Annotated in this window: 110 protein-coding genes (2 of these 110 only partly in view); 60 read left to right on the top strand and 50 right to left on the bottom strand. The window is 67.3% G+C overall.

Going from position 1 to position 114,297, the window contains the following annotated elements; genetic code table 11:
* The 3 genes in view from MOM01_RS09070 to MOM01_RS09060 are tightly spaced (at most 4 nt apart) and all read right to left on the bottom strand, a layout consistent with a single transcriptional unit that may run on beyond the window.
* Positions 1-120, bottom strand: partial view of a hypothetical protein gene (locus MOM01_RS09070; protein ID WP_241385065.1) — the 5' end (the start) only. Its footprint begins 207 nt before the window's first position; 120 of the gene's 327 nt are visible here — the first part of the coding sequence; it begins with the start codon at positions 118-120; the stop codon falls past the left edge of the window.
* On the bottom strand, positions 117-1,385 hold the full coding sequence (locus MOM01_RS09065; RefSeq protein WP_241385064.1) for an aromatic ring-hydroxylating oxygenase subunit alpha: 1,269 nt from the start codon (positions 1,383-1,385) through the stop codon (positions 117-119). The genes MOM01_RS09070 and MOM01_RS09065 overlap by 4 nt, the downstream gene beginning before the upstream one ends.
* A gap of 4 nt (positions 1,386-1,389) precedes the next feature.
* Positions 1,390-1,926 (bottom strand): carboxymuconolactone decarboxylase family protein, encoded by a 537-nt coding sequence (locus tag MOM01_RS09060; protein WP_241385063.1) that lies wholly within the window; start codon positions 1,924-1,926, stop codon positions 1,390-1,392.
* Positions 1,927-2,221: 295 nt separating this feature from the next.
* Between MOM01_RS09060 and MOM01_RS09055 the strand changes: the two genes are divergently transcribed.
* From MOM01_RS09055 to MOM01_RS09020, 8 genes are all read left to right on the top strand, one after another.
* Positions 2,222-2,533, top strand: a complete 312-nt coding sequence (locus MOM01_RS09055) for a hypothetical protein (protein WP_241385062.1) — start codon at positions 2,222-2,224, stop codon at positions 2,531-2,533.
* A gap of 79 nt (positions 2,534-2,612) precedes the next feature.
* Positions 2,613-3,779 carry an acyl-CoA dehydrogenase family protein gene (locus tag MOM01_RS09050; RefSeq protein ID WP_241385061.1) on the top strand — a complete coding sequence of 389 codons (1,167 nt, stop codon included), beginning with the start codon at positions 2,613-2,615 and terminating at the stop codon, positions 3,777-3,779.
* Complete coding sequence (locus tag MOM01_RS09045; RefSeq protein ID WP_241385060.1) at positions 3,779-4,546, top strand: SDR family NAD(P)-dependent oxidoreductase; 768 nt, start codon at positions 3,779-3,781, stop codon at positions 4,544-4,546. The genes MOM01_RS09050 and MOM01_RS09045 overlap by 1 nt, the downstream gene beginning before the upstream one ends.
* The gene (locus MOM01_RS09040) at positions 4,546-5,814 is read left to right on the top strand and encodes a CaiB/BaiF CoA transferase family protein (RefSeq protein ID WP_241385059.1); all 1,269 of its coding nucleotides are present in this window, start codon (positions 4,546-4,548) and stop codon (positions 5,812-5,814) included. Before MOM01_RS09045 ends, MOM01_RS09040 begins: the two co-directional genes overlap by 1 nt.
* Positions 5,811-6,632: an enoyl-CoA hydratase/isomerase family protein gene (locus tag MOM01_RS09035; protein WP_241385058.1), complete on the top strand. Its 822-nt coding sequence runs from the start codon at positions 5,811-5,813 to the stop codon at positions 6,630-6,632. Before MOM01_RS09040 ends, MOM01_RS09035 begins: the two co-directional genes overlap by 4 nt.
* Complete coding sequence (locus tag MOM01_RS09030) at positions 6,625-7,773, top strand: thiolase family protein (RefSeq protein ID WP_241385057.1); 1,149 nt, start codon at positions 6,625-6,627, stop codon at positions 7,771-7,773. Before MOM01_RS09035 ends, MOM01_RS09030 begins: the two co-directional genes overlap by 8 nt.
* A 127-nt stretch (positions 7,774-7,900) precedes the next feature.
* Positions 7,901-8,503 (top strand): TetR/AcrR family transcriptional regulator, encoded by a 603-nt coding sequence (locus MOM01_RS09025; RefSeq protein WP_241385056.1) that lies wholly within the window; start codon positions 7,901-7,903, stop codon positions 8,501-8,503.
* Between the two features lie 41 nt (positions 8,504-8,544).
* A complete protein-coding gene (locus MOM01_RS09020) occupies positions 8,545-9,009 on the top strand; it encodes a hypothetical protein (RefSeq protein WP_241385055.1) in 465 nt (154 codons plus the stop codon).
* An 89-nt stretch (positions 9,010-9,098) separates the two neighbouring features.
* Here MOM01_RS09020 and MOM01_RS09015 read toward each other — a convergent pair whose 3' ends face one another.
* Genes MOM01_RS09015 through MOM01_RS09000 form a run of 4 tightly spaced genes read right to left on the bottom strand, consistent with a single transcriptional unit; the run spans position 9,099 to position 13,184 of the window.
* Positions 9,099-10,076, bottom strand: a complete 978-nt coding sequence (locus MOM01_RS09015) for an NADPH:quinone oxidoreductase family protein (protein WP_241385054.1) — start codon at positions 10,074-10,076, stop codon at positions 9,099-9,101.
* Positions 10,073-10,852 carry an enoyl-CoA hydratase-related protein gene (locus tag MOM01_RS09010; protein ID WP_241385053.1) on the bottom strand — a complete coding sequence of 260 codons (780 nt, stop codon included), beginning with the start codon at positions 10,850-10,852 and terminating at the stop codon, positions 10,073-10,075. Before MOM01_RS09010 ends, MOM01_RS09015 begins: the two co-directional genes overlap by 4 nt.
* Positions 10,853-10,863: 11 nt before the next feature.
* Positions 10,864-11,856 (bottom strand): phosphotransferase family protein, encoded by a 993-nt coding sequence (locus tag MOM01_RS09005; RefSeq protein ID WP_241385136.1) that lies wholly within the window; start codon positions 11,854-11,856, stop codon positions 10,864-10,866.
* A gap of 26 nt (positions 11,857-11,882) precedes the next feature.
* The gene (locus tag MOM01_RS09000; RefSeq protein WP_241385052.1) at positions 11,883-13,184 is read right to left on the bottom strand and encodes an acyl-CoA dehydrogenase family protein; all 1,302 of its coding nucleotides are present in this window, start codon (positions 13,182-13,184) and stop codon (positions 11,883-11,885) included.
* A 104-nt stretch (positions 13,185-13,288) separates the two neighbouring features.
* On the opposite strand from MOM01_RS09000, the gene MOM01_RS08995 reads away from it, so the two are divergent.
* Together MOM01_RS08995 and MOM01_RS08990 are read left to right on the top strand one after the other, a co-directional pair.
* Complete coding sequence (locus MOM01_RS08995; RefSeq protein WP_241385051.1) at positions 13,289-13,732, top strand: VOC family protein; 444 nt, start codon at positions 13,289-13,291, stop codon at positions 13,730-13,732.
* A gap of 22 nt (positions 13,733-13,754) precedes the next feature.
* Positions 13,755-14,597, top strand: a complete 843-nt coding sequence (locus MOM01_RS08990; RefSeq protein WP_241385050.1) for an SDR family oxidoreductase — start codon at positions 13,755-13,757, stop codon at positions 14,595-14,597.
* Between the two features lie 28 nt (positions 14,598-14,625).
* On the opposite strand, the gene MOM01_RS08985 is transcribed toward MOM01_RS08990, so the two are convergent.
* Positions 14,626-15,288 carry a TetR/AcrR family transcriptional regulator gene (locus MOM01_RS08985; RefSeq protein ID WP_241385049.1) on the bottom strand — a complete coding sequence of 221 codons (663 nt, stop codon included), beginning with the start codon at positions 15,286-15,288 and terminating at the stop codon, positions 14,626-14,628.
* A gap of 131 nt (positions 15,289-15,419) precedes the next feature.
* Here MOM01_RS08985 and MOM01_RS08980 point away from each other — a divergent pair, with 131 nt between their 5' ends.
* Genes MOM01_RS08980 through MOM01_RS08955 form a run of 6 tightly spaced genes read left to right on the top strand, consistent with a single transcriptional unit; the run spans position 15,420 to position 21,977 of the window.
* Positions 15,420-16,718 (top strand): hypothetical protein, encoded by a 1,299-nt coding sequence (locus MOM01_RS08980; RefSeq protein ID WP_241385048.1) that lies wholly within the window; start codon positions 15,420-15,422, stop codon positions 16,716-16,718.
* A gap of 4 nt (positions 16,719-16,722) precedes the next feature.
* Complete coding sequence (locus MOM01_RS08975) at positions 16,723-18,126, top strand: acyl-CoA reductase (RefSeq protein WP_241385047.1); 1,404 nt, start codon at positions 16,723-16,725, stop codon at positions 18,124-18,126.
* Positions 18,119-19,147: an aldo/keto reductase gene (locus tag MOM01_RS08970; RefSeq protein WP_241385046.1), complete on the top strand. Its 1,029-nt coding sequence runs from the start codon at positions 18,119-18,121 to the stop codon at positions 19,145-19,147. Before MOM01_RS08975 ends, MOM01_RS08970 begins: the two co-directional genes overlap by 8 nt.
* A 4-nt stretch (positions 19,148-19,151) precedes the next feature.
* Positions 19,152-20,585, top strand: coding sequence for an aldehyde dehydrogenase family protein (locus MOM01_RS08965; protein ID WP_241385045.1), 1,434 nt, complete (start codon positions 19,152-19,154; stop codon positions 20,583-20,585).
* 19 nt (positions 20,586-20,604) lie between these two features.
* Positions 20,605-21,057 (top strand): carboxymuconolactone decarboxylase family protein, encoded by a 453-nt coding sequence (locus MOM01_RS08960; protein ID WP_241385044.1) that lies wholly within the window; start codon positions 20,605-20,607, stop codon positions 21,055-21,057.
* The gene (locus MOM01_RS08955) at positions 21,054-21,977 is read left to right on the top strand and encodes an NAD(P)-dependent oxidoreductase (RefSeq protein WP_241385043.1); all 924 of its coding nucleotides are present in this window, start codon (positions 21,054-21,056) and stop codon (positions 21,975-21,977) included. The genes MOM01_RS08960 and MOM01_RS08955 overlap by 4 nt, the downstream gene beginning before the upstream one ends.
* A gap of 52 nt (positions 21,978-22,029) precedes the next feature.
* Here the strand turns inward: MOM01_RS08955 and MOM01_RS08950 are convergent, their stop codons facing one another.
* From MOM01_RS08950 to MOM01_RS08900, 11 genes are all read right to left on the bottom strand, one after another.
* Positions 22,030-22,470, bottom strand: coding sequence for a helix-turn-helix domain-containing protein (locus MOM01_RS08950; RefSeq protein WP_241385042.1), 441 nt, complete (start codon positions 22,468-22,470; stop codon positions 22,030-22,032).
* A gap of 437 nt (positions 22,471-22,907) precedes the next feature.
* Positions 22,908-23,711, bottom strand: coding sequence for an SDR family NAD(P)-dependent oxidoreductase (locus MOM01_RS08945; RefSeq protein ID WP_241385041.1), 804 nt, complete (start codon positions 23,709-23,711; stop codon positions 22,908-22,910).
* Between the two features lie 140 nt (positions 23,712-23,851).
* Positions 23,852-24,649: an NAD(P)-dependent oxidoreductase gene (locus tag MOM01_RS08940; RefSeq protein ID WP_241385040.1), complete on the bottom strand. Its 798-nt coding sequence runs from the start codon at positions 24,647-24,649 to the stop codon at positions 23,852-23,854.
* Positions 24,646-25,464 carry an NAD(P)-dependent oxidoreductase gene (locus MOM01_RS08935; protein WP_241385039.1) on the bottom strand — a complete coding sequence of 273 codons (819 nt, stop codon included), beginning with the start codon at positions 25,462-25,464 and terminating at the stop codon, positions 24,646-24,648. The genes MOM01_RS08940 and MOM01_RS08935 overlap by 4 nt, the downstream gene beginning before the upstream one ends.
* Positions 25,465-25,492: 28 nt before the next feature.
* Positions 25,493-26,422, bottom strand: coding sequence for an alpha/beta hydrolase (locus MOM01_RS08930; RefSeq protein ID WP_241385038.1), 930 nt, complete (start codon positions 26,420-26,422; stop codon positions 25,493-25,495).
* On the bottom strand, positions 26,419-28,119 hold the full coding sequence (locus tag MOM01_RS08925; protein ID WP_241385037.1) for a thiolase C-terminal domain-containing protein: 1,701 nt from the start codon (positions 28,117-28,119) through the stop codon (positions 26,419-26,421). The genes MOM01_RS08930 and MOM01_RS08925 overlap by 4 nt, the downstream gene beginning before the upstream one ends.
* A gap of 15 nt (positions 28,120-28,134) precedes the next feature.
* Positions 28,135-29,481: a cytochrome P450 gene (locus MOM01_RS08920; protein WP_241385036.1), complete on the bottom strand. Its 1,347-nt coding sequence runs from the start codon at positions 29,479-29,481 to the stop codon at positions 28,135-28,137.
* A gap of 50 nt (positions 29,482-29,531) precedes the next feature.
* A complete protein-coding gene (locus MOM01_RS08915; RefSeq protein ID WP_241385035.1) occupies positions 29,532-29,723 on the bottom strand; it encodes a ferredoxin in 192 nt (63 codons plus the stop codon).
* A gap of 85 nt (positions 29,724-29,808) precedes the next feature.
* Positions 29,809-30,669 (bottom strand): mycofactocin-coupled SDR family oxidoreductase, encoded by an 861-nt coding sequence (locus tag MOM01_RS08910; RefSeq protein ID WP_241385034.1) that lies wholly within the window; start codon positions 30,667-30,669, stop codon positions 29,809-29,811.
* A 38-nt stretch (positions 30,670-30,707) separates the two neighbouring features.
* A complete protein-coding gene (locus tag MOM01_RS08905) occupies positions 30,708-31,412 on the bottom strand; it encodes an SDR family NAD(P)-dependent oxidoreductase (protein ID WP_241385135.1) in 705 nt (234 codons plus the stop codon).
* Complete coding sequence (locus MOM01_RS08900; RefSeq protein WP_241385033.1) at positions 31,409-32,218, bottom strand: TauD/TfdA dioxygenase family protein; 810 nt, start codon at positions 32,216-32,218, stop codon at positions 31,409-31,411. The genes MOM01_RS08905 and MOM01_RS08900 overlap by 4 nt, the downstream gene beginning before the upstream one ends.
* Before the next feature lie 209 nt (positions 32,219-32,427).
* On the opposite strand from MOM01_RS08900, the gene MOM01_RS08895 reads away from it, so the two are divergent.
* From MOM01_RS08895 to MOM01_RS08850, 10 genes are all read left to right on the top strand, one after another.
* Complete coding sequence (locus MOM01_RS08895) at positions 32,428-33,924, top strand: aldehyde dehydrogenase family protein (RefSeq protein WP_241385032.1); 1,497 nt, start codon at positions 32,428-32,430, stop codon at positions 33,922-33,924.
* Complete coding sequence (locus tag MOM01_RS08890) at positions 33,921-35,126, top strand: CaiB/BaiF CoA transferase family protein (RefSeq protein ID WP_241385031.1); 1,206 nt, start codon at positions 33,921-33,923, stop codon at positions 35,124-35,126. The genes MOM01_RS08895 and MOM01_RS08890 overlap by 4 nt, the downstream gene beginning before the upstream one ends.
* Positions 35,127-35,155: 29 nt before the next feature.
* Positions 35,156-36,349 carry an OB-fold domain-containing protein gene (locus MOM01_RS08885; RefSeq protein WP_241385030.1) on the top strand — a complete coding sequence of 398 codons (1,194 nt, stop codon included), beginning with the start codon at positions 35,156-35,158 and terminating at the stop codon, positions 36,347-36,349.
* Positions 36,346-37,503, top strand: a complete 1,158-nt coding sequence (locus tag MOM01_RS08880) for a thiolase family protein (RefSeq protein WP_241385029.1) — start codon at positions 36,346-36,348, stop codon at positions 37,501-37,503. The genes MOM01_RS08885 and MOM01_RS08880 overlap by 4 nt, the downstream gene beginning before the upstream one ends.
* 286 nt (positions 37,504-37,789) lie before the next feature.
* Positions 37,790-38,743, top strand: coding sequence for an ABC transporter permease (locus MOM01_RS08875; RefSeq protein WP_241385028.1), 954 nt, complete (start codon positions 37,790-37,792; stop codon positions 38,741-38,743).
* The gene (locus MOM01_RS08870; protein ID WP_241385027.1) at positions 38,740-39,642 is read left to right on the top strand and encodes an ABC transporter permease; all 903 of its coding nucleotides are present in this window, start codon (positions 38,740-38,742) and stop codon (positions 39,640-39,642) included. The genes MOM01_RS08875 and MOM01_RS08870 overlap by 4 nt, the downstream gene beginning before the upstream one ends.
* A gap of 57 nt (positions 39,643-39,699) precedes the next feature.
* Positions 39,700-41,277 carry an ABC transporter substrate-binding protein gene (locus tag MOM01_RS08865; RefSeq protein WP_241385026.1) on the top strand — a complete coding sequence of 526 codons (1,578 nt, stop codon included), beginning with the start codon at positions 39,700-39,702 and terminating at the stop codon, positions 41,275-41,277.
* A gap of 28 nt (positions 41,278-41,305) precedes the next feature.
* A complete protein-coding gene (locus tag MOM01_RS23315; protein WP_241385025.1) occupies positions 41,306-42,319 on the top strand; it encodes an ABC transporter ATP-binding protein in 1,014 nt (337 codons plus the stop codon).
* On the top strand, positions 42,309-43,370 hold the full coding sequence (locus MOM01_RS08855) for an ABC transporter ATP-binding protein (protein WP_241385024.1): 1,062 nt from the start codon (positions 42,309-42,311) through the stop codon (positions 43,368-43,370). The genes MOM01_RS23315 and MOM01_RS08855 overlap by 11 nt, the downstream gene beginning before the upstream one ends.
* 294 nt (positions 43,371-43,664) lie before the next feature.
* Positions 43,665-45,104 (top strand): MFS transporter, encoded by a 1,440-nt coding sequence (locus MOM01_RS08850; RefSeq protein WP_308196972.1) that lies wholly within the window; start codon positions 43,665-43,667, stop codon positions 45,102-45,104.
* 14 nt (positions 45,105-45,118) lie between these two features.
* Here MOM01_RS08850 and MOM01_RS08845 read toward each other — a convergent pair whose 3' ends face one another.
* From MOM01_RS08845 to MOM01_RS08825, 5 genes are all read right to left on the bottom strand, one after another.
* On the bottom strand, positions 45,119-46,405 hold the full coding sequence (locus MOM01_RS08845; protein ID WP_241385023.1) for an MFS transporter: 1,287 nt from the start codon (positions 46,403-46,405) through the stop codon (positions 45,119-45,121).
* A 176-nt stretch (positions 46,406-46,581) separates the two neighbouring features.
* Entirely contained in the window at positions 46,582-46,872 is a 291-nt protein-coding gene (locus tag MOM01_RS08840; protein ID WP_241385022.1) for a DUF3263 domain-containing protein, read from the bottom strand.
* 29 nt (positions 46,873-46,901) lie between these two features.
* A complete protein-coding gene (locus MOM01_RS08835) occupies positions 46,902-48,335 on the bottom strand; it encodes a FadD3 family acyl-CoA ligase (protein WP_241385021.1) in 1,434 nt (477 codons plus the stop codon).
* On the bottom strand, positions 48,332-49,513 hold the full coding sequence (locus MOM01_RS08830) for an amidohydrolase family protein (RefSeq protein WP_120280467.1): 1,182 nt from the start codon (positions 49,511-49,513) through the stop codon (positions 48,332-48,334). The genes MOM01_RS08835 and MOM01_RS08830 overlap by 4 nt, the downstream gene beginning before the upstream one ends.
* 35 nt (positions 49,514-49,548) lie before the next feature.
* Positions 49,549-51,090: an AMP-binding protein gene (locus MOM01_RS08825; protein WP_241385020.1), complete on the bottom strand. Its 1,542-nt coding sequence runs from the start codon at positions 51,088-51,090 to the stop codon at positions 49,549-49,551.
* A 138-nt stretch (positions 51,091-51,228) separates the two neighbouring features.
* On the opposite strand from MOM01_RS08825, the gene MOM01_RS08820 reads away from it, so the two are divergent.
* The 3 genes from MOM01_RS08820 (at position 51,229) to MOM01_RS08810 (ending at position 54,448) form a co-directional block, all read left to right on the top strand.
* The gene (locus MOM01_RS08820; protein WP_241385019.1) at positions 51,229-51,951 is read left to right on the top strand and encodes an enoyl-CoA hydratase/isomerase family protein; all 723 of its coding nucleotides are present in this window, start codon (positions 51,229-51,231) and stop codon (positions 51,949-51,951) included.
* Between the two features lie 106 nt (positions 51,952-52,057).
* A complete protein-coding gene (locus tag MOM01_RS08815) occupies positions 52,058-53,392 on the top strand; it encodes a cytochrome P450 (protein WP_241385018.1) in 1,335 nt (444 codons plus the stop codon).
* A 333-nt stretch (positions 53,393-53,725) separates the two neighbouring features.
* Positions 53,726-54,448: a M23 family metallopeptidase gene (locus MOM01_RS08810; protein WP_241385133.1), complete on the top strand. Its 723-nt coding sequence runs from the start codon at positions 53,726-53,728 to the stop codon at positions 54,446-54,448.
* 58 nt (positions 54,449-54,506) lie between these two features.
* On the opposite strand, the gene MOM01_RS08805 is transcribed toward MOM01_RS08810, so the two are convergent.
* Positions 54,507-56,477: a M13 family metallopeptidase gene (locus MOM01_RS08805; protein WP_241385017.1), complete on the bottom strand. Its 1,971-nt coding sequence runs from the start codon at positions 56,475-56,477 to the stop codon at positions 54,507-54,509.
* 131 nt (positions 56,478-56,608) lie between these two features.
* Here MOM01_RS08805 and MOM01_RS08800 point away from each other — a divergent pair, with 131 nt between their 5' ends.
* Positions 56,609-57,814: a serine hydrolase domain-containing protein gene (locus tag MOM01_RS08800; RefSeq protein WP_241385016.1), complete on the top strand. Its 1,206-nt coding sequence runs from the start codon at positions 56,609-56,611 to the stop codon at positions 57,812-57,814.
* A gap of 163 nt (positions 57,815-57,977) precedes the next feature.
* Here MOM01_RS08800 and MOM01_RS08795 read toward each other — a convergent pair whose 3' ends face one another.
* Positions 57,978-58,904, bottom strand: a complete 927-nt coding sequence (locus tag MOM01_RS08795) for a PaaI family thioesterase (RefSeq protein WP_241385015.1) — start codon at positions 58,902-58,904, stop codon at positions 57,978-57,980.
* Positions 58,905-58,967: 63 nt separating this feature from the next.
* Complete coding sequence (locus MOM01_RS08790; RefSeq protein ID WP_241385014.1) at positions 58,968-59,600, bottom strand: DUF1707 SHOCT-like domain-containing protein; 633 nt, start codon at positions 59,598-59,600, stop codon at positions 58,968-58,970.
* A 187-nt stretch (positions 59,601-59,787) separates the two neighbouring features.
* Between MOM01_RS08790 and MOM01_RS08785 the strand changes: the two genes are divergently transcribed.
* Complete coding sequence (locus tag MOM01_RS08785; protein WP_241385013.1) at positions 59,788-60,258, top strand: VOC family protein; 471 nt, start codon at positions 59,788-59,790, stop codon at positions 60,256-60,258.
* 27 nt (positions 60,259-60,285) lie between these two features.
* Here the strand turns inward: MOM01_RS08785 and MOM01_RS08780 are convergent, their stop codons facing one another.
* Positions 60,286-61,305, bottom strand: coding sequence for a sigma-70 family RNA polymerase sigma factor (locus tag MOM01_RS08780; protein ID WP_277609383.1), 1,020 nt, complete (start codon positions 61,303-61,305; stop codon positions 60,286-60,288).
* A 187-nt stretch (positions 61,306-61,492) separates the two neighbouring features.
* Here MOM01_RS08780 and MOM01_RS08775 point away from each other — a divergent pair, with 187 nt between their 5' ends.
* From MOM01_RS08775 to MOM01_RS08740, 8 genes are all read left to right on the top strand, one after another.
* Entirely contained in the window at positions 61,493-62,914 is a 1,422-nt protein-coding gene (locus MOM01_RS08775) for an ABC1 kinase family protein (RefSeq protein ID WP_241385131.1), read from the top strand.
* A 111-nt stretch (positions 62,915-63,025) separates the two neighbouring features.
* A complete protein-coding gene (locus tag MOM01_RS08770; protein WP_241385012.1) occupies positions 63,026-63,835 on the top strand; it encodes a crotonase/enoyl-CoA hydratase family protein in 810 nt (269 codons plus the stop codon).
* A 31-nt stretch (positions 63,836-63,866) separates the two neighbouring features.
* Positions 63,867-65,024, top strand: coding sequence for an acyl-CoA dehydrogenase family protein (locus MOM01_RS08765; RefSeq protein ID WP_241385011.1), 1,158 nt, complete (start codon positions 63,867-63,869; stop codon positions 65,022-65,024).
* A 2-nt stretch (positions 65,025-65,026) separates the two neighbouring features.
* The gene (locus tag MOM01_RS08760) at positions 65,027-66,595 is read left to right on the top strand and encodes an acyl-CoA synthetase (RefSeq protein WP_241385010.1); all 1,569 of its coding nucleotides are present in this window, start codon (positions 65,027-65,029) and stop codon (positions 66,593-66,595) included.
* Positions 66,592-67,200 (top strand): TetR/AcrR family transcriptional regulator, encoded by a 609-nt coding sequence (locus MOM01_RS08755; protein ID WP_241385009.1) that lies wholly within the window; start codon positions 66,592-66,594, stop codon positions 67,198-67,200. The genes MOM01_RS08760 and MOM01_RS08755 overlap by 4 nt, the downstream gene beginning before the upstream one ends.
* On the top strand, positions 67,197-68,342 hold the full coding sequence (locus MOM01_RS08750) for an acyl-CoA dehydrogenase family protein (protein ID WP_241385008.1): 1,146 nt from the start codon (positions 67,197-67,199) through the stop codon (positions 68,340-68,342). The genes MOM01_RS08755 and MOM01_RS08750 overlap by 4 nt, the downstream gene beginning before the upstream one ends.
* On the top strand, positions 68,339-69,406 hold the full coding sequence (locus tag MOM01_RS08745) for an acyl-CoA dehydrogenase family protein (protein WP_241385007.1): 1,068 nt from the start codon (positions 68,339-68,341) through the stop codon (positions 69,404-69,406). The genes MOM01_RS08750 and MOM01_RS08745 overlap by 4 nt, the downstream gene beginning before the upstream one ends.
* 97 nt (positions 69,407-69,503) lie before the next feature.
* Positions 69,504-70,748, top strand: a complete 1,245-nt coding sequence (locus tag MOM01_RS08740) for a CaiB/BaiF CoA transferase family protein (protein WP_241385006.1) — start codon at positions 69,504-69,506, stop codon at positions 70,746-70,748.
* A gap of 23 nt (positions 70,749-70,771) precedes the next feature.
* Here MOM01_RS08740 and MOM01_RS08735 read toward each other — a convergent pair whose 3' ends face one another.
* Entirely contained in the window at positions 70,772-71,464 is a 693-nt protein-coding gene (locus tag MOM01_RS08735) for an SDR family NAD(P)-dependent oxidoreductase (protein ID WP_241385005.1), read from the bottom strand.
* 213 nt (positions 71,465-71,677) lie between these two features.
* Here MOM01_RS08735 and MOM01_RS08730 point away from each other — a divergent pair, with 213 nt between their 5' ends.
* The 3 genes from MOM01_RS08730 to MOM01_RS08720 all read left to right on the top strand — a co-directional run bounded on the left by MOM01_RS08730 (position 71,678) and on the right by MOM01_RS08720 (position 75,464).
* Complete coding sequence (locus MOM01_RS08730) at positions 71,678-72,391, top strand: dienelactone hydrolase family protein (protein ID WP_241385004.1); 714 nt, start codon at positions 71,678-71,680, stop codon at positions 72,389-72,391.
* Between the two features lie 71 nt (positions 72,392-72,462).
* Positions 72,463-74,397, top strand: a complete 1,935-nt coding sequence (locus MOM01_RS08725) for a 2-oxoacid:acceptor oxidoreductase subunit alpha (protein ID WP_241385003.1) — start codon at positions 72,463-72,465, stop codon at positions 74,395-74,397.
* Positions 74,394-75,464, top strand: a complete 1,071-nt coding sequence (locus MOM01_RS08720; protein WP_241385002.1) for a 2-oxoacid:ferredoxin oxidoreductase subunit beta — start codon at positions 74,394-74,396, stop codon at positions 75,462-75,464. The genes MOM01_RS08725 and MOM01_RS08720 overlap by 4 nt, the downstream gene beginning before the upstream one ends.
* Before the next feature lie 6 nt (positions 75,465-75,470).
* Here MOM01_RS08720 and MOM01_RS08715 read toward each other — a convergent pair whose 3' ends face one another.
* The gene (locus MOM01_RS08715; RefSeq protein ID WP_241385001.1) at positions 75,471-76,868 is read right to left on the bottom strand and encodes an amidohydrolase family protein; all 1,398 of its coding nucleotides are present in this window, start codon (positions 76,866-76,868) and stop codon (positions 75,471-75,473) included.
* Complete coding sequence (locus tag MOM01_RS08710) at positions 76,865-78,088, bottom strand: CoA transferase (RefSeq protein WP_241385000.1); 1,224 nt, start codon at positions 78,086-78,088, stop codon at positions 76,865-76,867. Before MOM01_RS08710 ends, MOM01_RS08715 begins: the two co-directional genes overlap by 4 nt.
* A 58-nt stretch (positions 78,089-78,146) precedes the next feature.
* On the opposite strand from MOM01_RS08710, the gene MOM01_RS08705 reads away from it, so the two are divergent.
* Positions 78,147-79,196 carry an enoyl-CoA hydratase/isomerase family protein gene (locus MOM01_RS08705; protein WP_241384999.1) on the top strand — a complete coding sequence of 350 codons (1,050 nt, stop codon included), beginning with the start codon at positions 78,147-78,149 and terminating at the stop codon, positions 79,194-79,196.
* A gap of 57 nt (positions 79,197-79,253) precedes the next feature.
* Positions 79,254-79,667, top strand: coding sequence for a DNA-binding protein (locus MOM01_RS08700; RefSeq protein WP_241384998.1), 414 nt, complete (start codon positions 79,254-79,256; stop codon positions 79,665-79,667).
* A gap of 25 nt (positions 79,668-79,692) precedes the next feature.
* Here MOM01_RS08700 and MOM01_RS08695 read toward each other — a convergent pair whose 3' ends face one another.
* Together MOM01_RS08695 and MOM01_RS08690 are read right to left on the bottom strand one after the other, a co-directional pair.
* Positions 79,693-80,688, bottom strand: a complete 996-nt coding sequence (locus tag MOM01_RS08695) for a MaoC family dehydratase (protein WP_241384997.1) — start codon at positions 80,686-80,688, stop codon at positions 79,693-79,695.
* Positions 80,689-80,693: 5 nt separating this feature from the next.
* Complete coding sequence (locus MOM01_RS08690; RefSeq protein ID WP_241384996.1) at positions 80,694-81,545, bottom strand: HpcH/HpaI aldolase/citrate lyase family protein; 852 nt, start codon at positions 81,543-81,545, stop codon at positions 80,694-80,696.
* Positions 81,546-81,768: 223 nt separating this feature from the next.
* On the opposite strand from MOM01_RS08690, the gene MOM01_RS08685 reads away from it, so the two are divergent.
* The 3 genes from MOM01_RS08685 to MOM01_RS08675 are packed head-to-tail and all read left to right on the top strand — an operon-like array spanning position 81,769 to position 84,187.
* Complete coding sequence (locus MOM01_RS08685; RefSeq protein ID WP_241384995.1) at positions 81,769-82,920, top strand: acyl-CoA dehydrogenase family protein; 1,152 nt, start codon at positions 81,769-81,771, stop codon at positions 82,918-82,920.
* Positions 82,921-82,946: 26 nt separating this feature from the next.
* On the top strand, positions 82,947-83,693 hold the full coding sequence (locus MOM01_RS08680) for a GntR family transcriptional regulator (RefSeq protein WP_241384994.1): 747 nt from the start codon (positions 82,947-82,949) through the stop codon (positions 83,691-83,693).
* Between the two features lie 41 nt (positions 83,694-83,734).
* Positions 83,735-84,187 (top strand): MaoC family dehydratase, encoded by a 453-nt coding sequence (locus MOM01_RS08675; RefSeq protein WP_241384993.1) that lies wholly within the window; start codon positions 83,735-83,737, stop codon positions 84,185-84,187.
* 4 nt (positions 84,188-84,191) lie between these two features.
* Here MOM01_RS08675 and MOM01_RS08670 read toward each other — a convergent pair whose 3' ends face one another.
* Both MOM01_RS08670 and MOM01_RS08665 read right to left on the bottom strand, forming a co-directional pair.
* A complete protein-coding gene (locus MOM01_RS08670; RefSeq protein WP_241385130.1) occupies positions 84,192-85,304 on the bottom strand; it encodes a PQQ-dependent sugar dehydrogenase in 1,113 nt (370 codons plus the stop codon).
* Entirely contained in the window at positions 85,304-86,365 is a 1,062-nt protein-coding gene (locus tag MOM01_RS08665) for an alanine racemase (RefSeq protein WP_241384992.1), read from the bottom strand. Before MOM01_RS08665 ends, MOM01_RS08670 begins: the two co-directional genes overlap by 1 nt.
* Positions 86,366-86,437: 72 nt before the next feature.
* Here MOM01_RS08665 and MOM01_RS08660 point away from each other — a divergent pair, with 72 nt between their 5' ends.
* Genes MOM01_RS08660 through MOM01_RS08645 form a run of 4 tightly spaced genes read left to right on the top strand, consistent with a single transcriptional unit; the run spans position 86,438 to position 90,240 of the window.
* A complete protein-coding gene (locus tag MOM01_RS08660) occupies positions 86,438-88,258 on the top strand; it encodes an N-acyl-D-amino-acid deacylase family protein (RefSeq protein WP_241384991.1) in 1,821 nt (606 codons plus the stop codon).
* Positions 88,255-88,896, top strand: coding sequence for a TetR/AcrR family transcriptional regulator (locus MOM01_RS08655; RefSeq protein ID WP_241384990.1), 642 nt, complete (start codon positions 88,255-88,257; stop codon positions 88,894-88,896). The genes MOM01_RS08660 and MOM01_RS08655 overlap by 4 nt, the downstream gene beginning before the upstream one ends.
* Complete coding sequence (locus tag MOM01_RS08650) at positions 88,886-89,758, top strand: alpha/beta fold hydrolase (protein WP_241384989.1); 873 nt, start codon at positions 88,886-88,888, stop codon at positions 89,756-89,758. Before MOM01_RS08655 ends, MOM01_RS08650 begins: the two co-directional genes overlap by 11 nt.
* Positions 89,759-89,760: 2 nt before the next feature.
* Complete coding sequence (locus MOM01_RS08645) at positions 89,761-90,240, top strand: nitroreductase family deazaflavin-dependent oxidoreductase (protein WP_241384988.1); 480 nt, start codon at positions 89,761-89,763, stop codon at positions 90,238-90,240.
* On the opposite strand, the gene MOM01_RS08640 is transcribed toward MOM01_RS08645, so the two are convergent.
* The 6 genes from MOM01_RS08640 to MOM01_RS23420 all read right to left on the bottom strand — a co-directional run bounded on the left by MOM01_RS08640 (position 90,241) and on the right by MOM01_RS23420 (position 94,671).
* Complete coding sequence (locus MOM01_RS08640) at positions 90,241-91,062, bottom strand: ABC transporter permease (RefSeq protein WP_441347285.1); 822 nt, start codon at positions 91,060-91,062, stop codon at positions 90,241-90,243.
* Positions 91,059-92,231: an ABC transporter substrate-binding protein gene (locus tag MOM01_RS08635; protein WP_241384987.1), complete on the bottom strand. Its 1,173-nt coding sequence runs from the start codon at positions 92,229-92,231 to the stop codon at positions 91,059-91,061. Before MOM01_RS08635 ends, MOM01_RS08640 begins: the two co-directional genes overlap by 4 nt.
* Positions 92,228-92,968, bottom strand: a complete 741-nt coding sequence (locus MOM01_RS08630) for an ABC transporter ATP-binding protein (RefSeq protein ID WP_241384986.1) — start codon at positions 92,966-92,968, stop codon at positions 92,228-92,230. The genes MOM01_RS08635 and MOM01_RS08630 overlap by 4 nt, the downstream gene beginning before the upstream one ends.
* Entirely contained in the window at positions 92,944-93,993 is a 1,050-nt protein-coding gene (locus MOM01_RS08625) for an acyl-CoA/acyl-ACP dehydrogenase (protein WP_241384985.1), read from the bottom strand. The genes MOM01_RS08630 and MOM01_RS08625 overlap by 25 nt, the downstream gene beginning before the upstream one ends.
* A 4-nt stretch (positions 93,994-93,997) precedes the next feature.
* Positions 93,998-94,513 (bottom strand): DUF4242 domain-containing protein, encoded by a 516-nt coding sequence (locus MOM01_RS08620; protein WP_241384984.1) that lies wholly within the window; start codon positions 94,511-94,513, stop codon positions 93,998-94,000.
* 110 nt (positions 94,514-94,623) lie between these two features.
* Positions 94,624-94,671: a hypothetical protein gene (locus MOM01_RS23420; RefSeq protein ID WP_374112286.1), complete on the bottom strand. Its 48-nt coding sequence runs from the start codon at positions 94,669-94,671 to the stop codon at positions 94,624-94,626.
* Between the two features lie 76 nt (positions 94,672-94,747).
* Here MOM01_RS23420 and MOM01_RS08615 point away from each other — a divergent pair, with 76 nt between their 5' ends.
* Complete coding sequence (locus tag MOM01_RS08615) at positions 94,748-95,398, top strand: TetR/AcrR family transcriptional regulator (protein ID WP_374112284.1); 651 nt, start codon at positions 94,748-94,750, stop codon at positions 95,396-95,398.
* 24 nt (positions 95,399-95,422) lie between these two features.
* Here MOM01_RS08615 and MOM01_RS08610 read toward each other — a convergent pair whose 3' ends face one another.
* Complete coding sequence (locus tag MOM01_RS08610; RefSeq protein WP_241384983.1) at positions 95,423-96,538, bottom strand: energy-coupling factor ABC transporter permease; 1,116 nt, start codon at positions 96,536-96,538, stop codon at positions 95,423-95,425.
* Between the two features lie 131 nt (positions 96,539-96,669).
* Between MOM01_RS08610 and MOM01_RS08605 the strand changes: the two genes are divergently transcribed.
* On the top strand, positions 96,670-97,896 hold the full coding sequence (locus MOM01_RS08605) for an acyl-CoA dehydrogenase family protein (protein ID WP_241384982.1): 1,227 nt from the start codon (positions 96,670-96,672) through the stop codon (positions 97,894-97,896).
* 332 nt (positions 97,897-98,228) lie between these two features.
* Positions 98,229-98,840, top strand: coding sequence for a TetR family transcriptional regulator (locus MOM01_RS08600; protein WP_241384981.1), 612 nt, complete (start codon positions 98,229-98,231; stop codon positions 98,838-98,840).
* On the opposite strand, the gene MOM01_RS08595 is transcribed toward MOM01_RS08600, so the two are convergent.
* Together MOM01_RS08595 and MOM01_RS08590 are read right to left on the bottom strand one after the other, a co-directional pair.
* Positions 98,837-99,646, bottom strand: coding sequence for an alpha/beta fold hydrolase (locus MOM01_RS08595; RefSeq protein WP_241384980.1), 810 nt, complete (start codon positions 99,644-99,646; stop codon positions 98,837-98,839). The two genes, MOM01_RS08600 and MOM01_RS08595, sit on opposite strands and share 4 nt — an antisense overlap.
* A gap of 25 nt (positions 99,647-99,671) precedes the next feature.
* Positions 99,672-101,204, bottom strand: a complete 1,533-nt coding sequence (locus MOM01_RS08590) for an ABC-F family ATP-binding cassette domain-containing protein (RefSeq protein WP_241384979.1) — start codon at positions 101,202-101,204, stop codon at positions 99,672-99,674.
* A 189-nt stretch (positions 101,205-101,393) separates the two neighbouring features.
* On the opposite strand from MOM01_RS08590, the gene MOM01_RS08585 reads away from it, so the two are divergent.
* The 3 genes from MOM01_RS08585 (at position 101,394) to MOM01_RS08575 (ending at position 105,686) form a co-directional block, all read left to right on the top strand.
* Positions 101,394-103,163 carry a penicillin-binding transpeptidase domain-containing protein gene (locus MOM01_RS08585; RefSeq protein WP_241384978.1) on the top strand — a complete coding sequence of 590 codons (1,770 nt, stop codon included), beginning with the start codon at positions 101,394-101,396 and terminating at the stop codon, positions 103,161-103,163.
* 79 nt (positions 103,164-103,242) lie between these two features.
* Complete coding sequence (locus MOM01_RS08580) at positions 103,243-104,919, top strand: NTF2-like N-terminal transpeptidase domain-containing protein (protein WP_241384977.1); 1,677 nt, start codon at positions 103,243-103,245, stop codon at positions 104,917-104,919.
* A gap of 47 nt (positions 104,920-104,966) precedes the next feature.
* A complete protein-coding gene (locus MOM01_RS08575; protein WP_277609467.1) occupies positions 104,967-105,686 on the top strand; it encodes a sulfite exporter TauE/SafE family protein in 720 nt (239 codons plus the stop codon).
* Between the two features lie 13 nt (positions 105,687-105,699).
* Here the strand turns inward: MOM01_RS08575 and MOM01_RS08570 are convergent, their stop codons facing one another.
* The 5 genes from MOM01_RS08570 to MOM01_RS08550 form a co-directional block, all read right to left on the bottom strand.
* Entirely contained in the window at positions 105,700-107,172 is a 1,473-nt protein-coding gene (locus MOM01_RS08570; RefSeq protein WP_241384975.1) for a peptide MFS transporter, read from the bottom strand.
* 121 nt (positions 107,173-107,293) lie between these two features.
* The gene (locus tag MOM01_RS08565; RefSeq protein ID WP_241384974.1) at positions 107,294-107,674 is read right to left on the bottom strand and encodes a DUF3054 domain-containing protein; all 381 of its coding nucleotides are present in this window, start codon (positions 107,672-107,674) and stop codon (positions 107,294-107,296) included.
* Positions 107,675-107,776: 102 nt separating this feature from the next.
* The gene (locus tag MOM01_RS08560) at positions 107,777-108,331 is read right to left on the bottom strand and encodes a YceI family protein (protein WP_241384973.1); all 555 of its coding nucleotides are present in this window, start codon (positions 108,329-108,331) and stop codon (positions 107,777-107,779) included.
* An 87-nt stretch (positions 108,332-108,418) separates the two neighbouring features.
* Entirely contained in the window at positions 108,419-109,540 is a 1,122-nt protein-coding gene (locus tag MOM01_RS08555) for a lysylphosphatidylglycerol synthase transmembrane domain-containing protein (RefSeq protein WP_374112283.1), read from the bottom strand.
* A 70-nt stretch (positions 109,541-109,610) separates the two neighbouring features.
* The gene (locus MOM01_RS08550; protein ID WP_241385126.1) at positions 109,611-111,134 is read right to left on the bottom strand and encodes an adenylate/guanylate cyclase domain-containing protein; all 1,524 of its coding nucleotides are present in this window, start codon (positions 111,132-111,134) and stop codon (positions 109,611-109,613) included.
* A gap of 174 nt (positions 111,135-111,308) precedes the next feature.
* On the opposite strand from MOM01_RS08550, the gene macS reads away from it, so the two are divergent.
* From macS to MOM01_RS08535, 3 genes are all read left to right on the top strand, one after another.
* Complete coding sequence (gene macS, locus MOM01_RS08545) at positions 111,309-112,448, top strand: MacS family sensor histidine kinase (RefSeq protein ID WP_241384972.1); 1,140 nt, start codon at positions 111,309-111,311, stop codon at positions 112,446-112,448.
* A 63-nt stretch (positions 112,449-112,511) separates the two neighbouring features.
* Complete coding sequence (locus MOM01_RS08540; RefSeq protein ID WP_241385125.1) at positions 112,512-113,153, top strand: response regulator; 642 nt, start codon at positions 112,512-112,514, stop codon at positions 113,151-113,153.
* Between the two features lie 25 nt (positions 113,154-113,178).
* Positions 113,179-113,835, top strand: coding sequence for a DUF1707 SHOCT-like domain-containing protein (locus MOM01_RS08535; RefSeq protein ID WP_241384971.1), 657 nt, complete (start codon positions 113,179-113,181; stop codon positions 113,833-113,835).
* 100 nt (positions 113,836-113,935) lie between these two features.
* Here MOM01_RS08535 and MOM01_RS08530 read toward each other — a convergent pair whose 3' ends face one another.
* A protein-coding gene (locus MOM01_RS08530; protein ID WP_241384970.1) for an MMPL family transporter crosses the window boundary here: on the bottom strand, positions 113,936-114,297 show its final stretch. The gene runs 2,836 nt beyond the window's last position; 362 of the gene's 3,198 nt are visible here — the last part of the coding sequence; its start codon lies beyond the right edge, outside the window — the gene reads right to left on this strand; it ends in the stop codon at positions 113,936-113,938.

Here is a 114,297-nt window from a genome sequence, read left to right as displayed (position 1 = left end):
GAACTGCTGCATCTCGGGCATGCTCGACGCCAGTCGCTTCGCGTAGCGCTCGGGCTCGGTGGCCAGAGCCCAGTCCGCATAGGCTTCGAGGTCGGCGAATTCGGTGGGCAGAGTCGTCACTTCTGGTACTCCTTGACGTAATCGGCGACGGTCTTGTGGAGGTGTCGCAGGAGGATTTCCTGGTCGTTGAGCGGGAAATCGGTCACTGCGCGGGTGCCGATCATGGTCTGCGTCGCTTCGAGGGTGTTCGCGTCCTGCAGTGCGTATTCCTTGAAGGTGACCGCGGCGAGCTCCTGCGCGAGGCGCTCGCGGGCGTTCTTCGGCGGGACGAAGTACAGGCTCGCCTCGAAGATGTGCTTGTCCACAGCCGTCGGCCAGTAGGTGTAGGTCAGGTACCAGCCCGGCTTCCAGACGAGCAGGGTCATGTTGGGGAAGAACTCGAAGCTGTCCTGTCCCCAGCTGTGGAACTTGGTGGGGTTGAGTGCAGGAGGCAGCTGGTCGTCGGCGAGACCTTCGACGTCGGGGGTGTCCCAGGGGCCGAACAGTCCGGAGCGGAGGACACGCTCGATGGGCTTGACCATGCTGGGATCCTTGGGCGGCGCCATGCCACCCCAGGAGGAGATCATCGAGTGCGGGGGCTTGAGGTCGTAGTGCAGAGCCTCGTAGCCGTAGCCGGCGAGCTTCTCGGCCTCGTCCTTCACGGCCTGCTTCATGTGCAGGATCGGTGCGTGGTAGAACTCGGCGAAGGCGTCGATGAACAGTTTCCAGTTCGATCCGATCTCGGAGCGGTAACTGTAGACCTCGGTCATCTTGTCGAACGGGTAGCCCTCGAGGTCCTTGGCGAAATCGCCGAGGTAGTCGACGAGCGGTACGGCGTCGTCGTCGAGGTTGATGTAGATGAAGCCTTCCCAGATCTCGCAACGGACCGACTTGAGTCCGAAGTCCTTCTTGTCGAGATCGAAGAACTCACCCTCCTGCTGGACGAAGGTCAGATCGCCTTCGAGGCTGTAACGCCAGGCGTGGTACTTGCAGGTGAACTGCTTGCAGCTGCCCGCGGTCTCCTCGTTGGGGAAATCGTTCCACACCAACTTGTTTCCGCGGTGCCGGCAGACGTTGTGGAAGGCGCGGACGACACCGTCGTTGCCCTTGACGATGACCAGCGAGGTGCCGGGACCGGCGGAGGGCAGCTCCTTGGTGAAGTAGCTACCGGTGCGGGGCAGTTGCTCGACGCGCCCGACATAGAGCCAGGTGCGCTTGAAGATCGCCTCGCGCTCGGCTTCGAAGAAGGCGGGATCGATGGAATCGGTGTAGTCGACCGGTGCGGTGCCGAGTTCGGGATAGTGCTCGGTCCAGCTTCCCTCTGCCGGCTTGGTGAAGTGGGGCAAGGTTCTACCTTTCGTCTTCGAACTCGATACCGAAGGTGTTGTAGGCCATGGCCATGAGGCTGTAGCCACCCACGGTGAAGATCAGATCCATCAGTTGCTTGGTGGTGAGATGCTCCGAGAGTGCTGTCCACGTCTCCTCGGACAGACGCGACGTCTCGGTCAATTCCCGGACGGAGTCGAGCAGGCGTTGTTCGAACGGATCCTCGGCTGCTCCACCGAGTGCCGCGGTGATCTCGTCCGGCGTGAGGCCGGCTTCGTTCCCCGCGATCTCGATGTGGTGCTCACGCTCGTACGAGCAGTCGTGCAGTTCGGCCACGCGCAGGATCACCAGTTCGCGTAGCCGAGCCGGGAGCGTCGATCGGAACAGAAGATGCACGCTGAAGCCGAGAAAGGCCTTGGTCAATTCCGGATGGTGGACCAGCGTCGCCATCGCGGTGCCGGCCTGCTCCGGGTTCCTCATGTGCCGGGGCATCAGGCCTTTCAGCGCTGCGTCGACGTCATCGTTCCAGGATTCCGCCGGAAGCGGGGACAGCAGGGCCACATCAACCTCCTCCCTCTCTGAGAGAATCTCATTCTCATTTCTGATCGATAGATTTCCACGTCAACGCCGGATAGTCAACGCCCCGCGAGAAATGTCCTGTCTGCGCAGGTCGGACGGGTGGAGGTCGCGGACTCGGAGTCCGGCGGCACCGGATGGCGCACCTTCCCCGGTGTGTTTCCGCCCGCCTCGCCCGCGAGCTTTGCATGTTGATTCTCTAGAAAAGAGAAGATAGTTTCCAGTTACGAGACGCCCGGACCCGCGATCGTCCACCGAGTGATCGAAAGAGAGGTACGTCGTGACCACACCCGCACCGCTTCGCCCAGGAGTGCAGCTCGCCGCCGCCGAAGGTTCCACGAGGGTCGTCGTCGTCCGCGCGCCTTCCGGGGACATCCGGGAGATCACCTGTGGGGGAACGCCGATGATTCCGGCACCTCCCGGCCGCCCCGAGCCGTCGGCCGGCGAAGCCGTCACGGTGCTCGGCAAGCGTTACGTCGACGCGGACGACACGGTCGAACTGCTGTGCACCTCTTCGGGCCCCGGGGAACTCGGTTACGGCGGCGTTCCCATGACTCTCAAGGCCGCCAAGCCGCTCCCCGCTTCCGACTGACCGATACGAAAGGGATCATCATGAACCTCGACGACCTGCAGCTCCACCGGCCGGGCGTGTGGTGACGACGGTGAGCGGAATGAGTTTCGAGCTCAGTGAGGACCAAGAGCTCATCCGTAAGTCGGTGGCCGAACTGACGAAGAGGTTCGACGACCAGTACTGGATGGAGAAGGACCTCGCGCACGAGTTCCCGTCGGAGTTCTACCGGGCGATGGCGGACGGCGGCTGGCTCGGCATCACGATGCCCGAAGAGTACGGCGGGCACGGATACGGCATCACCGAGGCCACACTCCTGCTCGAGGAGGTCGCGCGATCGGGCGGCGGGATGAACGCCGCGAGCTCGATCCACCTCAACATCTTCGGTATGCAACCGGTGGTCAAGCACGGTTCGGACGAGCTCAAGGCTCGTACGCTGCCGCGGATCGTCAGCGGCGACCTGCACGTCTGTTTCGGTGTCACCGAACCCGGTGCGGGGCTGGACACCTCACGCATCACGACCTTCGCGCGCAGGGAGGGAGACCACTACATTGTCAACGGGCGGAAGGTGTGGATCTCCAAGGCGCAGGAATCCGAGAAGATCCTGTTGCTGACCCGCACCAGTCGCTACGACGAGGTCGAGAAGAAGACCGACGGCATGACGTTGTTCCTCACCGATCTCGATCGCAGCCGCGTCGACATCCGTCCGATCCGGAAGATGGGTCGCAACGCCGTCACCTCGAACGAGCTGTTCATCGACGACCTGCGTATCCCGGTGGAGGACAGGGTCGGTGAGGAGGGGCGAGGTTTCGAGTATCTGCTCGACGGACTCAACCCCGAGCGCATGCTGATCGCCGCCGAAGCACTCGGCATCGGTCGCGTGGCACTCGACAAGGCCGTCAGATACGGCAACGAACGCGAGGTATTCGGCCGCCCGATCGGCATGAACCAGGGAATCCAGTTCCCCCTCGCGGATTCGCTCGCACATCTCGACGCCGCCGAGCTGGTGCTGCGGAAGGCCACTTGGCTCTACGACAACGGAAAACCGTGCGGACGGGAGGCGAACACCGCCAAATATCTCTGTGCCGAAGCAGGTTTCACCGCCGCGGATCGCGCGCTGCAGACGCACGGCGGAATGGGTTATTCGGAAGAGTACAACGTCTCGCGATACTTCCGCGAAGCGCGCGTGATGCGCATTGCACCGATCAGCCAGGAGATGATTCTGAACTTCCTGAGCTCACACACTCTGGGACTGCCGAGGAGCTACTGATGGCCGTGAACAATTCTCTCTTCGATCTCACCGGGCGGTCGGCCGTGGTGACCGGTGCGGCCGGTGGTATCGGTTCGGCCGTCGCCGAAGCGCTCGCCACAGCCGGTGCGGCCGTGCTCGTCACCGACATCGACGGTGATGCTGCTGCCGCTGTCGCAGAACGTATCTCGGCGAACGGTGGTAAGGCCGACAGTCTCGCGCTCGATGTCCGCGACCGGGAGGCCGCCGATGCCGCGATGGCGCGTGCCGCCGGCCTGACCGAAGGCGTACTCCACATCCTCGTCAACAATGCCGGTGTCACCGATCCCGCGATGTTCGCCGACACCACGGTCGAATCCTTCCAGCGCATCCACGACATCCATGTGCTCGGTGCCTTCACGTGCTCGCAGGCGGCCCTGCCCTTCCTGTCCACCGACGGCAGGGGGCGCATCATCAACGTGACCTCCTCGGCCGGCATCACTGGCACGCTGGGCCAGGTGAACTACTCTGCCGCCAAGGCGGGGATCATCGGCATCACGAAGTCGCTCGCCCGCGAATTGGCACGCAAGAAGATCCTCGTCAACGCCCTGGCTCCGCTGGCCGCAACGCCTATGACGGAGACGATCCGCACCGACGAGAAGTTCGCCGCGAACGTGCTCAACCGTATTCCGTTGCGGCGCTGGGCCTCGCCGGAGGAAGTCGCCGGAGCGTTCGTCTTCCTGGCCACGGATGCGGCGTCGTTCGTCACCGGGCAGGTACTGCCGGTCGACGGCGGCATGGTGATGTGATGGCAGAGGCGGCGCCAGGGCAGAGCTCGGCAGGCTCGGACGGCCCGCTCGCAGGGATCACCGTCGTCGCCCTCGAGCAGGCCGTCTCGGCCCCGATGTGCACGCGCACGCTCGCCGACTTCGGCGCGCGGGTCATCAAGATCGAGAATCCTCGCGGGGGCGACTTCGCACGCGACTACGACGACGTCGTCGGTGGCATGGCGGCCCATTTCGTGTGGGCGAACCGTGGCAAGGAGTCGGTGACGCTCGACCTGAAATCGGACGACGGCATCGCCGTGCTGCATCGGCTCCTCGCCCGATCCGATGTGCTGGTGTCGAACCTCGCCCCCGGTGCCACGGGACGATTGGGGCTGTCCTCCGATCAGCTCGAGGAACGCTATCCCGAGCTCATCGCCGTCGAGATCGACGGATACGGGCCCGGTGGGCCGCTCTCGCACAAACGCGCGTACGACCTTCTCGTCCAGGCGGAGTCGGGTGCGTGCGCCGTCACCGGTCATCCCGGCATGCCGGCGAAACCCGGACCGCCCGTCGCCGACATCACCACCGGCCTGTACTCGGCCGTCTCGATCCTCGCCCTGCTGTGTGGCAAGGAACGACACCGGGGCCGCGGCGGCAGCCTGTCGAAGGTGTCGGTGAGCCTGTTCGACACGATGACCGAACTCATGGGCTACCCGCTGACCTACACCCGCTATTCCGGGGTGAACCAGCAGCCGCTGGGCATGTCGTCGCCGGCGGTCTCGCCCTACGGCTCCTACCGGACCGCCGACGACCAGGTCGTCGTGCTGGGCACCACCAACGACAGGGAGTGGCAGCGACTCGCGAGGGAGATCATCGAACGCGACGACCTCGCCGACGACGATCGCTTCCGCTCCAATGCCGGCCGCTGCGAACACCGGGCGGTGCTCGACGAGGCGATCGCACAGTGGTGTGCCCGGCACCCTCTCGCGCACGTGCAGAAGATCGCCGACGATGCCGGTATCGGCAACTCCCGGTACAACCTGCCGAGCGATGTGGTCGCACATCCGCAGTTGCAGGCCCGCGATCGCTGGCGGCAGGTCGATACCCCGAACGGCCCGATCGAGGCGCTGCTTCCTCCCCCGGTCGTCGCCGGCTTCGAACTGCCCATGGGTGCGGTGCCGGGGCTCGGCGAACACACCGATGCGGTCCTGCTGGACTTCGGGATCACCCGCACCGAGATCGCACGGCTGCGCGAGGCGGGCGCGATCGGTCCCGCCTACCGCGCACCGGGTACGGAGGCGGCGGGGTGAGCACCGACTCCCTTCTCGTCGACGACCGCGACGGGGTCCGGACCCTCACAGTGAACCGGCCGCATCGCAAGAACGCGATCGACGCCCCGCTCTGGCAGGCATTGCACGACGTCCTCGTCGACACCGCCGACGACCCGGATGTGCGGGTCCTCGTCGTTACCGGCGCGGCCGGCGCGTTCTGTTCGGGTGCCGATATCGCCAATCCCGGTGTCGCGCACCCGTTGCACAAACTGCGCAAGCTGACGGACGTCGCGTTGCTGCTCCACGAGCTGCCCGTTCCCACCGTGGCGAAGGTCGACGGCGTCGCCTACGGGGCCGGCTGGAACCTGGCGCTCGGATGCGATCTGGTGGTCGCGACACCGCGATCGACCTTCTCGCAGATCTTCGCGAAACGGGGATTGTCACCCGATCTCGGCGGTACGTGGTTGCTGCCGAGACTCGTCGGCCTGCAGCAGGCGAAACGACTGGCACTGCTGGCCGAGGTCATCGACGCCGACGAGGCGCACCGGCTGGGGCTGGTGACGTGGATCGAATCCGAGGAGAGCATCGACGCGTTCGTCGGCGATCTCTGCGCTCGGCTGTCGGCCGGACCTCCCGTCGCCCTGGCACAGACCAAGGCATTGCTCAACGAAGCCGTCGACCGCGGCCTGCGGGATGCTCTCGCCGGTGAGGCGCGGGCCCAGGCGGTCAATTTCGGCACCGCCGACGCCCCCGAGGCGTTCCGGGCGTTCGCGGAGAAGCGCGAGGCCCGCTTCACCGGCAGATGGGCACTGAATCCGGAACCGCAGACTACGAGTGGAGAAGAAGTACATGCGTGAAGCAGTCATCGTCGAAGCCGTCCGCACGCCGGTCGGTAAGCGCAACGGTGGACTGGCGGGCGAGCATCCGGCGGATCTGTCGGCGCACGTCCTGCAGGCCCTCGTCGAGCGCACCGGCATCGACCCGGCGGTTGTCGACGACGTCGTGTGGGGCTGTGTCTCGCAGGTGGGCGACCAGTCGAGCAATATCGGGCGGTATTCGGTTCTCGCGGCCGGCTGGCCCGAGTCGATTCCGGGCACGACGATCAACCGGGCGTGCGGGTCGAGCCAGCAGGCGCTCGACTTCGCGTCACAGGCGGTGATGTCCGGGCAGCAGGATGTGGTGGTCGCCGGCGGCGTCGAGGTCATGAGCCGGGTGCCGCTGGGCTCGGCGCGGGCGTCGGGTCAGCCGTACGGGCCCAAGGCGCTCGCCCGGTACGACGGGTTCTCGTTCAATCAAGGCATCTCCGCCGAGAAGATCGCGCAGAAGTGGGGATTCTCCCGCACCCGGCTCGACGAGTTCTCGGTGCTCTCGCACGAGCGCGCTGCGGCCGCTCTGGATCGGGGCGCGTTCGACGCGCAGATCGTCCCGGTTCCGACGGAGGCGGGGACGGTCTCGGTCGACGAAGGAGTACGCCGGGGATCGACGGTCGAGAAGCTCGCCGGACTGAGGCCCGCCTTCGCCGAGGACGGCGTCATCCACGCCGGCAACTCGTCGCAGATCTCCGACGGCGCAGCGGCGTTGCTCGTCACGACCCCTGAGAAGGCTCGGGAACTCGGACTCCGCCCGCTGGTTCGGTATCGGGCGGGTGTCGTCGCCGGAGCCGACCCGGTGCTCATGCTGACCGGACCGATCCCCGCGACCGAGAAAGTCCTGGCGAAGGCCGGCGTCGCGCTCGGTGAGATCGGTGTCTTCGAGGTGAACGAGGCGTTCGCGTCGGTGCCGCTGGCCTGGCTGGCGGAGACAGGCGCGGACCCGGAGAAGCTGAACCCACTCGGCGGGGCGATCGCGCTCGGCCATCCTCTCGGTGGCTCCGGTGCCGTTCTGATGACCCGGATGATCCATCACATGAGGGACCAGGGTCTGCGCTTCGGGCTCCAGACCATGTGCGAGGGCGGCGGCACGGCCAACGCGACCGTCGTCGAGCTCGTCGGAGGGTAGCGGAGGTCGAGGAGCAGATTCCTGTGACATCGATCTCCGGATAAACCGAATGAGACGCTTGTCACAGGAGTGAAAGCGACCTAATGTGTGTTCAGTAGGTTGTCCTTCTACAACGAAGTGAGGGGCCTTGTCCCATCGGGCATACGACACTCTCCTCGCCAGAGGTGAGGACCGCCGGGAGCTGATCCTCAGCGTCGCCCAGCGGTTTCTGGCACGGAACGGGTGGCGGAGCACGAGTCTCGCTCAGATCGCCCGGGAAGCAGGATTGACCCCTGCCGGGCTTCTGCATCACTTCGATTCGAAGGACCAGTTGTTGCACGCGGTGCTCGATGCCCGAGACAACGACGACGACGCTCGTGTGGACCGGACGGGAGATCTCGTCGATCAGATCAGGAAGATTCCGAGACGTTTCGAGGAATCGCCCGAACTGGTCGGGATGTACGCAGTGCTCCTCATCGAGAACCTCGAACCGGATGCTCCCCTGCACGAACGCCTACGCGGGCGGTATCAGACGGCTCTCGACACGGTCGAAGCCGGAATCCGGCGTGGACAACGCGCCGGTCGATATCGAACGGATGTGGACCCGGCCATCAAAGCGGTGGAGATCGTCGCTTTCCTCAATGGAATGGAAACCTCATGGCTCCTCGATCGTTCGCTCCCACTGACCGCAATATTCGAGGACTTCATTCAGTCGCTCGAGCAACAGCTCATGCTCGTCGGCACAGCCTGAGACGGAGGGTCGCGATCGTCGCTCCCCGGGTCGCGGACGCCGTGCGTTACACCGGCGGATGGCTGTACGACCAGGTGGCAGCAGGCTGGGAAGTGGTGGTCGTCGTTCCGCAGAGTTCCGACCTGCGTCCCTTCGAGATCCTCGGTGCCTCGAAGGCTGTCGACCTCGAGTCGGCTCTGAGTTCTGCGTCCTACGGCCCGATGCCCGATACCGTTGCGGTCGCGGCCGACCTCTACGCCTCCGACGAGCGGATCCGGAACGGTGTGCTCGAGGTGCTGTCGGAGAATCCGGCCACGATCGCACTGTGGGGCGACACCGTTCCCTCCGAGCTCGACTCGCGGATCGTGCCGTTGCAGCACCGGCTGAGCCGAGCAGCGCAGGTCTTCAAGTCGCACGCGCTCGCCGCTGCGTCGGCGCCGGCCACGGCCGTCGGTCTCACCGAGTCCTTCCGGACCGGGGGCATCGACGCGGGCCGTATGCGGGGCGGTCTCCTCTCCATGGCCTGAGTGCTCCCGATCGTACGGCTGTGGCTCCGACTTCCCGGGAAGTCGGAGCCACAGCCGGAATTACAGCCGAAGGACAGCCGGGCCGGCACTCAGCGCGACATGTCGATGACGACCTTCCCGACCGCTCGCCCGTCCGCGACCCGGCGCAGTGCCTGCGCGGTGTCCTCGAGCGGATAGTCCGCGCCGATGTGCGGAACCGCCTTGCCGGAGACGAGGAGATCGACGAGTTCGTCCTCGTTCCGCCGGTATTCCTCGGCGTCGAGATCCTGAAATTGAAAGCCCATGATTCGGATTCCCTTGACGAGCACCAGATTCAGAGGGATTCGGGGGATCGACCCGGAAGCGTAACCGAGGGTGACGAAACGCCCGCCGCGACGGAGCGAACGCAGCGCCGGTTCCGAGAGATCCCCGCCCACCGGGTCGACCACGACGTCCGCGCCCTGCGGTAACGCGCTCTTCAGAGCCGGACGCAGGTCGCTCGCCCGGTGGTCGATCACGTGGGTTGCACCGCAGGAGGACGCTACCGCGAGCTTGTCGGGCGACGAGGCGACCGCGGTGACCGAAGCCCCGAGGACCACACCGAGTTGGACTGCCGCAAGACCGACTCCGCCGCCCGCGCCGAGCACGACGAGTTCCTCGCCCGGCTGCAGCCGCGCCACGGATCGGAGCGTGTGATAGGCCGTGCGGTGCGCCACCCCGAAGGATGCAGCGGTCCGATCGTCGATTCCGTCGGGAATCTTCTTCAGGGATGTCACGGGGGCGACGATCTCGTCGGCGAACGCTCCGACCAGCCCCGTGCCGGTGACCCGATCACCGACCGCGAACCCGGGTGTGCCGTCAGCGATTTCGACGACGGTGCCCGCGTACTCGCTGCCGGGAACGAAAGGTGGCGGCACACTGATCTGATATCTGTTCGCGACGATCAGCACGTCGGGGAAATTCACGGCGGCGGCCCCCACTCGCACCCTGGCGAAGCCGGATGCGAGTGGAGCCGAGGGTCGTTCCTCGATCCGAAGACCCTCGGGTTCGCCGTACTCCGTGCAGACGACGGCACGGACGGCGCTCATCCGCCCTGCCAGACCGGCGCCCGCTTCTCCATGAACGCGGCTGCGCCTTCCTTGGCGTCGTTGCTGGCGAAGACGACCGACTGCCAGTAGGACAGTCTTTCCTCGGCGCGCTCGGCATCGGACTGGGCGAGCCGGACAAGTTCTTTCACCGCCGACAGACCCAGCGGAGCGTTCGCCGCGATCCGCCGGGCGTAGTCGAGCGCGGTGTCCATCACCTGATCCGGTGCCACCACGGCGTTGATCAGCCCGAGGGCGTAACCGCGTTGCGCCGAGATGGGATCCCCTGTCAGGGTGAGTTCGAGGGCCGCCCCGACGGGGATGCGGGTGCCGATGGAGGTGCCGCCTCCGGCGGGGAAGAGTCCGCGCTTCACCTCGGGCAGGCCGAACTTCGCCTCGGAGGACGCCACGATGATGTCGGCGCCGAGGAGGAGTTCGAGCCCGCCCCCCACGGCACTGCCGTTGGCCGCACCGACGACCGGAACAGACAGTTCGCCCTTGGACAGCCGCGCATATCCGGCGGCTTCGGCGGAATCGGTGCCGATGTCCTCACCGGCGGCGAACGCCCGCAGATCCATGCCGGCGCAGAATGCCCGGTCGCCCGTGCCGGTGAGGACGATCACCCGGATCTCCGGATCCTCCTCTGCCCGAAGGGCCGCGGCGCCGATTCCGCGGAGCACGGCTCCGTTGAGGGCATTACGCGCCTCGGGCCGGTCGATGCGGAGGACGAGCACCGGTCCGTGCCGTTCCTCCACCAGTCCTTCCGCGACAGTCGTCATCGCAAACCCCTTCAGCCCTTGTAGTCCGTCGACTCGGCGAGGTCGGCCGCCGATTTCATGAGGTTGGTGATGACCGGTCCGTAGGACTGCAGCTTCGGGTCGTCCCCGGCCCGCTGGAAGCCCTGTTCGAGGACGATGGCGAGCTTCCACTTGGCGAGGATCAGGTAGTAGTCGATGTCGTCGACCTGGCGGCCGGAGACCTCGGCGTAGTGCGCGAGCATCTGCGCGCGACCGGGCATCCCGGTCAGGTCGACGTAGCTGACCGCACTGTCCTCGTTCGCACTCGTGTCCTCGGGCCAGTTCATGAGCATCCAGCCGAGATCGAGCTTCGGGTCGCCGACGGTACCCATCTCCCAGTCCACGAGTGCCGCGAGCTTCGCCGGGGCGCCGTGCTCGAACATCACATTGGCGAACTGGTAGTCGCCGTGCATCAGACCCGGGACGTAATCGAGCGGACGGTGGGTCTCGAGCCACTTCGTGGCGACGTCCATGCCCTCGATCTCACGGGCCTTGATCCGTTCGAAGAAGCGGGTCCACCGGCTCACCTGTCGGTCGTGGAAGCCGTCGGGACGTCCGAGATCGTGCAGGCCCTGCGCCTTCCAGTCCACCTTCGACAGCAGGGCGATGCCCTCGGCGAGCTGGTAGGCCAGGCCGGCTCGGGCATCGAGATCGGTGTCGAAGGGTGCGGGCCAGGTGCCGCGGTGATCCATCGGCGACCATCCGTCGACGTGGCCCATGAGGTAGAAGGAGCGGCCGAGGACGGACGTGTCCTCACATGCGGCAACGGCTTTCGTGTGCGGGACGTCGGTTCCGGCCAGTCCCTGGATGATGCGCCACTCGCGCATGATCCCGCCGTCGCGGTCGGCCGGTGCGCCGGGCGGAGGGATACGGATGACGCACGTGAAGTCGTCACGCGTGAGCTTGTAGATCTCGTTCTGTGTACCGCCGGAGAGGTATTTCGCGTCGAGGGGCGCGCCCTTGCCGGGCAGGCCCTGCTCGTCCATCCAGTCGGCGAGACGCTCGGTGTCGATCACAGGTTCCCCACTTCGAGTTCGATGTAGTCGGCGTACTTCTTCCGGGCTTCTTCCTGCTTCTTCGGGATCCACTGCGAGGGCCACATGTCGTCGACCGGGCTGTAGTCGCGGAGGACCTGCTTGGCGACGGTGGTCTTGTGCACCTCGGTCGGCCCGTCGGCCAGGCCCATCACCGCTGCCCCGTGGATCATTTTGAAGAACGGCATCTCGTTGGTGACGCCGAGCGCCCCGTGCACCTGCATGGCGCGCCACGCGATGTCGTGGAGCACGGTGGGCATGATGATCTTCGCCGTCGCGATGTCCTTGCGGACCTTCTTGTAGTCGTTGTACTTGTCGATCTTCCACGCTGTGTTGAGCACGAACAGACGGAACTGTGCGAGCTGCGCGTAGGAGTCGGCGATGTAACCCTGCACGGCCTGCTTGTCGGAGAGACGGCTGCCGGCCGTCTCGCGGCTGAGGGCACGCTCGCACATCATGTCCAGGGCCTTCTGGGCGAGGCCGATGGTGCGCATCGCGTGGTGGATGCGACCACCACCGAGTCGCACCTGCGCTGCTGCGAACGCCTGGCCCTCCTCGCCGAGGAGCGCTTCGGCGGGCACGCGCACGTTGTCGTAGTGGATGAGTGCGTGGGTGCCGTCGTTCATCGGTTCGCCGTAGAGGCCGACATTGCGCACGATGTTCACACCGGGTGTGTCGGTCGGGACGAGGAACATCGACGTGCCCTTGTACACGGGGACGTCGGGATCCGTCACGACCATGACGATGAGGAACTCGGCGGTCCGGGCGTTGGACGAGAAGAACTTCCACCCGTTGATGACCCAGTGGTCGCCGTCCTTGACCGCCCGGCAACGGAACTGGGCGGGATCTGCACCACCCTGCGGTTCGGTCATCGAGTACGAGGAGAACACCTCACCGTCGAGCAGGGGCTGCAGATAGCGCTCCTTCTGCTCGGGGGTGCCGAAGTGGGCGATGATCTCGGCGTTACCGGTATCGGGTGCCTGGCAACCGAACACGATCGGTGCCCACGACGAGCGCCCGAGGATCTCGTTCAGCAACGCCAGCTTGAGCTGTCCGTATCCCTGACCGCCGAGTTCGGGGCCGAGATGGGTGGCCCACAGGCCCTCTGCGCGGACCTTGTCCTTGAGCGGATCGATCGCCTCGCGGCGAAGTCCGTCGAGGGGGACGAACTGCTGGTGCTCCCATACGAGATCGAGCGGTTCGACCTCCTCGCGCACGAAGGCATCGGCCCAGTCCAGCTTCTTCTGGTACTCGGGCTCGGTTTCGAAGTCCCAGGCCATTGTGCCTCCCTTCCATTGGTGAGAATATCTATCTCGATACGAAGAACCTCATTCTTGCACGACCGAAGAGCAATGGGAACACCTACCGTCCGGAGGGCGCAGACATGAAGGCCGAAGACCTCTTCCACCTGGGGATCGTCACCGACGACCCTCGCGCCGCCCGGGACGAACTCTCGGCACTGCTCGGCTACGAGTGGGGACCACAGGTGGGCGGAGCCGTCGATGTGACGCTCCCGGACGGCGACCGGAGCGTCGATCTGCAGTGCTCCTATTCGGTCACCGAACCGCGGATCGAGATCGTCTCGGCCGTGCCCGACACACCCCTGTGGGCTGCGACCTCCGGTATCCACCACCTCGGGTACTGGTCGGACGATGTCGAGGGTGACTGCCGTCATCTCGAGAAGGAAGGATTCGTCGTCGAGGCCACCCGCGCGCTGCCCGGCGGCGGTATGTTCTTCGCATTCGCCCGCAGTCGACGGGGCGTGCTCGTCGAACTCGTCACCCGCACCGCCGAATCCGGACTGTCGCGGTGCTGGGCCACATCCTGATGACCGGAGAGGACTGCATGTCATGACCACGGTGGGGATCACGACCGGAGCGGGTCGCGGAATGGGATACGCGTGCGCGCAGCGCATGGTCGGGACGGTCGACGCCTTGCTGCTCGTCGACCTGGACGCCGACACCGTCGGTGTCACGGCCGACGAGCTGAACGGTGATCGGACGCGTGTCGAACCGTTCGTTCTCGATGTCACCGACGTCGACGGACTGGAGCGGCTGGCCGCACGCGTGGCGGAACTCGGGACGCTGCGATCGGTCGCACACGCTGCGGGTATCTCGCCGACCATGGCCGACTGGCGGCGGATCTTCGCCGTCGACCTCGTCGGCACCGCTCGGCTGGCCCAGGTTCTGCGTCCGCTCGCCACCGCAGGCACCGCGTCGGTCTACTTCGCGTCGATGGCGCCGAACATCGGCCGGATGCGGCCTTCGCCGGAAGAGGCCGCCGTGCTCGCGGATCCGCTTGCCGAGGACTTCCTCGACCGTCTCCGCGAGGTGGTGGGGGAGGCGCTCGAACATCCCGGCGTTGCCTATGCGTGGGCGAAATACGGTGTGCAGCAGTTCGCCCGCGAGGAAGCCGTGCGTCTCGGGGCCGTCGGCGCCCGTGCGTGCTCGGTCTCTCCCGGCATCATCGATACGCCGCAGGGCCGGCAGGAGGCGGATCACAGCGAGACGATGGGCGGCATGGTGCGAGCGACTCCGCTCGGGCGCGCGGGCAGGGCGGAGGAACTCGCCGCCGTCGTCGCATTCCTGCTGTCCGACGAGGCGAGTTTCGTCAACGGCACCGACGTGCTCGTCGACGGAGGTGTGGTCGCCTCGATCACGTCGGGAAGGGCGCGGGCGCAGAGTTCGTCGTGAACGTGACCCGGTGGGTGAATGCGATCGGCTACGGCCGCAGGCTGCGCAGGAACAGGTCCACGACGGCACCGACGTGGTCGTCGATGTTCTCCGGGTCGCGGACGATGCCGAACGACGCGAGGCGTGCCGGGCCACCGGATGCCATGCTCAGGAACAGTTCGGCGAGGGTGTCGGGATCGTCGGCGACGATGCTCCCTGTCGCCGCGTGCCGGCGCAGCAGGTCCACGACCTGTTTCTTGCGCGGCCAGTAACCCGGGCCGAGCGCCTTCCTGGCGATGTCCGGGTAGCGCGAGGCGTACGCGATGGCGACCTGTTGCAGCTTGATCATCGAGGGGTCGAGCGCGCGCCGGACGGCGGCCTCGGCGATGGCGGTGAGCGACGTGCCGAGGTCGTCGAAATCGGGGATCTCGGGTTCCGGCGACGGCCAGTCGGTGCGTTGCATCGCCCATCCGAGCACGGAGCGGAAGACGTCCTCCTTGGTCGGGAAGCGTGCGTACAGCGACGGTTTCGTCGTTCCGGCCGCGGCGGCGATGGCGTTCATCGTCGTGCCTTCGTAACCGTTCTCCAGGAACAGCCGGAGCGCGGATTCGCGTACCGCGTCGTCGAGTCGGCTCGCTTCCTCCCTGGTGGGGCGCCCGCCGCGCCGGCGTGTCTCGCTGCCGGGGTGGGTGGGGGTGTCGGCCGGGGTCATACAGGCGAGTGTGCCAAATCGTTCGGACTCTGGACAGAAAACTTTCCCTGTGGGTATGGTTACGGCACTTTCTTATCTATACCTCCCAGTCAAGTTATTGCGGTTTCGAACCCCGAGGGGCGGAGGGCACAGTGGCAGAAGCAACCCTGCAGGACGACGTCGTCGCGACGTTGGACGCGTATTTCCGGGAACGACGAGAGCAGGTCCCCGTACTCGCGCAGCGCGCGGAGGACCAGGGCATCACCGAGATCCGGTCGCGCGAGGACATGATCCCCCTGCTCTTCCCCCACACCACCTACAAGAGCTATCCCGACACGCTCATCGCGAAGGGCAGGTGGGAGCAGATGAACCGATGGCTCGGTTCGCTGTCGACCCGTCGCCTCGACGATGTGGACGTCTCGGAGGTCACCGACGTCGACGGCTGGATCGCCGCCCTCGAGAAGGCCGGTCACATGGTCTCGAGCTCGAGCGGAACGAGCGGAAAAGGATCCTTCCTCAACAAGTCCCAGCGCGATATCGACGTGAACAAGCAGAATCTGCTCGACTGCTTCACCGCCCTCGGCCTCCCGCCCGAGAATCGCTGGCACGTCATCCCCGTCGGCCCCGAGACGGGCCAGACCCAGCACAACGGGGTGCGCGATCTGATCATCGACTCCTTCTCCCGGCCGGATGCGCTCCCGCTGTTCGACGGCGCGCCGGCGGAAGGCTTCCACCGCTACATGGCCAGGCTCTCCGCGATGCGCCGCGCGATGGCCGACGGCACCGCTGCACCCGACGACATCGCCCGATTCGAAGCCGAATCCGCCGAACGCGCCGCACAGCAGGACCGCCGCCTGCACCATTTCGCCGACGAGATCATCGCGCACCGTTCGGAGGACATCCTCTTCAGTTCCCAGTTCCCCCAGCTGTTCCGCCTGTGCGAGATCCTGCGGGAGAAGGGAATCCAGGACGGCGACATCACGGGAAGCAATGCACTCACCAGCGGTGGCGGACTGAAGGGCACGAACCTTCCGGCCGACTACCAGGAGCAGATCTACCGGATCCTCAACATCGTTCCCGAACGCTTCCTGCACTACTACTCCATGCAGGAACTCAACAACCGCATGTTCAAATGTCCCGAGGAGGGGCGCTATCACGTCCCCGCGGAGATCGTGCTGTTCGTCCTCACCAAGGACGGCAGCGCACTCGCCGAACCGGACGGCAACCTCGTCGAGGGCCGTGCTGCCTTCGTGGACACCACCGTCGACGGCCGCTGGGGCGGAACGATCTCCGGTGACAGGATCACCGTCGACCTCGGACCGTGCCCGTGCGGGCGGGCCGGCGAGACCGTGATGCCGAACATCGTCCGCTATTCCGATCTCGGTGACGACGACAAGATCACCTGCGCCGGAACGATGGACGCCTACGTCCGCGGACTCACGGGAGAGTGACGAGATGACCACGACCGCACCGGCCCGGACCCGGATCAAGGTCCCGCACTTCGTCCGCGGCGAACTGATCTGGGGTGAGGACAGCGAATACCTCTCCCGCGACTTCGGGGTCCCCTTCGTCACACCGAAACTCGAATACAACGGCTTGTTCGCACCTCGCTCCGAGGTCGGGCCGGCCTTCGGCGTGCCGATCTCCGAGATCATCGACTTCCTCGTGGAGACGGCGAAGTATCTGACGCTGGCGAAAAACGAATACCTCCAGGAATCCCTCGAGATGACCGTCCAGGTGAGCGCACTGCCCCGGCGCATCATCGAGAACACCTTCGCGCGTCCCGGCCAGTTCCTCACCCGGCAAGCCCTCGAATACCGGCTCGAGCGCACGTTCGGCAGTCTCGACGTGCTCGACGGCTGGGCCGAGCGCACCGACCCGAACGGCAATGTGAGCCGTGTTCGCGCCTTCCCGCCACGACTGGTGCACATGATGGCCGGCAACTCGCCGAGCGCCGCCATGACGACGATTGCCGATGCCGCACTGACGAAGGGCGTCAATCTCTTCAAGATGCCCTCGGCCGATCCGTTCACCACAGTGGCGGTGCTGCGCACGATGGCGGATATCGCCCCCGGCCATCCCGTCCTGCGTTCGATGTCCGCGGTGTACTGGCGCGGTGGCGACGAGAAGGTGGAGAACATCCTCTACCGCTCCCAGTACTTCGACAAGCTCGTCGCGTGGGGTGGTGGCTCCGCTATCGAGAACGCCGCCCGCTATGCCGGACCGGGCTTCCAGCTGATCTCGTTCGATCCCAAGGTGTCGATGTCGATCGTCGGCCGCGAGGCCTTCGAGTCGGAGGAGACACTGCGCGAGGTCGCCGAACTGGCGGCGCTCGACGCGACGATCTTCAACCAGGACGCGTGCCTGGCAGCACGGCACATCTGTGTCGAGGGTGACGACGAGCAGGTCGACCGGTTCTGTGCCCTGCTTCACGAACGGCTCGGGGTGGACCGGGATTTCGCAGAAGCCGTCGGCCCGAAACCCGATGCGGAGATCCGTGACGCCGTGGAAGGCATGCGTTTCCTCGAACCGGACTACCGGGTGTGGGGACGATTCGACGGCAGCGGGCTGGTGGTCCGCTCTCCCGAGATGGTCGATTTCCACCCGACCAACAAGACCGTCAACGTCATCCCGATCTCCGCCCTGCACGAGGCCGCCTCCTACGCGACCGTCGCCACCCAGACGGTCGGTGTCTATCCCACGCACCGCAAGGAGGAGATCCGCGACCGTCTCGCCACTGCAGGTGTCCAGCGCATCGTGCGGCTCGGCAGTGCCTTGAAGGGCAGTATGGGCGGTCCGCACGACGGCATGTACCCCTTGCACCGTTTCGTCAACTGGGTGGTGGACGACGATGCCTGAGACGGTGGGTGGCGCTATGGATCAGCGGGTTCTGGGCTCGTCCGGTATCCGCGTGAGCGAATTGTGCCTCGGCGCGATGACCTTCGGGACGGAATGGGGTTTCGGGTCCGACGAAGCCGAATGCCGGCTCGTCTACGACGAATACCGCTCCGCCGGAGGTAACTTCGTCGACACCGCGAACAACTACACGAACGGCTCGAGCGAGGAGATGCTGGGCCGCTTCATCGCCTCCGAACGCGACGCCGTGGTGGTCAGCACCAAGTACACGCTCCCGACGGATCCGCACGACGCGAACTCCGGGGGCAGCAACCGCAAGAGCCTGCGTCGCAGCGTCGAGACGAGCCTGCGAAGGCTGGGCACCGACTATCTGGACGTCCTGTGGGTCCATGCCTGGGATCGGTGCACTCCCGAGGAAGAAATGCTGCGGGCACTCGACGATCTGGTGCGTTCGGGCACGGTGCTCTCGATCGGGATCTCGAACACGCCGGCCTGGGTGATCTCCAGGTCGAACGCCATCGCGGAGCTACGGGGGTGGACCTCGTTCTGCGCGGTGCAGGTCGAGTACTCGCTGCTCGCCCGGACACCCGAGCGGGAACTGCTGCCGATGGCCGGCCATCTCGGTCTTCCGGTGTACGCGTGGAGCCCCCTCGCCCGCGGAATCCTCGCGCGGCCGCACACCGACGAATCCCTCGCGGCTCTCCCTCTCCGAGCGCAGCAGATCGTGAAGGTGACCCGGGAGGTCGCCGACGAGATCGGTACCTCCAGCGCCCGCGTGGCACTCGCGTGGGTGCGCCGGCGTGGGCCGATGCTGTCGATCGGTGCCCGCACCGCCGAGCAGCTCCGCGACAATCTCGGTGTCCTGTCGCTGGATCTGGACGACGACCAGCTGGGGCGCCTCGAGGAGGCGTCGGCGATCTCGGCCGGATATCCGCACGACTTCCTGAATCGACGCCGGGAGATGTTCGAACCGGATGCACTGCCCCCCATGGCCGGTGCCGTGCACAACTCTCGCGGAAGGTGACCTCGTGGAGACACTGGACCATTGGATCGGCGGGATATCCGCGAAACCGGCCGGCGGCGACTATCTCGACGTCACCGATCCTGCGACCGGACGCACCGTCCGGCGGATCGCACGAGGGGACACCGGCGACGTCGATGCCGCCGTGCGTGCAGCTTCCGCAGCCGGGCCGCTGTGGCTGCAGATTCCCGCGCTCGACCGCGGTCGCCTGCTCGTCGGTCTCGCGCGCGCCATGCGAGACGATGCCCGGGCGCTCACCGCGCTCGAGGTCAGCGAGACCGGGAAACCGGAGAAGGTGGCGCTGGCCGAGGTCGAGAACTCCGCGACCTACTTCGAGTTCTACGGTGGCCTCGTGGGCATGCCGGTGGGGGAGACTCTCGACATCGCCCCCGACCAGCATGTCTACACCGTGCGCGAGCCCTACGGCGTGATCGGTGTCGTCACCCCGTGGAATCTTCCGCTGAACCAGTCGGCGCGGGCCTGCGCTCCCGCGCTGGCAGCAGGAAACACGGTGGTTCTCAAGCCGTCCGAGAACACATCGGCGTCGAGTGTGCGCCTCGCGTGTCTGGCGAGCGAGGTGGGATTCCCACCCGGCGTCCTCGGCGTCGTACTGGGCACCGGCGGGGAGGCCGGTGCCGCTCTCGTCCACCATCCCGAGGTGGCCAAGGTGGCGTTCACGGGCTCGGTACCGACGGGACGGGTGATCGGTGGTATCGCTGCCGATCGGATCGTGCCCGTGACGCTGGAACTCGGCGGCAAATCGGCGAACATCGTCTTCGCCGACGCCGACCTCGACGCGGCCGCTGCCGGTGCCGTGCAAGCGTTCACCGCGAACGCGGGCCAGGTGTGCTCGGCCGGTACGCGACTGCTCGTGCAGCGCGAGGTGCACGACCACCTCGTGCGACGAGTGGTCGACCGAGTGCTGGAACTGCGCGTCGGTGCCGATATGGGACCGATCATCACCCGGGATCAGTTCGAGAAGGTCCAGGGGTACTTCGAGGTCGCCGCGTCCGAAGGAGTCCGTACCGAGACGGGTGGCCGGGTCGCAGCGCTCGCCGAGGAGACCGGGGGATTCTTCGTCGAACCCACCGTCTACACCGGTGTGCACAACGACATGCGGATCGCGCGGGAGGAGATCTTCGGTCCGGTGCTCGTGGTGATCCCCTTCGACACCGTCGAAGACGCGGTGGCGATCGCGAACGACTCCGAATACGGTCTCGTAGCAGGCGTGTGGACTCGTGACGTCTCGCGTGCGCTCACCGTGAGCGGACGCCTGCGTACCGGCCAGGTATTCGTCAACACCTGGTCCACCGGTTCGGTGCAGACACCCTTCGGCGGATGGAAGAACAGCGGTTACGGACGTGAGAAGGGCGTCGAGGCGCTGCACCACTACGGTCAGGTCAAGTGCGTGACCGTCAAACTGGACTCGTCGCGGATGTGAATCCGCCGAAAGGGCAACGATGACACGACAGGTCGCACCGGATCATGCGGTGGAAGCGGCACACCGGACCATCTTCGAATCCGGGCTCGCGGTACGCCGCGAGATCCTCGGAGACGAGTACGTCGATGCGGCGTTGTCGCGCAACGCCGGCACCGACGGTGAAGGACTGCAGGAATACGTCAGCGAGTTCGTCTGGGGCGGTGTGTGGACGCGCGAGGGACTCGAACGCCGTGATCGATCTCTGGTGACCATCTCCCTCCTCATCGCGCTCGGACAGCACACCGAACTGGCCACCCACATCCGCACCGGACTGCGGAACGGGCTGACACGACAGGAGATCTCCGAGACGGTGGTTCATGCGACCGCGTACGTGGGTTGCCCGGCCGGTATTGCGGCGATGCGGGTCGTCCAGGAAGTGCTCACCGCCGAACTCGGCCCGTTGAGTGCGACGGAGACGGAGTCGCCGGCATGAACGAGCAGCAGAATCCGATCACGATCTCGTCGCTGGGGCATGTCGGTCTCGGTGCCATGGGCCGGCCCATCGCCCGGAACTTCGCACGCAACGGCCGCCGCATGGTCGTGCGTGACGCCGACCCGGCGTCGCAGCAGCGGTTCGTGGACGAGAATCCCGCCGTGGTCGGTGCCACGGGCTTCGCGGACTTCGCCGATTGCGATGTGGTCGTGCTGGTCCTGCCCACGAGCGACATCGTCGACTCGGTGGTGGTGTCGGACGACGGCCTGCTGCAGCACCTTCGGCCCGGATCGGTGATCGTCGACATGGGCTCGAGCGTGCCGACGCGCACGCAACGTCTCGCCGAGCTCGCCGCGGCGAAGGGGGTGAGCGTCGTCGACGCGCCGGTGAGTGGTGGTGTCGCGCGTGCGGAACAGGGGCAACTCGCCGTGATGGCCGGTGGTGATGCCGAGGTGGTCGACGGGGTGACGCCGCTACTGCGGGAGACGGGTAGCGAGATCATCCGGGTCGGGCCGGTCGGATCGGGTCATGCCGCCAAGGCGTTGAACAACCTCCTCGCGGCGAACAATGTGCTCGTCGCGGCGGAGGCATTGCTGGTCGGCAGGAAGTTCGGGATCGATCCGGCCACTCTGCTGGCGGTCCTCAACGCCGGCAGCGGACGCAACCAGGCGACGGAGACGAAGTACGAGAAGTTCGTGCTGTCACGCACCTTCGACTCGGGATTCGCGGCAGCGTTGATGCGCAAGGACATCGGTATCGCCCTCGACCTCGCGCACGATCAGGGCATCAGCCCTGTGCTGGGCGAGGCGATCGGCAAGGTGTGGAACGCCGCGGTCGAGGCACTGGAACCGGGCGTCGACCAGACCGCCGTGGTTCGGTATCTCGAGCACGCCCACGGAGTGTCGCTCGAAGACGGCTGATCCACCACTCGAGGAACTCCCCACAGGCCCGATGGGGAGTCCCGAGATGACGCTAGGGTGTGGATCCCTCGGACGTGCCGGCCGGGGGCGCAGGCCGGTCCGACTGTTCGCGTGTTCGCAGGAGTTCGGCATTGATCCGCTGAGCTTCGCTCAACTGGTCTTCGAGGATGATGATGCGGCAGGTGGCCTCGAGTGGCGTACCCCGATCGATGAGTTCGCGGGCGCGGGCAGCGATGCGGAGCTGGTAGCGGGAGTAGCGCCGGTGACCGCCCGAGGATCGCATCGGGGTCACCAGTTCCGCGGCGTCGAGACTGCGGAGAAACGCTTGGGTGACGCCGAGAAGCTCGGCGGCGCGGCCCATGCTGTATGCCGGGTAGTCGTCGTCGTCGAATTTGTCTTCCGGGCCGGTGGGGTTCGGTGTGACCGGGATGTGCTCGAAACCTTTCTCGTGTGAACAACTCTCGTGGAACGGGTAGGGCCCCGGCGCCTGCACAGGCGCCGGGGCTCGAGGACAACTACTCGGAGGGGGCGACGATCACGCCGGCCCCTTTACCTTCCCGCTTCTGGCGGGATACGCGATTGTGTGACAGCTAACCGTGTACCACCTCCTGGTTGGGAATCCTTGTTCGTCCCGGGCAGGTCGGTTCCGACCGCCCGGATGCGACACCGTCGGAGTCGCATGCCCTGCAACTTCCTTGTCCCTGCGCTACCGGGCCTGTCGACCGCCCGGTAGTGGCGGGACGCATCGAGTCTCGAGAAACATCGACACACCACTCGACGCGTCCCGCCCTACATACCAGTTCATCTCTGCTTGCAGGTAGTTCGTCCTCTACCTGCCGTCTCGGATCTCTGCTTTGCCTACGAAAGGAAGAATACAACGCCAAATGACGATTGTCTACAGTCGCGGCTGTAGATTTTCGGAACCCGTATTCACCGCAGCACGGTGCCGCCGTCCACGTTGACCACCTGTCCGTTGATCCACGCACCGTCGTCGGACATCAGGTAGGCGACCATGCTCGAGATGTCCGCGGCTTCACCGAGCCGCGTGCTGCGCGTACGCGCGAGCATGCCGGCCAGCAGTTCCGGTGCCGCTCCGTTGCGGATCTCGTCCGTGAGGATGAGGCCGGGGGTCACCGCGTTCGCCCTGATCCCCTCGCGTCCCCAGCGCGAGGCGACATGCCGCGCAAGGGCGTTGATCCCCGCCTTCGTCGCCGAATAGGCCGGGCGCTGCGGGTCGCCGGTGAACGAAGCGATGGAGGAGGTGTAGACGATCGTCCCGCCGCCTCGCTCGAGCAGTTTCGGCACGCAGTGGCGGGTGACGAGCATATGACCGCGCAGATTGACCGCGACCGTGCGATCCCAGATCTCGAGGTCGATGTCGACGACATCGGTGTCCTTCGTGACGGCGCCCATGTCGCCGGCATTGATGTGCACGGCGTCGAGCCCGCCGTACGTCTCGATCGTCGTCGCGACGAGCGCGCGAACGGATTCGTCGTCGGAGATGTCGAAACCGGCCGCAACCGCGCTGCCACCCGTCTCGGTGATCGCGGCGGCCGTACGCTCGGCACCCTCGTAATTCAGATCGCCGACCACTACGCGGGCGCCTTCACGAGCGAGACGCCGGGCGGAATCGGCACCGAGGCCCGTCGCGGCACCGGCTACCAGCACGACCTTGTCCTTCAGACCTTCCACGGAATGTCCTTTCGATTCGACGGGACGTCCAGGGATGAGCATTCGCGTACCCCGGTGGACGGAAGCTCGGTGTACGCTCGGTGTATCTGTCCTCTCGGGTACGCAATCACGGGAAACGAGGGCGCAGACGGCGTCCCGTGCGATGGAGCAGGACCACCACCCGGGACGCCTCGCCGGAGCGCCTACCGGGCGTGCGCGTCGATCGCCGTGTCCAGCACTCCGAGGTCTCCTCCGAGTTCCGACACGGCGGCACGCACCACCGCCACATCCTTGGTCAGGAATTCGCCGACAGCAGTGCGGAACTCCGAGACCGAGCCCCGCATGGCGATGTTCCCCATGACCTTGCACGACGAACTGCCGTGCGGTAGAGCCGAGAACAACGACGCCTCGTCCACGCCCAGTTGCCGCCCCAGTTCTGCGGCCTCGGCGAGCAAGCCGATCTCGGCCGCGAACAAGGCGTTGTTCACCAGCTTCACCTTCTGCCCGTGTCCGGCTGCCCCGACGTGCAGGACGGGATCGCCGTAACTCTTCAGCACGGGCGTCACGGCGGCGACGGCGTCGTCCGCCCCGCCGAGGAACAGGGTCAGGGCCCCGGCCGCGATGTCGTGCGGCCCTCCGCTGACCGCGGCGTCGATCACTGCGACCCCGTACGGTTCGGCCGCGACGGCGATGGTCTCCACCGTGCGCGGGCTGATCGTCGTGTGGACGACGAGCGCCGCACCCCGGGGCATGCGCTCGAGGACGCCGTCGTCGAGGCAGACTTCTCGCACCTGCTGGTCTGTGAACACACAGACGACGACGAGTTCGGCGTCCGTGCCGATACCCCCGACCTCGGGTACGGCGATCGCGCCGGCCTCCTGCACGGCTGCTCGCGACTCGTCGTGCCGCGCCAGCACATGCACCTCGTGCCCGCCGGCCACCAATCGCTCGACCATCGGCAATCCCATGCGCCCGGCACCGACGACATGCACACGGCTCATCGCGGATGTCCCATCGTCTCGAGTCCGGCGTCCGCCGTGGTGAACGTGATGCCCTCGGGAACACCCGCCGAGGCGGCGAGACCGGCCGCGAGACCGACGTCCTTCTTCAGCAGTTCCCCGGCATGACCGCCGATCCGGTCGAGACTGCCCCCGGCGGACACCACGCGTCCGAGCGCGAAGCTGTTCGCGGTGCCGTGGGAGACGACCTCACCGAGGCGTGCGGGATCGACGCCGAGTTCCGCGCCGAGGGCCAGAGTGTTCTCGGCGAGGGCCAGATTCGCGGTGAACAGCAGGTTGTTGAGCAGCTTGGTGACCAGGCCGGCTCCGAGATCGCCGACGTGCACCACGGGATTCCCGTAGGTGGAGAAGACCGGACGGCACCGCTCTACGATCTCGCTCTCGCCGCCGACCATCACGAGCAGCGTCCCTGCTGCCGCCCCCATTCCGCCGCCACTGACGGGGGCGTCGACGAGCGACACGCCACGTTCGGCCGCCGCGGTCGCGAGCTCACGGCAGGTGTCCGGATGGATCGTGCTGTGCACCGCGATGACACCGCCCTCGTTCATGCCCTCGAGGACGCCGTTCTCGCCGGTGATCACCTGCCTCACGTCGTCGTCGTTCACCACGCACAGGCACACGAGGTCGCTGGCCGCGGCGAGCTCGGCGGGCGACTGCGCGTACTTGGCGGCGGTATCGGCGTAGGGGGCGAGCGACTCCGGTCGGCGGGCCCAGAGCGTCAGCTCGTATCCCGATTCGACGATCCGGCGGGCCATCGGCCCACCCTGGCTTCCGAGTCCGATGAATCCGACACGCATCACAGTGCCTCCGAGCGGAATGGGCAGGTCATGGCCGGGGAACCTCCTGGAGTGCGATGCAGTCGTCGACGAATCCGAACACCGTCCGGTGATAGGCCGGACCGGCGTAACCGATACTGAGGTTGTGTCCGCCGCCGGGATGCAGGTGGACGGTCACGTTCGGCGCCGCGGTGAACATCGCGGCGACATCCTCGAGTGCCTGTGCGTCGTTGCGCCAGACCTTCTCGTGTTCGGCGGCGGTGAAGTGCACGGGCACGCGGACGTGCGCGGCGAGTGCGGGGAAGTCGTCGTCCGGCCAGCCGGCCGTGACATCGGCTTCGTAGCCCGGTGTGCGCGCGGCGATCACGGCGCCGCCGACGATGTCGGGCGGATACAGCTCGGCCGGCGTCCACAGCAGTTCCCCGACCCCACGCGCGTTCGCATACCGCTCCCGGGTGCCGAGGATGCCGGCGGCGAGGGCGTGGTGCTCGCGTCCGGTGCCGGACAGTTCGACACCCAGAATCTCCTCACGCCGGTTCTCGACGGCCATGCGTACCGTGAGCTCGCTTCCGACCGAATGGCCCCACAGGAACAGGCCCGCACCGCGAGGTGACGTACCGAGCAGGGCGTCGACCGTGCGGTAGGCCAGATCGACACGCACATCCGGAGCGCTCAGCTCTTCACGATGGGGTCGCGACGAGCCGTATCCGGGACGATCCGGGGCGATCACGGTGAATCCGTGTGCGACGGCCTCACGCATCATCGACAGTTCGGGGTGGCCGGGGCAGTCCCAGTAGGCCGCGCGGGCCGCGCCGCCGTGCAACGCCACGATCACGGCGCGTGGTTCGGGTGCTTCGGCGACCAGGGCGGACATCGGGATGCCCTCGACATCGACGACGCGGGCCACGGGTGAGACGTCTCCCGCGCCGCCGACGTGAGCCTCCTCGATCGGTGAGGACTGTGTGCGGGCGGTGCTCATGTGTCGCTCCGCAGCAGCATCGCGCTGCCGGGAGTGAGCCCGCCGCTGCTGACGACGGCAACGCGGGCATCGCGCACCTGGCGGTCACCGGCCTCGCCACGCAGCTGGGTGACGGCTTCGTGGACGAGGCCCATGCCGTGGGTGCGGCCGTGCGAGAGCTGCCCGCCGTGGGTGTTGAGGGGGAGGACGCCGTCGCGGGCGATGTTCCTGCCGCCGTCGAGGAAGTCCTTCGCTTCGCCGATCCCGCAGAAGCCGAGGGCTTCGATCCAGGACAACGCGTTGAAGGTGAAGCCGTCGTAGAGCTGTGCGACGTCGACGTTCTCGGGACGCAGCGACGTGCGGGTCCACAGGTGTGCGGCCGGTCCGAGGACCTGCGGTTCGTGGGTGAGGGTGCTCTGATCCCATTCGATGCGTTCGACGATCTGCGTGCCGACGGCCTCCACACGGACTGCCTTTCCGGGCAGATCCTTCACGGTGTCGGCGGCGGAGACGATGACGGCGACGGCGCCGTCGCACGGCACGTCGCAGTCGTACAGGCCGAACGGGGTGGTCACGGGCCGGGCCGACAGATAGTCGTCCATGGTCATGGGGTCGCGGTAGATCGCGCCCGGATTGAGTGCGGCGTTGGCACGCTGGTTCAACGCGATCCAGCCGAGCGTCTCCCGGGTGGTTCCGTAGCGGTGGAAGTGCCGCTGGGCGTTCTGCGCGAGGGTGTGCGCCGCGGAGACGCCTCCGAAGGGCACCATCCAGCTCGGTGTGCGTCCTCCGGGCGGCGTGATGTGGCCGGCCTTGACGAGTTCGTTGTAGGTCGATTCCCACAGGGTGCGGTAGCACAGCACGTGCCGGGCGAGGCCGCTCGCGACCGCGAGCATCGCGGCGATGACCGATCCGCTGGGCCCGGGTGTCTCGAGGCCGCCGTTGAACCAGGTCGGCCGCAGTCCCAGTGCGGATTCGACTGCTGCGATACCGCCTTCGCCGAAACCGACGGTCGGTCCTGCACCGGGATAGGTCGACAGGCCGTCGATGTCGTCCATCGTCAGGCCCGCGTCGGCGACGGCACGCTCGCACGCCTGCACGGTCAATGCGACCGGGTCGACCATGAGGCGACGCCCGATGTCCGACATGCCGATGCCGGTGATGGCGACCTTGTCCTCGAACTTGTCCGGCGTCGCGGGCGGGCGGATGTGGAAACGGATCTGTTCGGGGCGTATGTCGTCGACCGGAAGCGGAGCGGGAGGTCCCTGCTCGGCCACGGGACGGAAGAGGGGGAGCCAGACGTCGCCGTCCCGGTGGAAGACGACTTCCATGCGCATTCCGAGTTCGAGCTGTTCGGGATCGCATTCGATCGCGTTCGTCGTCAGGCGCACCCGAGAGTCCTCTTCGAGTGCGACCTGAGCGATGACGAACGGAGGAGGAAGGCCGGGCAGGCCGAAACGGTGGTTGACCGTGAAACCGATGAGGGTCGCGTAGCCGGAGACGACGCGCACTCCCATCCGCTTCTCCCGGCAGTAGCGGCAGACCGGTTGCGGCGGATGGATGAGAGACGAGCACGACTCGCATTCCTGTATCCGCAACCGGCCGTCCTCGCCGGAGGTCCAGAAGAACCTGTTCTGCAGGGTCAACTGGGGGAGAGGACGCCCGGACTTCTCCGCCGTCCCGTCCTTGTCCGCACGGTCGACCACCGTCGTGTCAGCCACTGTGTGCCGGTTTCCTTACTTCTGTGCCGTGATCGGAGCGGCGAGTTGCTGTTCGTCGATGATGACCTGCAGCTTCTCGAGCGTTTCGTCGAGGCCGGGGCCGAGGCGGGGGCCGGGAGTGAAGTTCGCCGGCAGGTGCCGCATGCCCTGGATGACGCCGATCGAGTCGTAGTGCACGGTGCCTTCCGGATCGCACGTGTAGTCCGGCATCCGGTCGAGCACGGCGAGCAGCATCCGCTTGAACACCATCCGGGCCAGGTTCGATCCGATGCACCGGTGCACACCGAGTCCGAAGCTGAAGTGGCGGTTGCCCTTACGCTCCATGTCGATGTTGTTGGGATCGTCGAACAGTTGCGGATCGCGATTGGCCATGGCCCACGACAGCCACAACCGCTCGCCTTCCTTGAACTGCGTTCCCTTGAACTCGCAGTCGGCGGAGAAGGTTCGTCCGTCGCCCGGTGTCGGGCTGAAGTAACGGAGGAACTCCTCGGTCGCACTGTCGAGCAGGGTGTCGCGCTCGTCGCTCAGACGCTGCCGCTCCTCCGGATGCTCGCCGAGCCACTCGAGTGCGTGCGAGGTCAGTGCCGTGGTGGTGTCGAAACCGCCACCGATCAGGAGGCTGAGGATGCCCAGCAGTTCCATGTCGTCGGGCTTCTCGCCGAGCACTTCGACGTCGGCGATGGCGTTGATCAGACCGGGGCGGGGATTCTCGCGGATCTCGAACAGGTTCGTGATCAGGTCGATACCCATGGTGCGGTGCAATTCGCTGACGCGGGCGACGTCGGGTGAGTCCGGCGGGGTGTAGATCGCGGCGTGGACCGGCTCGCAGTAGACCTCCCACTTCTTGATGGGCACACCGAGCATCGCGAGGGTGATGACGGCCGGCACGATGTTGGCCAGGTCGTCGATGAAATCGATCCGGCCGCTCTCGATCTTCTCGTCGATGCTGGCGCGGACCACCTCGTCGATGACCGGGATCCATTTCTGGACGGCCGCGGGGGAGAGATACGGGTTGAGCAGCGCGCGGAACTCGCGGTGCTCGGGGTCGTCCATCTCGAGAATGCCGCCGCGCACGCCGGATGCGCGCTCGGCGGTGGGAATCATGATGCCCTTGTAGCCTTTTCGAACGCCCTTGATGTCGTGGTCGTTCGAGACGTTGGGGGATCGGACGAGGTTGAACACCTCGTCGCTGCCGGCGGCGACCCAGTGGCCACCGTGGGTGTCGGACCATGCGACGGGGCACTTCGACTGCATTTCCTCGGTGATGTCGAGGAACCTGTCGCGGTAATCGGGTGCGTGGCGGTCGAATTGGTAGACCGGGGTGCGGTGGGTCTGGTCGGCAACGGTGTCGTCGACGCTCATGACTGTCCTCTCTGACGTTCCGAGTGAAGGGCTGATCGAAACGCTGATGGTCAGGAGATCTGGATGGCCTGTTCGGGGCAGGAACGTGCGGCTTCGCGCACGGCTTCCTCGAGGTGGGCGGGGACCTCGTCCACGACGGCGGTGGCGTGACCGTCGATTTCACTGAGTTCGAAGACGTCCGGTGCTGCCATGGCACACAGGGTGTGCCCCTGGCAACGCTCGGGATCGACTTTCACCTTCACGTTGTTCCTCCCGGTTGAGATGGTGAGTTTGTTCGGGCTGTAAACGTCCTCGTGTACGCCGGGCCCGTCCGTGCGGGGCGGACGGTCAGATATGGAAGTCGTACCACTTGAGGTAGCCGCCGCCGTCGACACGCATCTGCATGCCGGTGACGTACCGCGACTCGTCGGACGCGAGGAAGAGCACCATATTGCTCGAATCCTCGGGTTCGATGTACGGGATCGGCATGGCCTGCTGCACGCCGAAGGCCGGCTCGGCGTCCTGGCGCGTGGGGTGCTCGAGGTCGGGACGGAACGAGCGGTACATCGGCTCGCTCTGAAGCATGTCGGTGTTGCAGTTGGTGGGGTGCAGGACGTTCGCGCGGATCTTGCGGGGCGCGAGGTGCGTCGCGAGCGTGTGGATGAACTGGGTCAGTGCCCGCTTGGAGAACACGTAGGCGACACCGCCGAGATCCTTGCCGGGCTGATCGACCTTCGACACGTCCATGAGCGCGGCGGTGGATCCGGTCGCGATGATCGATGCGCCCTCGGACAGGTGGGGCAGCGCCGCGTGGACGGCGTTCATGGTGCCCACGAGGTTGGTGTCCACCACGTCGGCCCAGGCCTGGGTCTGCGGCTCGCCCTTCATGCCTGCGACACCGGCCTGTGCGACCACCACGTCCAGGCGGCCGAGTTCTGCGACGCCCCGTTCCACAGCCGCCTTCATCTGTGCTGCGTCACGGACATCGGCCTCGATGGCGACGATGCGTCGGCCTTCTTTCTCGACCAGACGAACCGTCTCCTCGAGGTCCTCGGAGGTGGCCATCGGGTATCCGATGGTGTCGATGTTCCTGCAGATGTCGACCGCGATGATGTCGGCACCTTCGGAGGCGAGCTTGACCGCGTGACTGCGGCCCTGACCCCGGGCGGCACCGGTGATGAAAGCGACCTTGCCTTCGACGCGTCCCACTGGATTGTCCTTTCGATCGGGTTCGGCGGATGAGATGTTCAGGTGTTGCGTCCGCCGTTGACCCCGAGGATCTGGCCGGTGATGTATCCGGCCTCTTCGGAGATCAGGAAGGAACAGGCGGCGGCGATGTCTTCGGGCCGGCCTGCACGGCGGACCGGGGTGCGCTGGATGTGCTCCTCGATGGTCCCGCCGAGCAGCCCTTTCTCTGCGGAGCGGTGCAACATCGGGGTCTCGACGAAGCCCGGGGGGACGGCGTTGACCGTGATGCCTGACGGGCCGTATTCGAGGGCGAGCGATTTCGTGAGTCCGTTCACGGCCGCCTTGGACGAGACGTAGGGGGCCATGAACTGCTGCCCGGACTGAGCGCTCGACGAGGAGATGTTGACGATGCGTCCCCAGCCGGCCTCGAGCATGTCGGGAAGTGCGGCCTGGACACAGTGGAAGACCCCGCCGAGGTTGACGTCGACGACCTTCTGCCAGGTGGCGAAGTCGATGTTGTGGAAGCGCTTGTAGAGCTCGAGTCCGGCTCCGTTGACGAGAATCGTTACGGGACCGAGTTGTTCGCGGACCTGCGCGAAGGCGTCATCGACCTGGGTGCGGTCGGACACGTCCACCTTGTACTCGAGTTCCCCGCCGGAAGGGTTGAGGTCGAGCACGGCGACCTGGTGTCCGTCCTTGCGGAGACGCTCGGCGATGGCCTTGCCGATGCCCGAGCTGCCTCCGGTGACGACCGCTGTCTTCACTGCCACGGTTCATCACCGACGATCGTGGTGCGCCGCATCAGTCGTTCCGACGACGGATCGTAGGGGAGCGCACGGTGCAGCATGCCGGTGTTGTCCCAGACGACGAGGTCGCCCACCTGCCACTCGTGCGAGTAGCAGAACTGCTCCTGTGTCGTCCAGGCGAGAAGTTCGTCGAGGAGCTCGCGGCTCTCCTCGGGACGCATGCCGACGATGTGATCGGCCGTGGCGCCGATGACGAGGGAACGCCGGCCGTCGCGGCGCTCCCACACGAGGGAGGACTCACGAGGGGGGAGGGCACGCCAGCGGGCGACCTGCTCCTCGGTGGGATCGGGGTAGACCAGGCGCTGTGCGGCCTCGAAGCTGTGCACGACGCGCAGGCCTTCGTAACGCTTCTTCTCGTGCTCGGGAAGATTCTCGTAGGCGGCGTAGGTGCTGGCGAATTCCGTTTGGCCACCGATCATTGCGACGTGGCGTGCGGTGAGGGTCGTCGCCTTCGCCGGTACCTCGTTGGTGGTGTCGTCGATGTGCCAGTGGAACGTTCCCTTGAGGTATTCGGCCGACGGTGTCTTCGCCGGGTCCAGTGAGACCGTGAAGATCTCCTGGCCCGGGGCGGGCATGACGACCTTGCCGAGTTTCCGGCTGAAGGCGAGCTGGGCCTCGTCGTCGAGTCCGATGCCCCGAACGAGAAGTACGCCACGCCATTTGAGTGCTTCGAGCAACTGGGCGACGACACGTTCGTCGTCGAGGCTGTCGGCACCGGTGACTTCCACTCCGAGGGCGGGGCTCAGGGCTGTAGTGCTGATCACAAGAATCTCCCTTCCGGTTGCGAGAACCATACTCTCAGGCAATTGTGCGCCGCAATACCGGGAAAATTGCCCGCGCGTGCTGTATCGAAGTGGCGGGCATCACTCACGGGGCTATCCCGCCGGCCTGCTACTTGCTAAAGTTCTCGCCAGACGAACATATTAATTCTCTGATCCGAGAATGCTATTTCCATACGACGCGAGGAGATGGGATGTCAGTGCAGGAGAACGGGGCCACCGCAGTGGCCGACGGTGCGGCCGCAGCCGGCGTGACGAAACGCCTGCTCATCGACGGAGAGCTGATCACGACGGAACGCACGTTCCCGTCCTACAATCCGGCCACCGGCGGACTGGTGGGCCACGCTCCCGATGCGGGCGTCGAGGAAGCCGACGCCGCCATCCGTGCAGCCCGGCGCGCCTTCGACACGACCACCTGGGCCACGGACGTCGAGTTCCGGATCGCGTGCCTCGACCAGCTCTACCAGGCCCTGCGCGACAACATCGAAGAACTGCGCGAGCTGACGATCGCCGAGGTCGGCGCTCCGCGCATCCTCACCCACGGCAATCAGCTCGATGCGCCGATCGAGATCGTGAAGTACTACGCGGATCTGCTGCGCAACACCGATTTCACCGAGGATCTCGGTGAGGTCGAATTCAGGGGGCAGCCGCACCGCCGCTGGGTGGAGAAGGAAGCGGCCGGTGTCGTCGCCGCGATCGTCGCCTACAACTACCCGACGCAGCTGGCCATGGCGAAGCTGCCGGCCGCGCTCGCCGCGGGCTGCACGATCGTGCTCAAGGGTGCGCCCGACACGCCCCTCGTGACGCAGGCCCTCGCCGAGATCATCGCCGAGCACACCGAAATTCCGGCCGGTGTCGTCAACATCATCTCCTCGTCGCAGGTCGCCCCCGGTGAGCTCATGACGACCCATCCGGACGTCGACGTGGTCACCTTCACCGGTTCGACACCGGTGGGCAAGAAGATCATGGCCGCGGCCGCGGACTCGCTCAAGAAGGTCTTCCTCGAGCTCGGCGGCAAGTCCGCACTCATCGTGCTCGAGGACGCCGACTTCTCCACCGCCGCGCAGTTCGCCGCCTTCAGCATCTGCTCCCACGCCGGACAGGGATGCGCGCTGACGACACGCCTGCTCGTGCCTCGCGACAAGCACGACGAGATCGTCGCCTACGTCGCAGGGATGATGCAGAACGTGCCCTTCGGCGACCCGTCGAACCCGAAGATGTACATGGGTCCGGTCATCAGCGAGAAGCAGCGCGAGAAGATCCACGCCATGGTCGAGCGTGCCGTCGCCGACGGCGCGACCCTCGTCACGGGTGGGGAGAAGGTCGATCCGGGCTGGTTCTACAAGCCCACCCTCCTCGCGAACGTCGACCCCGACAGCGAGATCGCGCAGGAGGAGGTCTTCGGGCCGGTGCTCGCCGTGATCCCCTTCGACGACGACGACGATGCCGTCCGCATCGCCAACAACTCCAAGTACGGTCTCTCGGGTGGCGTTCTCACCGCCGACGAGGAGCGCGGAATCGCGATCGGCCGCCGCATCCGCACCGGCACCTTCTCCGTGAACGGCGGCAACTACTTCAGCCCCGACGTGCCGTTCGGCGGCTACAAGCAGTCCGGCATCGGCCGCGAGATGGGCAAGGCCGGCCTCGAGGAGTTCCAGCAGCTCAAGGCGTTCTCCAAGGTCGTCTCATGAGGCCCCTGGAAGGGGTTCGGGTCGTCGAGGTCGCGATGTACGGTTTCGTTCCCTCGGCAGGTGCCGTCCTCGCCGAGTGGGGCGCCGACGTCATCAAGATCGAGCATGCCGTGACCGGTGACCCGCAGCGCGGCCTGCGGCAGACCGGAACTCTCCGCGTCGAGGGCGATCCCAATCCCAACGTCGAGCATGCCAACCGTGGCAAGCGCAGCCTGGGCCTGGACATCTCGATTCCCGAGGGGCGCGAGGTCCTGCTCGAGCTCGCTCGCACCGCCGATGTCTTCCTCACGAGCTTCCTGCCCAAGGTACGGACCAAGCTGCAGATCGACGTCGACGACATCCGTGCGGTCAACCCGAAGATCGTCTATGCGCGGGGAAGTGCTCTCGGCCCGCGCGGAATCGAGTCCGGCAAGGGCGGATACGACATGACGGCCTTCTGGGCGCGTGCCGGTGTCGCCGCGACGCTCACCCCGCCGGGCACCGACGGGATGATCGCGCCTCCCGGACCGGCCTTCGGCGACACGATCTCGGGCACGAATCTCGCCGGGGGCGTCGCCGCGGCGCTGTTCAAGCGCGAACGGACGGGCGAGCCCTCGGTGGTCGACGTCTCGCTGCTCAGCAGCGGTGTCTGGGCGATGGGCCACACCATCGCGCTCTCGGCGCATCTCGGGCAGCACATGGAAGCACCGAAGGTGGGCGGCCACGGAGCGCTGACCAATCCGCTCTCGGGTGTCTACGGCACCGCGGACGGACGGTACGTCTCGTTCGTGATGCTCCAGCCGGCACGGTTCTGGGCCGACGTGTGCACGCACATCGAGCGCCCCGATCTGATCGACGACCCGCGTTTCGCGGACGCCGAGTCGATCGCAGCGAACACCGCGGACGCCGTCGAGATACTCCGCGAGGTCATCGGCAGTCGTCCCCTCGCGGAGTGGACACAGCGCTTCGGAACCCTCGCCGGTCCGTGGGCGCCCATCCAGGACTCGCTGCAGGTCGTGAGCGACCCGCAGGTCCGGGACAACGAATATCTGGTCAAGGCAGGGGAACTCGAGCTCGTCGCGAATCCCGTGCAATTCGATGTCGCGCCGCCGCAGACCGGACCGGCACCGGAGTTCGCCGCCCAGACCGAGGAGATCCTGCAGGAGCTCGGCATGGACTGGGAGCGCATCATCGAGCTCAAGACAGCGGGCGCAGTCACCTAGTCGGGCTGCACCCGGTCCAGGGAGGGCTTATGCCATACATCGCATCGATCGGAACGTACCTGCCGTGCTGGGGTACTGCGGGGGCCAGGATCGCAGGTGACGACGAGGACGCCGTCACCCTCGCCGTCGAAGCCGGCCGCGCCGCCCTCGAATCGGGTGGAGCCGTCGAGTACGTCGTACTCGTCGGCCGGGACCTGCCGCTGACGGAGAGCAGCAACGCCGCGGTCCTGCTCGCCGGCCTCGGGCTAGATCCGGAACTCGAGGTGATCGAGCGACTCGGGGGCGCACCCGCCACTCTCGACGCCCTCGGTTCGGCGCGGCCCCGAACCCTGATCATCGGGGTGGACCTGAACTCGGCAGGGGCAGCGGCGGCGCTCACCTCCGATCGCGGACTCCAGGTGCGTACCGCCGCGCGGGTGTCGCGCAGCCTGCCGGTCCGCACGCGGAACGCCTCCGGTGACATCCACGACTACGGGGACCCGCGACTGCTCCGCAAACGGGGATATCTCGCCTCGCTCGCGACGGCCTGGGTGGACACCCCGGCCGTCGTGGCGGGTGTGCCGGCGAATCATGCGGCAGCGCTCGCGGCAGCACAGAGCATCGAGTTGCCGACGACCGGAGCCAGCTCGGCCGTCTTCGCCCTGGCCGCCATGGCGGAGGGTGGGCTGACCGGACCGTTGGTGGGCGTCGAGCAGGCGAGCCTGTCGGGTCTCACCGTCGCGGACGGGGCGGTCGACGTCCACAGGCGTGAGCGGCCTGCCCGGCCGGTACCCGATTCGGCACGGACCCACCCGGGCGAGATCCCGATCTCCCTGGCGGCCTACGAGCGGGCCTTCGAAGCGAAGGTGCGCTGGGAGGGCGGTCGCTTCCTCGACAGCGACCGGGTCGACTTCCCGCCCCGATACCGGGTCGGCGAGGACGGTTCGCTCGAGACCGGCTACACCTTGGTCGAACTGCCGCGCACCGGCACGGTCTACACCGAGGTCACCGTCCACGTACCGGTGCCGGGACTGCGGACCCCGTACTCGCTCGTTCTCGTCGAACTCGACGGGCTCGACGTCCGGGCACTGGTGCGGGTCACCGGCACCGCCGCCGGCAATGTCGGCATCGGCGATCGGGGGCGGCTGGTACTCCGGCGGATCGCGGTGCGCTCGGGTGTGCCGGATTACGGGTACGCCTTCGAACCCGATCCGGGTTCCGTGGACGAGGAGGAAGCGGCATGAGAAAGGTCGCGATCGTCGGCGCAGGGATGACTCCCTTCGCCGAACATTTCGCTCTCGGTATCCGGGACCTGCTTCCGATGGCCTACTCCGAGTGCGCTGCGAGTGTGGACAAGGGCATCGGCAAGTCGGACATCGACGCCGCATGGTTCGGGTCCATGGGAACGACGGACGGATTTCCGTCGGGGATACTCGCGGATACCCTGGGCCTGCACGACATCCCGGTGACGAGGGTCGAGAACTCCTGCGCGACCGGACACGACGCGATCCGCAATGCCGTGTACGGGATCGCCTCCGGTGCCTGCGACGTCGCGCTCGTCATGGGAGCCGACAAGCTCCGGGAGACGGCGTCGAAGGGGATGCTCTGGGAGTGGGAATCCATGACGCGCGACATGGCATGGGATTTCCCTCTCGGGCTCGCGCAGGCGGGTTTCGCCCTGCACATGCGCCGATATCTTCACGAGTCGCCGGCCACCCGCGAGCACATGGCGATGGTCGCGGTGAAGAATCACCGCAACGCACTGAACAATCCCAAGGCGTGCCGACGGTTCGAGTTGACGATCGAGGAGGTGCTCGCGGCCGAGACGGTGGTGACTCCCTTCGGCGTCTACGACTGTGCGCCGCAGAGCGACGGGGCGGCTGCGCTGATCCTGGTGGCGGAGGATGTCGTCGACCGCTACACCGACAGACCCGTCTGGATCCGCGGTACAGGAATCGGCTTCGATGCCGTGATGCACCAGCACAAGCGTGATCTCACCTCCTTCGCCGCGACCCGGCGCGCGGCGCGGCAGGCGTTCGGTGCCGCGGGACTGGAACCGTCGGACATCGACGTCGCCGAGATCCACGACTATTTCACGGGAATCGAGATCATCAGTTACGAGGACCTCGGATTCGCCGAACGTTACGAGGGTTTCAAACTGCTCGAGGCCGGGGCCACCGAAGTCGGTGGCGCAGTGCCGGTCAATCCCAGCGGTGGCCTCAACACGAAGGGGCATCCTCCCGGCGCGACCGGTGTGGCCCAGTGTGTCGAACTGTTCGAACAGCTCCGCGGGCAGGCGGCCAATCAGGTCGACGGTGCGCGAACAGGTCTCGCTCACAATGTCGGCGGGCCCACGGCGGTCGCCGCCGTGACGATCCTTCAGGGCCCCGGAACCTGAGCCTGCTCGTCGAGAACCCGTACGTCCACGCGACGTGCGGGTTCTCGTCTTTTCAGGGGCTGATTCGGCGCTGTGTCGAACAATCTGCAGCACTGCATTCAAATATCCTGCAGCGCTGCAAGATTGCCGTTCTGTATTCTTGGTAATTCGATTCCTGTTTCATGCAATCCGTATTGCCGTAGACACATGCAGCCTCTAATGTGTGGGGCATCACAGGTAGTGCACTTGATCGTGTTCTGCGTCGCCGTGATCCACGGCCTCGGTAGTACGACGAAAGTTGAGTCGGATGTTCCTCACAGTTTCGAAGAAGGTGGGTCGCAGCCTGCTGGTTGTCCTGCTGGTGACCATCGCGGTCGTCGGCCTGCTCGGTCTCGCACCCGGCTCCGTCGCCCAGGTCATCCTGGGGGAGAACGCGACTCCCGAGGCGGTCGCCGCACTCAACGCGCAGCTCGGCCTCGACGCACCCTTCTGGAGTCAGTACCTCGGGTGGCTGTCGGACGCCGTGCGCGGCGACCTCGGAACGTCGCCTCTCACCGGCCAGTCCGTCAGCGAGGCCATAGGTGAAAGGCTGCCGGTCACACTGCAACTCGCCGCGATGGGGCTGATCATCGCTCTGCTGATCGCGTTGGTCATGGGCGTGATCTCCGCGTCCCGCCCGGGCAGTGCCACCGACCGGGGCATGAACGCCCTGTCCGCAGTGTTCCTCTCGGTGCCCGCCTTCATCGCCGGCCCCGTGCTGATCTACTTCCTTGCGATCCAGCTCCAGATCTTCCCCGTGATGGGCTGGTCCCGGATCGGCGAAGGCCTCGGCGACAATCTGCGCAGCGCATTGCTTCCCGCGCTGGCGATCGCACTCACCGAGATCGCAGCTTTCCACCGTCTGCTCCGTACCGACCTCATCGGCACCCTGCGCGAGGATTTCGTCGCTGCGGCCCGCGCGAAGGGCATGCCCTCCTGGTACGTGATGTTCCGGCACGCGCTGAGGCCTTCGTCGTTCTCCCTCATCACGGTCGCCGGCATCAACCTCGGCCGGCTCATCGGAGGCACGGTGATCGTCGAAACACTGTTCGGGCTACCGGGTCTGGGCCAGCTCGTCGCCTCCTCCATCACGTCACGCGACGTGATCATGGTTCAAGGAGTCGTGGTCTTCATCGCGGTCGTGTACGTGGGCATCAACACCCTCGTCGACCTCAGCTACCAAGTGATCGACCCGCGGGTCAGGAAGGTGGTCGGAGCATGACCCAGGTCGCGCTCGAGAAGCAGGACGACGGGCAGGCGGCCGGCACGGTCGCGCAGAGCCTGCCGAAGGTGCCTGCCGCCCGGAAGACCCGCTCGGTGCTGGTCCACCTGTCGATCGCATGGCTGGTGCTCATCATCGGCGCAGCCGTCACCGCGAGTGTCCTTCCCCTCGCGCCGTACAACATTCCGATCGGTCCACCGCGGATCCCGCCGAGCTTCGACTCGTTCGACACGATCCTGGGTACGGACACCCTCGGCCGGTCGATCCTGTCCCGGGTCGTCTACGGCGCACAGGTATCGCTCGTGATCGGTGCCGTCGCCGGGCTGGTGGGATTCCTGATCGGATCGCTCTTCGGCATGATCGCCGGATACTTCGGCAAACGTGTCGACGCCGTCATCTCGCTCCTGGCCGATGCGATGCTCGCCTTCCCGCCGCTGATTCTGCTCCTGGCACTCGCCTCGATCCTCACCCCGAGCGTCCGGACCATCCTGTTCGGACTCGGCCTGCTGGCGATCCCGTCGTTCATCAGGCTCTCCCGCGCCAACACGCTCGCGTGGTCGTCTCGCGAGTTCGTCAGGGCCGCCAGGAACATGGGTGCCGGCAACGGTCGGATCCTGTTCCGCGAGATCATGCCCAACGTTCTCGCCCCGCTGGCGTCCTACATGCCGATCGTGATCGCGGCACTGATCGTCGCGGAAGGCTCGTTGAGCTTCCTCGGCCTGGGAATTCCTCCGCCGCAGCCGAGCTGGGGCGGAATGATCAACGACGGCAAGGACGCCATCGCCACCTCACCACACCTGGTGTTCGTGCCGGCGCTGGTCATCTTCTTCACGGTGTTCGCCCTCAATCAGGTGGGCGACCACCTCCGCACCAAATACGACCGCACGCTGCACGACTGAGGACGTCCCGAAGCCGAAGCCGGTCGTACCGGAAACCTCTCCGACGAAAGGTCGAGAATGATTCGACACAGAAGACTGTTCGCGGCCGCTGCGCTGGCCTGCTCCGCCGTCCTGGTACTGGGAGCATGCGGTTCCGGTGGTGCCGACACCGCCTCGGCTCAGGGAGCCGCGGAGGTCGGCGATCCCGTCGCCGGCGGTTCCGCGACCATCCTCCAGGCCGGTGAGCCCCGCTCACTCGATCCCGCTGCACTGTCCAACACCTGGGCGCATCAGCCGGTCCTGGGCAACGCGCTCTACGGCGAACTGATGATCACGAACAACGACACGTTCGAGGTCGAATACCGGATGGCGACGGACTTCTCGACCGAGGACGGCGGGAAGACCTTCACTCTCGCACTGCGGCCCGACCTGAAGTTCAGCGACGGCACACCGCTCGACGCGGCGGCCGTGAAGTTCAACTGGGACCGTCTCAAGGACCCGGCGCTGGCCTCGACGACGATCCGTCAGGCGTCGCAGATCGAATCCACCGAGGTCGTCGATCCGACCACTCTGCGCGTGACGATGGCCGGACCGAATCCGCAGTTCGCCCAGGCCATCGTCGCCGGTGCACTGAACTGGATCGCATCGCCGGCCGCCCTCGAGCAGGGACAGCAAGCATTCGACGAGAACCCGATCGGTGCAGGCCCGTTCACGCTCGTGAACTGGACCCGTCAGGACTCGATCCAGCTCGAGAAGAACGAATCCTACTGGGATGCACCGAAGCCCTATCTCGACGGACTCACGATCCGGACGGTGGCCGATTACAACCAGCGACTGAACGCAGCCACGACGGGGGCCGCGGACCTGTCCATGGAGTCGAGCTGGACGAGCCTCGAGCGTGCGGAGTCGGCGGGCCTTGCCACATCGGTGACCTCGACCGGTGGTGGACAGTTCGCCGCGATGAACTTCCGCAGGGCACCCTTCGACGACGAGCGGGCACGCCGAGCGGTATCCCTCGCAGTAGACCTCGATGCCGCGAACACCGTGGTGTACAACGGCGAGGGCGAGATTCCCCGCACGTTCTTCCCCGAGGATTCGCCCTACTACGCCGACATTCCGCTGTCCGAGACGAACACGGAGGAAGCGCAGAAGCTGTTCGACGAACTCGCTGCCGAAGGTAAGCCCGTCTCGTTCACCTACCTGGCCTACCCGACTGCGGAGGCACGCTCGCTCGGCGAAGCGATTCAGGCTCAGCTCGGCGCATTCGAGAATGTGGAGATGCGGGTCGAGGTGCTCGACTATCCGACGCTCACGGCGCGGGCGGGTGCGCGCGACTTCGACATGATCATCTCCTCGGCGATCACTCAGGATCCCGACTTCCCGCTCTCGATCGCGTTCAACTCTGCTTCGACGGGCAACTTCACCGGGATCAACGATCCCGAACTCGATGCGGCTCTCGAGCGCGGCAGGTTCGGCGCGACCGTCGAGGAACGCAAGGAGGCGTACGACGTCGTCCAGCAGCGCCTCGCCGATCAGGTGGTGGGTCTCTGGTACGTCCGGGCCACCCCCTCGGTCGCCTATTCGAAGGATCTGCAGGGCGTGCAGCTGTACACCCTGGGATCGCCGATGCCGGCCGAATTCTGGATCAGCAACTAGCCCACACGACGGAAGGGGCCGGCTCACCGTGACTGCTCAGCCGATTCTCGAAGTGAGAAATCTCCGTGCCTACATCGGCACGCCACGAGGCACCGTCCACGCCGTGGACGACGTGTCGTTCGATCTGGACTCCGGACAGGCACTGGGCATCGTCGGTGAGTCCGGCTCCGGTAAGTCGGTCATGGCTCGGGCGATCATGGGGCTCATGCCGCCCCGCTCGGGCCGATCCGGTTCGGTGACCTTCCAGGGCCGCGACCTGCTCGCCCTGACCAAGAAGGAGAAGCTCGAGATCTGGGGCAAGCAGATCGCGATGGTCTTCCAGGATCCGGGCCGGTCGCTCAACCCGGTGGTCCGTGTCGAGCGACAGCTCACCGAGGGAATGCGCCGGCATCTCGGCGTCGGGCGTTCCGAAGCGCGCACCCGGGCGCTGAAGCTCCTCGAGGAGGTCGGGGTTCCCGACCCGGAACGACGCCTGCGCAACTATCCGCACGAGATGTCCGGCGGGATGCGCCAGCGTGTGATGATCGCGATCGCCCTGGCGTGCGAACCCGACCTCCTCATCGCCGACGAACCGACGACCGCGCTGGACGTGACGATCCAACGGCAGATCCTGGATCTGCTGCGGCGCGTCCAGCGCGACCGCGGAATGTCGATGATGCTCATCAGCCACGACCTCGCGGTGGTGGCAGGTCGCACCGACCGGGTCTCGGTCATGTACGCCGGGCGACTCGCCGAGGTCGGTTCCACCCGCGAGGTGTTCGAACAGCCGATGCACCGCTACACCCACGCGCTGCTCGGGGCGACGCCGACCATCGATCATGTGCGGCACGCACCGCTGCGGGTGATCGGGGGATCGCTGCCCGACCCGACCTCACCCCCCGAGGGCTGCCGGTTCGCCCCGCGATGCACTCACGCGTCGGACGAATGCCACACCACGCCGCCCCCGCTCGAGTCCGTGGGCGTCGATCATCACGTTGCGTGTCTGAGCCCGGTGACCGTTCCGGTCGGGGCCGTTTCCGGAGGTGAATCCCATGGCCGGTAGTGGTGCCACTCATCTGCGAGGTGACGAAGCCCTGCTCAGTGTGCAGGATCTGGTGGTCGAATATCCCACCGACAACGGCACGGTGCAGGCGGTCTCGAAGATCAGTTTCGACATACTGCCCGGCGAAACCCTCGGCATCGTCGGCGAATCCGGATGCGGGAAGTCGACGACCGGTCGTGCCGTCCTGCGTCTGGACCGCATCACCTCCGGGCGGATCCGGTTCGGTGACGAGTGGATCGAGCAGGCGAACGAGAACCGCATGCGCTCGCTCCGGCGCGACATGCAGATGATCTTCCAGGACCCGGTCGCGTCGCTCAATCCGCGCCGGTCGGTCGCCGACATCGTGGTCGAAGGCCTGACTGTCGCGAAAGTTCCCGCGAAGGAACGAGAGGCGACGTCGGTGTCGGTTCTCGAACAGGTCGGCCTGCCGGGCGAGAGATTCGCCGGCATGCTGCCCCGGCAGTTGTCCGGGGGGCAGGCGCAGCGCGTCGCCATCGCCCGGGCTCTCGCCCTGAATCCCCGTCTGCTCATCTGCGACGAGCCGGTCTCGGCTCTCGACGTGTCGGTGCAGGCCCAGATCCTCAATCTGATCGAGGAACTCAAGGCGGAATTCGACCTCACCGTCGTGTTCATCGCCCACGATCTCGGTGTCGTGCGCACGGTCAGTGACAAGGTCATGGTCATGTACCTCGGCAAGGTCTGCGAATTCGGCGACTCCATCGAGATGTACGACGATCCGGCGCATCCCTACACCCGGGCACTGCTCGACTCGGTGCCCCTGACCGACCCGGAGAAGGGTTTCGCCGGACCACCTCTGGCCGGGGACGTGCCGTCGCCGCTCGCTCCTCCCACGGGGTGCCGGTTCCGCACTCGCTGCCCGATGGCGCAGGAGCGGTGCGCGGAGGAAGAACCCGAGATGCGCGAGGTCCGGCCGGGACAGTACGCGGCGTGCCACTTCCCGCTGCCGTCCGTCACGGGACGCGATCTCGCCGAGTCGGCCGCGGTCGGCGCGGATGAGGACGCGGAGACCCTGCGATCGGCCGCTGTCTAGTTCGATCGGCAGAAGCCAAGCGACTGTTCGACGAACTCGCCGGGGACACGCCTGTCTCGTTCACCTTCCTGTCGTATCCCACCATCGGCACCTGGACCACCGGCGAGACCATCGCGGCGCAACGCGGCGCCGCCCTCGATCGGGAGGCCTGTCGGAGTCGATGGACGAACGCCAGGAGATATACGCGTAGGCGGAGAAGCGGACCGTCGAGCTCACGCCCGCGATCTTTCACATCGCTCCTCCGGCCGTGACGGCACGCCCGAGGTGCAGGGAATCGAGTCAGGAGAGTCCGGAGTGGACGAAACGTCGACGGCAGGCTTCGCCGGCCGCACGATCTGGGTACTGGTGTTCGCGGGCATCGTCACGACGGTGATGTCGACGCTGGTCATCCCCCTGCTCGGTGAACTGCCGGAGTTGCTCGGGACCAGCCCGTCCAATGCCTCGTGGGTGGTCACGGTGACGTTGCTCTCCGGCGCCGTCGCGACACCGGTGACCGGGCGGCTGGGTGACATGTACGGTGCCCGGCGGATGCTGCTCGTGTGCACCATCCCGCTCATCGCGGGGTCGTTCCTGTGTGCACTGTCGTCGTCGCTGTTGCCCATGCTCGTCGGTCGTGCCCTGCAGGGCGCCGGGTTCGGGATCGTTCCCCTCGGGATCAGCGCGCTGCGTTCCCTCGTGCCACCCGAGCGTCTCGGTTCGGCCATCGCGCTGATGAGTTCGTCACTGGGGATCGGGGGAGCGCTCGGTCTGCCCCTTGCCGCGGCAGTCGTGCAGTTCACGAACTGGCGCGTGTTGTTCTGGGGGGTCGGAATCCTCAGTGTGCTCGTTGCGGTGCTCATCGCCTGGCTCGTGCGGGACACCCCGGTGCCGGAGAAGACGGGAGGTTTCGACGTCTTCGGCGCACTCGGTCTCTCGCTCGCCTTGGTCGCGGTGCTGCTGGCGGTGTCCAAGGGTGGCGACTGGGGGTGGACCAGCGCGACGGTCCTGACCTTGTTCGCCGTCTCGGTCGTCGTGTTCCTGGTGTGGGGTCGATGGGAACTGAGAGCGGCGGCGCCCCTCGTCGATCTTCGTGTCGCAAGGGGAAATCGGATATTGGTCACCAACATCGTCGCGACGCTGATCGGCTTCTCGATGTACTTCCAGGCACTGCTGGTTCCCCAGATCCGGATGCTGCCCGAAGCGACGGGCTACGGGCTGGGGCAGTCGATGCTGGTCATGGGATTGTGGTGCGCGCCGGCCGGGCTGCTCATGATGGCGGTGTCGCCGGTGGGCGCCAGACTGACGACGATCCGTGGACCCCGTACCACCCTGTGGGTCGGATGTCTGATGATGGCCGTGTCGTACGCCTCCTCGGTGTTCCTGATGGATTCGACGTGGGGCCTGATGGCGATCACGTGTGTCATCGCGGCCGGTATAGGTCTGGCGTACGGAGCCATTCCCACGTTGATCATGGGAGCGGTGCCGCAGGACCGGATCTCGTCGGCCAACAGTGTCAACACCTTGTTGCGCTCGGTCGGGGGAACGGCATCGGCCGCGGTCGCGGGAGTGGTGCTCGCGCAGATGAGTGTCGGCTTCGCAGGAACCGAGGTGCCCACGGAGAGCGGATTCCTGACGGGGATGCTGATCGGTGCGGCGAGCGCGCTGCTCGCGGCCGCGGTGACCATGGCCCTCCGCACCGGGGACCGTGCGGACAGCGGAAGTGCCCGGCCTGTCGCGTCGAGTTCTGTCCGGTGAGGAATTCCGCCTCGTCAACGGCGGGACAATGCGGTGGGGTGCGGCTCGGTGTCGATTCCCGGGATACCGCGTCCACGCAGCGACGCACCCGCGGTCTCGACCACGAAGTAGAGCGCGATCAGACCGATCACGCACGCCCCCATCATGTAGAAGGCCGGCACGAGATCGTTGCCGGTGCGCTCGACCAGCCACTCGTTGACGGCCGGCGCCGTCCCGCCGAAGAGCGACGTCGCGACGTTGTACGAGATCGCGAATCCGGCGAACCGGACGTGCGTGGGGAACATCGCGGGGAAGGTCGCCGAGATGGTCGACAACTGCAGGACGTACAGCAGTCCGAGGACGGTGAACCCGACGATCGCCCACCCGAAACCGGCCGTCATCAGCATGTACATCGGGATGGCGAGGACGAACAGGCCGCCCAGCGACATCGCCCACAGGGGTTTGCGCCCGATGCGGTCCGACAACGCGCCCGCGAACGGGATGACGGCCATCATCGAGAGCTGGCCGATCACCACCAGGAACAGCGACGCCGTACTCGTCAGGCCGATCCGATTCTCGAGATAGGTGGGCATGTAGCTGAGCAAGGTGTAGTTGCACACGTTCAGCGCGATGACCAGACCCATCAGCGTGACGATCGGCCGCCAGTACTTGGTGAGGAGATCCTTGAACTCGGCTCCGATGCTGGCCTCTTCGCCGTGCTCCTGCTCGAGTTCCCGGAAGACCGGAGACTCGTCCAGTTTCGTGCGCAGGTAGAGGCCGACGAGTGCGAGCGGGCCGGCCACGAAGAACGGGAGGCGCCAGCCCCAGGTCGCCATGAACGCGTCCGTCGACACCAGATCGATCGCCAGGACGAGAAGCGCCCCGGCCGAGAAGCCGCCCAGGGTACCGAATTCGAGGAAACTGCCGTAGAAGCCGCGCTTGCGGTCGGGAGAGTATTCCGCCATGAAGGTCGCCGCACCGCCGTACTCGCCGCCGGTGGAGAAGCCCTGGATCATCCGGAGCAACACCAGCAGCACCGGTGCCCAGAACCCGATCGATTCGTAGGACGGAACGGCGCCGAGCAGCACCGTCGAGCCACCCATCAGCAGGATGGTCAGTGCCAGGATCTGGCGGCGGCCCAGCCGGTCGCCGAGTGGGCCCCACACGAAGCCACCCAGCGGTCGCATCAGGAACGAGATCGCGAAGACACCCAGCGTGAGCAGGGTCGCGGATTCGAGGTCACCGGGAAAGAACGAATCGGCGATGTAGGTGGCGGTGTAGGCGTAGACACCGTAGTCGAACCACTCGGTGAAATTGCCCATGGCGGACGCACCGATGGCACGTCGGACCTGCTCAGGGGGCGCAGAACTGGACTCGGGCGCTGGGTCTACGGAACCGGTTTTCACGGGCGTGCCCTTCGATCGGGATCGATGCCCGGTCGTTTACCCGCGTGGGCGGACCGTGAAACCGCTCCCGGCGACGTTTCCCCGGGGCCGGATCAGGCGGAGAGTTGGCTGAGCGGATGCGTCGACGACGCGTAACGCGCACGGTCGCGGCCGGTCGCGGAACGGATGTCGACGGTGCTGAGCCGTTCGTCGCAGATCTGCACGAGTTGCTCGAGAATCTGCGGGTCGAGCTGGTTCCACCGGTGCTTGGTCAGCAGGCGGCGCAGGCGGTGGAAGTACTCCTCCGGAGTGATGCCGAAGGCCACGAAGATGTCCTCGTCCGGCCCGCCGTTCCAATGCCGCCACTTCACGGCGAAAGCGAGCATTGCAGCTTCGTCTGTCATGACGGCGCTCCTGTCGATTGTCGGGTATGTCAGCGGAGAAGTTCTTTGACGACTTTGCCGGTGGCGTTCACCGGCAGCGCGTCGACGAAGTCGACGACACGCGGAACCTTGAACCCGGCCATGCGTGTCCGGCTCCAGGCGATCAGGTCCTCGGCCGGGATCGGGGCCGAGGAGACGACGAACGCTTTTCCCACCTGGCCGAGGCGCTCGTCGGGGATGCCGATCACGGCCACCTGGTCGACAGCCGGATGCTCGAGCAGGAAACCTTCGATTTCGGCGGGATAGGCGTTGAACCCGCCGACGACGAACATGTCCTTCTTGCGTCCGATGATGCGGAGGTGACCATCGGGATCGAGTTCGCCGAGGTCGCCGGTGTGGAGCCAGCCGTCGGGGTCGACAGCCTCGGCGGTGGCCTGCGGGTCGTCGAGATAACCCTGCATCACGTTGTATCCACGGATGAGTACCTCGCCGTCGTCGGCGATTCTCACTTCTACTCCGTCGCAGGGTGTTCCGACGGTAGTGGCGATCTGCTCGAAGGTGTCGCCGGGCCGCGATGCGGTTGCGGTGCCGGCCTCGCTCAGACCGTATCCCGTCATGATCGTCTCGAACGGCAGTTCGTTCCGGATACGCCGGATCAGGTCGACGGGGATGTCGGCCGAACCGGTCACCGCGGCGCGCAATGACGACAGGTCGTGCGTTCCGCGTCGCTGCGCGGCAAGGAGCGCGTGGTAGAGGGTGGGCGGTCCGGGCAACATGGTCACACTCTCGCGCTCGATCAGATCGAGAACGGTGTCCGTCTCGAAGACCGGGACGGGGAGGACGGTCGCGCCGCGGATGAACGAGGCGACGAGTCCGGCCTTGTAGCCGAACATGTGGAAGAAGGGGTTGACGATCATATAGCGGTCCCCACGGCGCAGATCGGCGAGATCGCACCATTCGGCGAACATCCGGAGCGTCTGAGCGTGGTTCATCATCACACCCTTGGGACGTCCGGTGGTGCCCGAGGTGTACATGATGTCGGCGATGTCCTCCCCGTTGATTCTCCGGGCGAACGGGTTTCCGCTCTCGAGGAAGCCGGACCCCAGGTCGATCCGCGGAACACCTGCCGGTACCGCGTACTCCTGGTCGAGGAAGCCGTCCTGGACGAGGGTCAGTTTCGCGTCGCTGCGCCGGATGATGTCGCCCGCCTCGTCCTCCCGGTAGCGGGTGTTCACCGGGACGAGGATCCCGCCCGCCGCGAGCGACCCGAAGGCCGCGACGATCCACGCAGCGGAGTTGGGTGCCCAGATCGCGACCCGATCACCCTTGCCGATGCCGGCTTCGGCGAACGAACCTGCGGCACAGCGGATCCGGTCGGAAAGATCGGTGAAGGAGATCCGGAGGTCCCCGTCGACGACCGCTTCGGCATCACCGAAGCGGTCGCCGGCGCTGAGGACCATCTCGGGGATGGTCCGCCAGTTCATACCTTGAGGAGCCGCGCGAGATTTCCGCCCATGACCAGCTTCTGGTCCTCGAAGGGCAGGTGCTGGATGTGATCGATGTAGGTGGTCGGCTCGGCCAGGCCCTCGGGGTGCGGGTAGTCGGAACCGAACAGCACGCGCTCGGCGCCGATGAGGGCGGTGAGCTTGCTGAAATCCTCTTCCCAGAAGGGGCTGACGTGGATGCTCTTCTTGATGGCGGCGACCGGGTCCTGCATGCCGAAGCCCTCGGGTGCCTTCTTGTAGACGTCGGCGAGGGTCTGGAGGACGTGCGGGAGCCAGGACGCGCCGTTCTCGATGACGGCGATCCGCAGTTCCGGGAAACGGAAGAGAGCTCCGTGGCATACCCACGACGCCACCGCGTCCTGGATGGGGCGCCACTCGCTGACCATGCGGAAGGCGTTGGTGACGAAGGGAAGCATCTCCTCGCCGGTGCCGTCCCACTCCTGGTTGTAGCGGGCGTAACCGCTGTCGGAGGAATGCTGGGTGACCAGTACGTCCAGCTCGACCACGCGCTTCCAGAACGGGTCGAACTCGGGGAGCGCGAACGAGCGCGGTCCCTTGTAGCCGGGGACCGGTGCCGGGCGCACGAGGATGGCCTTCGCCCCGCGCTCGACGCACCACTCCAACTCCTCGATCGCCTTCTCGACGATGGGGAGACTGATGACGGGAACGGTGAAGATGCGGTCCTTGTAGTTGAATCCCCAGGTCTCGTACAGCCACTGGTTGAGCGAGTGGACGACCGCGTGGATCAGCTCGGGGTTGTCGCGCATGCGCTCCTCGACGAGGCTGGCCAGCGTCGGGAACATCAGGGTGCGGTCGATCTGGAGCTCGTCCATGAGCTCGAGGCGCGCGGCGGGATCGCGGAAGGCCGGGATCGACTTCATCGGCTTTCCGAAGATCTCCCGCTTGCTCTTGCCCTCGGGATTGCCGTTCTTGAAGTAGTCCTCCATCGCACCCGGGCGGGCGACGACCTCGAAGGTCGGGTTGGGGATGTACTCACTGATCTGGCCACGTATCGCGATCTTCGTGCGGCCGTCGACCTGCACGTACTTGATGGCGCCCTTGTACTTGTCCGGGAGGAACTTGGTGAGAGCTTCCTCGGTCTCGTACAGGTGGTTGTCCGCATCGAACAACGGGTACGGCAATTCTTTCGCGGGCATCGAATCCTCCTTCTCCTGTTGCGAGAATACTATTCTCATAGTTGAGCGGTCGCAATATCCTGACGCACGCGGAACTTCTGGATCTTGCCGCTGGCCGTGCGCGGGAAGTCGTCGACGCGGTGCAGCTCCTCGGGCCACTTCTGCTTGGCGATGCCCGCCTGCAGGAAGTGCGCGCGCACGTCGTCGAGCGTCGGCATCGGGTGACCGGGGCGCAGGCGCAGGACCGCGGCCGCGTGTTCACCGAGACGTTCGTCCGGCGCCGACACCACGGCTGCCTCGGCGACCGCGGGCAGCGTCAGCAGGACCTCCTCGACCTCGAGGGCGCTGATGTTCTCCCCGCCCCGGATGATGAAATCGGCCTTGCGGTCGGTGATGGTGAGGAAGCCGTCGTCGTCGACCACCGCGACGTCCCCGGTGTGGTACCAGCCCTCCTCGTCGAAGGCCCGGGCGGTGAGTTCGGGGTCGGTGTAGCCCATGCACAGATCCGGACCACGGCTGAGGATCTCTCCGTCCTCCCCGATGCGGACCTCCACGCCGGGACACGCACTGCCGTCGGTGAACAGCCGCTTCTCGACCGGATCGGTGACGAGTGAACTCGTGATGGACGGATGTTCGGTGCTGCCGTACGCGCGGAAGACCGTGATACCCAGATCGTCGAGCCGGCGCGTGACTGCCGCAGGCACGGTCGAACCCCCGAGGCCGGCGTACTTCATGTACCGCAGGTGACGGTCGGGATCGAAGTTCGGATGATCGAGCAGGCTGGTGATGAAATATGTTGCCCCACCGCCGATGACGAGGCCATCGCTCTCCATCAGTTCGATCGCGCGAGCCGGATCCCAGACGTCGAGCAGATTGATGGGGGTGTGGTCGAGGACGGGAATGAGGAAGGCGTTGACCATGCCGATGAAGTGCCCGACGGGAGCGCCCGTGAGCTGCACGCCGCGGTCGGCGGGATAGCGTTCGGCCAGCTGCCTCGTCTCGAATCCGAGCGTGCGGTGCGTGTGGATCACGCCCTTCGGGTTGCTCGTCGTGCCGGAGGTGAACGCCAGCAGCGCGGGCTGCGAAGCGTCGACGGGGAGAACGCCTTCGAAGGGGGCGTCGTCGAGGAGGTCGTCGAAGTCGCGGCCGACGACTCCGACGACGGGAATGTCGGCGCACAGTTCGGGCCGGTACTCGGTGTAGCCGAACTTCTCGGCACAGACGAACACCGTGGGAGCGGCCTCGCGCAGGATGTACCCGAGTTCCTTGGGTCCGTAGAAGTGGACGATCGGAACGACAGTCGCGCCCAGGAAGGACGAGGCCCAGAACACCGCTGCCGCTTCCATCCAGTTGGGCAACTGGAAGGCCACCACGTCGCCGGGGCCCACACCACGGCGACGTAGACCGGCCGCGAGACGCCGGGCGATCCGCTCGACCTCACTCACCGTGCCCGACCACGGCCGAATGGCCGAGTGGATGCGGAATTCGGTGTCGGGTGCGGCCTTCAGGCCACGGGCCAGCATCTCGCCGATCGTCTCGCGTGTCCACCACCCTTCGTGTTCGTAGCGTTCGACCAGTTCGGAAGGGATCTGCCGCATCTGAGTGCTCCAGTGTCCGAGGGTGGGGCCGTGCCGTCGCGCGGCACGGTGCAACGGAGTGCAGACCGGCATAGGCCGGTTGTGGAGATGTTATTCTCCTAAAACTAGAATGCCAATATCAGTTCGGAGAGCAGAACCATGGTGGAGTTGGAACTCGACGACGGACTCGCCGTCGTCACCATCGATCGGCCGCATGCCCGCAACGCCATCGCTCCCGAGACGATGGACCAGTTGGAGAAGGTGCTCGACGAGGCCGCTCGGGCGCAGGCGCGCGCGCTGGTGATCCGAGGCGGCGGCGACCGGGCCTTCGTCTCCGGCGGCGATCTCAAGGAACTGGCCAAGCTGCGCACTCACGAACAGGCCGCCGACATGGCACGGCAGATGCGCGCGGTGTGCGACCGGATCGCGGGCTTCCCGGCCCCCGTCGTCGCGGCGCTCAACGGGCACGCTCTCGGTGGCGGTGCCGAGGTCGCCGTCGCTGCGGACATCCGGATCGCAGCGGACGACATCAAGATCGGTTTCAACCAGGTGTCACTGGCGATCATGCCCGCGTGGGGCGGTGCCGAGAGGCTCGCCTCCCTGATCGGTCGCGGCCGCGCCCTCCTGCTCGCCGGTTCCGGCGACATCCTCCGGGCGGACGAGGCCGAGCGCATCGGACTCGTCGACCGGGTCCTTCCGCGGGAAGCCTTCGAGGAGGGCTGGCGCGCTCTCGGTCGTGCGCTCGCGAACCCTTCGTCCGCGTCGATCAAGCGTGTCGTGAACGGGGCCGGCCCCGAGGAAGCGGTCGACGCCTTCGCACGACTCTGGGTCGCCGATGCGCACTGGGAAGCGGCCGACAAGGTGCTGTCGCGGGGCACGTGAGCCGGTCGTCTGCGCTGTGAAGTGCGACCTGCTCCACATGGGCGTTTGAACGCGACGAGGCGGGGGATCCTTCCAAGGTCCCGTCCCGCCGACCCGGGGAGCGCCTGTGCCTGCAACCGCCGCGACCGTTTCACCCGCCGATGCCGTTCGGCTGCTCGGCCGGGTGGCCGTACCGTTCGTCGCGGTGGGACCGATCGCGCGGCGCCGCTGGGCGATGAAACTGCTCGAGAAGAACCAGTCCGACGCCGGGGTGGTGCAGGTGATCGCCGACCTGCGGGAGCGTCACGGTGACGGTCCGCTGGTCGTGCCGATCCCCGGCCGCGCACTGGCGATCGTTCTCTCTGCTGCCGACGTGGACCGGATCCTCCGCACCGACACTGCCTCGTTCACCGCGGCCAACAAGGAGAAGGTGGCCGCCCTCAGCCCGTTCCAGCCCAACGGCGTGCTGATATCGCGGGGTGATCTCCGCGCGCAGCGCCGCGCCTTCAACGAGTCGGCTCTCGAGCCCGAACACGCCTTGCACCATCTCGCGGCCGAGTGGGTGCCGGTGATCGAGCAGGAGGCGCAGGCATTGCTCGACCACGCGAGGTCCCGGGGCGAACTCGACGCCCCCGACTTCGTGCGGACCTGGTGGCGGTTGGTCCGGCGGATCGCATTCGGAGATGCCGCGCGCGACGACGAGAGCATCACCGACCAGCTGTGGACACTGCGCTCGAACGGGAACTGGTCGTTCGCGCATCCGCTCCGGCACCGTCTGCGCGATCGGTTCACCCAGAATTTGCAGCACCACGTCACGGCCGCTCCGTCCGCGAGTCTCGCCGGCGTGGTCCGTGAGCTGGCCGCCCCGGCCTCGGTCGACCCGATCGGGCAGATGCCGCACTGGTTGTTCGCCTTCGACGCCGCAGGCATGGTCACCGCCCGCACCCTCGCCGTTCTGTCCACCCACTCGGAGCAGCGGCTGCGTGTGGAATCGGAACTGGCCGGATCCGAGTCCGGGTCGCCGCAGGTCTACGAATACCTGCGAGCCTGCGTGCTCGACACGACGCGGCTGTGGCCGACCACCCCGGTCATCCTGCGCGACTCGGTGGAGGAGACCGCCTGGTCCGACGGCGCGGGTGGCACGTTCACCATCCCGGCGGGCACGGGTTTCGTGATCCTCTCCTCGGCCTTCCATCGTGCCGACGACCTGCCGTTCGCCAACACCTTCGAACCCGAGATCTGGCTCGACGGCCGGGCGGAGCGTCATCCGGCGCTCGTGCCGTTCAGTGCAGGGCCGACGGTATGCCCCGGACGCAGCATCGTCCTGTTCGTCGCAAGCACGTTCCTCTCCTGCCTGCTCCGGTCCGGCGACTTCACTGTGGTGTCGGACGTGAAGCCCGATCCGGCCCGTCCGCTGCCCGCAACCCTGGACAATTTCGGCTTGCGGTTCGCCCTCCGATAACGCCCCGTATACCTCCTGTCCCGTGCACCTCGGGCACTCCGTGCCATGAGGTCGCTCACTGTTCGGCACCGTTTCGCGGTGCACGGGTGTGGTTCGTGATGTTTCTGGTGTCCGAGTGGGGCGAATCGGACAGTTTTTGTGGTTGACCGGTCTGTTTTCTGTCAACCCGACACGCCGAACCAGTCGAATTTCGAAGTACTCTGTGACGGAATCGTGATCCTATCGTTACCGATGGCCGTCCCGGAGGAACTTCTTGTGAGCCGACATTCTGAATCCGTCCCCGATCGAGAACCCACCGACGTGCGACGCCGTGCAGCCCGCGCCGGACGCTGGATGACCGTCGTCGTCCTCGCGAGCGCAGTGACGGTCGGCGGTACGACGGTGGCCCACGCCGCAGGCCAGCAGGTGCGCCCCGACTCCGGTGCCGCCTGGATCGGCTCCGGCGAGAACCTGTCCACCGCACCGCAGGTGCTGAAGGTCGCCGGTATCGACGCATCGCACTACACCGAGAAGTTGCGTCGTGCCGCCGAGCGTGACGCGCAGCGTGCCGCCGAGGAGGTCGCAGCGCAGGAGGAAGCGCAGCGTGCCGAGGCCGAGCGACTCGCGCGCGAAGCCGCCGAGCAGGCCGCCCGCGAGGAAGCCGCCCGCCGCCCGGCCCTCGCCTTCCCGGCCGCCGGCACCCTCACCTCGGGCTTCGGGCCGCGCTGGGGCACCAATCACAACGGCATCGACATCGCCAACGCGATCGGCACCCCCATCGTCTCGGTCACCGACGGAGTCGTGATCGAATCCGGCCCGGCCACGGGCTTCGGTCTGTGGGTGCGCGTCCGGCAGGACGACGGCACGATCGGCGTGTACGGACACATCGATCGTTCCCTCGTGACGCCCGGTCAGCACGTCCGCGCCGGCGAGCAGATCGCCACGATGGGCAACCGCGGTCAGTCCACCGGCCCGCACCTCCACTACGAGGTGTGGCAGCCGAACGGCGTCAAGATGGACCCGATGCCGTGGTTCCACGCACGCGGAGTCCCTGTGCCGCCCTCGAACCTGGGCTGACCCCGTGCAGCACACTGCCCCGACGTCCTCCACGTCGGGGCAGTGTGCTGCGTAGGGGCTACCAGATGCGGACGCGTTCCGTAGGTTCGAGATACAGTCCGTCGCCCTCGTGGACGTCGAACGCGTCGTAGAACGCGTCGATGTTGCGCACGACACCGTTGCACCGGAACTCCGGGGGCGAATGCGGATCGACCGCGAGACGACGTGAGGCCTCCTCGTCGCGAACCTTCGTGCGCCACACCTGAGCCCACCCGAAGAAGACGCGCTGCAGGCCCGTCAGGCCGTCGACGACGGGAGCCGGTTTGCCGTCGAGTGCGATCTCGTAGGCCTTCAACGCGATCGACAGTCCGCCGAGATCGCCGATGTTCTCGCCGATCGTGAAGCTACCGTTGACCCGCTGCCCCGGAAGGGCTTTCGGTTCGAACTGGTCGTACTGCGCGATCAGTGCCGCGGTGCGCTTGCCGAACTCCTCGCGGTCCGAATCGGTCCACCAGTTCTCCAGATTGCCGTCACCGTCGTATTTCGCACCCTGATCGTCGAAACCGTGGCCGATCTCGTGGCCGATCACGGCGCCGATGCCACCGTAGTTCGCGGCGTCGTCGGCGTACAGGTCGAAGAAAGGCGGCTGGAGAATCGCTGCGGGGAAGACGATCTCGTTCATTCCCGGGTTGTAGTAGGCGTTGACGGTCTGCGGGGTCATGAACCACTCGCCGCGATCCACCGGGCCTCCGAGCTTGCCGAGGTCGCGGTCGTACTCCGCGGCGTACCCGCTGCGGTAGTTGCCGACCACGTCGTCCGGAGTGATCGTCACAGCGGAGTAGTCGCGCCAGGTGTCGGGGTAGCCGACCTTGGGCGTGAACTTCTCGAGCTTGCGCAGGGCCGCCTCCCGCGTGGCCGGGCTCATCCATTCGAGCCCGGTGATGGACTGCCGGTAGGCCTCGATGAGATTGTCGACGAGCACCTGCATGCGCGTCTTGGCCTCCGCGGGGAAGTGCCGCTCGACGTACAGCTTGCCCACGGCTTCACCGAGAAGATCCTGTACCAGAGAGACGCCCCGCTTCCAGCGATCCCGGATCTCCTGTGTACCGGTGAGTGTGCGCCCGTAGAAGGCGAAGTTCTCCTCGACGAAGGACTCGGACAGATAGGGTGCTCGCGCGCGCAGCACCCGCCACGTCGCCCATGCCTTCCAGTCGTCGAGTTCCTCGTCGGCCCACAATCCGGCGAACACCTCGAGGAAGCTCGGCTGACGCACCACGATCTCGGCCCACTGCTCGGTGGTCGCACCGCTCGCGGTGATCCAGCCCGCCCAGTCGAACTGCGGAAGATCGGTGAGCAGGGAGTCGAAAGTGAGCAGGTTGTAACTCAGGTCCGCATCGCGGCGCTTGACCACATCCCAGTGGCCGGAGGCCAGCTTCGTCTCGAGTTCCACGACCCGCGCCGCGTCGTACGGCAGGTCGGCGAGGGCGAACATCCGGCCGATGTGGGCGGTGTACTGCTTGCGGATCTCGGCGTAGCGCTCCTCGCGGTAGTACGACTCGTCGGGCAGGCCCAGGCCGCCCTGCGAGACGTGCATGAGATACCGCTGCGAGTTCTTGGAATCGGTGTCGACGTAGTGGACGAGCGCCCCCGTCACCCCGGCACGCTGCAGCCGTCCGAGCACCGCCGCGAGAGCGCCGCGGTCGGCGGCCCCGGAGACAGCCCCGAGTTCGTCGCGGATCGGGTCGAGACCGGCGGCTTCGATCGCCTCCGTGTCCATGAAGGAGGTGAACAGGTCGCCGATCTTCCGGGCGTCGCTGCCCGGTGCTGCGCCGGACGCCGCAGCCTCTTCGATGATGGTCCGGACGTCGACTTCGGCCTTGTCGGCGAGCGTGCGGAACGCTCCGTCGAGCGCGCGGTCGGCGGGGATCTCGTGTTCGGCGAGCCACCGGCCGTTCACGTGTTCGAACAGGTCGTCCTGGGGGCGGACCCGTTCGTCGACGTGTCCGAGGTCGATGCCGGAGCGGATCTCCGAGTTCTGCGCGAGGGTCATGCTCCCCATCCTTACACCGGAACCCCCGGTCGTGCAGACGCCCACACCACGCACACCACCCATACAGGCCCATACCAGCGGAACTGGGAGAAGACCCCCGCGGCGGGGTGCTTGCTCCTACCATCGGCCCCATGACCGAAGGTTCCCCGTCGGAGCCGCCAGTGGCGACGCCGTCGACACAGATGCTGGTCGATCCACGCTTCATGCCGGTCGCGGATCTGTTCTTCCGGATGTTCTACAAGCCGAGCCAGGGCGGTGGGGCACTGGCGTGTTATCTGCACGGCGAGCCTGTGCTCGACATCTGGGCCGGATGGGCCGCACGCGACCGGCGCTGGACCCGCGACACCATCGTGTTGTCGTTCTCCACCGGCAAAGGAGTGGCCAGCACGGTGGTGCACCGGCTCGCCGAACGGGGTCTGCTCGACTACGACACCGCGGTGGCCGAGTACTGGCCTGAGTTCGGCGCTGCCGGGAAGGAGACGATCACGCTCCGGCAGCTCATGTCGCACCGGGCGGGGCTGCACAAGGCGCGCGGTCTGGTGCCGGGCCGCGAAGGACTGCTCGACTCCGATGCCGTGGCTACGGCGCTCGCCGCCGCACCACCCGATCCGCGACGACTCCGCGGCCCCGGCTACCACGCCGTCACCTACGGCAATCTCGTCGCCGAGGTGGCATCGCGCGTCGCGGGGGTGCCCTTCCAGGAACTCGTGCGTACCGAGATCGCAGAGCCCCTCGGGGTGGACGAATTCTGGTACCACGTGCCCGAGAGCCAGCGGCACCGCATCGCCCGCGTGTTCCCGAAGGTCAACTTCCTGCCGGCACCGTGGACGACGGCATCGGCCGTGCTGTCACATGCGCCGGGAGTGCGGGGACTCGCCGAGGCGGGCATGGCGGAGGGATTCGACGAGTTGATGCGGAGTCCGTCCGCACACGACGCCGTCATGCCGGGATGGAACGGGGTGTTCACCGCCCGGGCTCTCGCCCGCATGTACGCGGCGCTCGCGGACGGGGGCACGATCGACGGTGTCCGCCTGCTGAAGCGGGACACCGTCGAACAATTGCTCGAAGTACAGACACGGCGACGCGACTACGTTCTCGGCATCCGGCCCAACTGGCGGCTGGGATACCACCCGGGATGGGTGGCGATGCGCGAACAACCGCTGCGGTCGATCGGTCATTTCGGGTTCGGTGGGTCGGGTGCCTTCGCCGATCCCGAGACCGGCCTGTCCGTCGCGTTCGTCACCAACCGCATGGGCAACAGTTTCACCACGATCTCCGACGGGCGGTTCCCGCGGCTCGGCGCCGCCGCCGTGACGGTCGCGCGCCGCGCCGCGTGATCAGGAAGATCTCGTCGGTGAGCGTGTCGTCGAAGAAGACGATGCCGTGTGCATCGGTCATCTGAGCGCCGCGCAGACAGGTGCCGTCGTCGGTACCCGCCGCCTCGATGTCTCATCGTGCGGATCGAGGCTCGAGAGAGTCCTGGGAGGATGCTGGGAATCGCTACACGGCGGAAACGAGTTGCACGTTGGCGTGTGCGCGCACGTAGACGGTGCCGTCGGCAGCGCTCAGCGTCGTCTCGAAGGAGGCGAGCCGCCGTCCCGTCCGGACGGCTTCCGAGCGCACTTCGATGACCGGCCCGGGCGCGGCGGGCGAGCGCAGGTAGTCGAGACCGATCTCGAGCACCCGGTAGTGCTGACCGATCTCCGTCAAGGTCTGCGCGGCCAAGCCGGTGACGGACTCCGCCATCGAGACGAGTACGCCGCCCTGCACCGAACCGAGCACATTCGCCATCCACTCCCGCGGCGACACGCGGGCACGCACGATGCCGCGCTCGGCGGTCGTCACCTCGAGCCCGAGCAGACCGGCGAGGGGCCCGCGGGGCAGAGAGCCGACGGAGATGGCCGAGACGATGTCCGGACCGGGCAGTTCGGTCAGGACCGCGGCATCGGACCAGGCTTCGGGCTCGTCGCGCGGCGGCACGGCCTCCGCTGTGCCCGCTTCGGGTTCGCCGGCCGGTGCGCGTCCGACGACGATGGACCGCCCGACCAGATGGGCGACGAGGACGCCCTGCTCGTCGCGCACGTCGGTGCGGGACACGCCGGTCGACTCGTCGAAGAACAGACCGTGCCCGCGGCCCACGAGGGTGCCCGAGGTGGGGAAGGGATGCGCGAGCGTCGCCGTCAGGTGGGAGAGCACCCCTTGCGGGCGTTCACCGGTCGCCGCGAACCGGGCGAGACCGGCAGGCACGCCCGCGGCGAAGTCGGTGAAGACACCGACGGATGCGAGGGTGATCTGCCCGCGGTGGTCGAACAGGTGCGGCCCGACGGGCTGGGTGATCGTGACCGACGCATCGCCGGCGACCTCGATATCGACCCCCATGAAGCGACCCGGGCGGTCGACGGAGAACTGTACGGTCTCGATTGCCATACCTTGCTTCTATCAGGGACGGCCTGCCGGAGGCCGGGCGGGGAGTCCGTTCCCGCAGGACACTCAGCTCTGCCGGGTGTCCGGACCACGACCGCTCTCGAGTTCGCGGATCCGCTTCGACGCCTCTTCGAGCCGCTTCTTCCTCGCCTTGGCTTCCGATTCCTTCAGTTTTTCGTAGACTTCCTCGTCGTCGTCGCTGTACTTCAGGATCAGCCGCGGAACGCTGAGAGTCACGATCAGCGACGGCCACACGATCCAGGCGTAGTCCCATTCGAAGACGAGCTGCAGGACGAGGAAGGTCACCAGCGTGATACCGATGATGATCCAGTCCAGCGCTTCGACCATGCTGCCCCGCTCCCGGAGCGAGACCAGTTCCTCGTCCGCCGACAGTGCAGGTCCCGCAGCCGATTGCGTCGCCCCGAGGGGAGAACTGTCGCTCCGGACCGCCGGGGCCGAGGAGCCGGTGGTCATCCGGATGCGGCCGTCGACCTGCTCGAGGGGCGCCCCGCCGGGCAGCCCCCGGAAGGACGGGAGCAGTGCCGACAACGTTCGCGCCGAAGAGACTTCGCCGGATCGGTCGTAGAACTCGGCGCTGTCGAGCCGTCCTGCGGCGTAGTGCTCCCCGAGCGCGTTCAACGCATGCATGCGTTCGGCGTCGCTGAGCAGCAGGTCGTCGTGATCGGAGATGCCGTCCATTCGATGTCCGCACTTTCGGTGTCGAGGGGCGAGTGACGTGCACCCCGATACTAGGGCGGTGTGGCGGAATCGGAATACTTCCACAACTCGCGTCGGTATTCCTGCGATGAGTTCCTTCCTCGGGCCCGGTCTGTATCGGCGACACCCCGATCGCATCGCGTGACGGCCCGCCTACAGAGGAGAAAAGATGTCCCGCATGATGTTCGCGAACCTGGCCGTCGAGAACGTCGCGGCCACCCGCGAATTCTTCGACAAGCTCGGATTCACCTTCAACGACATGTTCTGCGACGAGAACACCGCCTGCCTGGAGATCAACGAGCAGGCGTACGTGATGTTGCTCGAGAAGCCACGTTTCCGCGATTTCATCAACGACGACCTCTGCGACACCGCGCGGGCCCGTGAGGTGCTGATGTGCATCACGGCGGAGAGCCGGGAGGGTGTCGACGCGATCGTGGACGGCGCGGTTGCAGCCGGAGGCAGCGAGTGGGTGACCTCCGGTGGGCAGAAGGCGCAGGAGGAGATGGGGGAGTACTCGCACCAACGGGCATTCCGCGACCTCGACGGCCACGTCTGGGAAGTGATGTGGATGGACATGGCTGCGGCAGCGCAGGCGTGGGCGCCCGAGGGGGCCGACGAGAGCGCTTCCGCCGAAGCGTGAGCGGGTTCGACAGCTCGATCGCGAGGTTCAGCGGGTTGCCGGATCCTCCGGCAACCCGAAGCTCGCGAACAACGCCGCGGTGTCGTCGGTGAAGAAGACCCTGGCGTGCGTGACTCTACCGGCGACGATGTCGAGCACTTGCAGCTGGAAAGGGTGGTGACGGCCGTCCTCTCCACGCATGTACAGCCCGAACGCCGGCTGACCGTTCGCGACGGTGGGCAGGAGCACCTGGTCGCCGGGGCCCTCCGCGGGGCAGTTGGTCTTGATGAGGGTGACGATGGCATCGGCGCCCTGGTACCACCCCTCGAAGGGCGGCATCTCCCAGACCGCGTCCTCGGTGAGCAGTTGTACGAGCGAGTCGATGTCGTACTTCTCGAAGCCGTCGACCCAGCGCTGCAGCAGTGCCTTGGTGTCGGCGTCGTCCGGTTCGGACAGTTCGTCGTCCCGGACCCGGGCGTCCTTCAGTTGCGCCCGGGCGCGCTGCAGGAGGCTGTTGACCGCGGCCGTCGAGGTGTCGAGGGCGGCGGCGACCTCGGTGGCGCGCCACTGCAGCACCTCCCGGAGCAGCAGGACCGCGCGTTGACGCGCGGACAGATGCTGCAGCGCAGCGACGAACGCGAGTCGTACGGAATCGCGGGACGCCGCGATCGTGGCGGGATCCGACGGATCGTCGGTCACGTACCCCGTCGGGAACGGTTCGAGCCACGGAATCTCGGAACGGGTGACGAGATCGTCGGTGGGGTCGGAACTGGGTGCCCCGAGCCCGGTGGGCATCGGCCTGCGGCCACGGCCCTCGAGCGCGGTGAGACACACGTTGGTGGCGATCCGGTGCAGCCACGTCCGCAGCGACGAGCGTCCCCCGAAGTTGTCGTACCCGCGCCACGCCCGTAGATAGGTTTCCTGGACCAGGTCTTCCGCGTCGTGGATCGACCCGCTCATGCGATAACAGTGGGCGAGCAGTTCACGGCGGAACGGCTCGGCCAGTTCCATGAAATCCGTCGACGCCGGTGTCGAACCGGCAGATTCTTCGAGCAGTTGTTCGGTCATGATCACGCACCCCCGGCTGGTCGGACCCGAATCCGCTACCCGTCAGAGGGTAGTCGGGGGCACCGACACACGACAGGCGATCGCCTGGGGTCTCGATCGACGCGCCGTATGCAGGTACCGTGCACGAAGTTGCGCCGAGGTGAGCGCGTGGTGGACGGAGTGGGGACAGGTCGTGCACGAAGACACGCTGCGCGAGGGCGTATCCGACGAACCGGACCTCGCCGGACCGGTCGGCCCGTACGCGAACGGCCTACCGCCCGGCGCCCTCGCGGTCGAGACACCCGCACTCGACCGGTTCGGGCCCGCCGAACTCGGACGAGCCGTCGTGGTCGCCGCGGCCCTGATCGCCTTCGTGGTGTGGGCCCTGCTGCGGTGGACGGTCCGGCCCCGGCAGCACAGTCTCGTGGATGCGGCGGCGCACGGCACCGTGGACGCCTTCGAGCACCTCGGGCCGACCTTCGTCAAGCTCGGTCAGCTCATCGCGTCGTCACCCGGATTGTTCCCGGTGGCCCTCGCCGATGCGTGCCTGCGCATGCTCGACGACGTTCCCACCTTTCCCTCCGATCAGGCCCGGGCCGTGATCGAAGAGGACCTCGGGCATCGCATCGAGGAGATGTTCGCGTCGTTCGACGACGTGCCGCTCGCCGCGGCCTCCGTGGCCCAGGTGCACGGGTGCGTGCTGCGCGACGGCCGCCGCGCCGTGGTCAAGGTGCAACGTCCGGGAATCGCGCAGCGCATGCTCGTCGACCTGCGGGCGGCGTACATGGGCGCGAAACTGCTGCAGATATTCGAGTTCTTCCGGATCGCGAACACCCCGGGGATCATCCGCGATCTCTACAACGCGACGATGACCGAGCTCAACGCCGCGGTCGAAGCGGATCGGCAGGATCGCTTCCGCCGCAACATCTCCGTCTTCGGTGACAATGCCTACGTCACGGTCCCCGAGGTGTACTGGCAGTGGTGTGGTCCGCGGGTGATCTGCATGGAGCGGTTGCAGGGCAAGCCGCTCGACCGGGTGGTGCCGGGACAGGACGATCTCGACACCGCCCTGCTGGTGCGTCGCGGCGTGAAGGTATGGATGGAGGCCGTGCTGTGTCACGGCCCCTTCCACGGCGACGTGCACGCCGGCAATCTGTGGCTGCTCGACGACGGGCGGGTGGCACTGCTCGACTTCGGGATCGTCGGCGAACTGCCCGGCAAGTGGCGTGCGCTGCTGCGGGAACTGTTCCGCGCGGCCCTGATCGAAGGGGATTTCACGGCGGTCGCCCAGAGTGTCCGAGCGCTCGGTGTCGCTGCGGATCTCGACGTCGACGACGCTGCGGTGGGCCGGCAGGTCGCGGAGACCTTCGGCCCGCTCCTCGGTCAGGATGTGGGGGAGCTGCGGCTCAGTGAGCTGATCGGGGGGCTGGTCGCACTGGGACGTAAGTGGAACACCTCCACTCCCGAGGAGCTCGTGTTGTTCGGTAAACAGCTCGGGTACTTCGAGAGGTATGCGACGGCACTCGCCCCCGGATGGGTGCTCGGCCGGGACCCCTTCGTCTTCCGGAACATCTTCCCGGACGAGGTCGCCATAAGAACCGCCGAATCGGGTGTGAGCCTGCCCGACTGAGTTCGGACCCGGAAAGACCTTTACAGGGCTGTCCGTAGCCCGTAATTTGAACGATCGTTCGACCTGATTTCATGCGGGTCACGCCGGCTACGGGAAGGACCACGACCGCACATGGCAACTCCGCAGGATGTAGTACTGAGTACTCGCACCGGACACGTCGTGACCTGGACGATCAACCTTCCGGAGGCACGTAATCCGATCTCGGGTGACGATGTCGTCGACCGTCTCGTCGAACTCGTCGACGAAGCGAACTGCGACATCGAGACGCGTGTCGTGATCCTCACCGGTGCCGGATCCGCGTTCTCGGCGGGCGGCAACGTCAAGGACATGGACGAGCGTCGCGGCATGTTCGGCGGTGCCCCTCACGCCCTGAGGGAGGGCTACCGGCGCGGTATCCAGCGTCTGCCCAAGGCCGTCTATCACTGCGAGGTCCCGATCATCGCCGCTGTCAACGGTCCCGCCGTCGGTGCCGGCTGCGACCTCGCGATGATGTGCGACATGCGGATCGCGTCGACGACGGCGTTCTTCGCGGAGAGCTTCGTCAAGCTCGGCATCATCCCGGGCGACGGCGGGGCCTGGCTGCTGCCACGTGCGATCGGTGCGGCCCGCGCCGCCGAGATGGCCTTCACCGGCGATCGCGTAGACGCCGCGACGGCGCTCGACTGGGGTATGGTCTCGCAGGTCGTCGAGCCCGAAGATCTTCTCGCCGCCGCGAACGCGCTGGCCGCACGCGTCGCCGTCAACCCCCCGAACGCACTGCGCATGACGAAGAAGCTGCTGCGCGAGGGCCAACGCGTCGACCTCGACACGCTCCTCGAGCTCTCGGCCTCCTTCCAGGCACTCTCACACCACACTCACGACCACCGGGAAGCACTCTCGGCGTTCCTCGAACGGCGAACCGGCGACTTCACCGGCAACTGACATTTCATCCCCCAGAACCCGAGGACACGCCATGCAGCGGACGATCTTCACCGAAGAACACGAGCAGTTCCGGAAGATGTTGCGCGACTTCATCGAACGTGAGGTCGTGCCACATCGTGAGGAATGGGACGAGATGGGCCGTCCTCCTCGCGAGTTCTTCCGTCGCCTCGGCGAATTGGGAATCCTCGGGATCCAGGTGCCCGAGGAATACGGCGGTGGTGGCGAGTCGAGCTTCAAGTTCAACACCATCGTCTTCGAAGAGGTTGCGCGCGCGGGAGTCTCGTTCGGCTCCTACACCGTGCACGCCTGCCTCATCCTGCCGTACCTGCTCGAATATGCGACCGAGGAGCAGAAGCGCCGCTGGCTGCCCGGCTTCGCCGACGGTTCGATCATGACCGCGATCGCGATGACCGAGCCCGGCACCGGGTCCGATCTCGCCAACATCGCGACCTCGGCGAAGCTGTCGGAGGACGGCTCGCACTACATCGTCAACGGCGCCAAGACCTTCATCACCGGCGGCGTCACCGCTGATCTCGTCCTCACGGTGTGCCGCACCACCCCGTTCGATCCGGAGAACCGTCGCGGCGGTCTGTCGATCATCGCCGTGCCCACGGCGTCCGAGGGCTTCGCCGTGGGGCGCAAGCTCGACAAGATCGGTCTGCACCAGCAGGACACGGCCGAGCTGTCGTACACCGACGTGAAGGTGCCCGTGGAGAACCTCCTCGGCGAGGAGGGCAAGGGCTTCGACTATCTCACCCACAATCTGCCGCAGGAGCGTCTGAGCATCGCTCTGAACCAGGTCGGCTTCGCCGAGGCCGCGATCGACCACGCGATCGCGTACACCAAGGAGCGCAAGGTGTTCGGAAAGCCGGTCGCCTCCTTCCAGAACACCAAGTTCGTGCTCGCCGAGTGCTCCGCCGAGACCCAGGCCGCGCGGGTGTACGTCGACCACTGCCTCGAACTGCTCGACCGCAAGGAGCTGACCGTCGCCGACGCGGCTCGCGCGAAACTGTTCTGCACCGAGGTCGCCGGACGCGTGATCGACAAGTGCCTCCAATTGCACGGTGGCTACGGCTACATCACCGAGTACCCGATCGCCCGCCTGTACGCCGACACCCGGGTGACCCGGATCTACGGCGGCACCAGTGAGGTCATGAAGACGATCATCTCCAAGGATCTGGGGCTGTAAGGATGTACCCGGGCCGTTATGCCGCGGTCGCCCCGGACCGGCCCGCCGTGCACGAGGCCGCGACCGGACGGATGCTCACCTATCGTCGTCTCGAGGACGCCTCCGTCCGGTTCGCGCACTGGCTTCGCGCTCACGGAGTCGGAAGGGGTGATCACATCGCGGTGATCACCGTCAACGACATGACGGTCTTCGAACTGTACTGGGGTGCGCTGCGTTCCGGTGTCTACATCACCCTCGTGAACCGGCATCTGACACCGGTCGAAGCCGCGTACATCGTCGACGACTGCGACGCGAAGGTGCTCGTGGTCTCGGCGCCGCTCGCGGATCTCGCGCAGTCGGTCGTGCCACTGACCCCGAAGGTGGTGCACCGCATCGTGTTCGGGGGAGAGATCCCCGGGCATCTCGTGTACGAGGACGAACTGTCCGGTTTCCCGGTCACGCCTCCGGACGATCAGCCGCGTGGCAGCGACATGCTGTACTCTTCCGGCACCACCGGCCGCCCCAAGGGCATCAAACCCGCGCTCACCGGCGCGCAGGTCGGGGACGAGCCGGGTTCTCCGTTGCTGAAACAGGTGCGCCGGTTCGGTTTCGACGAGGACACGGTGTATCTGTCGCCGGCACCGATCTACCATTCGGCGCCGCTGCGGTACAGCGTGTCGACCCAGGCACTCGGGGGCACCGTCGTGCTCATGGACACCTTCGATCCCGAGCGAAGCCTCGAATACATCGAGAGATATCGGGTGACCCACAGCCAGTGGGTGCCCACGCATTTCGTCCGCCTCCTGAAACTGCCGCGCGAGATCCGGGAGCGCTACGACCTGTCGTCGATGCGATGCGCGCTGCATTCGGCGGCTCCGTGCCCGGTGGAGGTCAAGCACGAGCTCATGCGGTGGTGGGGCGAGATCGTCTACGAGTACTACTCCGCGACCGAAGCCATCGGCAACACCCTCGTCACCCCACAGGAATGGCTCCGCAAACCGGGAACCGTCGGAAAGACCGGGGGACCGGGAACTCTCGGGCTCGCACGCATCTGCGACGAAGACGGAAACAGGCTTCCACCCGGCGAGGTCGGCATCGTCTACTTCGAGCGCCCGGACTACTCGTTCGAATACCATCGGGACCCTCACAAGACCGCGTCGACGCGGCACCCCGCCGAGGAGAGCTGGTACACCACCGGAGACATCGGATATCTCGACGAGGACGACTACCTGTTCCTGACCGGCAGGGGCATGTTCACGATCATCTCGGGCGGGGTGAACATCTACCCCCAGGAGATCGAGAACGTCCTCATCCTGCACCCCTCGATCGCGGACGTCGCGGTGGTCGGCGTGCCGGACGCCGATCGCGGTGAACGTGTCGAAGCGTTCGTGCAACTCGTCTCCGGCGAGGAGGGATCCGACGAGACCGAGGGCGAGATCATCGAATTCTGCCGAGCGCGGCTCTCCCGTTTCAAGTGTCCTCGGCGCGTCCGCTTCGTCGGCGGACTACCGCGCACACCGACGGGCAAGATGGTCAAGGGACGGCTCGACGAGCTGATCGCCCGGTACGCCGATGCGGGAGCGGTGTCGTGAGGGCGCTGTCACCGAAGCAGCGCGTGTTCATCGAGACGGGGCGGAAGGAGTTCGTACGCAACGGATACGGCTCCTCCTCCATCCGGACGATCGCGCAGGAGGCGGGCGTGAGTCTGTCCGCCCTGTACTACCACTACAAGAACAAGCAGGATCTGCTGCTCGCGATCCTGCTGGACGGTGTCGACACCTACGACGCGGTCTGCGACGCCGAACTCGCTCGGGTCGGCGACGATCCCGTCGACCGGATCCGCGCATTCGTCAAGGGAAATGTCGTATTCCGCACCCGATTTCCCGAACACGGGCGGATGATCGCGACCGAGGTCCGGAATCTCGAACCCGAGGGCGCGCGACTCTACGAGGAACGCCGACGTGCCGGGCGGCAGCGGATCCGCGACATCATCGACGACGGCGTCGAACGCGGGGTGTTCACCACGAAGTATCCCGACGACTGCCGCCGGTCGATCCTGGCGATGGTCTCGGCGATAGCCAACTGGTACGACCCTGCCGGCCCGGACACCCCGGAGGAGATCGCGGCACGCTACGCGGAACTGTCCCTGGCACTGCTGTGCCCTGCTGTAATCGGTGGAGAAGGAGATCGACGGTGAGCGCACGACTCGTGCCGAGAGCAGGCACTCCCGACCCGGCACTGGCAGAGCTCCGCGCCGAGGTGAGGTCCTTCCTGAAGGACCTGATCGAGGCCGGGGTCTTCACGCCGGGCATCGACACCTGGCTGACGCGCTGGAACCCCGACTTCACGCGTGCCCTCGCGGCGCGCGGCTGGGTCGGTATGACGATCCCCGTCGAGTACGGCGGACACGGGCGCACCTTCATGGAGCGTTTCGTCGTCACAGAGGAACTGCTCGCGGCGGGAGCGCCGGTCGCCGCCCAGTGGGTCGCCGATCGGCAGGCGGCTCCCTCGCTGCTGAAATACGGTACCGAGGAACAGAAGAGGCGGTTCCTTCCGGGCATCGCGACCGGTGACATCTGCTGGGCCATCGGCATGTCCGAGCCCGAATCCGGATCCGACCTCGCGAGCGTGAAGACCAGGGCGACCCGGGTCGACGGAGGATGGCGCATCTCCGGCACGAAATTGTGGACGTCCGGAGCCCATCACGCCGATGCGTTCTTCGCTCTCGCTCGCTCCGCCCCCCTCGATCCGGCGCACCGTCACGACGGGCTGAGCCAGTTCATCGTCCTGCTCGACTCGCCGGGCGTGACGATCAGACCGATCCTGTCGATGTCGGGCGATCACCATTTCAACGAGGTGCTCCTCGACGACGTGTTCGTGCCGGACGATCTGGTGCTCGGGCGGATCGGTGCCGGCTGGGAGCAGGTCACGAGCGAGCTCGGCTACGAACGGAGCGGTCCGGAGCGTTTCCTGTCGACCTTCGGGGTGCTCGAATCCCTCGTGCGTGGGGTGGCGGAGGGCACCACCGAACCGGACACTCGCATCGGGGCGACCATCGGCCGCATGGCGGGATTGCACCGGATGTCCATCGCCGTCTCGGAATCGCTCGAACGCGGTGAGAATGCCGAGTTGGCAGCATCGGTCGTGAAGGTGCTGGGCACGAAGACCGAGGGTGATCTCGCCGACCTCGCCGACGAGATCGCGGGCTACACCGCCGGCGACCCGCATCTGGCGGAACTCGTGAGGGCGGGCGTCATGCAGCGTCCGGGCTTCACACTGCGCGGCGGCACGAGCGAGATCCTCCGCGGGGTCATCGCACGAGGATTGGGGATGAGATGAGCGGGCACGACGCACGGCAATCGACCGAACTGCGCGACTTCGCGCAGATGCTGTCCGAGGTGTTCACCTCGGGCGACGACCACCGCATCGGTGAGGTCGTCGAACTGGATCGCGCCCTGTGGACCACGCTCACCGAACTCGGTCTCGATCGCCTGACCGGGTCGGAGGAGTGCGGCGGAAGCGGCGCGGGCTGGTCGGAGGCCGCGCTGCTGCTCGACGCCGCGGGCCGGGCGGCGGCCGCCGTGCCGGTCGCCGAGAACGACCTGCTGGCGGGATGGTTGCTCGACACCGCCGGTCTCGACGCCGGTCCCGGTGTGCGTACCGCGGCGGTCCTCGACGCGGAGGGCCGGGCGCGGCACGTCCCGTGGGCCCGGTTCGCGGACTCGATCGTCGTGCTGTGGGAGTCCCCGCAGGGGTGGCGGGTTGCCGAGGTCTCGCGCGAGGACGTCGAACTCGTCGAGTCCGTGAACCTGGCGGCGGAACCCCGCGATCATCTGCGCGTCGATCTCGCGACCCTCCCGGGAGCCGACGTTCCGGCAGAGGTCGCCGACGAGTTCCGCTACCGTGGTGCGCTCGCACGCGCGCTCGCCTCCGCGGGTGCGATGGATCGCATTCTCGGTCTCGTCGTCGAACACACCACGGCGCGCGTGCAATTCGGGCGTCCTCTCGGAAAGTTCCAGGCCGTCCAGGCCCTCGCCGCGGACATTGCGACCGAAGCATCACTCGCGTATGCCGCAGCCGACGCCGCGGTCGACGCGGTCCTCGCCGGTGGCTTCGACGCTGCCTCGACGCGTTTCGCGATCGCCGCGGCCGCGTCGTGTTCCGGACACGCGGCATCGGTCGTCGCCCGTAACGCGCACCAGGCGCTCGGGGCGATCGGATTCACGATGGAACACGAACTGCACCGGCATGCGAACCGGATCCTGTCGTGGCGAAGCGAATTCGGGACCGTGGCCTCGTGGGATGCCGAACTGCTCGCCGCGGCGGGTGATGCGCAGGACGTGTGGGCGCTGATCACAGGCGATCGGGTACCCGCCGGGAATGCCTCGCGACTCGGGGAATGAACCCGGCAGCCCCGGAACGACGATCGATACCGAAGAAGATCCGGTTCCTGAGTGGGATCGGGCCGGTCGGCGTACAGCGACGCCGGGCGGGAACGCGATGACGAAAGGACGGGCGAGGGTGGCGGGCAACGGAACCGAGCGGGTCGATGGCGAGGCTTCGGCCGGACTGCCGCTCGAAGGCATCCTCGTGGTGAGCCTGGAGCAGGCGGTCGCCGCACCCCTCGCGACCCGCCATCTGGCGGATCTCGGTGCGCGGGTGGTCAAGGTCGAACGCGTCGGCGAGGGCGACTTCGCGCGGGCCTACGACAGTGCGGTGCACGGTCTCGCCGCGCATTTCGTGTGGCTCAACCGCGGTAAGGAGTCCTTCGCGGTGGATCTGAAGGCACCCGAGGGTATCGATGCCGTGAAGGCTCTCGTTCGTGGCGCCGACGTCTTCCTGCAGAACCTCGCGCCGGGTGCTGCTGCGCGCCTGGGGCTCGGTGCGGACGACCTGCGCTCGGACCATCCGGAACTGGTGGTGGTCGACATGTCCGGCTACGGTGCCGACGGCCCCATGCGCGACCGCAAGGCGTACGACCTGCTGGTGCAATCGGAGACCGGCCTGTGTTCGATCACCGGTACGCCCGAGACCGCGGTCAAGACGGGCATTCCCACCTCGGACATCGCGGCCGGAATGTACGCGCTCACCTCGATCCAGGCGGCGTTGCTGCGCCGGTACCGGACCGGGATCGGAGCGACGATCGAGGTGTCGATGTTCGACGCGACCGCCGAATGGCTCGGCTACCCGATGTACCTGCAGATGTACCAGGATCGTCAGGTTCCTCGAATGGGCTTGTCGCACACGTCGATCGCGCCTTACGACAAGTACCCGACCGCCGACGGGGAGATTCTCGTCGGTGTCCAGAACGATCGTGGCTGGCGTGTTCTCGTCACCGAAGTGCTCGGCATGCCGGAACTCGCGGATGATCCGCGCTACGCCACCAATCTCGAACGGGTACGTCGCCGCGAGGAGGTCGATGCCCTGGTCGCGCAGGGCACCAAGCAGTTCACGAGCGCGGATCTCGACGAGCGGCTCGCCGCCTCGGGGGTGCCCGCGGCGCAGTTGCGGGATCTGCGGGGACTCATCGAACATCCCCAGCTCTCGACTCGCGACCGGTGGCGTGAGGTGCAGACCGAAGCCGGTCCGGTGCGCGGCATCCTGCCGCCGATGAACTTCCGGGACGTCGAATTGCCGATGGGTGCGGTTCCGGCGCTCGGACAGCACACCGACGCCGTCCTCACCGGTCTCGGATTCACCGACGAGCAGATCGCGGATCTGAGGCAGGCAGGCATCGTCGGCTGACGGATGCCGTCCCGGCGCTCCTGTCAGCCGACGTTGGTGACCGGGATCAATCCGCCGGTGATCGAGGAGCCCGCGTCGGAGATCAGGAACTCGATGACCTTCGCGATGTCGGCCGGCTTCGACCACCGGCTGGTGTCGGCATCGGGCATCGCGGCGCGATTGGCGGGGGTGTCGATCACGACCGGCAGCAGTGCGTTGACGCGGATGTGGTCGTCGCGATATTCGAGTGCCATCGTCTCGACGAGCGCCGAGACGGCTGCCTTCGAGGCGATGTAGGACGCTCCGCCCGGGAAGGGGTTGAGCGTCGCGGCGGTGGAGATGCACACGATCGATCCACCGCCGCGGCGGATCAGGTGGGGCAGCGCTGCCTGGCTCACCGAGTAGGCGGTACGCAGATTGAGGTCGAGCTGGGAGTCGAGTACCTCGATCGGGGTTTCGTGGACGCGCGGCCCGGAGGTGAAACCGCCGACCAGGTTGACGACGCCGAAGAGCGGGGCGTCGGGGTCGTCGCAGGCCAGGGCCAGTGCATCCTCGAGCTGCTGTTCGTCGCCGAGGTCGGCCTGGACGAGCTGCAGGTTCGGGTGCGTGCCCACGCGCTCGAGTTCCTCGCGGACCAGCCACGGCACCACGACCCGCCAGCCGGTGTCGAGGAGATGCTTCGTCACGGCGGAGCCGAGGCCGCCGGTGCCACCACTGACCAATACGGTGCGAGCCATCTGCCTGTATCCCTTTCGAGCGTGCTGTCGCGGGCGGGTGCCGCGGTTGCCGTGCTCCGACTGTCCGCCGGTGCACGAGAGTGACGATACCGCAAAACGGAAATGATGTTCTCATTATTTTCCGGCGAGTGGGATGCGTCGTCGTGAGGTGCCGTCCGCCCGACTTCGTACGAAGATCATGTCGGACATCCCGAGCAAGCGGAAGGACCGTCGATGACCGACGTCGAGGCAGAATTCGTTCACATCGCAGGACTGCGCGCCTATCTGGCACGCCCCCGCGGCGGCGCTACCGGTGGAATGCTGCTCCTGCCCATGATCACCGGTATCGATGCCCAGGTCCGCGAATACGCCCAGGACATCGCCGGTACCGGCGTCACCGCGCTGGTCTGGGATCCCTGGCACGGTCCGAGCGCCGACGACACCGCGCGTGAGGAACTGATGGAGATGATGGGCCGGCTCGACGACGAGAAGTGCCTGGCGGAGATGGCGGCCCTGCTCGACCACGCTTTCGGTGAACTCGGACTGGTGAAGGTCGGAGTGATCGGCTGGTGCCTCGGAGGCCGTCTCGCTCTCCTCCTCGGCGCCCGCGACCCCCGGATGGCGAACGTCGTCGCCTACCACCCGTCGATCTTCGTGCCGACGCCGCCGAACCACACGCTCGACGCCGTCGAACAGGCGGGCCGCGTGGCCGCTCCCGTCATGGTGTTGCACGCCGGCGCCGACACGATCATGAGCACCGAGACCTTCGGCCGCCTGCAGTCGACCCTGCAGCAGCGTGGAACCGGCGCGACCATCACACACGTCTACCCGGGCGCCGAGCACGGATTCTCCTCCCGTGGCCGGCACGACAATCCCGTCAACGCCGAGGCCTATGCCGTGTCGTGGCCGCAAGCGCTGGACTTCATCGGGGACACCGTCCGGTCCTGACCGTCCGCAGTGGTCCTCGGCGGGCGGTGAATTTCGGCGAAACGGTTGCGGATGCGCCCCCGAGGACCACCATGGAGCGCATGGCGTCGAGCGCGAAACTCGAACAGGTCGTCATCCGTATCGCGGGGGACTCCGGCGACGGCATGCAGCTCGCCGGTGACCGCTTCACCGCCGAGGCGGCCGCCTTCGGCAACGACCTGGCGACGCAACCGAACTTTCCCGCCGAGATCCGTGCCCCGCAGGGCACCCTGCACGGTGTCTCGAGCTTCCAGATCCAGATCGCCGACCACGATGTGCTCACCGCCGGCGACAGGCCGGACGTGCTGGTCGCGATGAATCCCGCCGCGTTCAAGACCAATGTCGACGACCTGCCCCGGGGTGGCACGCTCATCGTCGACAGCGACGAGTTCACCAAGCGGAATCTGAACAAGGCGGGATACGACGCCGACCCGCTCGACACCGCCGCAGAAGAGCATCTGACCGTCCACGCCGTGCCCATGACCACGCTCACGGCGGGGGCCGTCGAACCGGCAGGCGTCGGCAAGAAGGACGCGCACCGGGCGAAGAACATGTTCGCGCTCGGCATCCTGTCGTGGATGTACGGACGGCCGATCGCACCGGTCGAGCGGTTCCTCGAGCAGAAGTTCGCCGCGAAACCCGAGATCGCATACGCGAACGTCCTGGCACTGCGCGCGGGCTGGAACTACGGGGAGACCACCGAGGCGTTCGCCACGACCTACGTAGTCGCCCGCGCATCGCTGCCCTCGGGAACGTACCGGCAGATCACCGGCAACACCGCGCTCGCCTACGGCCTCGTCGCGGCAGGGCGTGCCGCGGGGATGGACGTCTTCCTCGGTACCTATCCCATCACCCCCGCGTCGGACATCCTGCACGCCCTGAGCAGGCTCGAACGGTTCGGCGTGCACACCTTCCAGGCCGAGGACGAGATCGCCGGAATCGGCGCCGCGATCGGTGCGGCCTACGGGGGAGCGCTCGGGGTCACCAGCACGTCCGGCCCGGGGATCGCACTCCAATCCGAGGCGGTGGGCCTGGCGGTGATGACCGAACTGCCGCTGATCGTCGTCGACGTCCAGCGCGGCGGACCGTCCACAGGACTGCCGACGAAGACCGAGCAGGCCGACCTACTGCAGGCGATGTACGGCCGCAACGGCGAATCACCCGTCGCGATCGTCGCTCCGCAGTCACCCGCGGACTGCTTCGACACCGCACTCGAGGCCGCCCGCATCGCGGTCACCTACCGCACGCCCGTGATGCTGCTGTCCGACGGTGCCATCGCCAACGGCTCCGAGCCGTGGCGGATTCCGGACCTCGCCGACCTGCCGCGCATCGACCCCGGATTCGCGGCGCCCCGCGGCGGCGACGATCCCGCCCACCTGCCCTACGCGCGGGATCCGGTCACCCTTGCGCGCGACTGGGCGATTCCGGGAACCGCAGGTCGCGAGCATCGGATCGGCGGTCTCGAGAAAGCCGACGGCACCGGCGACATCTCGTACCACCACACCAACCACGAACTGATGACACGGCTCCGGACGGCACGGGTGGCCGGTATCGAGGTCCCGGATCTCGAGGTCGACGATCCGACCGGTGATGCCGACGTGCTCGTGCTCGGCTGGGGCTCGTCGTACGGCCCGATCGGTGAGGCGGTGCGCCGGACCCGGCGTTCCGGTCGTGCCGTCGCCCGCGCACATCTCCGGCATCTGGCGCCGATGCCCGGCAATCTCGGTGACGTGCTCTCGCGGTACCGCCGCGTGCTGGTGCCGGAAATGAATCTCGGGCAGCTGTCGTCCCTGCTGAAGTCACGCTTCGACGCCGACATCCAGCCGGTGACGAAGGTGTCCGGTATGGCCTTCCGCGCCGACGAACTGCAGGAGGCTCTCGACGCAGAATTCGCCGGGGCACTCGCCGACCTCGAGCGCTCCCGAAACCCCGACGCGGTGGCGTCCTCGACCAAACGCGACCCGAACGCAGAGAGGGCGGGAGCATGACCGGACTCCTCGGCCACGATCTCGGACTCGTTCCGCACACCGACGCGCTCGACGGTGTACCCCGGACGGAGACGCCGCAGAAGGCGAAGGACTTCACCACGGACCAGGAGGTCCGGTGGTGTCCCGGATGCGGCGACTACGTCATCCTCGCGACGATGCGAAGCATGTTGCCCGAGTTGGGTGTCCGGCGTGAGAATCTCGTCTTCGTCTCCGGCATCGGCTGTTCGTCCCGCTTCCCCTATTATCTCGACACCTACGGGGTGCATTCGATTCACGGGCGGGCTCCGACCCTTGCGACCGGTCTCGCGGTCACCCGCCCGGATCTGTCGGTGTGGGTCGTCACCGGTGACGGCGATGCCCTCTCGATCGGCGGCAACCACCTCGTCCACACCCTGCGCCGCAATGTGAACATGCGGATCCTCTTGTTCAACAACCGGATATACGGGCTGACGAAGGGTCAGTACTCGCCGACCTCGGAGGCCGGGAAGATCACCAAGTCCTCACCCACAGGCTCGGTCGATACTCCGTTCAACACCCTGTCCCTCGCCCTCGGTGCCGAGGCGACCTTCGTGGCCCGTGCTCTCGACTCCGACCGGCCCGGACTGACCGAGGTGCTGCGCGCAGCAGCGCATCATCGCGGGACGGCCTTCGTCGAGATCCTCCAGGACTGCCCGATCTTCAACGACGGTTCGTTCGACGTGCTCCGCAAGGACGAAGCGCGGTCCCACCTGATCCCGCTGCGGCACGGAGAACCGATCGTCTTCGGAGTCGACGACGAACTGTGCGTCGTGAGAAAAGGATTCGGTCTGCGGGTGGAGAAGCGCTCCGAGGTCGACGTCGCCGACATCGTCGTGCACGACGCGCGCACCGACGATCCCGAGTACGCATACGCACTGTCGAGATTGTCGGATCAGGATCTCGGCCATGTCGTCATGGGTGTCGTGCGGCAGGTGACACGTCCGGCCTACGACGACGCCGCCCGGGCGCGGATGCGCCGGGCGCAGGAAGCCGGAACCGCGGATCTGCAGGACGTACTGCGGGGCGACAACGTCTGGACCGTTCCCTGACCCGGCTCAGGCGCCGTACACGATGCGGCCGCCGATGAGAGTTGCGCGCACCGCACTCGCGGACGGCGCGGAGAGGGCGGCGGCGAGTGAGCGATCGAGCAGGACGAGATCGGCGGGCGCGCCGACGCGGACGCTGCGCGCGGCGCCTCCCGGATCGTCGAGCGGCGCGAGACAGCGGTCGAGTGCTGTTGCAGCGGAGAGATGTTCGTCGGACCCGACGACGTCACCGGTGGGGCAGGTGCGAGTGACGGCGGCGGCGACGACCGTCCAGGGATCCGCGGGCCCGTACGGCGCGTCGCTCGACAGTGCGAGCGGCACTCCGCCGTCGAGGAGGCTGCGGCAGCGGTACAGATCGGGCAGGTCGCCCGAGGAGATGTCGCGGAGATAGGCATCTCCGCGGTCGGCGAGGAAGCCGGGTTGCGTGACCACCTGCAGGCCGAGCCGCCGGACGTCGTCGATCGACTCCGCGGGGATGAGCGCACCGTGCTCGATGCGGTCTCCGGGCAGGGTGCCGACCTCGGTGAGAACGGCGAGCAGGATCGCGAACGCCTCCCGGCTGACACAGTGCACCGCGACCGCGCGACCCGCATCGTGGGCGCGGCGGATCGTCTCGGCGAGGACGTCGAGGTCGGGCAGGCCCGAGTCGGCGAGCACGATCTTGTGCGGTCCCGGTGCGAACGAGGCCGACCGGCACGGGAAGTCCGGTGGCGCCCCGAGCAGACGCACGTGTTGCGGGACGGATCCGTCGGCATGCGAGGCGCGGAGGTGCTCGAGGGTCGACGGAGTCAGATCGGGTGTCGCATCGGTGACACCGGTGATGCCGTACCCGGCGAGTTCAGCGCCCACCTCCGCGAGCGAGGGGGGACCGGTGTCCGGTAACCGGTCGCGCAACCAGGTGTCGGCACGCCACACCCGCCCGGTCGGGTTCCCTTTCCCGTCGCGTTCGACCCCGGGATGATCGGCGGTCGCGAGTCGGGTGAGGGCGACTGCGACGGAGTTGAGGAACCACACCGCACCACTTCGATGCTGGATGCGCACCGGCCGGTGCGGGTGCAGTGCATCCAGCGACGCGGAGTCGAGGAGGCCGGCAACCGACTCGGCGTATCCGACACCCCGGATCCATCCGTCCCCGGGGGCGGTGCCGAGTGTCCGGGCGAGATCGTCGGCCGTCCGGACCGCGGGCGGCCCGCATCGGACGGAGGCCCGCTCGGCGGCGAGTGCGTGCAGATGGAGGTGATGGTCGTGCAAACCGGGAAGCAGTGCCGCACCGCCTCCGTCGAGAACGTGCGCAGATGGCGGAGGCGACGGCCCTGCGGTGACGGCCACGACGACGCCGTCGCGGATCGTCACGTCCAGCCCTCGCACGCCGGAGACCTCGACGTCGCGAACGACCAGCGTGGTCACGACCTGATCCCGAGTTCGGCGAGGACACGCGTCGTGTCGCGTCCGGACTCGGGTGCCTCACCGCAGATCTCGCGCCGGCGGGGCTCGGCGACCGGGACGGTTCCCGAGGCTGCTTGCAGAACCCACCGCCCGCCCTCGCGGACGGCCGGCTGCGCGATACTCGCCGGACGGTCGAGGGTCGCCGCGACGACCCCGGACATCGGAATGTCCCACAGCATCCCGCCTCCGCCGGCGGGTGCCGACATTGCCAGCGCGGCGGCGGTGAGCCCGGTCAGGGGATCGGCGATCGCGTCGCCCACGAAGACGGGACCGTCGGCGTCGTAGGCGATCAGACCGGCGGATGCGGCGATGTCGTCACCGAAACCCACCCGGTGCGATGCTCGCCCGTGGGCGGTGATCGAGATCCAGGTCGTACCCTCGTCCACCGCCTCCCGGGCGTCGAGACCGAAACCGGCCAGCGCTCGTGGTCGCGAGGCCTCGATCACGATGTCCGCGGCGGCCACCAGCTCCGCGAGTTCGCGGCGCTGTCTCCCGTCGTGCGGATCGAGCACCACGGACTCGTGCCCGCTGTGCAGCAGTCGGTAGAAGTCCGGATTGCCTCGACGCGCACCGTCGGGTCGCGAGGGTGTCTCGACCTTGACCACCCGTGCCCCGGCGAGGCCGAGCAGGTGCGCGCACAGGGGGCCGGCCCACAGGGCGCTGAAGTCGACGACGAGCAGTCCGTCGACCGGCCGCGGGGCCGCCGGGGCCGGGAGAGCGGCCGGAGACGGCGCGACCGGCCCGGCAGCGATCCCGAGCATCTCGGCGCGCTCGGCGAGTTCGGCCCCGGTGTGTTCGACGAGCCAGCCGGCGACAGCGGGCCACGGATCGTCCGGGATCTCAGCTTCGATCAGAGCGCCGAGCAGCAGCGGATCGTCGGGACGCGCACAGGAGACGGCCGCCCATCCGTCGACGGTCGGCAGCAGGCGGCACGCACCTCCGGCCGACACCGCCCCGGCACGGCGGTGACCTGTGAAGGCCGCACGTTCGGACAACAGGGCCGCACCGTCGACCTCGACGGCTCCGCTCGACGTCACGCGGATCGATGCCGACAGCTCCCGGGCGACGGTCGCGGCGTGTCCGGGGGGAAGGAGCGGCGGGCCGTCGACTCTGCCGGTCAGAGAAGCAATTCCGCTGTCCGCCCAGTCGCGTACCGGGTCCGCGGCGAGGTCGGTGGCCACGCCGGTGATGTTACATTCCGTGCCGGATGGGGCTTGGAAGAGTACAAGGACGGACCATATGGATACGGCACGAGTGGCCACCCTTTCTGTTGCGGAACTCGCGAGGGGTGCGGCAGGGGAGCCTCTTCTGGGTGACGGCGGTGTCGCGGTCCGGCCGATGATCGTCGTGGATCTCGACGACGACACCGAGAACGTCGAGGTTGCGGTCGAGCAGGCGTCACTGACCGACCGGATTCTGGTCGGCCGCGCGACCCGTGAGATCCGTGCCGACCTGCATCCGTTGATCGATGCCCTCGATCTCACCTACGCGCGTGTGGCTCCGTCCCGCGGCGTGGTGGAGGTATCGGACCCGGATGCGGGCATCGCAGAATTCGCCGAGGCCGTCGAGCGGAATCCGCAGGCCGCGCTCGTCGCCCGCCAGGTCGTGCGTGCCTCGGCGACGCTCCCGGTGGCCGAAGCGATCGATGTGGAGTCGTTCGCCTATTCGACCCTGCAGGGAGGGCCGGAATTCGCTGCCTGGCTCGCCGACCGCGGGCCGCGTCCCCTGCCGCCGCCGGCCGACGAACCGGTGCTGGTCGCACGGGAGGGTGACAGTCTGCGGATCACCCTCAACCGTCCCGAGCGCCGCAACGCCTACGGCACGGTGCTGCGTGACGCCCTCGTGGACGCACTGCGTCTCGCATTGCTCGACGACAGCATCGACCGGGTGATGCTCGACGGCGCGGGCTCGTCGTTCTGTGCGGGCGGCGACCTGGACGAATTCGGACGCACTCCCGACATCACGCTCGCGCATCTCGTTCGTACCCGTGGGGGAGCGGGCCGACTCGTCGCGCGTCTCGCCGACCGCATCGAGGCGCGGTTGCACGGTCACTGCATCGGAGCGGGCATCGAGATCCCGGCTTTCGCGGGACGGGTGGTCGCCGCTCCCGGTACCGTCTTCCGTCTTCCCGAGGTCTCGATGGGGCTCGTCCCGGGAGCCGGCGGCACGGTCAGCATCCCGCGGCGGATCGGCAGATGGCGCTCGCTGCACCTGTTCGTCACCGCCGCGCCCCTCGACGTCTCGCGCGCACTCGAGTGGGGGCTGGTGGACGAGATCCGGGAAGGATGAGCCTCCATCTGTGAACATTCTGTTGACAACAGAATGTTCACAGGCCACCCTGGAGTCATGTCCGAGGAAGGTTTCACCCCACCGAACCCGAGTCGCGAACGTGCACACCGCGAGTACGCGGGATTGTTCCGTATCACCGAACGGCACGGCAGCACCCCGGAACGACGCGCCCGCCAAGCGCATCCGGAGATGCTCGACCCGCTGGGTGCCGTCCGTATCGTCGCCGCGCTGGCCGGCGGTGTGCACACTCCGGAGCCCGACGAACCGGAGGTCGACGACGCCGACGTGGTCGCCGCGCTGGGGCTCGTCCCGAAAGCGCGCGCCGAGATGGACCAACTCGAGGCGCTGATGCTGCGCATCGCCCGTGAACGCGGGATGACCTGGCAGCAGATCGCATTCGGGCTCGGTCTGGGAAGCGCCCAGGCGGCGCGACAGCGCTACGAGCGTCTGGTCGAGCGAGTCGACACGTGACGGCGATCCCGGCGCCGGATGTCTCTCAGGCCATGAGTGCGGTGAACCGCCAGTCCAGCACGGGTTCCGGTTCGGTGCCACCGCGATTCGCGTAGACGAGCGATCGCAGGTTCAGCACACCTCCACTCCCGGCGAGCGGCTCCGCGGATTCGACGTGCAGGTCGCTGGTGAGGGTGTCGCCTTCCTGCACCGGGCCGGTATGGTCACACGACTTCCAGCCCAGCACCGTCACGAGGTTCGGCAGGGCGCGCGTCGCCTGGGAGAACGCCAGGCCGATGGTGTGGCCGCCGTAGACGAGACGACCCGACGCGCCGACCCGCTCGTCGTGATGCGTCGCCGCGATGTTCAGGCTCAGGCGCGCGAGTTCCGGTGCGCTCGAGACGACGTCGCCGCTGAACCGCAGCACGGCGCCGGTGAGGGCCGGATCGAAGTGTGCACCCGGCACCTTCGACCGGTAGACGCCCAGATCCCAGTCCGCGGGCGCTGTCCACTGAGGTTCGTCCTGCGGGCCGATGGCCGACAGGTCGTCCGAGTGCACGACGCGGTTCGGATCGGGGTTCTCGCTCAGCGGCAGCATCGCGCAGCGGTAGAAGTCGAGGACGGTGTTGCCGTCCTGGTCGACGGTGTTCACGCGCAGCGCGGCGAGACCGGTGGGCCTGCGACCGGACTTGGCCGAATTCTCCTTCAGCCCCACCACTTCGGTGGTGGTGTAGAGCGTGTCGCCGATGTGCGGGAAGCGGCGGAAGCGCAGGCCGCGGTAGAAGAGATTGGCCTTGACGTGATGGGTGACGAGGGTGGACTGGCCGATGGCGATGTCGGTGACGAAGCCGGCGTGGGCGACGGGCCCGCCCGCGACAGCGACCGAGAGATGCTTGTCGAGCGGAAGTCGCAGGCGGTCACCGAGAATGCTCTGGTGCACTGCGGCGAGACCCTCCGTGAGCGTCACGGCGGGGGCGGTGTCGAAGACCTGCCCGACGGTCAGTTCGTCGAAATACGGTCCGCCGACGTACGAGGTGGTCATTGTTCTCAGGCTCCGATCTTCGACAGGATACGGCGGGCGGCGACGGCGACGGCCTCGTCGAGCATCCGGCCGTCGAGCTGAGCGGCCCCGGCGCCGCGGCACTCGGCTTCCTCGAGCGCGGCCAGCACTTTCCGCGCGGCCTCCACCTGGTCGCCGGTCGGGGTGAATGCCGAAGCCGCAGAGGTGATCTGTGCGGGATGGATGACCCACTTGCCGTCGAATCCGAGATCGGCGACCCACTGCGCCGAGCGGCGGAAGGCGTCGTCGTCGGCGATGCCGAGGAACGGCCCGTCGACGGCTTGCACTCCGGCGGCACGAGCTGCGTGCAGCACGCGGTCCTGCACGTACAGCCAGTGCTCGGGTGCGGCGGTGGAGGCGCGGCCCAGAGCGGCACCGAGATCGGCGTAGCCGATGATCACCCCGGCCATCCTCGGCCCCGTGACGATCTCGTCGATGCGCTGAACCCCCGACGGGGTCTCGATGAGTGCCTGCACCGGGACCGGCGCATCCGTTCCGAGGATGCGATCGGCCTCGACGAGGTCGGCGACGCTCTCGACCTTGGGGATCACGATCGAGGCGAGGTCACCGGCGAGTGCGGCGCAGGCGCGCAGGTCGTCCTCGAACCAGACGGTGCCACGCCCGTTGATGCGCACCGAGACGGTCCGCTCACCGCCGTGCCGGCGGACCAGGGACGCCACGAGCTCGCGGGCGGCGTCCTTCTGCGCCGCGGTGACGGCGTCCTCGAGGTCGAGGACCACTTCGTCGGCGGCGGAGGCGAGAGCCTTGCCGGCTTTGCGTTCGTCGGAGCCGGGGGCGACGAGAACGGCGCGCCGGCGGGGGTGTTGCTCGGAAGACACGGAGGACCTCGTGGAGTTCGGTCGGCAATGACGGCGCTGAATGTACGGCCATTCCCGACCGGTTGCCACCTATAGGCAGCCGTAGTCGCCCGGATCGACGGAAACTCTGAAATCGTTGCGGCGAATGGAGGTTCCTGCATTGACAAGGCGTGGATCCCGTCCACAAAATGGCCGTACAAAGTTTCCGGGTCCGTGTGGCCCGTTCCGAGCGGAGGACCGCCCCGTGACCCACCTGAACGACGAAGAGACTTTTCTCGTCAAGACCGTCCGCGACTTCATCGATCGGGAGGTCAAGCCGTCGGTGCAGGAGGTCGAGCACGCGAACGAGTACCCGGAGAAGTGGATCGAGCAGATGAAGCAGATCGGCATCTACGGGCTCGCCGTGCCGGAGGAATACGGCGGGTCCCCGGTGTCGATGCCGTGCTACGTGCAGGTCACGGAGGAACTCGCCCGCGGATGGATGTCGCTGTCGGGTGCGATGGGTGGGCACACCGTCGTGGCGAAACTGCTGACCCTGTTCGGTACCGAGGAGCAGAAGAGCACCTATCTGCCCAGGCTCGCGACCGGCGAGATCCGGGCGACGATGGCGCTGACCGAGCCCGGTGGGGGCTCGGACCTGCAGGCGATGACGACCACCGCCAAGCGCGACGGGGACGAGCTGGTGATCAACGGCGCGAAGACGTGGATCACCAACGCGCGCCGCTCGGGGCTGATCGCCCTGCTGTGCAAGACCGATCCCACCGCCCAGCCGCGTCACAAGGGCATCTCCGTGGTCCTCGTCGAGCACGGCCCGGGTCTGACCGTCTCGCGTGATCTGCCCAAGCTCGGCTACAAGGGCGTCGAATCGTGCGAGCTGAGCTTCGACGGCTACCGCATCTCCGCCGACGCGATCCTCGGTGGGGAGCCGGGCAAGGGCTTCGGGCACATGATGAAGGGGCTCGAGACGGGACGGCTGCAGGTGGCCTCGCGTGCGCTCGGTGTCGCGGCCGCGGCGCTCGAAGATTCGCTCGCGTACGCCCAGCAGCGTGAGAGTTTCGGTCAGCCGATCTGGAAGCACCAGTCGATCGGCAACTATCTGGCGGAGATGGCCACCAAGCTCACCGCGGCGCGGCAGCTGACGCGGTACGCGGCGGAGAAGTACGACAGCGGTGAACGCTGCGACATGGAAGCCGGCATGGCGAAGCTGTACTGCTCGGAGGTCGCGATGGAGATCGCCCTGAACGCGGTGCGCATCCACGGTGGATACGGCTACTCCACCGAATACGACGTCGAACGGTACTTCCGCGACGCGCCGCTGATGATCGTCGGTGAGGGCACGAACGAGATCCAGCGCAATGTCATCGCGAGTCAGCTCGTCGCACGCGGCGGGCTGTGACGGCCGGCCGTCAGGATCGGTCCGTCGTGGACGACAAGGTGCGGGAGACGGAACCGGCCTACGCGCAACTCGCGCGCCGGCTCCGCGACGCCGTGGACGCGGGTCACTACAGTGACGGCACGCGCCTGCCCACGGAAGCCGAACTCGCCGAAGAGCACGGCGTGAGCCGGCAGACGGTGCGTCGCGCGTTCCAGGACCTCGTGGTCGACGGCATCGTCTACCGGGTCCCCGGGAGGGGGACCTTCGCGAACGAGGCGGGCCGGCGCTATCGACGCCAACTCGGCTCGATCGAGGATCTGCTAGCCCTGTCGGCCGACACCCTCATGCAGATCGTCTCACCGCTGCGACGCGGGGTGGACATCGACGCCGCCAGCCGTCTCCGGCTCGACACCGACTTGCTGTACACGGTGGTGCTGCGACGCGTGCACGACGGAATCCCGTTCGTGCTCACGACGATCCATCTGCCCGACCGGGTCGCCGCGCACGTACTCGACGCGCCCGAACTCCGCGCCGGCGCGTCGAGCCGGAACACGGTGATCGGACTGCTCGAACCCCATCTCGACAGCCCCATCGTCGAAGCCGCGCAGTCGATCACGGTCGCGGCCGCAACCGAACAGGTCGCACGGGAACTCGATTGCGCGGTGGGGCACCCTCTGCTGCGCGTCGACCGGTTGTATTCGAACGAAGCAGGGGTACCCACGGAGCTGTCGGTGAGTTACTTTCTGCCCGAGCACTACACCTATCGCGTCACTCTCCGGCGAGCCGGTCGCTGACCGCCGCCACACCTGCACGGCCACACATCACAGGAGCAACAATGCGTGTTTTCAACGGGATCGACGAAGTCGAGAAGGCAGTGGGCGAGCAGATCGGCCGCAGCGACTGGCTCGAGATCGGCCAGGACCGGGTGAACCTGTTCGCCGAGGCCACCGGCGACCACCAGTGGATCCACGTGGATCCCGAGCGCGCGAAGGACGGCCCGTACGGCACGACCATCGCCCACGGCTATCTGACGCTGTCGTTGCTGCCGGTGCTCGGCGCGTCGATCTTCTCGCTCGAAGGTGTGAAGATGAAGGTCAACTACGGCAGCAACAAGGTGCGCTTCCCCGCGCCGGTGCCCGTCGGTTCGAGGATCCGCGCCGCCGCCGAATTCAAGTCGCTCGAGCGCACCGCGAAGGGAGCGAATCTCGTCGTCGGTTACACCGTCGAGATCGAGGGCTCGGAACGTCCGGCGCTCGTCGCCGAGACGGTGGTCGTACTCGTTCCCTGATCCGTCAGGAGATCTCGATCCGGAGGATGCGATCGTCGTCGTCGGCGGGGCTGCCGCGACCGTCCCGATTGGACGTCGTCAGCCACAGCGAGCCGTCCGGTGCGGCGGCGACGGTCCGCAACCTTCCGTATTCCCCGGCGAGGAAGTCGGTCGCCGTCGCCGACCCGTCCTCGTCGACGCCGATGCGCCACAAGCGTTCCCCGCGGAGACCGGCCATCCACAGGCCGCCGCCGAACCACGCGAGCCCGGACGGGGACGCCTCCGAGACCGGCCAGGTGAGCACCGGATCGACGAATTCGCCGGAGCCACCGGCGCCTTCCACCACGGGCCAGCCGTAGTTCGCGCCGGCCGTCACGAGATTCAGTTCGTCGACGTCGTTCTGCCCGAACTCCGACGCCCACAACCGGCCACGGTCGTCGAATGCGAGGCCCTGCACGTTGCGGTGACCGAGTGAGAAGACCGGCGAGGCAGCGTCGGGGTTGCCCGGTGCCGGTTCGCCTTCTCCGGTGATACGCAGGATCTTCCCGCCCAGCGAATCCGGATCCTGGGCGAGTTCGCGCTCGCCGGCCTCCCCGGTCGCGACGTACAGCATCCTGTCGGGGCCGAAGACCATCCGCCCGCCGTCGTGGATCCTGCCCGCCGGAATGCCGTCGAGGATCACCTCCGGTGCCGAGAGGGAATCTCCGTCGAAAGCCGCTCGCAGTATCCGGTTGTCGTTCTCGGTGGTGACGTACAGGTACACGAAGCGATCGGTGTCGAATGTCGGCGACACGGCGATGCCCAGGAGCCCGGACTCGCCCTGCGCGAGAGTGTCGTCCACACGACCCACCTCGCGGACCGCGCCGTCGGCGATCTCGAGAATCCGGCCGGTGTTGCGTTCGGTGACGAGGGCGGAGCCGTCCGGGAGGAATGCGATGCCCCACGGTGTGTCGAGGCCGGACGCCACGGTGCCGGTCACCTGCGGCGCCCCGACCGCAGCGGACGTGATCGAGGTGGGTGCGGCCGTGCGGGTCTCGGTGCCGGATGCGGACGGCATGTCGGATGCCGTCGGTCCGGACGTGCAGGCACTCATCGGCAGCACCACCGCCGCGGTCAGACAGGCCAGATGCCGGCGCATCACGTGGTACATCCTCGCGCGGCCACCCGCCAAGTGTCCACCACCGCGCCCTCGGAGATCACGATCAACTCGTCCGCGAGGTTCACGGCATTGCATACGTGATTGGGAATCACCCGCACCCGGTGGCCCAGGCCGGGTCGGGTCGAGGGATCGGGCCAGTACACCGTGGCGTGGTGTTCCGACAGCGCGGTGATCCGCGCGTCGGGTTCGCCGAGGATCCGTCCGTAACCGGTTGCCCAGGCTGCCCGGTCGGCGCCGAGCACTTTGGACCCGGCGTCGAGCACGACGAGATCGTCCCGCGCCGAGACGACGGTGGCCGCGGCCGTCAGGGCGATCTCGTTCTCGGTGACGGTATTCAGTTCGAGTTGCTGGGCATCGCCGAAGACATAGACCCCGGGGCGCAGTTCGGTTGTGACCGTGGGCACCTCGAGAAGAGCTGTGGGGGAGGACCCGCCACTGACGACGGAGGGTTCGATCCCCGTTGCGCGCACCGAGGCGGCGGCGGCTGCGAGTGCGTCGGACTCGTCGCGGGCGGCGCCGGCCGGAGCGCCGGGTGCATACGAGTGGCCGGGAAAGGTGAAGACGCCGAGCATGTCGAGGCCGGCCTCGTGCGCGGCTGCCGCCACGGCACCCGCCTGCTCGGGCGGCACCCCGGTGCGGTGGTGACCGCTGTCGACCTCGACGAGCACGCCGATTCCCGTTCCCGCGTGTTCGACGAGATTCCGGGCGCCGGTCCCGGAGTCGATCCCCACCGTGAGACGGACCCGGGCGGCCAGCGCGCGCAGGCGGGCGCCACGGGCGGCATCGACCCACAGCGGATACGCGACGAACAGGTCGTCGACCCCCGCCTCGGCGAAGACCTCCGCTTCGGCGACGGTTGCGACCGTCAGGCCCCGGGCTCCCGCGTCGAGCTGGCGCCGGGCGATCTCGAGGCACTTGTGGGTCTTCGCGTGCGGGCGCAGCGACATGCCCCTCGCCCGGGCGGACTCGGCCATCCGTGCGATGTTGCGGTCGAGGATGTCGCGGTCGACGAGCAGTGCCGGCGTGGTGTCGAGATCCATGGCCGAACCGTAGACCGTCGCAGGCGGAAATTTGGAGAGTGCGCGACCTCTTTTTCGTGTTACCCTCGCCGCATGAGTGGTGTGGATCACAATTCCGGGGATTTCGACGTCGTCGTCCGGGGCGGCCTCTGGTTCGACGGGACGGGCGCGCCGGGCGTCGTCCGCGATCTCGGTATACGCGACGGGGTCGTCGTCACCGCGAGCCCCGACGAACTGCCGGCAGGCCCGGACACCGAGGTCGTCGACGCGCACGGGCGGTGGGTGATGCCCGGCTTCGTCGACACCCACACCCACTACGACGCCGAGGTGCTGGTCGGGCCCGGCCTGCCCGAATCGGTCCGGCACGGCGTCACCACGGTGCTCATGGGCAACTGCTCGATCTCGACGGTGTTCGTGCCACCCGTGGACGCCGCCGACCTGTTCAGCCGCGTCGAGGCGCTCCCGCGCGAACACGTGCTCACGGCACTCGAGAAGTCGAAGACGTGGACCACGCCCCGCGAGTACATCGATGCAGTGAACAGACTGCCGCTGGGGCCGAACGTGACCGCCTTCGTCGGCCATTCGGATGTCCGGGCATCGGTGATGGGGCTCGGCCGCTCCACGGAGTCGGCGAACCGCCCGACCCGTGCCGAACTCGCCGACATCGACGCGCGGGTCGAGGACGCCCTCGACGCCGGCTTCCTCGGTGTCTCGACCATGACGAATCCGTGGGACAAGATGGACGGTGACCGTTATCGCTCGCGGACACTGCCGTCGACCCATGCTTCCTGGTCCGAATTCCGCCGCCTGCACAAGATCCTGCGCCGACGCGGCCGTACCCTCCAGGCCGTACCGAACCTGAACACCAAGTACGACGTGGCCTTCTTCGCGCTCGCGAGCACGGGCATCGGGCGCAAGCCGATGAAGGCATCGGTGCTCGCCGCGGCCGACACCAAGGCCGAGCGCTGGGTCAACCGCATCTTCGGTCCGATCGCGTTCGCGGCCAACCGTATCGGCAAGGGTGCCTTCCGCTGGCAGCATCTGCCCACGACCTTCGAGGTGTACTCCGACGGTATCGATCTCGTCGTCTTCGAGGAGTTCGGATCGGGCCGCGCCGCCCTGCATCTGCAGGACGAACTCGCCCGCAACGACCTGCTCCGCGACGAGGCCTACCGTCGCTGGTTCCGGCAGGACTTCGAGAAGAAGTTCTCCCCCCGCGTATGGCACCGCGACTTCGACGACACCCGCATCGTCGAATGTCCCGACGGCTCGCTCGTCGGCCGCTCGATCGGCGACGTCGCGCGCGAGAGGAAGCTGCATCCTGTCGACACCTTCCTCGACCTCGTCGTCGAGTACGGCCGCACGTTCCGGTGGCACACCGTCATCGCCAACGATCGATCGAAGGTCGCCGACCGCCTCATCCGCACCCCCGGCGTCACCGTCGGATTCTCGGATGCCGGCGCCCACCTGCGGAACATGGCCTTCTACAACTTCGCCGTCTGCCTGCTCCGTCGCGTCCACGACGCGGAACGGAAAGGCACGCCGTTCCTCACGGTGTCCGAGGCCGTGCGCAAACTGACCGGCGAACTCGGCGATTTCTACGGGATCGACGCCGGATATCTGCGGGTGGGAGATCGCGCCGACTTCGTGGTGGTCGACCCGGCCGGATTGAACGACGACGTCGACGCCTATCACGAGGCGCCGCTCGAGGAGTTCGGCGGCATCCGCCGGATGGTCAACCGCAACGATCGCGCGGTGGTGGCGACGGCGGTCGCGGGCACGGTGGTCTTCCGTGAGGGCGAGTTCGTTCCCGGTTACGGGCGCTCGGTCGGCACCGGCAGGTTCCTGCGGGCCGGAGTGGAGGAACGTGGGCCCGTCCCGGCCAGGGAATCGGCGGGTGAAGCCGTCGCATGAGCGCTCCGGCCGCTCGCCGTACCCAACAGGAACGTAAAGCGGAGACGGTGGGTCGCATCCTCGACGCCACCATCGCTTCTCTCGCCGAACTCGGCTACACCGCGACCACCATCGGGGAGGTGTGCCGCCGCTCCGGGGTGTCGTCCGGCGGGGTGTTCCGGCACTTCCCGACGAGACTCGACCTGATGGTCGCGGCAGGTGACGCCGTGCGCACCCGCCAGTTCGCGAACTTCTCGGCGGGACTCGAGGTACTCGGCGCCGAGTGGGACGACGACGCCGGCTCGGTACGGATATGTCTGGAACTGCTGCGCACCGCCTGCCGGGCACCGATGAACGCCGCCTGGTACGAACTGCTCGGCGCGGCCCGCACCGACCCCGCGCTGCGCGAACGGCTGGCGCCGATGGCGGAGCGGTACCACGCGCAGATCGTCGATTTCGGCAGGTCGCTGCCGGTGGCAGGTCGGTTCCCAGCCGACGTCTTCGACACCCTCCTGCTCTCCCTCGTCCACATGTTCGACGGTGAGGCCCTCGCGTGGACCGTGCACCCGCAACCGGAGCTCGAGGAACAGCGGATAGAACTGGTGGCCCGGATGTTGGCGAACGTCACACCTGGCATAGGTTCGAGCGATGAGCAATAACGAATCCGCTCCCCAGTGGTTCGTCGACGCCCTCGAAGCACCCGTCGAGACCGGGAAGGTCGAGGTGGAGGGCGCGAGCATCGCCTACCGCGCGTGGGGAGAATCCGGCCGGCACGGCGTCGTTCTGGTTCACGGCGGCATGGCGCATTCGGGATGGTGGGATCACATCGGTCCCCAGCTCGCCCTCGGCCGTCGCGTGGTCGCTCTGGATCTGAGCGGGCACGGCGACAGCGATCACCGGGATCACTACACCCTGGACGCGTGGGCAGAGGAGGCCATCACCGCGGCCGAGGCCGGCGGTATCAGCGGTCCGCCCGTGCTGATCGGCCACAGCATGGGTGGCATCGTCTCGTTCGCGGCGTCCTCCCTGCACGGCGACAGACTGGCCGGGGTGGCCATCATCGACTCGCCGATCCGCGACATGACCCCCGAAGAACTCGAACTGCGGGCGAAGGCCGTCGCGAATGCCGGGCCGCCCAAGGTGTACCCCTCGGTCGAGAGCGCCGTCGCGCGCTTCCGGCTCGTGCCGCCCCAGGCCGACGCGGAACCCTATGTGCTCGAGCACATCGCCCGCGGGGCGCTGAAGCAGGTCGAGGGTGGATGGTCGTGGAAATTCGACAATCTCCGGATGGGACGTGAGGGACGCCGTAGCCTCGAGGTGATGAATCCGGGATGCGCTGTCGCCTACTTCCGTTGCGAGAACGGCATCATCGACGATGCGTTGTTCGAGCGGATCGCGGGGCAGCTCGGTCCGGATGCTCTTCTGGTGACGCTTCCCGCGTCGGGACACCATCCGATGATCGATCAACCGCTCGCCGTCGTCGCCGCAGTGCGCACGCTGCTGGGAGCTTGGGGGAGATAGCGATGAATCCGCTCCGACCGGTCGCCGTCCGTATCGGAGCATTGCCGTGGCTGCCGCGATGGTCCCGGCCGATCATCGCGCTGGACAAGACCATCCAGCGCGTCACCCGCGGTAAGGTGACCCTGCTCGCGATCGCGGGCCTGCCGTCGCTGGTGCTCACGGTGGAGGGCCGGAAGAGCGGAGAGCCGCGCTCCACACCCCTGCTGTGCGTGCCGCACGAAGGAGGATGGCTCGTGGTCGGATCCAACTGGGGGCATCCGAAAGCGCCGTCCTGGGCTGTCAACCTGAGCGCGACCGACCGGGCCGAGGTGCTCTACGACGGTCACGAGTATCCGGTGTCGGTGCGGATCTCGGAAGACGAGGAACGCGAGCGGCTGTGGCAGGTGCTGCTGCGCACCTGGCCCAATTACGCGCTCTACGCCGAGCGCACCGACCGGGTTCTCCCCGTGTTCGTGTTGTGCCCCGCGATCCCCGATCGGTGATCAGAGAGGCCGGTCGGCGTCCTCCACGCTCACCGGCGTGCGGCGTTCGCGCAACAGATGCCGCGCCGCCCAGTCGAGCCAGAATCCGAGGAAGCCGATCACGACGATCACGGCCATGACCTGGTCGTAGGCCAGCTGGTCGCGGGCGTTGAGGATCTGATAGCCGAGACCGGAACGCACACCGAGCATCTCGGCGGGCACGAGCACGACCCACGCGATACCGAGGCCGACCCGCAGACCCGTCTGCACCTGAGCCCGGATGGCGGGCAGCACGACGGTGGTGAGCAGTTCGAGGCGGGTCGCGCCGAACGACCGCGCGACCATCAGGTAGCCCTGGTCGATACCGTGCACACCGGCAGCGGTGTTGATCACGATCGGCCAGATCGCCGCCGCGGCGATCAGGAAGAACACCGGCTGGTGACCGATCCCGAACAGTGCCACCGCGATCGGTGCCCACGACAACGGCGAGATCATCCGCAGGAACTGCATGATGGGCATCGTCGCGCGTTCGACCAGAGGGTTGAGTCCGATCAGCAGCCCGAGAGGAATGCCGAGGGTTGCCGCGATGAGCAAACCCACCAGCAGACGCCACAGGCTCGCCAGGGTGTCGGGTAGCAGGACGCCCCGCGCGAACAGGTCGACGATCGCCGGGAACACGTACTGCGGTGCGAAGTCCCGCACGAGCGAGTCGGGCGCGACGAGCACCGTCGTGACGAGCCACCACAGCGCGACAGCGACGGCGACGGCGACGGTCTGGGGCAGGAAGGGCAGTCGCAGGCCGGCGCGAGCCGAGGCAGGCGCGGTGCTGGTCGGTGCGCTCACGAGGGATCGACCTCCTCTGTGCGGGTGAGATCGGTGGGAAGGCCGAAGGCGTGGGTGCCCTCGACGCGGGTGAGGGACGTGCGGACGAAACGATCGTCGACGAGATCTGCGTGGACCGTCGCGGGATCGAGGCGCGCCAGGAAGCGGGTGTCGCCGTCGACGACGGTCTCGTGCATCGCCTCGACCAGCGCAGCAGTGAAGCTGGGAAAGGGGAACGGCTGGTAGCCGATGCGCTGCGGTTGCCACTGCGGGTGGCGCGTTCCTGCATCCCGGCCGGGATAGGTGAGCGCGTTCGTGATCGCGGGCAAGGGCTGCGGCAGGTAGCGGGAGGACAGCAGCCCGGCCGCGGCGGGGCGGTCGGCCCCGATCTGCACCTGCGCGGCGACGACCGAATCGGTCAGGGACTGCACTGCGACCGGGTCCCGCTCGATCAGCTCCTCGTGCACGAGCAGCGCGCAGCACGCGTGGTCGCGCCAGACGTCGCCGAGGAACCGGTGGATCCGGCCCACTCCGCGGATCTCTGCGGCTGCGTTGAACGGGTCGGCCACCGTGAACCCGGCGATCGACCCGTTCGCCAGGGCCGGAATCATGTCGGACGGCCCCATCACCACGAGTCCCACGGTGCGGGCGGACTTCGACGGTGCCTCGCGCACGACCGGCGTCAGTCCGTGTGCCCGCAGCACTTGCTGCAGCGCGATGTTGTGGATCGACCACCAGAACGGGATCGCCACCTGCTGTCCGGCGAGGTCGCCGAGATCGGTGATGTGCGGCGCGACGGTCAGCGCGGAACCGTTGGTGTGGTTCCATCCGAGGATCCGCACGGAACTGCCGAGGCTGTAACGCAACTGAACGGCCATCGGCATGAGCAGGTGGACGACGTCCACGCGCCGGCTGACGAACGCCTCGGCGAGCGACGCCCAACTGCGGAAGAGCACCGGCTGGGCGGAGTCGACCACGTCGTCCGGGTAGAGGCCCGAACCGTGCGCGACGAGAAGCGGTGCAGCGTCGGTGATCGGCAGATAGCCGATGCGCAGTTGGCCCGTCCGGTTGGTGCGGTCGGCCGTCGCGGTGCGGCCGAGATCGACGACTCCGGCGACACCACCGACGGCTGCGAGGCCGAGTGCGCCGCGCATCAAGGTACGGCGGCTGAACAGACCGGGCTCGGTCATGTCGTGGACAGCGACGAATCGCGGTAGTGCGCGAGGATCTCCGGACGCAGGGCGGCGCGGTCGAGCGCCGACATGTCGCCGATCGACCACTCCTGCTGCACCACGCCTGATTGCCCGAACAACGCGATCCGGTCGCCCAGTTCGAGTGCCTCGTCGATGTCGTGCGTGACCAGGACCGTCGTGAAACCGAGATCGCGCGCGAGTTCACCGAGCCACGAACGCAGGTCGGATCGGGTGGCCGGGTCGAGGGCGCTGAACGGTTCGTCGAGCAGCAGCAGCCGTGGGCGGACCGCGACCGCGCGGATCACGGCGATGCGCTGGGCCTGTCCACCGGAGAGTTGATCGGGATAGTAGCCCGCCAGCGAGGAGAGGCCGAAGCGCTCGAGCAGCGACTCGGCGTAGGCGGTGTCGAACCCGTCTCGGTGGGCGGCGAAACGTCCACCGAAACCGATGTTCTCGCGCACCGTCAACCACGGCATCAGGAACGGTTGCTGGAACACCATTCCGGTGTGCGGACGGTTGTCGCCGGCGGTGTCGGGCCAGTCGACGGAGCCGCGGTCGAGGTGGTCGAGCCCCGCGACGATCCGGAGCAGGGTCGACTTGCCGCTCCCGCTGCTGCCGAGTACGACGAGGAACTCACCGGTCGCGATGTCGAGGTCGACGCCGCGCAGGACGGCTGTGCGCCGTCCGGCGAAGCTCTTGTATCCGTTCGTTATTCGTACTGCGACAGTTCCCACCGAAGCTGTCCTTCCGACGGAGACTGAATGGGCAGGAAGGCCGCCTCGCGGAACCGGCGGTTGGTGGCGCTCGCAGAAGCGTAACCGGCACCACCGCGCAGAGTGGCCTCGAGGCGGGTCGCGGCGACTGCGACGACCGAGCCGTCGAGTCGCAGGCGGATGAAGTCCGCCGGAGGGATCGGAGCGGGGTCGGCGGCGAAACGGTAGAGCCGTTCGCGCAGCGAGTCGTATCGGGCCGACAGTTCCTCGTACTCACCGGCGAACTGTTCACCCAAGCCGTGCATGCGGGTTGCCGCCTCGGTGAGCGACGCGCGTGCGACACCGACGCAGAAGGATGTCTGCAGCATCATGAAGGTGGGCCGGATGGTGCCGCAGAAACCGGTGAGATTCTCGGTGAGGATGTGCGACCGGGGGATTCGGACGCCGTCGAACGTCAGCGAGGTCGACGACGTGGCGCCCAGCGCGAGCAGTTCGGGCGGGTCGGCGATGGTGATGCCCTCGGCGTCGGCGCGCACCACGGCGACGAGGCGATCGCCCTCCGCGGTGCGTGCGGGGAAGACGATCACCGAGTCCGGGAAGACGTTGGACGCCCAATGGATCGGGCCGGTCACCGTGATGCCGTCGTCCGTACGTTCTGCGAGCAGCGGAAGCTCGCCCAGGCCGGCGAGGTGCTTGAGCGCCGCGGCCATGGCGGTCACGCCGATCGTGCGTCCGGACGCGAGATCGTCCCGATAACGATCGCGCAGGGATTGCGGTGCGCGATCGATGTATTCGAGCGCCATGCGCTGGGCCCACAGCGAGAAGCCGACCGTCAGCGACTCGGCGGCGACCTCGTCGACGACCGCGACCATCTCGTCGAGACACTCTCCGCCGAGTCCCTTGCGGAGCAGGCCCGCCTCACCGATCTGCGCGAGATCGGTGCGGATGTCGGTCTCACCCCGATCGAGGGCAGCCGCGCGATCGCGCACGAATGCTGCGATCACGGCGCGTTGCTCCTCGCCGGTTCGTTCGATGGCCGCGGTCATCTACTTATCCTTCGAGAGAGTGGAGACGGTCGATGGGCGTGCTGACGACCTCGCGGGCGCGGACGACCGCTGCCTCGTCGGGGGCGTTGTAGAAGCACAGGCACTTGTCCATGTCCTCGCGGACGTAGGTGCGCAGGAAGCTCACCTCGGGGACGTCGGCGTATTTGGGCGAGTTCGCCTTCTTGCGGGCGAGATAGGTGTCCATGTCGATGCTGTCCGGGATGTCCCACTCGACGAGATAGCCGGCCTCCGGGCGGGTGGCCTTGATCTGCTCGAGATCGGCGCCGACGAGACGAACCTCGTTGGGGCCCAAGATCTCTGCGACGTCGAGGGAGGCGGCTTCGAGCTGTGCCGCGCGGCACGCGTCGAATTCGGCGATGGCGAACACCCGCGCGCCGCCGGTGGTCACCTGCGATTCGATGAGTTCACCGCCGGCGGCGACGACGGCGTCGTCGAAAGCCTTGATGGCGGCCTCGGCCTGGCCTTCGGCGGGCACGAGTTCGTAGAGATACAGCGACATGGGGTCACCTTCCGGGAAAGCGGGCTGGGACTGTGACCGGTCCGGACGCGGCAGGGCGCAGTGTGCGCAGCGGCGGGTGCTGCTACGGCAGGCGCAAGCAGATGGGCCGGTCAGCGGTGGGAACGACACGCAGCAGTCGCGACCCGCACGAGATCCACGTGCAGGCGGCGAGTGAGAAGGCTGTGCGTCACAGGCCCACCGTACCTGTGAATAGACCGGTCTGTCTATCGGGGCATGTCCGCTACCCTGGGAGGCGTGCGTACGTTCGCCGAGACCCCCGAAGCAGGCGCTTCCGAGCCCCCGAGCAGCACGGCATCCCCGGGCGACACGGCGAAACCCTCGCCCGCTCGCCGTCTGCTGGACACCGCGCGTGCCCTGTTCGCCGAACACGGCATCCGCGCGGTGGGGATCGACCGCATCCTTGCGGAGGCCGGCGTGGCGCGCGCGAGTCTGTACTCGTCGTACGGGTCGAAGGATGCACTCGTGCTCGCCTATCTCGACGACCTCGACAAGCGCGACCGGCAGGGCTGGTACGCCGCTGTCGAAGGGATCGACGATCCGGTCGCCGAGATCCTCACCTTCTTCGATCTCGCGCTGCTCTCCGCGCCGCGCAAGAACTTCCGGGGGTGCCAATATGCCAATGCTGCAACAGAATTCCCTCAGGATCCGCTCGAGCCGGTGCTCGCGCACCGCAGATGGCTGCACTCGGTACTGACCGAGTTGCTCGGATCGGCCGGTGTGACGGACGCCGACGCCCTGGCCCGGAGGGTGCAGCTGATCTACGACGGCGCCCTCGCGGGAAGCAAGTTCGAGCATTCCGTCGAGCCCATCCGTCTCGGCCGGGAGATGGCCCGGGAGATCGTGGAGTCGCATCTTCCGCGCTGATTCCGCCGGATCGCCCCGGCGGGTTCAGCCGGCAGTCGTGGTCCGCCGGTTGTTCGATGCCGTGGCTGCAGTCCTCGCGGGCCGAGGGACGAGAGCCCGGAAGCACACGCTCGCGAGCACGAAGGTGCCGAGCGTGCCGAGCACGGCGGCCACCCCCGTCGAGCCGGGACGCCCGTCGATCGTGTAACCGGCGAGCGCGCTGTCCGAGAGCCGGTGTTCTTCCACGTCGCGTGCCATGCACTCGCCCGTGACCTCCTCGGCGAGCGCATCGATCTCGCATCCGCGCGTGGTGGCGACCTCGAGAGCGCCGGGAGTGTCCACCGCGAGGGGCGCCAGGATTCCCGCCACCGCGAGCGAGGTGAAGGCGAGTCCTGCGAACAGCCTGCCGGGTGACCGCGGACGTGAGGGGGGAGCCGGGGGTGCCTCCGCATCGAGCGGGTTGGCCGGGAGCCGCGTGAGGTGGACGGACTCCGGGGAGACCCGCGCGACGGCGAGTACGACGACGGCCGTCACCGCTCCTTCGATCACGCCGACCGGGATGTGCGTGGCGTAGAGGAACCCGATGTTCGACACGGGCACTGTGGTGGTGCCGCTGAGGGCGTACTCGACGACGAAACCGGTCACCGCTGCGAGAACGGAGACGACACCGCCGACGAAGGAGACCAGGCCGAGGGTGAGGAAGGGCGGCAGACCGCGGTGCTCGCACAGCGCCCGCAGGGCCGCGGCGACCAGGAAACCTGCTGCGACGGCCACCAGCACCATATTGGTGATGTTCGCCCCCAGAGCGGACAGGCCTCCGTCGGCGAAGACGAATGCCTGCACCACGAGGACGATCGTCAATGCGACGGCGCCCACGAAGGGGCCGAGCAGGATCGCCGCCAGTGCACCCCCGACGACGTGGCCGCTGACATCCGGAAGCACCGGTACGTCGACCGTCCGGAGCGCGAACAGCAGAGCGCAGACCGCCGCGGCCGTGGGCACCGTCCGCTTGTTCAGGTCACCGCGGGCATACCAGACGGCGATGCTCACGCCGATCACGGCGATGACGAAGAACCAGGCGGAGGCGCGGTCGGAGATCAGACCGTCGCCCATGTGCAGGGCCAGGACGTCCGTGCCTGCGAACCCGCTCGTATCGACCATCTGCGATGCCTCCCGCCGGCGGAGTGTTCTGCGGCGAAGGCTAGTACCGGCCGACGCGGCGTGAAGCGTTTTCGCATGCACAGTGGGACGAAAGGGGGGTCGGTCGCGGGCACCTGTTCTATCTTCACTTCATGTACGAGTGGTCCGACACAGACCTCATGTTCCGCGATGCACTACGCGGTTTCATCGAGAAGGAAATCCGTCCGCACGTCGACAGTCTCGAATCGGGAGAATTGCCGCCGTACGACATCATCCGCAAGTTGTACTCGACGTTCGGCATCGACGAGATGGCTCGCGAGTCGCTCGAGCGTGCTCTCGCGAAAGAAGAACGTGGAGAGAAGAGTTCGGGTTCCACCGGGGGTACGGGTGGGTCGCCGGGGATGGGAGCCCTGCTCAACATCGAGATCGCAGGTGTGAGTCTCGGCCTCATCGCCTCGCTCGGCGTGAGCCTCGGCCTGACGGCGGGCACGATCCGCAGCCGTGGAACCCTCGCGCAGAAGAAACGCTGGCTGCCGGAACTGGTGACCTTCGAGAAGGTCGGCGCGTGGGCCATCACCGAACCCGATTCCGGATCCGACGCCTTCGGTGGAATGAAGACCACGGTGCGCCGCGGCGGGGACGACTACATCCTCAACGGCCAGAAGACCTTCATCACCAACGGACCGTACGCCGATGTGATCATCGTGTACGCGAAGCTCGACGAGGGTGATTCCTCCGTCGATCGCCGGGACCGCAAGGTGCTCGCGTTCGTGCTGGACAAGGGCATGGAGGGACTCACCCAGAGCCCGCCGTTCAAGAAGATGGGCATGAACTCCTCGCCCACGGGTGAGTTGTTCTTCGACAACGTGCGTCTGACCCCCGACCGGCTGCTCGGGGAGACCGAGGAGGGCGGCCGCAGCGACGGCAAGGACAGCGCACGGGAGTCGTTCGCCGCCGAGCGCATCGGCATCGCGTATCTCTCCCTGGGCATCATCGAGCAGTGCCTGAAGCTGTGTACCGAATATGCGAAGTCGCGGAAACTGTGGGGCCGCGAGATCGCGCAGTTCCAGCTGATCCAGCTCAAGCTCGCCGAGATGGAGATCGCCCGGGTCAACGTGCGGAACATGGTCTTCAGTGCCATCGAGCGGGCGCAGGAGGGCAAGCCGGTGAGCCTGTCGGAGGCCTCGGCGATGAAGCTGTACTCCTCACGGGCGGCAACCGAGGTGGCGATGGAGGCGGTGCAGTTGTTCGGTGGAAACGGATACATGGCGGAATATCGCGTGGAACAACTCGCCCGCGATGCGAAATCACTGATGATCTATGCGGGGAGCAACGAAATTCAGGTGACACATATCGCGAAGGGGCTGCTGGCACAGTAAACGCCCTGCACAGCGTCGTCGGAATTGCGCAAATAGGACATTTCCCGGACGGGGATGACAATTCGTCCTGTGTGTCGACTATTCTTCGGCGTAAGAAAAGTTGTGCCGGTCACCGACGAGGGGAGTGACCGGTTCCATAGGGGAAACGAGCGGAAATCGGGGGAGCGATGTACGCGGAACGAAGGGACGGCGTCGAACAGGCGCCGGTAGCGACCGACGGCAGGAGCGCTCGCGCAGAGCGCACACGACAGGCCGTGATAGAAGCCCACATTGCGCTCATCCGCGCAGGTGAGCTCAAACCCACAGGGGCGCAGGTAGCCTCGCGTGCCGGAGTGTCGCTCCGGTCCCTGTGGGGGCATTTCGGAGATCTCGAGACGTTGTTCGCGGCTACGGGCGCCGAGTTGATGCGGCGCCAGGACGACGCGTACGAGCCGATCGATCCGTCCTTGCCGCTCGAAGAACGGATAGATGCGTACTGTCGACAGCGAGCCGAATTGCTCGAATTCATCGCGCCGTTCGCGCGTTCGTCCGAGATCCGCGCGCCGTTCTCGCGCGAGTTGCAGCGTAACCGGCTGCGCTATCTCGAACGCGCCAGATACGAGATCAGGGCATTGTTCGGCGACCGATTCGAAGGGGTCGACGACACCGTCCGCGTGCACGTCGAGAATCTCCTCGGGGTGTCGACGACCTGGCCGATGTGGGTATCGCTGCGGGACGTGCTGAGGTTGTCGGTGCCGGAGGCCATCGAGGTCATGAAGCGCTCGGTGACGGCGCTGCTCGCCGAAGCATCGGCGGCGGCGCGGTCGCAGCCGGGCACCCGCGTGGAGCAGCCACCGGCTTCCGGGAACGCGACGGGCTCGCAGGAGGCGGCATCCCCTCCGACGGTTCCGATACCCCGGGTCGGTCCGGCGGCGGCTCCCCGGGAGCAGTTCGTTCCGGTCTAACCGTGGGGCGCGCCCGAACGGGTATGAGCCCCGAGGAAGGCCTCGACCGCAGGTAGTGCTGCCGGCACGGTCTCGGCGTGGTCCACGCCGCGCAGGATCGCGAGTCGCGCACCGGGCACGGTGCGCGACAGCGCGCGGGTGTCCTCCACACGGAGGCGATCCTCGGACCCGACGAGGGCGAGTACGGGCACGTCGATGCCGGCGAGCAGGCGGTCGTCGATGCCCGGTTCCCGATCCGAGCGGCGGAAATAGGCTGCCAGGGCATGCGCGTCGTTCTTCAGGAACGCCGCGCGTGTCGCCGGATCGACCGGTCTGCGGCGCCGCTGTTCCCACGCTTCGAGGAAGCCCTCCATGCCGTCGCGTTCGAGCACGTCGACGGTGCCGGGGAAGAACATCGCATCCATCGCTCCGTGCTGGGGCCGAGCGCTTCCACCGAGAAGCGTCAGGCTCGCCAGACGTTCGGGGGCGGCGACGGCGAGTGCAAGGCCGGCGCGGGCGCCGAAGGAGTACCCGACGTAGTGCACCCGGCTCGCCTTCGCCGCATCGAGGACGGCGAGCAGATCTCCGACGATCCCGTCCATCGCGTAGGCGTCCTCGTCGTGCGGGGCGTCGCTCCGGCCGTGTCCGCGCAGGTCGGGCATGATCACCCAGAAGTCCCGGCTCAGCGCCTTCACGTAGCCGGACGCGCGCCAGACCGCCGACGACAACGCGCTGCCGTGGACGAGCAGTACGGCCGGCAGGTGTTCCTCGCCTGCCGTGGAGAATCTGATCCGGGTACCGTCGGCGGGATTCGTCGCATGGCTCATTCCTGCAGTATGTCCGAGCATTCCATCACTGCAGCGTGATCGAGCGGTTCACTCCCACCTCCTCCAGGAAGCGTTCGTCGTGCGAAACCACGACCAGCGCACCGCCGTATCCGTTCAGAGCCTGCCTCAGGTGTGCGATCCCGGCCAGGTCGAGATTGTTGGTGGGCTCGTCCAGCAGGAGCAGTTGCGGAGCGGGATCGGCCGCGAGCACGATCGCCAGGGCAGCACGCAGGCGCTCGCCGCCCGACAGCGCGCCCACAGCCACTTCGGCCTGGCGGCCACGGAACAGGAAGCGCGCCAGTCGTGCCCGGACCTCCTGCGGGGTCAGGTGGGGCGCACGGTCCTCGGCGTTCTCCGCGACCGAACGAGTGTCGTCGAAGATGTCGAGACGCTGGGGGATCAGGGCGAAGGGGACGAGGGGCCCGGCATCGACGACGCGCTGGAGCAGCGTCGTCTTGCCGGAGCCGTTGGGTCCGCGCAGTGCGATCCGTTCCGGTCCGACGATCTCGAGCGGCGCCTCGGCCACGCGCCGACCCGGGGGCACCGCCGTTCCGGGCAGGTCGATCCGGATCTCCGGATCGTCTCGCACGGCATCCTGTGCCCGATCGAGGTTCTCCCGTGCCGCGGTGAGATCCTGTTCGTGCTCGCGCCGTAAACGCCCTGCGGATTCCTGCGCCTGCCGCTTGCGTGCCCCCATGACGATCTTGGGTTCGCGTTTCTGCTCGTACATCTTCCGCCCGTACCGCTGGCGCCGAGCGAGCGTGACGTGTGCGGCCGCGAGTTCGCGTGCCTGCCGTCGCACGTCGTTGCGAGCATCCCGCACAGCGGCCTGCGCGGCCTCCTGTTCTTCGGCGACGATCCGCTCGTACTCGCCGAACCCGCCGCCGAACAAGCGCAGTGAGCCGTCACGCAGTTCGGCGATCGAATCCATCCGATCGAGCAGTTCCCGGTCGTGACCGGCCACGACGGCCGTGCCCGGAAAACGGTCGAGGGCGTCCTGCAGTCGCAGGCGACCGTCGGAGTCGAGATTGTTGGTCGGTTCGTCGAGCAGCAACACGTCGGGCTCGTCGAGCAGCCGGGCGGTGAAGGCGAGCAGCACGGTCTCACCACCGGAGAGCTGCCCGACCGTGCGATCGAAGTCGCCTGCATCGTGCAGTATCCGGTCGAGACCGACGCGGTGCACGAGCGCGAGGGCGCGATCCTCGATGTCCCACCGGTCGGCGACGATCTCGAAATCGCGGTCGTCGAACGATCCGGATTCGATGCGGCGCAGTGACTTCCGGATGTCTGCGATGCCGAGGACCGAGTCGACCGGCACGGTCGGGTCGAGGGTGACGTCCTGGGGCAGATACGCGACCCGTCCTCGCACGGCTGCCGAACCGGACGTCGGGTGCAGCTCACCCGCGAGCAGACGCAACAGAGTGGACTTGCCACTTCCGTTGCGCCCCACCAGGCCCGTGCGTCCGGCCGGGAAGACGGACTCGACGTCCCGCACAGCGACGGTGCCGTCGGGATGGACATAGGTGAGTGCGGACAGCGTGATACCGGACGAAGACATGGGTGCTCCTGGAGTGTGAGGGTCGGCTGCGCGAATGCGCGGGACTGAACTCACAGGAGCAACGGACTTCTCCGATCGACGAGTGCGGGATGCGAACACCATGATGGATCCGGCTGCGTCCGGGACGCAACCGAATAATTCAACCCGCCGTCTACCTGCGGTAACAGACACCGGCCGGAAAGAACAGGCATGATCGGGATCGTGCGTATCCGACTGCTGAGCCTGGGCGTCGCGACAGCCACGACGCTGTCGCTGTCGGCCTGCGCGCTGGGTCCTGATCAGCCCGAGACGATCGCCGAGGAGTTCGCCGCAGCTCTCGACGCAGGCGACGTCTCCGCGGCGGCAGCGCTGACCACCGACCCGGCGGCTGCGGAAGCCGCCATCGACGCCCTCTTCGACGGACTTGGCACCGACGATCCCACTGTCGGTGTCGCGGGGACCGGAGACGGCGGCACCTTCGACCTCGACGTCGCGTGGAGTTTCGGGGAAGACCGTGACTGGTCGTACCGGACCACTGGCAGTGCCTCGGAGGATCCGGCCGCCGACGCATGGCGCATCCGGTGGGATCCGGCGGTACTCGCCCCCGAACTCGCGGGCGGTGCGTCGCTCGAATACCTGACGACGGCCGGTGCACCGCCGACGATCTTCGACCGGAGTGGACTCCCGCTCATGGGAGAACAGGTCGTCACCGTCGTGAATCTCGATGCCACCGCCGATCCGGCCGCGGTGGCCCCTGTGCTGGCCACGGTCGTGCCGACCATCACGGCCGGGAATCTCGCGGAGCAGGTCGCAGCGGCCGAAGGGGGCCCGGTGGGTGTGATCACCCTGCGGGAGGACGATCTCGCTCCCGTCGAGGAACAGCTCGCGGCGCTGCCCGGGGTGACGTTCTCGCAACAGGCACGGCTTCTCACCTCCGACCGTGCTCTCGCCTCACCCGTATGGGCCGGTCTCGCCGAACTCTGGCAGCAGGGACAGGACGCCTCGGCCGGCTGGGTGGTACGGAAGGTCGCGGCGGACGGCACGACGAGCCAGGTGGCCGGTGAATCCGGGCCGGAGGCACCGGACCTGACCACCACCATCGATCTCGGTCTGCAACGACGTGCCGAGGACGTGCTCGCCTCGTTCGAGACACCCGCGGTGATCGTGGGGATCGACCCCGCGACGGGCGCGATCCGCACCATGGCCCAGAACGCTGCGGCCGACGCCGAGGGCCCGATCGCCGCGACCGGCCTGTACCCACCGGGCTCGACGTTCAAGGTGGTGACCACGTCCGCGGCCCTGCAGGCGGGACTCGCAGAACCCGGCACGGTGCTGCCCTGCCCGGGTGTCGCCTCGATCGGTTCGCGCACGATCCCCAACGACGAGAACTTCGATCTCGGCCCGGTTCCCCTGCACACCGCGTTCGCCTTCTCGTGCAACACCACCATGGGGCAGCTCGCCCTCGATCTGCCGGCCGACGCGCTGCGGGATGTCGCGCAGCGGTTCGGGCTGGGAGTCGATTACGTCACGCCGGGTCTCGTCACGGTCACGGGGAATGTGCCCGTCGCCGATACCGACGATGCGCGCGTGGAAGCGGCGATCGGGCAGGGGCAGGTGACGGCGTCGCCGTTCGGGATGGCCCTGGTCGCTGCGTCCGCTGCGAACGGCCGGACGCCGGCGCCGATGCTGGTCGAGGGGCAGCCCGCGGAGGCGGACATCACCCCGGAAGCCGTCCCGGAGGACGTCCTCGTGTCGGTGCGAGAGATGATGCGGGAGACTGTGATCGCGGGTACAGCCGCTCCGCTGCGCGACATTCCGGATCTGGTCGGGAAGACCGGAACGGCAGAGTACGGTGAGAACGTCGGGGCACACGGCTGGTTTATCGGCTCGCAGGATAATCTGGCGTTCGCGGTGTTCGTGGCAGGGGCGGACAGCTCGGCCCCCGCAGTCGAGGCTGCGGGTCGCTGGCTGAGGGGGTAGGGATACGTGGCGCAATCGTGATTCGTTCGTGTACAACGCGTGCTGGTATCTCGTGTGACCGAAGTGAAGGTTGTTACGTATGAGATTTCGTGATTGGCGGGGGAAGCGGGGGCGTATCGTCGCGCTCGCCGTCGTCCTCGTCGTGGCGGTCGTCGCGTTGACGACGACCGTGTTCTCGGATTCTCGAAGCGAGGCACAGCGCCTCGTCGACGACTTCGTGGCCGCCCTCGACGATCGCGACGCGGCAGCGGCAGCGGCTCTGACCTCCTACCCCAACGCGGCGCAGGAGACCATCTCGCAGGTGTACGACGGTCTCTCCGGCGGCACCGTCGACTACTCGGTGACCCAGCTCGTCGAACTCAACGACGAATCGGGTTACTTCACGCTCTCCGCGGCCTGGAACTTCGGGGAGGGCAAGAACTGGTCGTATCAGGTCGACGGCGCGGTACGGAAACTCGCGGTCGGCTGGCGCGTGTCCTGGGATCCGGAGGTCGTCGTGCCCGACCTGGCCGGCGGCCGCACCGTCCACCACGTCCGGACCGATGCCGCGCCCCCGAAGATCTTCGATCGTGCCGGGCGTCTTCTCATGGAGGAACAGACCATCAACGCGGTGGTGCTCGATCCCGCGGAGATGCCCGATCCGGTCGACACGACCACCCGGCTCGCCTCGGTTCTCGCGCCGGTCGCGCCCGTCGTCACTGCGCAGTTGATGCAGGAACGCATGCAGGACGATCCCGGCAACCGCGTCACCGCCGTCAAGCTCCGCGACCAGGACTACCAGTTCCTCGAAGAGGGCATCACGTCGATTCCCGGTGTCGAGGTGCTCCAGTCACCCACTCTGATCAGCGCCGATCGACGGATCTCCACGCCGTTGCTCGACTCGTTGCGGTCGGCGTGGCAGCTCGAGCGCGACCGCACTGCCGGCTGGGCGGTGACCCTCGAAGACCCCGAGAGCGGCCCCATCCAGGTCGCCGGTTTCCAGGGCCCTCCCCCTCCGGACCTCCAGTCCACCGTCGACTCCCAGGTGCAGCTCGCCGCGAAGGAAGCGGTCGTCACGGCCGGCACTCCGGCGGCCGTGGTGGCCATCCAGCCGTCGACCGGCGGGATCCTCGCGGCCGACGTCAACAACTGGGCGATGGAACTCGGTCCGGTGCTCACCCACGGGCTCTACCCGGCAGGAGGAGTTCTCGACCCGGTCCGGCTGGCGGCCGGTCTCCAGCGTGGAGTGGACCCCGGGGACGTGAGCTCGGACGACATCGCCGACACCGCCCGCAGCCTCGGTCTCGGTGCCGATGTCGAGGTCCCCGGCTTCGACTTCGAGACGGCGCAGATCGGTCACGCCGGTTCCGGAGTGGTCCAGTTCACGGGCTCCGATTCGGACGAAGGCCTCGTCAGCCCGCTCGGCGCCGCCCTGCTGGCTGCCTCGGTCGCGCGAGGTGACACTGCCGTCCCCAGGATCGTGCAGGGTCAGGAGCCGATCGTGCACGACGCTCCGGAGCCCCTTCCCGCCGCCGTGGTCGACGCCCTGCGCGGGATGATGATCGACAACGTGCAGAACGGCCCGGCGTCCCCCCTGCGGCGACATGCCGGTCTCGCAGGTATCGCCGCGGCGAGCGGCGACGACCGATGGTTCTTCGGTTACACCGGCGATCTCGCCTTCGCGGTCTTCGTCGCCGACGCGGACGGTGGCGACCGCGCGATCAGGATGGCCGACACCTTCCTGAGCAAGCTGAACGAACCGCTGGTCGGAGACTGACTCCCCGCCGCAGGGTACGTTGACCGATCGTGACGGTTGCCGACGTGATGCTGCTCGCGGTCGCCGGCTTCTTCGCCGGGGTCGTCGGCTTCGTCACCGGTCTGGCATCGATCGTGTCGTATCCGGCTCTGCTCGCGGCCGGTCTCTCGCCGGTCGCCGCGAACGTCACCAACACCGTGGCGATGGTCGGTGTGGGCGTCGGGGCGTTGACCAACTCGGCTCGGGAGGTCGTCGACACCGGCCCTCGGGTGTGGTGGTGGACGCTTTACGCTGCCCTCGGCGGCGCAACCGGGGCGATCGTCCTGCTCGTGGCGCCGCCGGGCTCGTTCGAGGCGGTCGTGCCGGGCCTCGTCGCACTCGCAGCACTGGCGTTGCTGCTTCAGCCGCGTATCCGCGCACTGGCGGGCGGCCGCGACCTGCCACGGGTGTTCGCGGTGGCCGTCTTCGTCGTCGCGGTGTACGGCGGGTATTTCGGTGCGGGGGCGGGCGTGGTGTTCCTCGCACTGATACTGATCTGCACATCGGAGCAGATCTGGCGCGCGAGCATCCTCAAGAGCTATCTGCTCGGCATCGCGAACCTCGTCGCGGCGATCGGTTTCGCCGTCTTCGGGCCCGTGCACTGGGTCGCGGCAGCCGCGATGGCAGCCGGGGCGTTCGCCGGGGGATGGTGCGGCCCGCCCCTGGTCCGCCGCATACCGCCGAACCTGCTGCGCGTGACGGTCGCGCTCGCAGGGTTCGGCCTGGCGGTATGGCTGGCGGTCCGCTGAATCGCGAGCCCGGTTACTGCACGCCGTGCATGAGCTTCTTGATGCGCGGCGCGAACAGTGCGAGCACGATCCCCACGACGATCGAGGCGCCACCGATCCACAGGTAGTACGGCACCTCGTTGTTCTCGTCGTAGAACCCGGCGAGGGTGCCGGCCATGGCCGTGCCGCAGGCGACCGACAGATAGAACAACGCGACCATCTGCGTGTGGAAGTTCTTCGGCGCGAGCTTGGTCGACAGCGACAGTCCGACGGGGGACAGGAACAGCTCGGCGAAGGTGAACAGCAGCAGGATGCCGATCAGCCCGAGCAGGGGCGCGCTGTTGGAACCCCCGCCGGCCATCGGGATGAAGCACAGGAAGGCGATGCCCATGATGATCGTGCCCACCGCGAACTTGATGGGGGACGACGGCTGGCGCGGTCCGAGCTTCGTCCAGGCCGCGGCGAAGACACCCGCGAACAGGATGATGAACACGGGGTTGATCGACTGCACCCACGACGGCGGGAATTCCCAGCCGAACAGATCGCGGTTCAGCCGGGTGTCGGCGTAGACCGCGACCATCGTGAACTGTTGCTGGAAGAGCGACCAGAAGACCGCGCTGGCGATGAACATCGGGATGAAGGACAGCACCCGGCTGCGCTCGATCGACGTGATCTGCTTGCTCGACAGCATGATGACGAAGTAGGTGACGGTCGCGACGATCGTCAGGACGACGACGATGTCGGACATGTTGCTCGTCGTGATGAGTCCGGTGAGCGCGAAGACGGCGATGAGAGCAACGGCGGCCAGGCCGATTCCGGCCGCCTTCGTCCGTGTCTCGGTCGGCAGGGGGTGCGGCGCCACCTTGCCGATGTCGCCGAGATGCTTGCGGTAGATGGTGTACTGCAACAGGCCGAGGAACATACCGACCGCGGCGAGACCGAAGCCCCAGTGGAAGCCGTAACGCGTCTGCAGGAATCCCGTGAGCAGCGGGCCGACGAGCGCACCGATGTTCACGCCCATGTAGAAGATCGAGAAGCCGGCGTCCCGCCGGGTGTCGTGTTCGTCGTAGAGATCGCCGACGATCGATGTCGCCGTGGCCTTGAGACCGCCGCTACCGAAGGCGATGAGCACCAGGCCGACGCCCACGCCCGCGAATCCCGGCAGGACTGCGAGTGCGATGTGGCCGAACATGATGAATACGGCGCTGTAGAACAGTGTGCGTTCGGAGCCGAGCAGCCTGTCGGCGATCCACGCCCCGAGGATCGTCGACAGATACACCGTGCCGCCGTAGGCGCCGACGATCGAGGTGGCGGCGCCCTGGCTGATCCCCAACCCGCCCTCGGATGCCGAGTAGTACAGGTAGTAGATGAGGATGCCCTGCATGCCGTAGAAGGAGAAACGCTCCCACATCTCGACACCGAACAGATTCGCCAGGGGCAGCGGCTGGCCGAAGAACCGATGATCGGAGCGGGACCCGGTCAGTGTGGGAGGGTCGATGGTGGACATGATTTCCACTGTTCCACTGCGGGGGCCGGGTATGCGAAACATTTCGGCATCCGGCGAGTGGAATCACATCCTCCCCGGCCGTGTGAAGCTCGATCTCACAGCTCCGCCGGGAGAACGCGGATCAGTGCGCGTGGACCTTGCGACGCTGTACCGCGCGAGCCACGAGGCGCCATCCCACGAGGAATACGCCCAGGAAGATCGTGGCCACGATGATGAACGCGGTGGCGGTGCCCTGTCCGGTGACGGCGCGCAGCAGCATGCCTCCCACGAGGGTGCTCACCCACACCAGCAGGCCGGTGGGGGCGGCGGCGAGGGCGTCGAACTTGTCGCGGTAGAGCCAGGCGGTGAAGAACCATCCGACGGTGAGGCCGCCGAGGAACGGCCAGGCCGTCTCCGCGAGCCCTGCGAGATCGAGAACTTCGTTGTGGCTGGAACGGCCGAGCACGGCGAACACGACGACGAGCACGACGTCGACCACCAACGCCGGGGTGTACTTCTTCACGGAAACCAGAGTAGCCGCGGCGCGAACGTGCCCGAGGTGAGCATCGCCACCGATGCCGATGCGGCGCCCTTCCCGGGGGAGGGCGCCGCACGGAGGGTCGGATCAGGACTGCAGGGCTGCCTCGATCTCGAGAGTGATGGTGATCTTGTCGCCCACCACGGCTCCGCCGCCTTCGAGGGGCATTTCCAGGCTGATGCCGAAGTCCTTGCGGCTGATCACGGTGGTGGCCTCGAAGCCGGCGACCGGGCCCTGGCCCATGCCGGGATTGACGCCGTTGAACTCGAGCGTCAGTTCGACCGGCCGAGTGACGCCGTGGAGGGTCAGGTCGCCGGTGGCCACGTAGTTCTCACCGTCGGCGCGGACCGCGGTCGAGGTGAAGGTCGCGGTGGGGTAGCGCTCGGCTTCGAAGAAGTCGGCCGAACGGAGGTGGGCGTCCCGGTCGGCGTTGTTGGTGTCGATCGACGTCACGTCGATCTCGGCGTGCACCGAGGCGGTGCCGTTCTCGTCGACCTCGATGCGGCCGGAGAAGGTGTCGAACTTGCCGCGGACCTTGCTGACCATGAGGTGCCGGACGGCGAAGCCCACGCTGGAGTGGACGGGATCGATGGTCCAGGTGCCTGTGGTGAGGCCGGGGAAGGTGGTGGTGGCGGTCGTCATGGGCGCTCCTCGGTTGATCCAACTTTCAACTTCTTGGTCCCATAGTGGCAGCAAATGGTTGCGTGCGCAACTACTTGGTGACCCGGATCACACGGGTTCGGGGTTCTCGGTCGTCCGGCGGCGCCGCTCGAGCGCGGTGCGCTCGTGTTCGGCGCGCTCCGCGATCGGATCGATCTCATCACCGCCGTTGCCCCGGTACATCGCGGCGACGGTGCTCCACCCGGCGAGGGCGACGAACGCGAAGCTCACCATCCGGTACACGAAGACCGCGGCCAGGGACTGCGAGGCGCTCAACCCGGAGGCGGTGAGGGTCGCGATGAGGGTTCCGTCCACGAAACCCAGGCCGCCCGGGGCGAGCGGCACGCTGCCCACCGCCTTCGCGGCGGCGAACGCGATGAGCAGACCCGCCACCGAGGGCGAGCCGCCGACCGCCCAGCACGCCAGGCCGAGGCATGCGACATCGGCGGAACGATGCACGGCGGACCACGCGATCGCAGCCAGACCGTCGCGACGTGCGAGGTCGACGGACTCCAGCTGCGCCAGGGTGCGCTCGAAGACGTCGAATCCGGTGTCCTTCGGCTTCCTCGTGATCCGGTTGATCCGGCCGAGGACCCACGTGCCGGCCGACTCGATGGACGAGGGATTCCTCGCGACGTACCGGAGTCCGTAGAACAGCGCGATCGCCCCGGCGAGCGACAACACGAGCGTGACCGGGCTGATCCGGCTACCGACGGCGAATGCGCCGATCATGCCCACCGATGCCAGTGTGGTCGCCGCGATCACACCCGACACCGCGAGCTGCCACGAGGCGACCACGGGAGTGGCACCCCACTTGCGGGTCTGCTTGTAGGTGAAGGCTGTGGAGAAGACCGGTCCGGCCGGCAGGGTGACCGCCATCGCGGTGCTGCCGTAGATCACCGACGCCGACCGCCAGTGCCCGACGCGCACCCCGCCCGCGCGGAGCAGTCGCTGCTGCACCCCGGCGAAGCCGCTGAGGGAGATCAGCTGCGCCAGCACGCACGCAGCGAACCATCCCCAGTGCATCTCGGTGACGGCACGCCACGAGTCGCTCATCGTCGGCCACAAGTAGACGGCCTCCACGGTCAGCAGGGCGACGAGCGCGATCGCAGACCCCCATTTGAGCCACCGGAACGAGCCCCGACGCGGCATGGCGTCGGGGCCTCGAGGATGGTCGTGGGGCTGCGCCACGCTGTTCACCGTAACCGACCCCGGTGCCGCGAAGGGGGTGCTCTCGCTCTCCGGGCACCGCGGAGCGGGCTCAGGCGGAGGGTTGTGCGCCTCCGGACGAGGAGCCCGGATCGTCCCGATCGGCGGCCGATGCGGCGACCCCGGGATAGCGGACCGGCCACGCGAGATGTGTCATCCGCCGCCGTCCGCGCAGCTGCACCTCGTCGCCGAGTTCCCAGTGGCCGCGCTCCTCGTCGTCGGCGAAATACAACGCGCTCGATGACGCAAGAACCCTGCTCGGACGTAGTTTTGCGAGTTCGGTCAGGCGCGACGCCTCGTTGACCGGATCGCCGATGACGGTGTACTCGAACCGCTCGGCCGCGCCGATGTTGCCGGCCACCGCGAGGCCCGCCGATACGCCGATGCCCACGTCGAGTCCGGTGATCTCGCCGAGTGCGAATCTCATCTCGCGAGCGGCTGCGAGGGCTGCGGTGGGGGCGTCGGGCCGGTCGAGGGGAGCGCCGAAGATCACGAGTGCGGCGTCGCCCATGAACTTGTTGACGAAGCCGTGGTGCTTGTCCACGACCTCGACGACGACCCGGAAGAACTCGTTGAGCAATTCGACGACCTCGTTCGGCGGCCGCTCGGCCGCGGTCGCGGTCGAACCCACCATGTCGACGAACAGCACCGCGACGTATCTGGTCTCACCACCGAGTTCGGTGCCGTACTGCAGTGCCCGGCGCGCGACGTCCTCGCCGACGTGCTGACCGAACAGCTCGCGCAGACGCCGGCGCTCGTCGGACTCGGTCATCATGCGGTTGAACCCGACCTGGAGTCGCCCGATCTCACTGCCGTCGAACACTTCGACCTGGACCCCGGAGGCGCCGCGCTGCACACGTTCGATCGCCCAGCGCAGTTGTTTGATCGGGTCGGAGATCTGCGAAGAGGTGAGCAGCGACAGCACGAGCGCGAGCCCGATAGACGTCACCGCGAGGGCGAGCACGGACAGGGCGAGAGCATCCGGATCGAAGTCGGTGTTCGCGCTCAACTGCGTCACGCACAGCAGCACGATGCCCGCGACCGGCATCAGCGTGCCCAGCCCCCAGGTCATGGCCAGGCGGGTGCCCACGCCCGGCGCCATGGTCCGGTCGAAGTTCCCCTCGCTCAGGGCGCGGGCGGCGACCGGCCGCAGGATGCGCTCGCCGAGCATGTAGGTGAAACCGAAGGTGCTGGTCGCGGCCATGGCGACGGTGACCGACACCGCCACCGCGAGCGACGGCATCTCCTCGGCCGTGAGGAAGACGAAGAGCACGCCACCGAGCAGCCACAATCCGAGGTGGACGATCGCCTGCCGGAGCGGTGCATGCAGCGCAGCCATCTGTTCGGCTCGCGTGGGCGGGCCACCTCGCAACTGCCATCGCACGACCGAACGCAGCATGATCGCTGCGGCGCTCAGGCTCACGACGCCGGCGAAGACCAGGTACACCGCGAAGACCGCGAAGTTGCGGACGCGGTGGGCGGCGATCGCATCGGTCTCGCCGAGGGGGATCCCGTATCGCACGAAGGCGAAGACGAGCAGGGCACCGAACAGGTTCGAGGCGCCCATCGAGACCATGTAGAGCGGCCAACGACTCCGCAGAGTGGCGGCGACAGCTCGGTACGACCTCAACACGACTTCAAATCAAACCACTGTGCGGACGGTCACAGGATGTGGCGGGCACCGTACGGCTCCCGGAGTGGTTGGATTCACTCGCTCCGATCAATGTGACGAAAGGTGCGAAACGTACACATGAGGCCGTCGCCGACCGGTCCGGACCCGGATGCGCCGCTCTGGCGGGCAGCGCAGGTCTTCCGGCTCGTGACCGTCGTCTACGCGGTGGGCTCCCAGTTCTCCACGGTCGCGCACTACACCCGCCCGGATCTGTCGTGGTTGCTCATCGGCATTCTCGTGGCGTGGTCGCTCGCATCGGCCGTCCTGCTCTCGCACGAGGTACATCTGCGCCGCACCGTCGCCGCGGTCGACCAGATCGTCGCCGTCGCGCTGATGGCGTCCACCAGGCTCGTGGCCGACCACGACTGGTACAGCACTCACCAGACCATGCCCACCACCTTGTGGGTGGCCAACGCCGTGCTGGCGGCGGCGATCCTCGGCGGGCCACTCGCCGGCACGGGATCGGCACTGCTGATGTCCGTCGTCAGCGCGCTCGTCCGCGACCAGGTCGACCTCGACCTGTGGCGGGACGCGACGGCGCCGGTGCTGGTCGCCTGCGGCGTGGCGATGGGATTCGCCACCACGACCGCACGTCGTGCGCACCGGCAACTCGAACAGGTGGTGCGCATGGCCGCCGCCACCGAGGAACGCGACCGGCTGGCCCGTCAGGTGCACGACGGAGTCCTGCAGGTGCTCGCTCTCGTACAGAGGCGGGGCCTCGAACTCGGCGGCGACGCGACGGAGCTCGTGGATCTCGCGCGCGAACAGGAGGTCGCGCTCCGGCAACTCGTCTCGGAACAGGACGCCGCTGCCGACTGCGGGGACGACCGGCTCGCCGACCTCACGGCGCTGGTGCGTTCCCGGGCCGGCACCGCGATCGTGGCGGCACCGGCCGATCCGATCCTGATCCCGCGCGGACGTGCCGAAGAGCTCGCCGCGCTGACCACCGCTGCACTGTCGAACATCGAGCTGCACGCCGGTGCCGGAGCAGCCGCGTACATCCTTCTCGAGGATCTCGGCGACGAGATCGTGCTCGGTATCCGCGACGACGGTGTCGGGATGGAACCGGGCAGACTCGACGAAGCCTGCGCGCAGGGGCGCCTGGGGGTGTCCAAATCGATCATCGGACGGGCGGAATGGCTCGGCGGCGCCGCTCTGCTCGGCAGTGCCGTGGACGAGGGAACCGAATGGGAGATCCGGGTACCGAAGGGGGAATGAGTGACCGGGACCGATGCGGAACATCACAGGAACACCCCGGGGGAGCGCGAAGCGGTCACCGTGATGGTGGTCGACGACCACCCGATCTGGCGTAACGCGGTCGGTCGCGGCCTCGAGGAGGCCGGATTCATCATGGTCGCCGAGGCCGACGGTGTCGCCAGCGCCGCACGACGTGCCGCCGTCGTCAGACCCGACGTCGTGCTCATGGACATGGCGATGCCCGACGGCACAGGTACCGAGGCGACCCGCGCGGTCCTCGAAGTCTCTCCGGACAGCCGGGTTCTCGTGCTGTCGGCCTCCTCCGAACGGGACGACGTTCTCGGGGCGGTCAAAGCCGGCGCGTCCGGTTATCTCGTCAAGAGCGCCTCGGTGCAGGAACTCGTCGACGCGGTTCTCGCGACCGCACGCGGCCAGGCCGTCTTCACCCCCGGTCTGGCCGGGCTGGTGCTCGGTGAATACCGCCGCATGTCGAACGCATCGGCCCGGCGAGAGGCCCCCGCGACACTGACGAGCCGGGAGACGGAGGTGCTGAGGCTGGTCGCGAAAGGATTGTCGGCGAAACAGATCGCCGCGCGGTTGACGCTCAGCCACCGCACCGTCGAGAACCACGTGCAGGCGACACTGCGGAAACTGCAGCTCGCGAACCGGGTCGAGCTCACCCGGTACGTCATCGAGCAAGGGCTCGAACGAGACACGAGGACATGACGTGGATCCCACTATGCTGATGCGCATGGAACCGAGGGATCTTCGTGTGTCGGACGCCGAACGCGAACATGTCGGAGAGCTTCTGCAGCGCGCGGTCGGCCAGGGAATGCTTTCGCTCGGCGAGTTCACCGAGCGGATGGATACCGTGCTCGCCGCCAAGACCCGGGGCGACCTGAACCAGGTGCTCGTCGACCTGCCCGGGATGCAGATCCGTCCCGAATACGACCCTCGGACCGTGCCGGGCGTGCCACCGCAGCAGCAGACCTACCCGGTGCCCGCCGCAGGTGCCTTCCCCGCACCCCTCCAGGGGGCTCCCTCGCTCATCAAGGGCCGTGTCTCGAGCATCGAGCGGAAGGGTCGCTGGCAGGTGCCGCCCGCCATCACGCTCGACACCGTCGCGTCCTCGGTGACCCTCGACTTCACCGAGGCGGTGATGCAGACGCAGGTGGTGCGGATCGACGTGAACGACTACCTCAGTTCGATCAGCATCGTGTTGCCTGCGGAAGCCACGGCCGACGTCAACGGTGTCGACAACGTCGCATCGAGCGTGTCGTCCAAGGTGCGCGGCGGGGCGCCGTACGGCCCACTGCATCTGGTGGTGACCGGCAAGGTGCGCGGCGGAAGTCTCAACGTCACGCATCCGCTGTCGACGAGATTGCGGAAGTTCCTCAACGGGCACTGACCCGCCGGGTGCCGATCCGGCAGGCACCCGTACTCGACGGGCACCGATCGCCCGAAGGACTCGAGGCGACCCGTAGCGGGTCGCCTCGAATCGTCGGAGGTCAATCGCGGCGTTGCCGCGCGATCAGTTCGCTGACACTGATGGACCGGCCGCTGTCGGGACCGTGACGTCCGCGGCCCGGGGAATCCGCTCCGTTCGGTTCCGGCCGCGACTCGTCCGGTCGCTGTTCTGCTCGTCCCGGCTCACCCGGCCGGGGCGATCCGCCTCGCGGGTCGCCCTGCTCACCGTCCCGGCGGCGGGGCGGCAGGGGCGGACGCGGAGCATCCTGCGCGGGCGGCCGCGGGCCCCCCTGGCCCGGCCGGGGCGTGCCCTGTCCGGGCGGGCGGGGCGGTTCCTGAACCCCGGGTCGTGGTGCTTCCGCCGGACGTGATCGAGGCTCGGGTCGCGCTTCTCCGCTCGGTG

This window comes from Rhodococcus sp. CH91, assembly GCF_022554085.1.
Taxonomy (GTDB): Bacteria; Actinomycetota; Actinomycetes; order Mycobacteriales; family Mycobacteriaceae; genus Rhodococcus.
This window is presented reverse-complemented; position numbering and strand designations above follow the sequence as displayed.

Excerpts from the sequence above, each read along its gene's own strand:
- MOM01_RS09050 (WP_241385061.1), top strand. The coding sequence starts at position 2,613 with ATGAGTTTCGAGCTCAGTGAGGACCAAGAGCTCATCCGTAAGTCGGTG.
- MOM01_RS09045 (WP_241385060.1), top strand. The coding sequence starts at position 3,779 with ATGGCCGTGAACAATTCTCTCTTCGATCTCACCGGGCGGTCGGCCGTG.
- MOM01_RS09040 (WP_241385059.1), top strand. The coding sequence starts at position 4,546 with ATGGCAGAGGCGGCGCCAGGGCAGAGCTCGGCAGGCTCGGACGGCCCG.
- MOM01_RS09030 (WP_241385057.1), top strand. The coding sequence starts at position 6,625 with ATGCGTGAAGCAGTCATCGTCGAAGCCGTCCGCACGCCGGTCGGTAAG.
- MOM01_RS09015 (WP_241385054.1), bottom strand. The coding sequence starts at position 10,076 with ATGAGCGCCGTCCGTGCCGTCGTCTGCACGGAGTACGGCGAACCCGAG.
- MOM01_RS09010 (WP_241385053.1), bottom strand. The coding sequence starts at position 10,852 with ATGACGACTGTCGCGGAAGGACTGGTGGAGGAACGGCACGGACCGGTG.
- MOM01_RS09005 (WP_241385136.1), bottom strand. The coding sequence starts at position 11,856 with ATGGACGAGCAGGGCCTGCCCGGCAAGGGCGCGCCCCTCGACGCGAAA.
- MOM01_RS09000 (WP_241385052.1), bottom strand. The coding sequence starts at position 13,184 with ATGGCCTGGGACTTCGAAACCGAGCCCGAGTACCAGAAGAAGCTGGAC.
- MOM01_RS08995 (WP_241385051.1), top strand. The coding sequence starts at position 13,289 with ATGAAGGCCGAAGACCTCTTCCACCTGGGGATCGTCACCGACGACCCT.
- MOM01_RS08990 (WP_241385050.1), top strand. The coding sequence starts at position 13,755 with ATGACCACGGTGGGGATCACGACCGGAGCGGGTCGCGGAATGGGATAC.
- MOM01_RS08985 (WP_241385049.1), bottom strand. The coding sequence starts at position 15,288 with ATGACCCCGGCCGACACCCCCACCCACCCCGGCAGCGAGACACGCCGG.
- MOM01_RS08975 (WP_241385047.1), top strand. The coding sequence starts at position 16,723 with ATGACCACGACCGCACCGGCCCGGACCCGGATCAAGGTCCCGCACTTC.
- MOM01_RS08970 (WP_241385046.1), top strand. The coding sequence starts at position 18,119 with ATGCCTGAGACGGTGGGTGGCGCTATGGATCAGCGGGTTCTGGGCTCG.
- MOM01_RS08960 (WP_241385044.1), top strand. The coding sequence starts at position 20,605 with ATGACACGACAGGTCGCACCGGATCATGCGGTGGAAGCGGCACACCGG.
- MOM01_RS08955 (WP_241385043.1), top strand. The coding sequence starts at position 21,054 with ATGAACGAGCAGCAGAATCCGATCACGATCTCGTCGCTGGGGCATGTC.
- MOM01_RS08945 (WP_241385041.1), bottom strand. The coding sequence starts at position 23,711 with ATGCTCATCCCTGGACGTCCCGTCGAATCGAAAGGACATTCCGTGGAA.
- MOM01_RS08940 (WP_241385040.1), bottom strand. The coding sequence starts at position 24,649 with ATGAGCCGTGTGCATGTCGTCGGTGCCGGGCGCATGGGATTGCCGATG.
- MOM01_RS08935 (WP_241385039.1), bottom strand. The coding sequence starts at position 25,464 with ATGCGTGTCGGATTCATCGGACTCGGAAGCCAGGGTGGGCCGATGGCC.
- MOM01_RS08930 (WP_241385038.1), bottom strand. The coding sequence starts at position 26,422 with ATGAGCACCGCCCGCACACAGTCCTCACCGATCGAGGAGGCTCACGTC.
- MOM01_RS08920 (WP_241385036.1), bottom strand. The coding sequence starts at position 29,481 with ATGAGCGTCGACGACACCGTTGCCGACCAGACCCACCGCACCCCGGTC.
- MOM01_RS08895 (WP_241385032.1), top strand. The coding sequence starts at position 32,428 with ATGTCAGTGCAGGAGAACGGGGCCACCGCAGTGGCCGACGGTGCGGCC.
- MOM01_RS08890 (WP_241385031.1), top strand. The coding sequence starts at position 33,921 with ATGAGGCCCCTGGAAGGGGTTCGGGTCGTCGAGGTCGCGATGTACGGT.
- MOM01_RS08885 (WP_241385030.1), top strand. The coding sequence starts at position 35,156 with ATGCCATACATCGCATCGATCGGAACGTACCTGCCGTGCTGGGGTACT.
- MOM01_RS08880 (WP_241385029.1), top strand. The coding sequence starts at position 36,346 with ATGAGAAAGGTCGCGATCGTCGGCGCAGGGATGACTCCCTTCGCCGAA.
- MOM01_RS08875 (WP_241385028.1), top strand. The coding sequence starts at position 37,790 with ATGTTCCTCACAGTTTCGAAGAAGGTGGGTCGCAGCCTGCTGGTTGTC.
- MOM01_RS08870 (WP_241385027.1), top strand. The coding sequence starts at position 38,740 with ATGACCCAGGTCGCGCTCGAGAAGCAGGACGACGGGCAGGCGGCCGGC.
- MOM01_RS08865 (WP_241385026.1), top strand. The coding sequence starts at position 39,700 with ATGATTCGACACAGAAGACTGTTCGCGGCCGCTGCGCTGGCCTGCTCC.
- MOM01_RS08855 (WP_241385024.1), top strand. The coding sequence starts at position 42,309 with ATGGCCGGTAGTGGTGCCACTCATCTGCGAGGTGACGAAGCCCTGCTC.
- MOM01_RS08845 (WP_241385023.1), bottom strand. The coding sequence starts at position 46,405 with ATGGGCAATTTCACCGAGTGGTTCGACTACGGTGTCTACGCCTACACC.
- MOM01_RS08840 (WP_241385022.1), bottom strand. The coding sequence starts at position 46,872 with ATGACAGACGAAGCTGCAATGCTCGCTTTCGCCGTGAAGTGGCGGCAT.
- MOM01_RS08835 (WP_241385021.1), bottom strand. The coding sequence starts at position 48,335 with ATGAACTGGCGGACCATCCCCGAGATGGTCCTCAGCGCCGGCGACCGC.
- MOM01_RS08830 (WP_120280467.1), bottom strand. The coding sequence starts at position 49,513 with ATGCCCGCGAAAGAATTGCCGTACCCGTTGTTCGATGCGGACAACCAC.
- MOM01_RS08825 (WP_241385020.1), bottom strand. The coding sequence starts at position 51,090 with ATGCGGCAGATCCCTTCCGAACTGGTCGAACGCTACGAACACGAAGGG.
- MOM01_RS08820 (WP_241385019.1), top strand. The coding sequence starts at position 51,229 with ATGGTGGAGTTGGAACTCGACGACGGACTCGCCGTCGTCACCATCGAT.
- MOM01_RS08810 (WP_241385133.1), top strand. The coding sequence starts at position 53,726 with ATGACCGTCGTCGTCCTCGCGAGCGCAGTGACGGTCGGCGGTACGACG.
- MOM01_RS08805 (WP_241385017.1), bottom strand. The coding sequence starts at position 56,477 with ATGACCCTCGCGCAGAACTCGGAGATCCGCTCCGGCATCGACCTCGGA.
- MOM01_RS08800 (WP_241385016.1), top strand. The coding sequence starts at position 56,609 with ATGACCGAAGGTTCCCCGTCGGAGCCGCCAGTGGCGACGCCGTCGACA.
- MOM01_RS08795 (WP_241385015.1), bottom strand. The coding sequence starts at position 58,904 with ATGGCAATCGAGACCGTACAGTTCTCCGTCGACCGCCCGGGTCGCTTC.
- MOM01_RS08790 (WP_241385014.1), bottom strand. The coding sequence starts at position 59,600 with ATGGACGGCATCTCCGATCACGACGACCTGCTGCTCAGCGACGCCGAA.
- MOM01_RS08785 (WP_241385013.1), top strand. The coding sequence starts at position 59,788 with ATGTCCCGCATGATGTTCGCGAACCTGGCCGTCGAGAACGTCGCGGCC.
- MOM01_RS08780 (WP_277609383.1), bottom strand. The coding sequence starts at position 61,305 with ATGACCGAACAACTGCTCGAAGAATCTGCCGGTTCGACACCGGCGTCG.
- MOM01_RS08770 (WP_241385012.1), top strand. The coding sequence starts at position 63,026 with ATGGCAACTCCGCAGGATGTAGTACTGAGTACTCGCACCGGACACGTC.
- MOM01_RS08765 (WP_241385011.1), top strand. The coding sequence starts at position 63,867 with ATGCAGCGGACGATCTTCACCGAAGAACACGAGCAGTTCCGGAAGATG.
- MOM01_RS08760 (WP_241385010.1), top strand. The coding sequence starts at position 65,027 with ATGTACCCGGGCCGTTATGCCGCGGTCGCCCCGGACCGGCCCGCCGTG.
- MOM01_RS08745 (WP_241385007.1), top strand. The coding sequence starts at position 68,339 with ATGAGCGGGCACGACGCACGGCAATCGACCGAACTGCGCGACTTCGCG.
- MOM01_RS08740 (WP_241385006.1), top strand. The coding sequence starts at position 69,504 with ATGACGAAAGGACGGGCGAGGGTGGCGGGCAACGGAACCGAGCGGGTC.
- MOM01_RS08735 (WP_241385005.1), bottom strand. The coding sequence starts at position 71,464 with ATGGCTCGCACCGTATTGGTCAGTGGTGGCACCGGCGGCCTCGGCTCC.
- MOM01_RS08730 (WP_241385004.1), top strand. The coding sequence starts at position 71,678 with ATGACCGACGTCGAGGCAGAATTCGTTCACATCGCAGGACTGCGCGCC.
- MOM01_RS08725 (WP_241385003.1), top strand. The coding sequence starts at position 72,463 with ATGGAGCGCATGGCGTCGAGCGCGAAACTCGAACAGGTCGTCATCCGT.
- MOM01_RS08720 (WP_241385002.1), top strand. The coding sequence starts at position 74,394 with ATGACCGGACTCCTCGGCCACGATCTCGGACTCGTTCCGCACACCGAC.
- MOM01_RS08705 (WP_241384999.1), top strand. The coding sequence starts at position 78,147 with ATGGATACGGCACGAGTGGCCACCCTTTCTGTTGCGGAACTCGCGAGG.
- MOM01_RS08700 (WP_241384998.1), top strand. The coding sequence starts at position 79,254 with ATGTCCGAGGAAGGTTTCACCCCACCGAACCCGAGTCGCGAACGTGCA.
- MOM01_RS08695 (WP_241384997.1), bottom strand. The coding sequence starts at position 80,688 with ATGACCACCTCGTACGTCGGCGGACCGTATTTCGACGAACTGACCGTC.
- MOM01_RS08675 (WP_241384993.1), top strand. The coding sequence starts at position 83,735 with ATGCGTGTTTTCAACGGGATCGACGAAGTCGAGAAGGCAGTGGGCGAG.
- MOM01_RS08670 (WP_241385130.1), bottom strand. The coding sequence starts at position 85,304 with ATGCGCCGGCATCTGGCCTGTCTGACCGCGGCGGTGGTGCTGCCGATG.
- MOM01_RS08665 (WP_241384992.1), bottom strand. The coding sequence starts at position 86,365 with ATGGATCTCGACACCACGCCGGCACTGCTCGTCGACCGCGACATCCTC.
- MOM01_RS08660 (WP_241384991.1), top strand. The coding sequence starts at position 86,438 with ATGAGTGGTGTGGATCACAATTCCGGGGATTTCGACGTCGTCGTCCGG.
- MOM01_RS08655 (WP_241384990.1), top strand. The coding sequence starts at position 88,255 with ATGAGCGCTCCGGCCGCTCGCCGTACCCAACAGGAACGTAAAGCGGAG.
- MOM01_RS08650 (WP_241384989.1), top strand. The coding sequence starts at position 88,886 with ATGAGCAATAACGAATCCGCTCCCCAGTGGTTCGTCGACGCCCTCGAA.
- MOM01_RS08645 (WP_241384988.1), top strand. The coding sequence starts at position 89,761 with ATGAATCCGCTCCGACCGGTCGCCGTCCGTATCGGAGCATTGCCGTGG.
- MOM01_RS08635 (WP_241384987.1), bottom strand. The coding sequence starts at position 92,231 with ATGACCGAGCCCGGTCTGTTCAGCCGCCGTACCTTGATGCGCGGCGCA.
- MOM01_RS08625 (WP_241384985.1), bottom strand. The coding sequence starts at position 93,993 with ATGACCGCGGCCATCGAACGAACCGGCGAGGAGCAACGCGCCGTGATC.
- MOM01_RS08620 (WP_241384984.1), bottom strand. The coding sequence starts at position 94,513 with ATGTCGCTGTATCTCTACGAACTCGTGCCCGCCGAAGGCCAGGCCGAG.
- MOM01_RS08615 (WP_374112284.1), top strand. The coding sequence starts at position 94,748 with ATGTCCGCTACCCTGGGAGGCGTGCGTACGTTCGCCGAGACCCCCGAA.
- MOM01_RS08610 (WP_241384983.1), bottom strand. The coding sequence starts at position 96,538 with ATGGTCGATACGAGCGGGTTCGCAGGCACGGACGTCCTGGCCCTGCAC.
- MOM01_RS08605 (WP_241384982.1), top strand. The coding sequence starts at position 96,670 with ATGTACGAGTGGTCCGACACAGACCTCATGTTCCGCGATGCACTACGC.
- MOM01_RS08595 (WP_241384980.1), bottom strand. The coding sequence starts at position 99,646 with ATGAGCCATGCGACGAATCCCGCCGACGGTACCCGGATCAGATTCTCC.
- MOM01_RS08590 (WP_241384979.1), bottom strand. The coding sequence starts at position 101,204 with ATGTCTTCGTCCGGTATCACGCTGTCCGCACTCACCTATGTCCATCCC.
- MOM01_RS08585 (WP_241384978.1), top strand. The coding sequence starts at position 101,394 with ATGATCGGGATCGTGCGTATCCGACTGCTGAGCCTGGGCGTCGCGACA.
- MOM01_RS08580 (WP_241384977.1), top strand. The coding sequence starts at position 103,243 with ATGAGATTTCGTGATTGGCGGGGGAAGCGGGGGCGTATCGTCGCGCTC.
- MOM01_RS08575 (WP_277609467.1), top strand. The coding sequence starts at position 104,967 with ATGCTGCTCGCGGTCGCCGGCTTCTTCGCCGGGGTCGTCGGCTTCGTC.
- MOM01_RS08570 (WP_241384975.1), bottom strand. The coding sequence starts at position 107,172 with ATGTCCACCATCGACCCTCCCACACTGACCGGGTCCCGCTCCGATCAT.
- MOM01_RS08560 (WP_241384973.1), bottom strand. The coding sequence starts at position 108,331 with ATGACGACCGCCACCACCACCTTCCCCGGCCTCACCACAGGCACCTGG.
- MOM01_RS08550 (WP_241385126.1), bottom strand. The coding sequence starts at position 111,134 with ATGGTCTCGATGGGCGCCTCGAACCTGTTCGGTGCCCTGCTCGTCTTC.
- macS (WP_241384972.1), top strand. The coding sequence starts at position 111,309 with ATGAGGCCGTCGCCGACCGGTCCGGACCCGGATGCGCCGCTCTGGCGG.
- MOM01_RS08540 (WP_241385125.1), top strand. The coding sequence starts at position 112,512 with ATGGTGGTCGACGACCACCCGATCTGGCGTAACGCGGTCGGTCGCGGC.
- MOM01_RS08535 (WP_241384971.1), top strand. The coding sequence starts at position 113,179 with ATGGAACCGAGGGATCTTCGTGTGTCGGACGCCGAACGCGAACATGTC.